Origin of the sequence: Pseudoalteromonas sp. SR43-2 (assembly GCF_014163885.1) — a bacterium.
Classification (GTDB): Bacteria; Pseudomonadota; Gammaproteobacteria; order Enterobacterales; family Alteromonadaceae; genus Pseudoalteromonas; species Pseudoalteromonas distincta.
On record NZ_JACJED010000011.1, the window covers coordinates 1 to 115,343 of the forward strand.

Sequence of the window (115,343 nt, forward strand, 5' to 3'; positions counted from 1 at the left end):
AACCTGAGCTTGAAGAAGAACCTGAGCTTAAAGAAGAACCTGAACTTATAGATGTAACGGTTGATGATTTTTCAGATACATCAGAGTCGCTTCTTGATCCAGAAGATGCGCTTGAAGAATATACAGATGATACTTTAAAGAGCGTTGATGAGCTTTTAAATGAGCTACAACAAGCGACGGATGATGACTATATAGAAACACCAGATTGGTCTTTAGATGAGCTTGACGACGATCTTGAAGAAATAGAAGTAGATCTTGGTGACGATCCGTTAGCGGGCGACGATGACTCAGATCTTACAAAAGTCGAAGAGCAGCTTGATAGCGATCTTATAACGCCAAGTGAAGAGTTAGATGAATATCCTGAACTTGAATTAGATGATGATCATTCATTATTGGAGAATGAACCTTCGTTTGAGCCGCAAGAACCTAAAGAAAATGCACCGAGTGAAGAAAATGCAGTAGCACTTAGTCAAACAGAGAAAGATCTCGCAAATGCGCTTTCTGAAAATGCTAACTTAGATAGCTTAGAAGATGATTTTGATGATGAACTATTAATTGATAATGACTTCTCTGAATCAGAAGCTAAGGTTGAAGACGAGTCGTTTGATGATGATTTACTGCAAGAAATTAATGACGGAATTGATTCTGTTGAACCAGTTAGTATAGAAGAGGATACCAAACCTCTTAACCTTGATGAAGTTCAAGAAACACTAGAAAGTGAGTTGCCATTTACCCCCGAAGAATTACAAGGTGATGATTTAGACGGTGATGCGCAGGGAGTCGCTTCCAGCCAAGCTGAGCAGGACTTATCAAATGCGCTTTCTGAAAATACTGATTTAGATAGTTTAGAAGACGATTTTGATGATGAAATTTTAATTGAAGGCGATTTTTCTGACTTAGATGTTGAGTTTGACGAAGATACTTTAGAGCAAGCGCTAACTGATGAGTTATCAGACGAGCAGCAAGAGCAAACAAATGCAGAGCGCGAAGCACAGTTAACAAACTCAGATGAAGCAGGTAGCACTGATATTAGCTCTGACGATGAACTTGATGAAGAGTTTATGTCAAATTTGACGCAAACTGATTTTGATTCATTACTTAGTGAGTTAGCGGAGCCTGAAGAATTAAGTGCTGAGGATAGCAGTGAATTTGATGTCGACTTTGACAGCTTGCTAAAAGAAGACTTAGAGGAAGATGACTCATTAACTACAAAAGAGCCACTTGTTGAAAGTAGTGATATTGAGCAACTTGATAATGATGAATTTGTAGATATAGATTCATTATTAGAAGAAAGTGAAGAGGCTGAACTTGAACACGAACCTTACACCGACGTTAATATGGATGTCGGTTTGAGTGAGTTTGATGCATTACTTGCTGGTGATAACCCAACCGATGTTGATGCTGAAAGTGGTGGCTACTCAGCTAAACTAGATTTAGCGCGTGCTTATATTGAAATTGATGATTTTGATTCTGCGCTCAAGGTCATTGAGGATGTCATCAACAAAGGCCCAGAAGAAGTTCAAGAAGAGGCACTTAGTTTAAAAGCGAAACTAAAATAACAAATTGTTTTAAAAAACCCTTAATTGGTTATTCTAATTAAGGGTTTTTTTATGGAAGTTAGTTTAATTATAACAAGGAAAAGCAACGCATTAATGAAGCGAATTTTATAGTATGTAATTGTTATAAAAGAATAATTTACATCGTGATTATTAAGTTATTTGATTCATTAAAATGATCATGTTTTTAATAAAAAGGGTATTACCGCACACCTCCTTTTATTGCGTCGAGAGATAGCATAAAATGCCGTGTTCATTAGCACAGTAGGTAAAGCAGTAATTATGCGAGTAGCACTTGGAGTTGAATACAACGGCGTACGCTATAGTGGGTGGCAACGTCAATCACATGTAAATAGCGTACAAGAAGAAGTAGAAAAGGCATTGTCGCGTATTTGTAATCACCCAGTTGAAGTAGTATGTGCGGGGCGAACTGATGCGGGTGTGCACGGTACAGGTCAAATAATACATTTTGAAACTGAAGCTTCGCGTGACATGGTCGCATTTACAATGGGTATGAATACCTTATTGCCTAAAGATATTGCTATTCGCTTTGCACAACCAGTTGCTGTCGATTTTCATGCTCGTTTTAGTGCAACCGCTCGCCGATACCGCTATATTATTTATAACTCTCCTTTTCGAGGAGCAGTGTTAAGCGAAGGGGTTACGCATTTTCATCACCCATTAGATGAAGTTAAAATGCAGGAAGCCTGTCAGTATTTGATCGGGACACACGATTTTACATCTTTTCGAGCGATCCATTGTCAAGCGAATACACCGACTCGCACTATTCATCATTTATCGGTACAGCGGCAAGGGTGTTACGTTATTATTGATATTAAGGCGAATGCGTTCTTACATCACATGGTACGTAATATAACGGGGAGCTTGATGGATATTGGCATACATAAGCAACAGCCTATTTGGTTGAAAGAATTACTTGATTGTAAAGAGCGTGCTAAAGCAAGTGCTACAGCTAAAGCTGCAGGTTTATACTTAGTTGATGTCGATTATCCTGAAGAGTTTAATATTCCTAAAATGCCTTTAGGTCCATTGTTTTTACCTGACGCTGAAATTTAGTTATGGTTGCCGTTAGTGTTTTTTATGAACACTTTTAACTACTAAGACCAGTTTTTTATACCGCGTTAGTGTAATTCATGTTTTAATTGAAAAAATTTGTCTGCTAATTGCTATTGGCAGGCTCGCGACACAGAACAGCATTAAGAGAGTTGCAAATGAGTTGGCTAGAAAAAATCTTACCTAAAACGACAAAATCATCAGGTCGTAAAGAAATCCCAGAAGGTGTTTGGGCTAAGTGCACATCGTGTGATTCAATTTTATATAAAGCTGAATTAGAAAAGTCATTAAACGTATGTCCTAAGTGTGACCACCACATGCGTGTTAGTGGCCGTAAGCGCCTGGAGCACTTTTTAGATGAAGGTGACCGTCAAGAGCTTGGCACACAACATGAGCCTAAAGACATTCTTAAGTTTAAAGATTCTAAAAAATACTCTGATCGTATCAGTGCAGCCCAAAAAGCAAGTGGTGAAAAAGATGCACTTGTAGCTATGAAAGGCCGATTAAAAGGCATTCCAGTTGCAGCAGTAGCATTTGAGTTCTCATTTATGGGTGGCTCAATGGCTTCTGTTGTTGGCGCTCGGTTTGTTGATGCTGTTGATCAATGTTTAGAGCATAACATGCCGCTTATTTGTTTTTCTGCATCAGGCGGTGCACGCATGCAAGAAGCGCTTATGTCGCTTATGCAAATGGCTAAAACAAGTGCTGCACTTGCAAAAATGACTGAAAAAGGTCTTCCGTTTATTTCAGTCATGACTGACCCAACTATGGGTGGTGTATCTGCATCACTTGCTATGCTGGGCGATATTAACGTTGCAGAACCTAAAGCGTTAATTGGTTTTGCGGGTCCTCGTGTTATTGAGCAAACAGTTCGCGAAACATTACCTGAAGGCTTTCAGCGTAGTGAATTTTTGCTTGAACACGGTGCAATTGACATGATTATTGACCGCCGTGAAATGCGCGATACCCTTGCACGCATTTTAGCTAAATTTATGAACTTGCCTTCTACGGAACAAGAGCATAGAGTAGCGTAAATTTCAGCTTTACTGATTACACGCTATGACAAAAAAAATTCCTAGCCAATCATCAAGCCTTGATGATTGGCTTTTTTATTTAGAAAGTGTTCACCCAGCTAACATTGCTATGGGCTTAGAACGAGTTGCTAATGTTGCTAACAATATTGGCCTGTTAAACACTCCAAGTAAAATTATTCTTATTGCCGGTACAAACGGTAAGGGCACCACAGCACGCTGCTTAGAGTCGCTATTGCTAGCGCAAGGTTTCAGTGTGGGTACTTACGCATCTCCACATTTAATTCGTTATAACGAGCGTGTACGAGTTAATGGGGAAGAATTGGCAGACCAATTTCATATAGATGCTTTTCACCAGCTTGAGCAAGGCCGTAAAGACACGGCTCTGACTTATTTTGAATATGGTACTTTGGGGGCGTTGGCAATTTTTAAACGCTGTAACGTCGATTATGTATTACTAGAGGTTGGTTTAGGTGGGCGCTTTGACGCCACAAATATAGTCACTCCCTTTGCAAGCGTGATCACCACTATAGACTTAGACCATAAAGAGTACTTAGGTGATACCCGTGAGTTAGTGGCTTATGATAAAGCCGGTATTTTTCGTGAAAATACGCCCGCTATTATAGGGGATTTAAATATTCCTCACACAATGACTGATTACGGCAAAGAAATTAATGCCAACATGACGCTGTCGGGCAGTGACTTTATTTTTAAAGAAAATGCTGAGAGCTTTAATTGGCAATATAAAGAACATAATCTTGAAATAGATAAGCCTGCAATACCGTGTCAAAATGCAGCTACCGCATTAACTACGCTAAGTGTTTTAAACTTATTACCTAGTGAATCAATTATACGAAGTTGTTTAGCTAATTTAGTTGTCGAAGGGCGCTTTCAACAGTTAAGTGTTGAGCCTTTAGTCTTTACCGATGTAGCACACAACCCTGAGTCGGCGCGTTATTTAGCCAATAAGTTATCAAGCTATAAAGATAAAGGCTTTAAAATTCATGCATTAGCCGCTATGCTTGCTGATAAAGATAAAGCGGGTGTACTTAAAGAAGTAAGTCACTTGGTCGATGAGTGGTCATTAGCGGGCTTAAGTGGCCCGCGAGGCGATACTGCAAGTAATTTACAAAATGCACTGCAGGAATTGTCTCATAATAATACTATTAATAGCTATGATAGTGTGGCACAAGCACTGAATGTAATTTTACCAGAACAACAAAGCGATACTATGTTGATTATATTTGGTTCATTTTTTACAGTTGCTGGCGCTATTAATTACTTTAAAAAATAGAGAGGATGTCGGTGAACTCAAGTTTTATTAATCGCTTAGTCGGAACAAGTATAGTGGTGATCGCAGCAATTGTGTTTATCCCTAATATACTCGATGGCGAAAAAGTGCATTATAAAGAAGGCTTTAAAGCGATCCCAGACCGCCCTGAGTTCAAAACAATCGATCTTCAAGAGTCAATTGATGAAAATATGGCTAATGCTGAGCCACTAAAGCAAGATGAAAATGAAGACATTCCAGCTGACGATGAAGCTTTTGAGCAGCAAAGCGCGATGGATGAGAGTGATTACGCTGTGGAAGATAAAGTTGTTGAAGCAACTATAGAACCCAAAGCTACACCAATTACAAAAGCGCCTGTTCAAGCTAAGCCAGAGCCAATTGCACCACGTAAAAGTGATGAAAACCTAACGAGTATGGCCTATGTTATTCAATTAGGTAGTTTTTCACATGTTGCAAACGTTAAAGCATTACAGGCTAAATTAAAGGCTGAAGGGTTTAAAACGTTTACTAAACCGATTAAAACCCCAAATGGGACATTAACCAAAGTATTTGTTGGTCCTTCGCTTGATAAAAGTGAATTACAAAAGCAGCTCCCTCAGCTCAAAGAGCTTACTAAATTAAATGGTAAAGTTACGCAGTACGAAGTGACAAAATAATTTAAAAAAGGCTTGTATAAGAAGCCTTTTTTTATTTATTTATATTTTTTTTATCATTATCTTTATCTCACAATACCTAGACTAGAATGTTAATTTTTTGTATTAACCACAACCCAGTAATCTCCCGTTTAAACTTGCATACTAACGATGTTTGGGTATAGAATGCGCCCCAAATTAGCGACTAATTGGTTCTTATGATCTGGGTTGATTACGCCATTATTGGCATCATTGTATTGTCTACCATCATCGGTTTAATACGCGGCTTTGTAAAAGAAGCAATGTCATTAGCGGTATGGGCTGGCGCCTTTATCATCTCTAGCTTATTTTACCAATATTTAGCTTCCTTCCTAACAACCATTTCTGAACCCCTTTTAAGAAATGCGGCGGCCATCGCCATATTATTCTTTGTGACGCTACTGTTAGGCGGTTTACTAAACTACATTTTAGGTGAGCTCGTACATCGTACTGGTTTATCGGGTACCGACCGTGTCTTTGGCATAGTGTTTGGTGCTCTACGAGGCGTGTTGGTCGTGAGCGCGTTACTCTTCTTTCTTGATGCTTTTACTGGTGCACCCAATACGCACTGGTGGGGCAATTCTATTTTGATTCCAGAATTTGGCTTTGTTGTTGAATGGTTCTTTTCGTACCTAGAAAACAACTCGAGCTTTTTAAATTCAGTAAACCGTTAATCGGCGAGGATAAATTACATGTGTGGTATCGTTGGAATAGTCGGAACATCCCCTGTCAATCAGGCGATTTATGATGGCTTAACTGTTTTGCAGCACCGTGGTCAAGATGCCGCGGGTATCATTACCATTGAGAATAATACGTTCAGCTTACGCAAAGCAAATGGCTTAGTGAAAGATGCCTTTCACACTCGTCATATGAAACGACTACAAGGTACGATAGGTCTTGGCCATGTGCGCTATCCTACAGCAGGGTCTTCAAGCTCATCTGAAGCACAGCCTTTTTATGTTAACTCACCGTTTGGTATAGCGCTTGCCCATAATGGTAACCTTACTAATGCAGAAGCTTTAAAAGAGCAGTTATTCTCAGAAGCACGTCGTCATGTAAATACAACATCTGATTCAGAAATCTTACTCAACATCATGGCACATGAACTAAGTAAATCTGATAAGTTGCATTTAGACCCTGAAGATATATTTACTGCGGTAACCGAGGTAAATAATAAAGTAAGCGGTGGTTATGCAACAATTGCTATGATTATTGGTCACGGTATTGTTGCTTTTCGCGACCCGAATGGTATCCGTCCACTTGTATTTGGTAAACGTGAGACTGCAAAAGGCACTGAGTACATGTTCGCCTCTGAAAGCGTTGCGTTAAAACCGGACGGCTTTGAGTTTGTACGTGACGTTGCCCCTGGTGAAGCTATATATGTTACAGAAGAAGGTGAATTTCATTCACTTAGTTGTGCAGATAAAGCATCTTACTCGCCGTGTATTTTTGAATTTGTTTATTTTGCTCGACCTGATTCAACAATAGACCGTATGTCTGTTTATGCAACACGCGTAAACATGGGCACAAAACTAGGCGAAAAAATTGCACGCGAATGGGCTGATAAAGACATTGATGTAGTTATCCCAATCCCAGAAACTTCATGCGATGTAGCACTGGAAATTGCACGTGTGCTTGATTTACCGTATCGCCAAGGTTTTGTTAAAAACCGTTATATTGGTCGTACATTTATCATGCCTGGCCAAGAGATGCGTAAAAAATCAGTGCGTCAAAAGCTAAACGCAATTGATCGCGAGTTTAAAGGTAAAAACGTATTATTGGTTGATGACTCAATTGTTCGTGGTACAACATCAGCACAAATTGTTGAAATGGCTCGAGAGTCTGGTGCTAAAAATGTTTACTTTGCATCCGCAGCGCCTGAAATACGCTTCCCTAATGTGTACGGTATTGATATGCCTTCAGCAGCAGAGCTTATTGCTCACGGACGTGAAGTGGAAGATATTAATGCAAGTATTGGCTCTGACGGTTTAATCTTTCAATCGTTAAAAGATTTAATAGCTGCGGTTAGCCAAGAAAATCCTGAAATTACTAAGTTCGAAACCTCAGTATTTGATGGGCAATATATTACAGGCGACATTGATCAAAACTATTTAAACCGTATTGATGAGCTACGTAACGATTCAGCAAAAAGCACCCGCGAAAGTGCGATGTCTTCAAGTTTAGAGATTCACAACCAAGACGAAAACGAAGCTGATTAATAATTAGTTAATAAAAAGTCGTTACATAAAAAAAGGAGCTAATTAGCTCCTTTTTTGCGAAGGAAAGAAAGGGAACATTTCTATCAAACACGACTCTTTATTAGCTAAACTTTATTAAGTAAACATTGGACTAACAATCCCATTTGTCCAAAGCATAGCTGTTACAGCTAAAATAATAACTAGTAATATTAATCCACACGTTACAACCGAGCTGGCATAGATAAAGCCACGCTCTTCTGGAATATGCATAAGTATTGGTACGCCGGTATAAAGTAAGTAGACCGAGTAAGCTAGTGCAATAATTCCAATACACACTACAAACCAAAGTACAGGCCAAAAGGCGGCAAGCGCCGACATAAACACAGGTGTTGCAGTATAAGCTGCAAGTTCAAGTGTTTGTGTAAATGTAGGCTTAGAGCCAAATGTAACGGCCATCCAATGAGCCAAATACGCCAATGCAAAAACACCCGCTATCAAAGCAAAATACATTGCAACTGCAATTAATAGCGCACTGTCGTGCGTTAAAAATACAGGATTGCCTGCGCCTATACTCCATCCTAAATAAACAGATGAGTAATAACCCATTATTGAAGGAAACAAAGCAATCAGTAAAATATGCGACAAACTATAGGTTAAACTTTCATGGCGATTATCTATTGTTTGCCATTCTTCAAGTGGGTGAGCATAAATGCCCCAGAGATGATTTAGTATCATAGTGCTTACTCCATAAAAGGAACGTATTACTGTTTTGGTTGGTTTATTTTTATACAGTCTATGTACAGTTATGGTTCACTTATTTTGCAAAGTCAAGTTAACTCACTATTAACATTTTTGCACAGGTTAGGGCTTTGATTTATCCCAAACAAAATTTCGTGTTAAAATAATGGCATATCAAATTTATTTAGTAATGAGCAGTCAACGTGCCACATAGCCAACTTTTAGAGCCGATCAATAACTTTTTAGTGTGTACAACCCCACAGCAGTGGGTGGAGCAGGCAATTAAAAAAGAGAACTTATCAGTAATCTTAATCGATCACTTAATTTGTGAGCTTAATGATAATATGTGCATGTAGTGATTAAATGAGGTTTTGTTATGTCAGCAAGCGAATTGTCAGGTAACGTATATTTGTACCAACGTTTTAGTTCACAGGCTCAAGAAGGCAATAGCTCTTTGTATAGACAAGGGGAGGCACAAAGAGAGTGGTTACGTAGTCACCCGAACTGCGTGGTGGTTGAGCTTGAAGGTAAGCCGCTGATTGACTCTGGTCTTTCAGCCTATTCTGGCAAACATTTGAGTTCAGGCTCTCTTGGAAGATTAGTTGCAGCAATTGAGTCAAAGGTAGTACCTAAAGGTTCAATTATTCTTGTTGAGCACTTCTCTAGACTATCTCGTATGACGATTACTGAAACAGGAAAGTTACTTGATAAAATCTGGGATCATGACATCTCAATTGTTACAGCACGCGATCATACTATTTATTCACCGAGTATGCGTGACGATGTAGCTACACGCATGCGACTCATTTTTGAAATTGATAAAGCACACTCAGACTCAAAATGGCGTTCTGAAAAAGTAAAAAGCTCTTGGGTTAAGCGCGAACTCAATGCGAAAGAAAATAAAATAGCGCCTAAGATGCGGATGCCTTTTTGGTTGAATCGAGAGGGTAAGCTTAATAAATATGCGGATGTTGTAAGAGATATCTTTAAATTACATGCAGAGGGGCTAGGCCAAGTTTTGATCGAAAGATCATTGAGGCAAAAATATGGTGAGATTAAGCCTTTAAAAAATGTAAATCCGACAAAAATCATAAGAATTATTCAAAACCCAAAATGTATCGGTCTGGTTTACAATGAAAAACTCTATGATGCAGTTGTAAGTAATGAAATATTTTATAACGCACAACGAATATGTGAAGAGCGACTTTTCAAAAGCGTGAGAGCAGATAGAAAGTGGCCGCTGCATGGAATGGTTAAATGTGGGCATTGTGGTTCTGGTATGAGCATTCAACAGTCTGCAAAAACACTTCCACTGTTACGATGTAGCAGAAAACAAAGATCCGCTGGTGAATATTGTGACTCACCTACAACGACTTTTCCGTATGTTATTGCATATCATTTTTTTCATATATACTTAGAACCCATTGTTCTAGCTCTACTTACAAATCTCCAAGTCAATAATAAATCAAAAAGTAAAAAAGTTGAATTACAGCAACAACTCAAAAACTTACAGCGTGCTTACACATCTGCTGAAGAGCTTTATAATGAGTTGATTGTAGAAGGAAAAGACACGAAAGTACCTTTACGAAGTATGACAAGCATTAACGAAAAAATTACTAGCATAAGTGAAGAGCTAGAACGTCTTCAAGCTATTGATAGCAAACATTCAACACTGGTATCTATTTCACGAGATTTAAAAAATTCATTACATGAAGACAGTAAAAAATATAATATAGAACTTAATAAATTGGGATTAAAGATAGTTTTGAAGAATAAAGAGCTTTTATTCGGTTTAGATGAAACTGATATAGTAGCCCGTTTAAAGTATTCGCATTACGATCGTAAATTAAGAGGGTATATTTATGATTTTAAAGGTTCTAGTGAATTTTATGCTAATGAATACATAAGTGGGATGGTAAGAACTGATGATTGGACAATAGAACGACTTTTAAATCCTCGGGCTGATTTACCACTTACCCCAAAAAAATTAGCATCAATTGTATACGAAGCAAATTTAAATGAACAAGCGGGTTTGCTTTTTCCCATTAAAAGAGATTATGAAAACTAATGAGTTTAAATAAATATAGTGAATTATTAGATCCGATAAATAGTTTTTTAAAGTGCTCAACTCCAGAAGAGTGGGTTCGCGAAGCAAAAAAAACACAGAATCTTAAAGTGTTACTGTTAGACCACTTGGTGTGTGAGTTAAAAGCAGCTCAGTCTGCTATGTTTTTGATTCGTAAATATGCTGTAGACAAAGAAAGCGGTGATGCGTTATTAGAGTGGCTAAAGCCTTTTGAGGCTCTTATTTACAAGCGCGAAGGCAACTGGCGCGACTTGGCGGCTAAAAATAAGCTTACTAAATCAATTATCCCTAAATCAAACTCACCCTATGGACAAGATTTAATTGATAAAATGGTTATGCTAATAAAAGAAGAGTTACATCACTTCTATCAAGTACTCGAAATTATGGACGAGTATGAGATTGAATATGAAAGTATTACTCCATGCCGCTATGCAAAAGGCATGCTTCGTCATGTCAAATCGTATGAGCCAAATGCCTTAGTCGATAAACTAATTATTGGTGCTTATATTGAGGCACGCTCATGTGAACGCTTTGCTAAGCTTGCTCCGCATGTAGATAAACGTTTAGGTGATTTTTATATTTCATTGCTTCGCTCTGAAGCGCGACATTATCAAGATTATTTGACGTTAGCTCAAGAAATTGCTGATTTTGATATAGCTGAGCGAGTCGAATTTTTTGGACATACCGAGGCTGAGTTAATCTCATCGGCAGATGAAGATTTTAAATTTCATAGCGGGATACCTTCGTTTGCTAGTGAGTAATTAAATGTGTACTCACTACACAATTTTTTAACGCTTCGCTAAAATTGTTCGCTCGAAGTTATAATTTATCTTTGGGTTATAATAGCTTTTCTGATATTCAGTCATATTTTTTTGTTTGAAGTCCTCTAACACTTTTAGTGTTAGAGGACTTAGATTCTTTCACTTGTAGAACTGTCTAGCGAGACTCTGCTTGCTTAATCAAATCATAAATTAAATCATCAGCAAACTGAGTTTTAAAGTCGACCTTAACCTCTTTGCTTATCTTTTCAAACAGCACTTTGGCATGTTCAATTTTGCGCTCTTCCTCTTTGCGAAGGCTATCTTTCCCATCAACATTTTTCGTTTCAATAATGAAGTTTAAAAAGTCGCCCTTACTTGTCTTAACAACATACGCAAAGTCAGGAGAGTATGAATAACCGCCAGATACAGGGATCTTAATTGAGTTTTTTGGAATTTTAGTGAACACAGATACCGATTCAATTTCACCATCCGTAATGTTCAATTTTTCAAGTTCAGAATCGTAAAAAACATCTTCAAACAAGTATGTATCTAAAGGCTTGAGATCGTCATCATTGTAAACACCGAGGTCACTCGCCATTACTTCAGTTCTTGGTTCACCTTGTACATCAGTAAATTTCGTTGGATGCATACTGTTTGAGATAACGTTATAGCCCAGACCAAATTTATTAAATGAGTTGTTCAATAAAAACTTACTGAATCCTGATTTTATTTTTCGGACTGTTTGAATATTCAAGTAATCTGTTATATCTATGGTGCTTTGCACGCTTACGAATGCTTTATGCAGTGTAGATAACTTAATAAATGCTTCTTGCGATAGACGATTCAGAAACTCTTTGTAAGTCATAGTAGAGAACTTGGTGAAATCATCATCGTTACCAAACATTGACTTAGACATCGCAGTATCATTATGGATGTATACAGTTTCAATACGAGTCTGGACACCAGTTTTCTTGAACTTATCTGACTCTTCAATCAGATAATTTTTGAACAGCTCAAGGAAGTCATCTTCACTTGCAATCTTGTATTCTAAAATCGCTTTTTGGTTAATCATCTCCCAAAGCTCTTTTAGCTCATCGAACTTACCAACGCGCATCTTAGACGTTTTTTTAGCACCATTATCAACCTTAATTTTGTTAGGTTTAACGCCAGTTGGGAATGCATTAGGATACCTAGATTTCAGCTTTGTATAAGCATCAGCACCAAGTAGATTTTCATTTTCGTCAATAATTCCTTCACCCAACAGATCCGACATAATTTTAAATGAAGATAAATCAGGATATTCGGCTGTAATTTTATCTTTGATTTCTTGAGTCAACTTGCTTGGCACAGTCTCTTTGAATGAAGAGTCGTTTACCTCCTGAACAAGAGAAGTTATAAAATCTTTTTCCGTAAAATCCACATAATAATTAAGCATGAATGCACGGTCTTTCACTCGCCCCATATACTCATTTACAGGTAGGCGAAGCCCCCTACCAACTTCTTGAAGTTTTGATGTTGTGCTACCGCTTGAGCGCAGTTTACAAATTTGGAAAACATTAGGTGAATCCCAACCTTCACGAAGTGTCCATTTACTAAAAATAAAACGCCTTGGGTTATCTAGCGAAAGGAGTAGTTCTTTATCGTGTAAAATTTCACTTATTTCTTGTTCAATCTTTTCATCTTTATCACTATTATCTTTTGAAAAATAGCCACCATGAACAACTGACACATCCTTAATAGTCTTTTCTAAGTATTCTCTGTAAAAAGCATCAGTTTCAACTTTTAAGCACTCTTTAGCCTCTGCGACAACCCATTCTTCAAATTTGGTCTTTAAGCTACCTGAGAGGTTGTTTCCATCTCGATAACCTTCAATATCATCAATAAAGAAAAGCGATAATGGCTTAATTCTTGGGCGTTGAGTCAATAATTCACGTTCAAGCTTAAAATGCTCCTTAATCGCTTTACGGAGCATATTATCTTCAAGCGTATCTGAATATGAATAAGGATTAATAGACTTGCCGACTTTAAGCTCAATACCGTTACTTAACACAACCATTTTTGTATTCAGTGATTCAATATACAGATCATGAATCTCGCTATGAGTGTTTGATAATGACTCACCTTTCGCAAGTTTATAAACGGTTTTCGTTCCACTTTCGTTTAACTCAAAAGTTGCTTCTTTAGCCGTTGATTTAGTGAGTTTAAGGTTTGCAAAGTCATCACCAACAACATCTTCAATAAAAGCGTTAATCCCTTTTACTAGGTCATTGTTAAACGCATCAACAGCCGTTAAGCGATAAACTAAATTCTCGTAGTCTTCGTTGAAAGTTGCACCAAAACGAATAATGTATTGAGCATTAAGCTTACTGATGTTGTCCCATGTTTTTTTAGCGGTAGGGAACTTGTGAGGCTCATCAATGATAATAAAAGGTCTGACAGCACTGATAGCGTCAATTGGTGTATCAAATTTATTATCTAACAATCCAGTATCGTAAGTCTCAACCAATGATTTTGAGTTAATCATTCCAGAGTTGATAACCAAAACGTGGATATGTTTTTTATTAAAGTTATTTGCTTCTACAAAATCATGAACTGCTTGCGGCATAAAAGATTTAGTATTCTTACTAGAGCTTTTTTGACTTTCAACGACATAAGTTTTTAATTCACGCTCATAATCGTCACGGAAGTGTTCTTTTAGTGCATCACTTTTCAGAAAGTTGACTGTTCCTGCTTTAATTGAAAGCGTTGGGACAATGACGATAAACTTATTGATACCAAATGCTTTGTTGAGATCATACATGGATTTAGTATAGGTATAAGTCTTACCTGTGCCCGTTTCCATCGAGATATCAATCACGTTACTTTTAGCGTCGTAATGTTCTCTTTTATGTTCGATTCCATTGAACTCTTGTACTGTTTTTATGTTCGCATAATATTGAGGGTCGGTGATATTAAGAACAGGGTTTGCTCTAAGGCGAACGATAGGATCGTCCGATTGTTGAGGTTCAGCCCCAACAAACATACTCATTAATGCGTCTACACCTGCCTTTTGATGCGGGAGGTTCTTCTCAAATGTAAATCCCTTTGACATTAGTTTCTTCCTACCAGATCAATTTCTAATGACTTTTTATTAGCATAAGTTTTTAAGGCTTCGTTTAGCTCCATTTGCTTCACGCTATCAAAGTTTTTACCAAAGAAAACAATCTTATTAGGTGAGAATTCTTTGTCTGTATCAAGTCTCGAAAGAAGAGCTTTCAAAGCATCACTAGAAAAATCAGAGGCAATCATATACAAGCGATTGTCGCAAAAATGTGCGGTATAATTTTCTAGGTCAATATCTTGAACTGGTGTCGTTAAGTCACTTCCATCATATAAACGCCAAGTAGTAAGAAGCGTATGATACTGCTCATCAGTCAACATCACATCATCAAACATTGTCATCGTCATTAAAGAGAGCTCTTTATCATCTTCAACCCTAAAATCTTTTGTCGTTTCAAATATTTTGAATCCTAGATCACCTTGGTGCTCAGGGTTTTCTTTACTAATTTTTTCAGATGCCTTGATAATTCTCGCTTTTGTAATGTCAAAAATTGTCTCATAGCCATATTTCTCAGCGAGTTTATTTTTTTCATTTAATTGAATAGAAATAAAGCGATAATTAGTATCATTGTCTATATTGAAACTGAAAACGCTATGAGCTGTTGTCCCTGAGCCAGAAAAAAAATCTAAAACAGTACAACTAGTAGAATCAGTTACCATTTCTATAAGCTTTTTAACTAACGTTGTTGGTTTAGGAAATGGAAAAGGATTATTCCCAGAAAACAAGTCCTTTAGCTCGTTTGTACCATTTTGATAATTCATTTCTGGTCCATCCAAAATAGATTTTGGTTTTGTACCTTTTTGACTGCCACTTTCAGAGCTATTTAAATAATCTTTAGTAAAAATATCCCACACTTCACTACTGTTTCTTTTTACTTTCTTTGCAACCAGTAGATGTTTATCTTTTGTAAACTTATCTTTTGACCACCTCCATGTACCATCTTCTTCTGTAGTTGGCTTAATTGGGAATATAGCTTCTCCAGAGTTATTATTAAGTGATAATTCCCCATCCTGGGTGATATAAATAGGATAGTGGAGTAGTGGTCTTTGTTCTCTACGCCATGACCCTCCTCTCAATCTTAAGCCCAATAATCGATACCTTCCTCCCTCATCTGTTAAATTGTATTCAGCTTCCATTGAAGAGCCTAGAGAAACGCGAAACTCCTTAGCTTTATAAGCTGCGCGGGCATAACAAATAATATACTCGTGTTGGCTTGCTGAGAAATTATTTGATTGACTACCACGAGGATTGCTTTTTACAACGAATTGACTGCAAAAGTTACTTTCTCCAAAAATTTCATCACATAGCAGCTTTAATTGGTTCACTTCATTTTCATCTATGGAAATACATATAACACCATCTTCTTGAAGTAGCTCTTTAGCAATATAAAGCCGAGGATACATGAAAGTAAGCCAAGCACTATGACTACTCGAACCTTTATCGGTAAACTCTAGAATACGGGAGGCTTCATCAAAGTCGACACCTGCAAGATCCATCAATTGTTCTTTTGTGAATTTACGATCATCATTATAAACAAACCCGTCTGAACCAGTGTTGTAAGGAGGATCGATATAAATCATCTTCACCTTCTCACTATATGCGTTAACCATATGCTTAAGCACTTCAAGGTTATCGCCTTTGATAAGCAGGTTTTTACTGTTTTTGTTTTGATCTAATTGATTATGTGTAACGTCTTCATTGAGCAATGTTTTGGGCGGAAGGTTAGTCAATAAGCGAGCGTAAGACTTACCAAGCCAGTTCAACGTATATGATTCTTTAGAAAGCTCAACTTCATTTGCATTAACAACTTCAAGCATTTTCTCTTGAATGAAGTTTCCAGATTTATCAAAACATTGAGGGAAATGCTTTTTTAGGACGGCAAGTTGCTTACTATTCACAGTCTCGATATTCGAATGAAGTGTTTCTTCTTTAATAGTCATTTTGTGTATCCGAATTTGTTTTCTTTATTTGGGTAATACTGATTTTATTCTGCATCAGTCTTGTCAGTAATTTTGATTGATGCTTCAGTTAGACCTATACGCAACAACTCAGCTAAAGCCCCGTCTAAACTTTTGAAAATACGCGGTTCATAAGGCTGTCTAGAACTACTTAACACCAATGGTTCACCATTCCATTCAGAACCATCAAAAACGACCATATATGCGTTTTTAGGACCTGAAATTTGAGCTTGGTCTATAACCCCACTTTTTACTCGCTCTTTAACCATAGAGCTTAGGATGTAGTTGCCAGCATTCATACCTGATATCATAATAATCTATCCAACATTCATTTTTGCTACAATATCAAGTTTTGCAGCAAAAGTGGAGTTTTGTATCGGGGATTGATGAGATTATTATCATTACAAATAAGGAGTACTTTAATCTTTAAAATTAATGAAGTAATTAATTTTAAAGATTAAATTTATTAATTACAGATTTAGTAACCCCTTTAAATTTTTGCTGAAATCTATGTAGTAGTTCAGAGAGTTTCTTATTTTCTAAAGTTAATTTTTTATTTTCTATCATTAAATTTCTATTTTTAACTTTTGTGATTTCGGCTAAAACTTCATTTTCATTACTTTCATTTATTAATTTAATCGCTCTGTCTGACCATTCAGGGATATTTTTATATTTAAGCTTTTCATTTTTTAGCTCATCAATAACAATATTATTTGTATGATTAACAATAGAGTAAAAATTTTTTAAGGTAGTATGCTTCGCTTTAGACCCTTTAATTCCGCGCTTTAAATATTTTTGCATAGCTTCTGCGTAAGAGTCTTGTAGTGCTACAAGCTTTGCTTTTCCTCCAGTGATCCCTCGCGCATTGAGGGTCCATACAACGTTCCCCGATTTTCTTTTTCTTTGCTCTGTTGGAATAATAAAAAAGTGGCAATGTGGCGATTGCTCATCAAGATGCATCATACCAACTTGGCATTTATCGCCAAATTGTTGCTGAACCCATTTTGTTGTGTTTTCTTTCCACCAATGAAGCTTTTCTTTTGCATCTGGGAGATAAGAATTGCCAACTTTTATAAATTCAGGTGAAAAAGCAAGTACTAGCTCTAATGCGTGTACAGCATTCTTCCTAATTTTAATGTTTTTTGAATTAATAGTATCGTCATATATTTCAAGTGGTGTCGTATTTTTAAGAAGCATCTTGTTGAATCTAGTTAATTTAGCATTAACATTTTCAGTGGGCTGACTACGCAGCCAATGCTTTTGCATCATTAGAATATCGTGCCTCGATTTGAGTTTTTTAACACGTAAAATCGCAAAAGGTTTAGACATGAATACTTCCTTTTCGTTTAAGAGTGACTGAAGTTATCAAAAATATATTGAAGTCTGTCTCGTACGTCATCAGAGTATTTAATACTTTCTCTATAAGAATAGGGAGAAATTAATAAGTCTGTCATCCCTTCTACGAATTCAGAACAAATCAACTTACAAATAACTGGTTGATTTTCGCCAAAAAAAAGCTTGATGAATAATTCAACTGATTCAGTTGGAACTTCACATAGTAATTTAACTTTCTGAAACTCTTCTAGCTGATTTAGCTGTGCTTTTTCATGAAGTATGAGTGTGAGTGGTGCTGGTTCTTCAAATTTAATACAACTTAGCTCTTGTTGCTTAATATGAAGCATAAATAACATCTTTGGTTGAAGCTCTATAATTTCATCTTCAATTCTAAAAATTGTGTTTTTACTTACTTGAATATTAACTAATAATTTACTTTCAATGTTCATATGATTATCCCTAAGTTTAAGTGAAAGTTCGACTTAAACTCATTATATATCGAAATAAAAAATCGAACTTTTTTTAATGAAAATAATATTGTTTTTAATTAAAAGCACATAAATTCAGTATGTTAACTAAAGCTAATGACTTAACTTTTTTTAGAGTTAAGCTCGGTGTTATTTATATTTAATATTTTTATGTATATGATATATCTTTTGGATATAAAGATTTTATTCACCAATTATCTTTACTAAAAACACTTCTTTAAAGTTACAAGTTTCTATAGTTTGGTTATGTTACTTCGAAGTTTTTGTTCTTTAAAAACAGTGTTTTAAAAAGTATGGTAAATTTATTTTAAGTGTTCATATGTATCACTTTTTATACTTTTTTATTATGTTTAGAGGAAAAATATTATGAGTAGTTTTGTAACAAAAACGACTAGAACAACAGTTAGCGAAGAAACGGGTAAGGTTCTTGATTCAAAAACAGTTGATGAGCTTATTCGCTATAAAAACAGTAAGGGAATTAAGTACGTAGCAATAATTGAAGAAGGTTTACATTTAATTAATAATTTAACGGCTAATGAAATAAAAGTTTTAATTCATTTATCGATGGACTTAAGCTTTAAAAGTGATAATTTTGTTGATATTTCTCAATACAAACGTAAAGAAATCAGTAACAAACTAGGTATATCAAATGGATCATTTCGTAACATACTTTCATCTTTAAGAAAAAAAGATTTATTGAAAACTAATTGCGCGAGCCAATTCAAAATAAACCCTGGTGTTCTTTATCGAGGAACAGTTAATAGTATCCCAAACGAGTTGAGTGATTATAATTCAATGTCTTAGTTTTTTTGGTTTAAGCTGCTTTTATGTGTAGAAGGTTGGCAGTTACTTTCCAGCCTTTTTTTTGCTTTTTAGGTATCCCCCACTTTTGTGTTAATTAGAATAGAAGGACTGTGTAATTCACTAAAGACCAAAATGTTGAGTTTAGTTAAATTTTATTTGTTTTTCTAAATGCATAAAAATGACAAAGTGTCATTCTATTGATTACACAATGTCATGTCTAAGTAAGAATAAGTAATTCATTATTTTCATTCTTTCATTATATTACCTCGATAAATTATTTTTTATACGTATCTTTCTCACATAGCTTACTTTTAAAGCCAAAATGCTTTTTAGTTGTATATGTTACTCACTAAATGTATACATGCACATATATACATTTAGTGAGTTAAAAGCGGCTCAAAGTGCGATGTTTTTAATACGTAAATACGCTGTTGATAAAGAGGGCAGTGATGCCTTACTCGAGTGGCTAAAGCCATTTGAAACGCTTATTTATAAGCGTGAAGGAAACTGGCGTGATCTCGCGGCTAAAAATAAGCTAACTAAATCAATAATTCCTAAATCTAATTCGCCATATGGACAAGATTTAATTGATAAAATGGTATTGTTGATAAAAGAAGAGTTGCATCATTTTTATCAAGTGCTCGAAATTATGGACGAGTACGGTGTAGAGTACCAAAGCATTACACCATGTCGTTATGCAAAAGGCATGCTTCGTCATGTTAAAACGTTTGAGCCAAACGCCCTTGTTGATAAATTAATTGTAGGCGCTTACATTGAGGCGCGTTCGTGTGAGCGTTTCGCAAAGCTTGCGCCGCATGTTGACAAACGTTTAGGTGATTTTTATATTTCGCTGCTGCGCTCTGAAGCCCGTCACTACCAAGATTATCTAACTTTAGCGCAAGAAATTGCTGATTTTGATATTACCGAACGAGTTAAAGAATTTGGCGAGGTTGAAGCCGAATTAATTTCATCACAGGATGAAGATTTTAAGTTTCATAGTGGCCTGCCAATAGCATAAAGCTAATTTTCTTTTAAAAAATTAATGTATTCAGCTGTTTTTTGATTGCTGAAATTGTGTTTTTTCATGATTTCAGCAAGGCTTCCGTTTTCAATTATTATATCAATCCCTCTATTAAATTTTTGTAAGTACTCTTTTGCTCTGTAATTTGATTTAGAGACAACTAAATATAGTTTATGAGAAGCAAGATCTGGCAATAAGTACTCAATTTTATTCTTATCTAAATCAACTTCGTTATTATGCTCAAGCCAATACTTCCCTACTTCTTTAGTGCCTGCGACCAAATCGATACGACCTTGTTGTAGCAGGTATAAACTTGTAGGAAGGCTTTTAGTAGATGTTATTGCCAGCTCAGTATTTCTTGTAAACTCTTGGCTTACAAAGGCATTATCTTCCGTACCAATACTATAAGGTGTTAATGATTGGACTGTACCATCGAAATTAATAGCACTCTCTTTGCGTTTAAAAATTCCTGAATGAGCAACTGCAAGTGGGCGAGAGTAGTAAAAAACTTCATTTCTTTTTAATGAATAAAAAGCGCCTAAAATAGCTGTTTTTCTCTTTTTTTCTAATAGCTTTAGGGCGCGGTCCCATGTCGTAAACTCGGCTTCGCTATTAATGCCTTGAGTTTTAAGGGCTGATTGAGTGATTTCGTATAACCAACCGTTATCAGGAAGGTTTTCGCTAAAATAGGGAGGGTAGTTTTCAGTAACAATTTGCCATGTTTGCTCGCTAAATACTTTGGTAGGAATGGCAATTACTACGATGAAAATTAACAGCTTAATCATTCAACCTCTCACTATTATTCAAATATATAGTTAAATAATAGTCAGGATTTTAAATTATGCGAAAGGCGTGCTAATTAATTCTTGTGATTGAGGGGTAACGACTAAATAAGAGCCTTGGGTATACCAGTCACCTAGCACTGTACGAGTAAGCGTTTGTTCATCAACTTTATAGGTATGAACATTAGGGCGGTGAGTATGACCATGAATCATATTAGTAACGTTATGTTTAGCAAAGGTGGCAAGCACGGCTTCATCTACAACGTTTAAAATTTCGATAGGTTTATCAGCTTGGCTCAACTTACTTTTTTCACGGGCATTACGCGCTATTTTTTTACGATACCAAAGTGGCATTGCAAGCATTAATTTTGGCCACCACCAACCACGGCTTTTTTTACGAAATTTTTGATACTCAGTATCTTGAGTACACATTTCGTCGCCATGTAAAATAACGGTAGGCGTACCATATAAATCAATGACTGTTTGTTCATCGAGTAAAGTCATTGCGGCCATGTCTGCATATTGCTTGCGCATGATGAAATCACGGTTGCCATGTATAAAATAAACAGGTGTCCCACCATCATTAACGGCGCTTAAATGCTTTGCTACATCGGCACTCAGCGCTGTAATGTAGTCATCTCCAACCCATACTTCAAAAAAATCACCCAAAATATAAAGTGCATCTACATCTTTATTTAGTATATGCGTATTTAAAAAGTCAAAAAATGCAGCGCTAATGTCGGGGCGGTTTTCGCTTAGGTGTAAATCTGCAATAAAGTAAGTTTGGCGAGTCATAGGTCAGTCTTTTCGATATAAATAAAGCGGGCGTATACACATTGCGTAAATGCCCGCTGATACTCCACATTACGTGGGTAAACTTACTATTAGCTAACAGTAACGCTTTCGATGATCACATCTTCAAGAGGCACGTCTTGGTGAAAACCAGTACTACCTGTTGCTACGCCTTTTATTTTATTTACTACGTCCATACCTTCTACTACTTCAGCAAAAACACAGTAACCCCAGCCTTGCGATGTTTCGCTACTGTGGTTTAAAAAGTCGTTGTTATTCACGTTAATGAAAAACTGCGCTGTAGCTGAATGAGGATCAGGCGTACGCGCCATTGCTAAAGTACCTATCTTGTTAGATAGGCCATTATTAGCTTCATTTTTAATTGGGTCGTTAACTTCTTTTTGTTCCATACCTGGTACAAAACCACCGCCTTGAACCATAAAACCATCGATTACACGATGAAAGATAGTGCCGTTGAAAAAATCAGCATTTGCATACTCTAAAAAGTTTTTAACAGTGTTTGGAGCTTCTTGCTCAAACATTTTAATGGTGATGTCACCAAAATTGGTGTGTAGAACAACCATGTGTTTTCCTATATCTGGTTTAAATATTGGCGCTATTTTATCGTAGTTGGCTAAGATTAACAAAGTAGATGTTTGGTTTGTTATAAAGCGCTAGAGCAGGGGCTTTTCAAGTGGTAACATAACTGTTCAAGTAAATAGTCAAGGACTCAAAGTAAATGGTAAATATATACAACACACTCACGCGACAAAAAGAGCAATTTAAACCTATGGTCGAAGGCAAAATCGACATGTATGTGTGTGGTATCACCATTTATGATTACTGCCATATTGGACACGCTCGTACTTTTGTTGGTTTTGACGTTATTGTGCGCTACTTACGTCATATTGGTTACGATTTAAAATATGTACGTAACATTACAGATATCGACGATAAAATAATTAAACGCGCAAATGAAAATGGTGAGTCAATAAACGATTTAACTGTGCGCATGACTAAAGCGATGCATGAAGATTTTGATAGCCTAAATATGCTACGCCCAGATATTGAACCAACAGTTACAAGCCATATGGATGAAATCATCGCTATGGTTAAGCGCTTGATTGAAAAAGGCCATGCCTATGTTGCAGCTGATGGCGATGTTTTGTTTGATGTATCAACGTTTGAGCAATACGGTGCGCTTTCTCAGCAAGATTTAACTATGTTGCAATCAGGTTCTCGCGTTGAAGTGGCTCAAGATAAAGACGATCCACTTGATTTTGTGTTATGGAAAAAAGCCAAAGCAGGTGAGCCATCATGGTCATCACCGTGGGGTGAAGGGCGTCCTGGTTGGCATATTGAATGTTCGGCAATGAGCTCAAAACACTTAGGAGAGCATTTTGATATTCACGGTGGGGGGTCTGATTTACAGTTTCCACATCATGAAAACGAAATTGCCCAGTCGTGCTGTGCAAACAACGGCAAGTATGTAAATACATGGATACATACTGGCATGGTGCAAGTAAATAAAGAAAAAATGTCTAAGTCGTTAGATAACTTTTTTACTGTACGTGAAGTTTTAAAAGCATACGACGCCGAATCTGTTCGTTACTTTTTAATTTCAGGGCATTACCGCAGCCAATTAAATTACTCACAAGAAAATTTAGACCAAGCGCGCTCATCACTTGAACGCATTTATACAGCGCTTCGTGATGTCTTACCGGTAGAATGCGATTTAGAAGGCAATGAGTTTGTTGCTAAATTTAGAAAAGCAATGAATGATGACTTTAATACACCAGAAGCACTACCTGTGTTGTTCGAACTTGCTAAAGAATTAAACCGCGTAAAAGAAAGTGACGCAGGTCAAGCTGGCAAGTTAGCGTTTATACTGCGTAGCCTTGGTGAAGTGTTAGGCGTTGCTCAACAAGCACCGGAAGCTTTTTTACAAGGTGGGCAAGATGACGACGAAGTTGCGACAATTGAAGCATTAATTGTAAAACGTAATGAAGCACGTGCTAGTAAGGACTGGGCTGCTGCTGATGAAGCTCGCGATGCACTTAATGCATTAGGTGTAATACTTGAAGATTCAGCTGGTAAAACAACGTGGCGTAAAGCGTAAGCGTTTAAAGTAATTCAGGTCAAACTAAAAAAGGGTTGCCAAATGGCAACCCTTTTTTGATTTTTTAACAGCTTAGCTGTGATACTTTTCACACGCTTCAAGTGTGTTTTCAATTAAGCTTGCGACAGTCATCGGGCCAACGCCACCTGGTACAGGTGTAATAAAATGCGCTTTTTGTTCGGCCACACTGTATTGAACATCACCGACTAATTTACCCGTATCTAAGCGGTTAATGCCCACATCGATAACAATAGCGCCTTCTTTTATCCAATCTCCCGGTATAAATTCAGGTTTACCGACAGCCACAACTAATAAGTCAGCGCGGCGAACATGTGTTTCTAAGTCTTGAGTAAACTTATGACATACAGTGGTAGTACAACCTGCTAATAAAAGCTCTAACGACATTGGACGACCAACAATATTTGACGCGCCAACGACAACTGCATGCATCCCTTTATAACGTACACCCGTTGAATCAAGTAATGTAATAATACCTTTAGGCGTACATGGGCGAAGGGCAGGCATACGCTGTGCTAATCGACCAATGTTATATGGATGAAATCCATCAACATCTTTATGTGGGGTAATACGTTCTAAAATCTTTTCAGCATCAAGACCTTTTGGCAGTGGTAACTGCACTAAAATTCCATCAACTTCGGCATCATTATTTAGCTCGTCAATTAAATCTAAAAGAGTTTGCTCTTGTGTGTCTGCTGGTAAATCAAATGATTTAGAGATAAAACCGACTTCTTCACAGGCTTTACGTTTTGAACCAACATAAACTTGGCTTGCTGGATCAAGTCCTACAAGTACTACTGCAAGTCCTGGTGCACGTAAACCATTTGCTACACGTTCACTTACGCGTTCTGCTACAGCGCTACGTACTTGTTTTGCGATTGCCTTACCATCAATGATGTTTGCCGTCATGGGTGACCTTTAATTGGGGTTAATTAACTAGATACCGATACTCTAAAAACGAATGCATAATAAAATAGGGGGAAAAATGCTAATAAAGAAAAATACGCTCTTTATTTAACTCGTTTTATAATGTGCCTACTATTTTCGCAGAAAAGCATAGCAGCGCCAAGTTGCTTTTAAGGTATATAACGTTTGAGCTGTTAAATAGTTTAAAATTCAGCCGACTATTGTAATATTTAACCATTGTGCACTAAAAATGAGCACTTGATTGGTTTTCTTAAAAAAACGTTTGACCTAACCCCGTCAAATCACTATTATGCACCCCGTTGTCAACGAGGTCACTCGCTAGCAATAATAAGTTTCGGCGATTAGCGCAGTTTGGTAGCGCACTTGGTTTGGGTCCAAGGGGTCGCAGGTTCAAATCCTGCATCGCCGACCATTTTTTTATAATTTTTTATAATCGAATAGCTTATTGGTAAACTATGAAGTTTTCGATGCGCCCATAGCTCAGCTGGATAGAGCAACGCCCTTCTAAGGCGTCGGTCGAAGGTTCGAATCCTTCTGGGTGCACCATTTGAAAACATGTAAATATAGCGGTGATTGTAGCTCAGTTGGTAGAGCCCCGGATTGTGATTCCGGTTGTCGTGGGTTCGAGCCCCATCAGTCACCCCATTTACAACGAATATCGGCGATTAGCGCAGTTTGGTAGCGCACTTGGTTTGGGTCCAAGGGGTCGCAGGTTCAAATCCTGCATCGCCGACCATTTTCTTAAAATGGTCTTAAACTCTCAGTTTAAGTGTTCAGTATGAAAAAAGAAGTTAACTCTTCAATGTCGGCGATTAGCGCAGTTTGGTAGCGCACTTGGTTTGGGTCCAAGGGGTCGCAGGTTCAAATCCTGCATCGCCGACCATTTTCTTATCTAATAAGAACAATAAGTAAATTCCTCTAAGTTATAAATCTAAATCTGTTAGCCTATAATTCTATTAAATAATTTCTATTTTATTCTATTTAGTCCGTAGTTAGCCTGTTTTTTATTCAGTTAGTCTTTATAGTCCCTTATCTAGTCCAAATAATTGCCCCCTATACTCGACTATCATAAATATTAGGTTATAATGCCGCGTCTATTGTTTAACATAGTGCCCGAAGGGCAAAGCAGCAATGGTGTCTCATGGTAGCGACGGATGCTTTTAAGTGTGAAAAACCGCTTAAACTTTATCAAGACTCATGCAGAACACTTTGTTTGTAAAGGAAGGCGAACAGTCGCCAAAATTGAATATTGAGGTAAATCATGCAAGTTTCTGTTGAGACGACCCAAGGCCTTGAGCGCCGTATAACTATCACCGTTCCTTCAGAGAACGTTGAGACCGAAGTAAAAAAACGCCTACAACAACTGTCAAAAACACAGCGTATAGATGGTTTCCGTGCTGGTAAAGTTCCAGTATCTGTAATTAACAAGCGTTTTGGCCCTGCAGTTCGTCAAGAAGTTGCTGGCGAAGTAATGCAACGTAATTACATTGAAGCAATCGTTTCTGAAAAAATCAACCCAGCTGGCGCGCCTACATTCGCTCCTAAATCACTTGAAGCAGGTAAAGATTTAGAATTCTCAGCAACGTTTGAAGTTTACCCTGAAGTTGAAGTTCAAGGTTTAGATAAAATTACTGTTGAAAAACCAGCAGTAACAGTAACTGACGAAGATTTAGCTAACATGCTAGAAACACTTCGTAAGCAACACGCAGCGTGGGCTGATGTTGATGCAGCTGCTGGCGAAAACGACCGTGTAACAGTTGATTTCGTAGGTACTATCGACGGTGAAGTATTTGAAGGCGGCAAAGCTGAAGACTTCCCATTAGAACTTGGCCAAGGTCGTATGATCCCAGGTTTTGAAGATAACATCGTAGGTAAAAAAGCAGGCGAAGAAGTAGTTGCTGATGTAACTTTCCCTGATGATTACCACGCTGAAAACTTAAAAGGTAAAGCGGCTCAATTCACTATCACAGTGAAAAAAGTTGAAGCGCAAGAATTACCAGAATTAAGCGAAGAGTTTGCAACTAAATTCGGTGTTACCGAAGGCGGCGTAGACGCGCTTAAAGAAGAAGTTAAAAAGAACATGACACGTGAGCTAGACCAAGCGGTTAAAGCAAGCGTTAAAGACCAAGCAATCAAAGGTCTTTTAGCTAACAACGAAATCGAAGTGCCTAAAGCACTTGTTGATCAAGAAGTTGATGCTCTACGTCAGCAAGCAGCTCAACGTTTTGGCGGCGACGCTCAAAACATGCCAGAGCTTCCAGCTGAATTGTTCCACGAGCAAGCTGTAACACGTGTAAAAACAGGCCTTTTATTAGGTGAAGTGATTAAAGCTAACGACATCAAAGTTGATGATGCTAAAGTTGAAGCATTAATCGCAACAGTAGCTTCTGCATACGAAGATCCAACTGAAGTAGTAGAATACTACAAAGGTAATGATCAACTTATGCAGCAAATGCGTAATGTAGCAATGGAAGAGCAAGCTGTTGAAGCTATTTTAGCTAAAGCAGTTGTTACTGATGTTGAAAAAGCATTTGATGACATCATGAATCCACAGCAAGGTGCTTAATAAGTCATTGACTTAAGCTCTCGCTAACGATTAAATGGCTCGTGTTACTCTGTTTATACAGCGTGCCCGGGCCATTTTAGTTTTTGGCTCTAAATTTGCGAAAAACGATAACTATGCTTCCTTATAATAAGGATAAGTATAAGCGCATAAGGAATTAAATAAGTATGAATACTGGTATTACAGATCCCCTAAATGCATTGGTCCCAATGGTTGTTGAACAAACACCAAAAGGCGAGCGCTCGTATGATATTTATTCGAGATTATTAAAAGAGCGTATTATCTTTTTAACAGGTCAAGTTGAAGACAACATGGCAAATCTGATCTTAGCGCAAATGCTATTTTTAGAATCAGAGAATCCTGATAAAGATATCTTTTTATATATCAACTCACCAGGTGGTTCAGTAACTGCGGGTATGGCTATTTACGACACAATGAACTTCATCAAACCAGATGTAAGTACAATATGTGTAGGTCAAGCTGCAAGCATGGGTGCTTTTTTACTTACTGCTGGTGCTAAAGGTAAGCGTTTTTGCCTACCAAACTCACGCGTGATGATTCACCAACCATTAGGTGGTTTCCAAGGTCAAGCATCTGACTTTGAAATACACGCTAAAGAAATTCTGTCTATTAAAGATAAGCTTAACCGCTTAATGGCTGAGCATACAGGCCAACCATTAGATATTATCTCTAAAGACACAGATCGTGATAACTTCATGAGTGCTTCGCAAGCTGTAGATTACGGCTTGGTAGACTCTGTATTTACAAATCGCGACAAAAAGTAAGCGCTTGGTAAGCAGGGCTACCTGTTTGCCACTTTGAGTTACTATGCGAAAACCAATAAATTTTGGTATAGTTAAAGCGTATTGAAATAGCCGCCAATAGTTTTGGTGGCCAACGTAATAAAATGAGGTAGCTGAATGTCTGACACTCCTACAGACGGCGACAAAAGTAATAAATTGTTATACTGCTCTTTTTGTGGCAAAAGCCAACATGAAGTGCGTAAATTAATTGCAGGCCCTTCAGTATACGTTTGTGATGAATGTGTAGAGTTGTGTAACGATATTATCAGGGAAGAGATCAAAGACATTGCTCCTAAGCATGATACGTCTGACAAACTACCTGTACCAAAAGAAATTCGTAAACACTTAGACGATTATGTTATTGGTCAAGATCATGCTAAAAAAGTATTGTCTGTTGCCGTTTATAACCATTATAAACGCCTACGTAACCAATCGACTAAGCAAGACATTGAATTAAGTAAAAGTAATATTTTGCTTATCGGCCCAACAGGTAGTGGTAAAACATTACTTGCAGAAACATTAGCGCGCCTACTTGACGTGCCGTTTACTATGGCCGATGCCACTACATTAACCGAAGCAGGTTATGTAGGTGAAGATGTTGAAAACATCATTCAAAAGCTTTTACAAAAGTGCGATTACGATGTTGAAAAAGCACAGCGCGGTATTGTCTACATCGATGAAATTGACAAGATTTCTCGTAAATCAGATAATCCTTCAATTACGCGTGACGTATCAGGCGAGGGCGTTCAACAGGCGCTACTTAAACTGATTGAAGGCACCGTTGCTTCTGTTCCACCGCAAGGTGGTCGTAAACATCCACAGCAAGAGTTTTTACAAGTAGATACATCTAAAATCTTGTTTATTTGTGGTGGTGCATTTTCAGGCCTAGATAAAGTAATTGAGCAACGTAGCCATAAAAACACCGGTATCGGTTTTGGCGTTAGCGTAAAAGAGTCTGCGGCGAGTCGTTCTTTAAGTGAAACATTTAAAGATGTAGAGCCAGAAGATTTAGTTAAATATGGCTTAATTCCTGAGTTTATAGGTCGTTTGCCGGTAGTGGCTACGCTAACAGAACTTGATGAAGCAGCTCTTGTACAAATATTGAGTGAACCTAAAAACGCGATTACTAAACAGTTTTCAGTATTGTTTGGTATGGAAGACGTTGAACTTGAGTTTCGCGATGATGCCTTAGCTGCAATTGCCCACAAAGCAATGGAGCGTAAAACAGGCGCACGTGGTCTTCGTTCAATTGTTGAAGGTGTACTACTTGATACTATGTACGAGCTTCCTTCAATGGATGATGTAAGCAAAGTGGTTATCGATGAAACCGTTATTAAAGGTGAGTCAGATCCAATCTTGATTTATGAAAATAATAAACAAGATAAAGCTGCATCAGAATAGTTTTTAAGCTATTTGAATGGAAAAAGGAGCCTTAGGCTCCTTTTTTTATAATTAATTTAATCGAGTTAGGGAAAATTGTTGAACTTTAATTAGGTTATCCCCATATACTTGAGTAATCTTTAAAATAAATGAAGTGCGAAGAGAAACTATAATGACGCTTGAGAGAACCGACCGAGTCGAAATCCCAGTCCTTGCACTGCGCGATGTTGTGGTATACCCGCACATGGTGATCCCGCTTTTTGTTGGCCGTGAAAAATCAATAAAATGCCTAGAAGCGGCAATGGACAAAGACAAACAAATTTTCTTGGTTGCACAAAAAGATGCAACTGTAGATGAACCAGAGCAAGATGATATTTATCGTATCGGTACTATTGCCACTGTACTTCAGTTATTAAAATTACCAGACGGTACAGTTAAAGTTTTAGTCGAAGGTACACAGCGCGCACAAATTGAAGAGTTTGTAGATAACGATGACTTTTTTGTCGCTAATGCTCAATTTATTGAATCTGATTCTGTAGATGAACAAGAGCAAGATATTTTTATCCGAAGCGCAATTAGCCAGTTTGAAGGCTATGTAAAGCTAAATAAAAAAATTCCACCTGAAGTACTAACTTCGGTTTCAGGTATTGATGAGCCAGCACGTCTTGCCGACACAATGGCGGCGCATATGCCGCTTAAAGTACCTGAAAAACAAAAAGTGCTCGAAATTTCAAGTGTCACAGAACGTCTTGAATATTTAATGGCACTAATGGAAGGCGAAATAGACTTATTGCAAGTTGAGAAGAAAATTCGTACCCGCGTTAAAAAGCAGATGGAAAAATCTCAGCGCGAGTATTACCTCAATGAGCAAATGAAAGCCATTCAAAAAGAACTTGGTGAGCTTGATGATGTGCCTGATGAATTTGAAGCGCTTAAAAAGCGTATTGAAGATTCTGGCATGCCTGATGAAGCTAAAGAAAAGGCAACTACAGAGCTCAATAAGCTTAAAATGATGTCGCCAATGTCTGCAGAAGCGACTGTAGTGCGTTCATACATAGATACATTAATTAATGTGCCATGGAAAAAACGCTCTAAAGTGAAAAAAGACTTAGCAGGCGCACAAAAAATTCTTGATAGCGATCACCACGGCTTAAATAAAGTAAAAGAACGCATTATTGAATACCTCGCAGTACAACAGCGTACTAATAAGCTCAAAGGGCCAATTTTATGTTTAGTCGGACCACCAGGTGTTGGTAAAACATCACTTGGGCAATCTATTGCACGTTCGACTGGCCGTAAGTATGTTCGTATGGCGCTTGGCGGCGTTCGCGATGAAGCTGAGATTCGCGGTCATCGTCGTACATACATAGGTTCAATGCCAGGTAAGCTAATTCAAAACATGACAAAAGTGGGCGTTAAAAACCCATTATTCTTATTAGATGAAATCGATAAAATGTCATCAGACATGCGCGGCGACCCAGCATCAGCATTGTTAGAGGTGCTTGATCCGGAGCAAAACAGTCATTTTGCCGATCACTATCTTGAAGTCGATTACGATTTATCTGACGTTATGTTTGTAGCAACATCAAACAGCTTTAACATTCCTGGTCCATTATTGGACCGTATGGAAGTTATTCGCTTGTCGGGTTACACCGAAGATGAAAAGCTAAACATTGCAAAAGAGCACTTAATTACTAAACAAGTTAAACGTAACGGCTTAAAAGAGTTTGAAATAGTTATCGAAGACAGCGCAATTATTGGCATTATTCGTTATTACACACGTGAAGCGGGTGTACGTAACCTAGAGCGCGAAATTTCGAAACTATGTCGTAAAGCAGTTAAAAATATCTTACTTGAAAAAGACACTAAAATAGTGACCATCAATCAAGATAACCTAGAAGACTTTTTAGGTGTGCAGCGCTTTGACTATGGCAAAGCTGAAGATGGTGACCGTATTGGTCAAGTTACAGGCTTAGCATGGACAGAAGTTGGCGGTGATTTGCTAACAATTGAATGTGCGGCAGTGCCAGGTAAAGGCAAGTTAAGTTACACCGGTTCTCTTGGCGATGTAATGCAAGAGTCGATTCAAGCGGCAATGACGGTTGTGCGTAATCGAGCAGATACTTTCCGTATTAACAGCGACTTTTACGAAAAACGTGATATTCACGTACACGTACCTGAGGGCGCAACACCAAAAGATGGTCCTAGTGCGGGCGCAGCAATGGTAACGGGTCTTGTATCTAGCTTAACGGGTAATCCTGTACGAGCAGATGTTGCTATGACTGGTGAAATTACGCTACGCGGTGAAGTACTTCCTATTGGTGGTTTAAAAGAGAAGTTATTAGCGGCGCATCGTGGTGGAATTAAAACAGTGATCATTCCAAAAATTAACGAACGTGACTTAAAAGAGATACCAGACAACGTGCTGGCAGGTCTTGATATTCACCCAGTTACTTGGATTGACGAGGTGTTAAAGCTTGCTTTAGTGCATCCTGTTGAGAGTTTTTCGGTCGAAACACCTAAAAACCAAGAAAAAACATAAAAAAAGTGCTTTTTAGGGCTTTTCAAATCTAAACGGTATGATAAGTTAAGCACTGGTTTTCAAGCCTAGCCCTTACGGGGCCTAGGCTTAAGAAAAATATAATCATGTGGGCATTAAAAGTTTGCTCTAAAATTTTCAAAAAAGTGATGTTAGTTTAAAAAACCATCGCTCTTGATAATAACAATGAAAGAGGATGATATTGTGAATAAATCTCAATTAATCGATCAAATCGCAGCTGATGCTGACATTTCTAAAGCGGCTGCAGGTCGTGCACTAGATTCATTCATCGAATCTGTATCTGGCGCGCTAAAAGATGGCGACTCAGTTGCACTTGTAGGTTTTGGTACTTTCTCAGTACGTGAACGTGCTGCACGTTCAGGCCGTAACCCGCAAACTGGTGAAACTATCCAAATTGCTGCTGCAACTATTCCAGCTTTCAAAGCCGGTAAAGCGCTTAAAGACGCAGTAAACTAATCACTGTTTTAAACACATTAGTTATGGCGAGTGTAAAGTTACTGATTCACCACAACAGATGAGTTAAGTAACTTTTCCGCCAGTTACTTCAAGTGAAAAAGCGTATCTGGTAAGATACGCTTTTTTTACATGTGACAAGGTAAAATACCTTGATCAAAAAGAGATAAACAAATGCTTGAGAAAATCAGAGAAGGTTCGCAAGGACCTGTAGCCAAAATAATTTTAGGCGCGGTGATTTTATCTTTTGCCTTAGCAGGGATCGGTAGTTACTTAGGTCAAACCACAGAACAACCCGTTGCTGAAGTAAATGGAATTAAAATTAGTCAAACCGATTTTAACCGTGCTTACCAAAATGAACGTAGCCGTTTAGAGCAGCAATTTGGTGAATACTTTACACAAATTGCAGCTGATCCAAATTACATGGCACAAATTCGTCAAGGTGTAGTTGACCGCTTAGTACAACAAGAATTGCAATCACAGCTAGCGGCTGATTTAGGCCTTCGCGTAAGCGACGAAAGTGTACGTAAAACAATTTTAGAATTACCGTACTTTCAAATTGGTGAAAAGTTTAATAACGACCGTTACCTACAAGTAATTCGTCAAATGAATTTTCAACCAGATGCTTTTCGTGAATATTTACGTAAAGATATGACACGTAGCCAGGTAGTATCTGCTGTTGCAGGTACAGACTTTGCCCTAGAGAGCGAGCTGAAAAGTGCAATGGCTCTTCAGCAGCAAACTCGTAGTATCGATTACGTAGTTGTAAACAAAGAGGCACTTGCCGCGAATGTTGAAGTATCAGATCAAGAAGTATCTGATTACTATGACCTAAACGCATCTCAATTTTTATCTCCAGAGCTTATCTCAGTAAGTTACATTGAGCTTAAAGCAGCAGATATCAATGTTGAATCGGTGACCGAGGATGACGTTAAAGCGTATTATGAGCAAAACAAAGCACAATACGTTGAGCCAGAAAAGCGTCGCGTATCGCATATCTTAATTGATAACAGTGAAGACGACGATGCAGCTAAAGAAAAAGCTAACGCGCTACACGCTCAACTTGAGCAAGGTGCAGATTTTGCAGAGCTTGCTGAGTCATCGTCTGACGATATCGTTAGTGGTGAAATGGGCGGCGATCTTGATTGGATTGAGCGTGACGTAATGGACCCTGCATTTGAAGACGCGGCTTTCGCGCTTGAAAATAAAGGTGATATTTCTGACGTTGTTACTTCTGAGTTTGGTTATCACATAATTAAACTTACTGACATTCAACCACAACAAGTTAAAGCGTATGACGATGTTAAAGCTGACTTACGTGCTGAATTAGAACAAGCTGAAAAAATAGATTCATTTTACGAAAAGCAAACTGAAATGGGTGCACTTGCATTTGAAATTTCAGACCGCTTAGATGATGCTGCAGAAGTTGCTGAAGTGGAAGTTAAATCTACACCTCTTTTAGCACTTAATGCTCTACCAGAGCCGTTAAACAGCCCTGCAGTTGTCACAGCATTAACATCAGTTGATTTACTTGAAGATAAAGTAAATTCTGAAGTTATTGAGCTTGGCGATGAGCATGCCATCATTGTTCGTATTAATGAGCACAAAGCTGCTGCTACTAAGCCGTTAGATGAAGTAAACGAGGAAATTAAAGCGCGTTTAGTTAATGAAAAATCATCTGAGCTTGCTAAAGAAAAGGCACGTAGCTTATTTGCAGAAGTACAAGCAGGTAAGAGCTTAAACGATGTTGCTAACGAGCAAAGCTTAACACTTCGCCAAGAAGCGCAGTTAACACGTCAAAGCTACACTGTTTCACCTGCTATTGTGACTCAAGCTTTTAAAATGCCTCACCCAGCGGATTCTGCGGTAGTTGACCTCGTTAATTTAAATAATGGTGATGCAGCAATTGTTGCGCTTAAGTCGGTAACAGATGCACAAGTTGCAGCTAATATTGACCCTCAAGCAAAACAAAGCATTACTATGGCGCAAGCTAATAAAAACTACATGGTATTTATTGAAGCGCTTAAAGCCAATGCTGAGCTTAACTTACCAACGGCTACACAAACTGTTGAATAATTAATTTTAGCTCATAAAGAAAGGCGCTTTTAAAGCGCCTTTTTTATTGTCTTGAATAAAGTTGATATAATACCAATCCGCAATAATACTTAATCATTTTGCGGGGCTAAACGTGTTAAAAAATTCTCTTATAGAGCAACTAAATAGCGAATTTTTTCCTAGCTATCAACACGTTTTTCCATCTTCAAAATAGATCACTTAATTAAGCGGATTGGTATTAATTACCTCTGGCAATAAACTCAATTCGATTACCGCTAGGCTCTCTTATCATCATATGTTGGGTTGGGCCGTTACCTAAGTTTTCGGGTGCAAACTCTATAATAATATTATTTTGCATTTTTAAGTGTTCATGTAGCTCGCTTAACTTTTTGATACTTTCAACACTGAGTGCTAAATGGTGTAAGCCCACATTTTCTGCTCGATTAAACTCCACACGTTTTGCATCGTTTTTCACGCGCCATAATGTAATGGTTATTTTATTGTTTGATAAAAAATAAGCAGGATAGGCTGGGTCATTTCCTAGCGTTTTAAAGCCAAGTACATCAGTAAAAAATGCTTTGGATGCATCTAAGTTTGATACGGTTAAACCTAAATGATCAACGCCACCAACCCAGTTTTTAATCTTTTTTGGTGTATCAGCAATAGCTGAGGCTGATAGAAGGAGTAATGGGGAAAGGCTAAGTAGTAACTTTTGTTTAAGCATGAGATCTCTTGTTAATTAAATACAATTAACAAGAAGACCTAGTTAAATACGGTTACCTTACAATAAAGTTAGGTATTTATAATCTGCTTTAGCAGCTTAATAAACGCTGCGTTACTTTTGATTGAGGGTTTTGAAAAACATCTTCAGTAGGACCGTATTCAACCACTTCGCCTTTATCAAGTACAACTACAAAATCACTAATGTGACGTACTAAACTTAAATGATGAGTGATCATCACATACGTAAGGCCTGTATCGCGCTGCAGCTTAAGTAACAAGTTTACTATTTGCGCCCGTATAGAGGGATCTAAAGACGAAACAGCTTCATCAAGTACAATCACCTTAGGATCTAAAATTAATGCACGAGAAAACGCTACACGCTGTAACTGCCCCACGCTAAACATATGCGGGTAGTAGTGTTTATGATCGATTAACAAACCCACCTTAGAAAGCGTTGCATCAATCTTTTCAGTGCGTTCACTAGCATCAAGCTCAGTATTATATTGCAGGCAATCATCAAGCATTTCGCCAATGGTTAAGCCCGGGTTGAGCGATGCAGCTGAATCTTGAAAAATCATACGAATATGGCGACATTGATTATCGCGTACGCCATTATCTTCGATAATATTATTCTCGAGCAAAATTTGCCCGCTATCAGCGCTATCAGCTCCTGAAAGAAGTTTTGCCAACGTACTTTTACCTGCGCCTGTTTCGCCAATTATGGCAATGCTTTCACCTTTACCTACGCAAAATGAAATGTTTTTAAGGACTTCAAACTTTTTACGTGAAAAAAGCCCAGCTCGCACATTAAAGGTTTTACAAAGTGCTTGTACTTTTAACAGTGGCTGCATTACTTCATGTCCTTAATTAACGGGAAGTGACACGCATAACTATGCCCATGATGTTTAGTCAGGGCTGGTGTAACCACACAGGCTTTTTGCGCTTGTGGGCAGCGCGGCCCAAGGCGACAGCCAATAGGCAAATGTTGCAGGGTAGGGATAGTCCCTTTAAGCGCATAAAAAGGTTCTTTATGTGCTAAGCCTTGCTCGTAGTCTGGCAAGCTTTTTAGTAATGCTTGCGTGTATGGATGGCGAGGCTGTTTAAATATTTCATGGGTTGGGCCTGCTTCAACCATTTGCCCGCAATATAAAACATGAATGCCATGCGACCAATGTGCAATCTCTTCAAGTTCATGAGAGATCATTAAAATAGACATGTTTTTTAGTTGGTTTAAGCTTTTTAGTAACCTAAATACTTGTGCGCGAGTTGTGCTTTCAAGTGCCGTAGTGGGCTCATCAGCGATTAAAAGCTTAGGCGTTCGAGCAATGGCCATCGCAATCATTACTTTTTGACATACGCCTTCTGAGAGCTCATGAGGGTAACTACTCAGTACTGCTTCGTGGTTTTTAATGCCCACTTTATGAATAAGCGCTTTTACTCTGTCTTTTCTCTCGCGGTTGCGCTTTAAAAAGAAACCTTTAGTTGCGACCTCTGGGAGTGTTTCGGCAATTTGGTCAAATATTTTAGCGGTTGGGTCAAGGCAGCGACTTGGGTCTTGATAGATCATCGCTATATCTTGGCTTACTATTTTACGGCGTTTTTCTGGGCTTAAACGCATTAAGTCTACGCCGCGCCAATGAATGCGGTCGGCAGTAATATCCCAGCGTTCGTTCAATACACCAATAATCGCTTTTGCTATTAGGCTTTTACCAGAGCCAGACTCGCCTACAAGCGCATGTACTTCGCCTTCTTTTAAGCTAAAGCTCACTCTGTCTACGGCTCTAATTACAGTTTCAGAGGTACGTAGTTCAATTGTTAAGTTACGAACATCGAGTAATTGCATTTAATCAGCCTTACGTGCTTTTAGCACTTGTCGCAGGCCATCGCCTACTAAATTAGTAGATAACACGGCTAAAAATAACAGTACACCAGGTAGTGCTACAGTCCACGGCGCTAGATAAATAAGGCCCAGATTTTCGGCTAATATTGCGCCCCATTCGGTCGTTGGTGGTTGAGCCCCTAATTTTAAAAATCCCAGTGCTGAAATATCTAATATCGCGGTAGAAAGCGCCATCGTGAATATAACCACAATATGCTCATAAATATTGGGGAAAATACCGCGCGATATTATATGCCAATTAGATGCGCCATCGAGTCTAAACGCAGTAATGTAATCTTTACTTAATTCATCAACAATTAGGTTGCGCACCGAGTGAATAAACTGCGGTAGTAACGCTAAAATAATTGCCCATACGGTATTCATTAAACCAGGACCGAGTATGGCGATTATTATTATGGCCAATAACAAAGAAGGAATAGAAAGTGTTATATCAAGCAAATGATTTAAAAAGCTTGAACGCAACCCTTTACTAATCCCTGCAAAAGTCCCCACTAATACACCAAACAGGGTCGTGATTAGGGCAGCTACAACAGAAAGTCCAAATGTATATGTTGCACCATTCATTAAGCGCGAAAGTACATCACGGCCTAAATCATCGGTGCCTAAAATAAAGCGTACATCGCCCATTTCTCGCCATGAGGGCGGTATGAGTAGTGCATCACTATGCTGTTGGTTTACGCCATAGGGCGCTAAAAAAGGAGCAGTGGCGGCCAATAATGCAAACGCCATAAATATCCATAAACCAACCAAAGCTGGGTGATTGTTTTTAAATTTGCGCCAAAATCGCGCAAGTGGCGATTTATTCGACTCTTCAGAAAATAAATTAAACTTTGCCATGGGCCTGATTCCGCGAGAGTGGATCGAATAAAGTGTAAGTAAGCTCAGCTGTAATAGAGGCTAAAATAACAAATAAAGACACCGCCATTAATCCACCTTGAATTGCAGGAAAGTCGCGCTGATAAATACTGTCAATTAACCATCGGCCAATACCCGGCCAAGAAAAAATAACTTCAGTAATCATCGCAAGTGTTATCAAGGTGCTAAATTGCAAACCAATTTGCTTAATTACCGGTAGTAGTGCATTACGCAGTGCATGGTGCATGATAAGTTGACGGCGGTTAAGGCCTTTTGCCCTAGCTGTTTTAATAAAGTTTTGATCCATTACCTTAAGCATAGACTCGCGAGTAAAGCGCACTAATACCGTGGTTGGATACATGGCCAGTACAATAGTAGGGAGTGTTAAATGGCGCAGCGCATCAACAAAGGCCATTCCTTTATATGGAAATCCAGCTAGAGCAATATCAATTAATATAAACCCTGTACTGGCGGGTATTTCGTAAAGGAGGCCCATTCTGCCCGACATAGGAAACCAGCCAAGCTTTAATGAAAAAACCATTATTAACAACAATGCGAGCCAAAATACAGGCATTGAATAACCTACCATAGTGACAGAGTTTATAAGTTTGTCGGGCCAGCGTTTATGATAGCCAGAGCCTAAAATGCCAGTAGGTACACCAATAACAACCGATACAATTAATGCATATACGCTTAGCTCTAAAGTAGCCGGTAGTAAATCAATAATATGGCTAAACACGCTGTTACCAGAGGCAAATGAAAGCCCCCAATCGCCTTGAAATATTCTCCCTAAAAAGGCAATGTATTGCATAAAGTAATTGCTGTTGTATAAATATTTATCTTCAAGCTCACTATGCTGTGCAAAGTTACCACTTGGTATGCCACTTAAATTACTTAGCGGATCACCGGGAAATAAATACGCCAGTGAAAACGTAAATACGCTGAGCATTAGTATCATAAAAAAGAACAAACCAAGGCGACGTAAAATATAATCTAAGATCATTATTTCTTCCTCGCATTAGCAAGCGAAATAGCACCAAACGGGCCAAGTGTTATGCCTTCCACATCAGCGCTACTTGCTTGAAAGCGCAAGCCATGAGCAATAGGTAATAACGGCAACTCTTTAATAATTAAGCTTTGTGCATCTTCGTAGTATTTTTTACGTTTGTTTAAATCAGTGGTGTCTAGTGCTTTAGTAAGCAATAAATCAAATTGGGGATTGCACCAGTTTGCAGGGTTTTTGCCACTAAAAGTAGCGGTGCAACTCAGCAGCGGGCTAAAAAAGTTATCAGGGTCGGGTGTATCTGCGGCCCAACCAAGTAATACACTGTCGTGCCTATGCTCGCCAATACGTTGAATAAACGTATTCCACTCATATTCTACAATACTGACGTTAACGCCTACTTTGCGTAAATCACTTTGCATAAGCTCAGCCATTTTACGTGCGTTGGGGTTATAAATACGACTCACAGGCATAGCCCATATCGTCATATCAAAGCCATTAGGCAACCCTGCTTCAATAAGTAATTTTTTAGCAAGTTCTGGATCAAACGTAGGTATATCTTCTTGTGGCTCAAATGCCCAAGAGGTTGGCGGCAAAATAGATTGTGCGCGAGTACCGTTACCGTAATAAACCGCCTGCATTATTTTATCTACATCTATTGCGTGCGCAAGCGCTTGGCGTACGCGTAAGTCGTCAAACGGGGCACGCTCTGTATTAAATGCCCAATAACCTATGTTTAAGTTTGTTTCTTTTTCGACGTTTATATCATCACGTTGCGCTAAAATGCTCAATTGTGCACTACTTGGATGAGCCGTTACATCGCACTCTTTAGTCAGCATTTTTGCTATGCGCGTAGTGCCGTTAGGGGTTATATCGTAAACCAATTGCTCAAGTGCAACGTCATGCTTCCAATAAAGTGGGTTACGGTAAAAGCGCACAAGATGATCTCGGCGGTATTCTTTATAAATATACGGGCCGGTGCCAATAGGGTACTGATCAAATAAGTTTTTTTGATTATTTTTCTTAAGTTTCATGGCGTATTCTGCTGAAAGCACCACGGCAAAGTCGGTAGCCATATTAGCTAAAAAACTACTTTCAGGATTAAACAATTCAAAACGGACTTGGTAGTCAGACACGCGCACAATTTTGCGAATAAGTTGATCAATTCCTACACTTTGAAAATAAGGGTAATCGGCATCGCCCACAAAGTGATATGGATTATATACATCGAATAATCGGCTAAAGGTGAATATAACGTCGTCGGCGTTAAAGTCCCGCGATGGGGTAAAATAAGAAGTTGTATGAAACTTTACATCTTTACGTAGGGTAAAGGTAACCGATTTACCATCTTTGCTAATTTTCCAATCGGTCGCCAGCTCACTTTGAAACTCTGCCGTAACAGGGTCAATGCTAATTAAGCGGTCGTATAATTGGTTAGCAATTATATCAATAGTTGAACCGGTGGTCGTGACTTGCGGATTAAACGACACAGGGTTAGCTTCAGCGCAATAAACTAAGCCTTGGTTTTTTTCTTCTATGATTTCTTCTTTGCTATCAAGGCAACCAACTAAAGTGGTGGCAAGCAAAACAAGTAATAATTTATGCACCCGCATAACCTCTGACTATTGTTGATCCAACAAGTTGTATTTTTTAAGATAACCACGTAATTGATGATACGTTAAACCAAGTACTTCTGCAGTTTTCTTTTGATTAAATTGGCTATGTTCGAGCGCTTTATTAATCATGTTTATTTCAAAGTCGTTAGAACGCTCTTTTAAGCTGCACGGAAATTGAATATCAACGGATGAATCATTGCTTGTTTGAGTAATCGGCGGCGCAACAACAATAGGCTCGGCATTAACATTTTGAGCCGCTATAGGTGCTTTAATGCGCGCTTTTGGTCTAAATGGGCTATCGAATGGGTCTAAAATAATCTGGTGAACGGGAATATGTTCACTACCGTGGCGATACAAACTGCGTTCAACCACATTTTTAAGTTCACGAATATTACCAGGCCAATCATAACTAAGCAGTGTTTCTGTTGCGCTTCGGGTAAAACCGCTAAACAGTTCCCACTCTAAATCGCGCGCCATATTCATCGCAAACTGCTCAGCAAGAAGCATAATATCGTCTTGGCGTTCGCGCAGTGGTGGCAGGGTAATTACATCAAAGGCAAGGCGATCGAGTAAATCACTTCTAAATTCACCTTGCTCGGCCAAATAAGGAAGATCTTCGTTTGTCGCACACACTAAGCGGGTATCTACTTTTACAGTTTGTTTGCCGCCAACACGTTCAAACTCACCGTATTCTATAACGCGCAGCAGTTTTTCTTGTACCATAGCTGAGGTATTAGCTAATTCATCTAAAAACAGTGTGCCGCTGTTAGCGCGTTCAAAACGACCTTCGTGACGTTTACTTGCCCCCGTAAAAGCGCCGCTTTCGTGGCCAAATAACTCACTTTCGAGTAGGTTTTCGTTAAGCGCTGCACAGTTAAGCTTTACATAGTTTTGATCCCAGCGTTTTGATAAAAAGTGTAAGCGTGCTGCTATTAGCTCTTTACCTGTGCCGCGTTCACCAATAATAAGTACCGGTTTATCTAAATTAGCCAGTTGCGATACCTGATCTAATACAGACAGAAAGCTATCTGATTGGCCGAGTAAATTATCCTGTTGGCGATATTGGCTCATATTTCCTAACTCTTGGTCATTTTTACTAACAGTTAGTGTATTTCATAATTAGGGATAACTAAAGAAATTTGTATATTTAGTTTAACGTAATGAAAATAAAGTGTATTTTAACTTTTAAAAAGTTGGCAAGCATATTGATACTAGTTATAGCAGACTAACTAAGTTTTAATTACAGAGGTAAATGTTATGGGAATTTTTTCACGTTTTGCAGATATTGTTAATTCTAATATCAACGCCATTTTAGATAAAGCAGAAGACCCAGAAAAAATGGTTCGTCTGATTATTCAAGAAATGGAAGATACGCTTGTTGAAGTACGTTCTACATCAGCTAAAACATTGGCTGAGAAAAAAGAAATTGTACGCCGCTTAGATACACTTAAAGCGCAGGTAAGTGATTGGCAAGATAAAGCCGAACTGGCTTTAAGTAAAGACCGCGACGATTTAGCGCGTTCAGCCTTACTTGAAAAGCAAAAGTCGGCAGATGCCGTTGCTTCAGTAGCGAGTGAGCTTGAACATGTAGAGTCTCATATTGAGAAATTACAGCAAGAAGTAACGACGCTACAAGAAAAGCTAGCAGATGCTAAATCTCGTCAAAAAGCGATTATACTTCGCCAGCGTTCGGCTGAGTCGCGCCTTGAAGTGAAAAAGACACTTGATAGCTCAAAAGTGGAAGAAGCACTTAACCGCTTTGAACGTTACGAAACCAAAATTGATGGACTAGAATCTCAAATTGAGTCGTACGATTTAGGTAAAAAGACGTTAGCGGATGAAATTGCTAATCTACAAAAAAATGAAAAGATAGATGATGAGCTAGCCGAACTTAAAAAGAAGTTAGCTGATAAATAATTACATATAAAAATATATGGGGCCCATGTGCCCCAGCTTAAAAACATCAAAACGGATTGTCAGGAGAGGATTATGTTTGATCCAGAGATATTAGTTGCACCATTTATCTTGTTTATGATTTTTGTTGCTCCGCTGTGGCTAATTTTGCACTACCGTAGCAAAAAACAAGTAAGCCAAGGTTTAAGTGAGCACGAACATCGCCAATTACTTGAGCTTGCACACAAAGCTGAAAAAATGGCTGATCGATTAGAAACACTTGAAGCATTGCTTGATCAAGAGTCACCACAATGGAGACGCAAAGTATGAGTGCCAAACGCGAATTATTAAGAGACCCACAACGCGGTAAAATAGCCGGTGTATGTGCGGGATTAAGTGACTACTTTAATATGGAGTTATGGTTAGTTCGCATTATATTTGTTAGTGCGGTACTGCTAACGGGTGGCCCATTATTTGTGGTAGCGTATATTGCAGCCTGGTTCATTTTAGATAAAAAAGAGCCCGCAACAGCGCAAACTAAAAACTCAACTAAAACTGACGATCCGCTAGAAGTGAAATTTAAAGTATGGCAAAAAGGCGAGCCGCCGCGCCGCGCATTGCAAGACTTAAAAGAGCGTTTAACGCGTGTAGATACTCGCCTTCAAGATATGGAGCGCCATGTGACTTCAAGCGAGTTTACGGTGAGCCGTGAAATTAACAAACTTTAAAGGATTTAATAGCACCTTATTTGCAGCGTGATAAATTACGGCAAATTAGGTGCAAGACACTTTATGAGCCAATCATTTGCAAAAAAGACCTTTAAAAGCATTAAAGGCAAAGCACAAAAAGCCCTTCATCGCAGTTTAGACCAACACGTAAAGCTTGCCGTAACTGGCCTAAGTGGTAGTGGTAAAACAGCCTTTATTACCGCGCTTGTTAAACACTTAACAACCCAAGCGGACGATAAAAACTTACCTTTTTTTGATGTAATGCGCGAGCACCGCCATGTGGCCACTAAAGTTGTGCCGCAAGAGGCGTTAAAAGTCCCTACGTTTAATTATACGCGCGCGCTAAATTCATTATTACCAAGCGATGGGATGCCTACATGGCCTGCATCTACCGAGCGTATTAATACGCTACGCTTGGCAATTAAATATCAAAGTAATGCAGGGCTGCGTGGGCACTTTTCACCGCAATCAACGCTTTATTTAGATATAATTGACTATCCGGGTGAATGGCTCCTTGATTTACCTATGCTTGAGCAAAGCTATGCTCAGTGGTGCGAGCAGCAATATCCGTTATTAACTCAGCCTTCGCGCGTAAACACATCAAGTGACTTTTTAGCGGCCGTTGAGCAACTTGACTTAAATGCCCCCGTTGATGAAAACGCACTTGCCCATATTGCTCAGCTTTATCAAAGCATGTTAGTCGGGCTTAAAAAAGACACCAAACTTGCCATGTTACAACCTGGGCGCATGCTAATGCCTGGCGACCTACAAGGCGCGCCATTGTTATTGTTTTTTCCGGTATCGGGTGAAATAAACAGTGACGATGTCGTTGCGGGTTCTAATTTAGCGCATTTAATTAAGCGTTTTAACGCCTATATAAAAGAAGTCGTAAAACCATTTTATAATGAGCATTTTAGGCACTTTGATCGCCAAATCGTACTTGTAGATGTACTTAGTGCGTTAAACGAAGGGCACGAAACACTCCAAGAGCAAAGCAGTGTAATAAACCAATTACTCGCACACTTTAACTATGGTGAGTCGGGCTTTTTTAAACGTTTATTTAAGCCCAACATAGACAAAATATTATTTGCAGCTAATAAATCAGATCACATAAGTGCAAAACACCATAAAGATTTAGCACTACTACTTGATTCGCTCGTGCATGAGCAAAGTAATCATTTAAAGTTTGATGGTGTAAAAATAGAAACCATGGCTATGTCGTCAATTACAGCAACGCAGCCGCGCCAAATTAGCGACAAAGGCCAAACGCTTGACTGCATTTACGGTAAACCATTACACGAGCCTGATTGGCTTACGTATTTACCGCCGCAACCTCCCTCGCGGATGCTTAATAAAAATGAGTGGCCAGAACAGGGATTTGAGTTTTTATCGTTCTCTCCAATGCCGAGCCCCGATAAACAACTAAAACATATTAGATTAGATCATGTCATGCAGTACCTGCTAGGAGACAAATTAACATGAGTGAGTCAAACCAACCATTTCAAGCAGGGCGTCGTATAGATACGCAAAGCATTGAGCAAAACGAACCCGTTTTAGCACCTGCAAAAATTATTCAGCACGGACAAAGTGATTACGAAGAACTTGAAGATGAAGCACTAGAGCCAGAAATAGATCTGGAACCTGTTTACAAAAAGTCAAAGTGGCAAACACTTAAAGGTGTTTTTGCTATTAGTTTTATAGTGCTGGTGCTTTTAGAGTTTGCATACTCGTTAGTATTTGCTTTCGAGCAGTCAATTATTTTAGGCAGTGTTTATTTAACCGCAGTTGTAAGTGGTGTACTGCTAATAGGGCGCTTATTGTGGCGAGAGTACCGAATGCTGCGCAGTTTAAAGCGTAACCAACTGCACCGAGTGGAAGCCGATAGGCTTTTAAACAGCGAGCAAGTAGGCGGTGCGTTACCTTGGCTCGAAAAGCTTAATAAACACCAAGAGCTTGATAACTTTGAAACCTTTAAAAACCAAGTAGCAACGCATCACAGCGACAAAGAAATAATGACGCTGTACGCCAATAGTTTATTAATAACCCAAGACACCAAAGCTAAAAAGCTTATAAATCGTTTTGCGACTGAATCCGCACTGCTAGTTGCCCTAAGCCCACTTGCGCTGGTGGATATGATGGCTGTGCTTTGGCGCGGTACTAAGTTAATAGAACAAATTGGTAAAATTTACGGCATTGGTTTTGGCTACGCGAGCCGTATAAAGTTATACCGCATGTTGATAAAACAAGTAATGTTTGTAGGTAGTGCTGAGCTTGTATCTGACCTTGCTGCAACTGCATTGAGTGCTGAGCTTTTAGGTAAGCTTTCGGGGCGGGCAGCGCAAGGGGTCAGCGCCGGTATTTTTACAGCGCGTATTGGTTACAAAGCAATGGAGCTTAGTCGCCCATTACCACGGCTTGAAAACAAACGCAGCTTGTTAAAAGGCACTGTGCAAAGCATCGCAGGTAAAATTATGAGCCGCAAAAAGGCTGAACCAACACAGTAAAGGTAGTGGCAATATTTGTGTACAAACGTGCGCTGCATGGTTTTTACACAAATAGCCATCTGAGCATCCGGCATGCTTGCTGTTTGTAAGCGCATACGTTTTGATTGTTGAATCGCAAAAACATAATAATCAAAAAAATGAGCCTACAATGAGCAAGCATCATATAAACACCCAGTGTATTCACGGACCACAAAAAGCAAACGACCCGCACGGCGCACTCACTTCTCCTTTGTATCAAACCTCTACCTTTCATTTTGAAAGTGCCGCACAAGGTGCTGCGCGTTTTGCAGGCGACGAACCTGGCTATATTTATACGCGTTTAGGAAACCCTACAACCACAGAGCTTGAACAAAAAGTTGCTCAACTAGAGAGCTGTGAAGCAGCAGCTGCAACCGCAACAGGTATGGGGGCTGTATCTGCCTCAGTACTGAGCTTTTTATCGCAAGGAGATCACCTTGTTGCCTCAAGTGCTTTGTATGGTTGTACCTTTGCGTTTTTCTCGCATATGTTGCCGCGCTGGGGAATCGAAGTGACTTTTGTTGATATGACCAACGAGGACGAACTACGCGCTGCCATCAAACCTAATTCAAAAATGATATTTGTAGAAACGCCAATCAACCCCACTATGGCGGTTATTGATTTGGCACTTATTGGCGCAGTTGCTAAAGAGCACAACTTAATTAGTGTGGTCGACAACACCTTTTTAACGCCGCTACTGCAATCACCCAAAAAATACGGTATCGACATTATAATGCACAGTGCGACCAAGTACTTAAACGGCCACGGAGACGTAGTCGCGGGTATTGTATGTGGATCGCTTGAGCACATAACACATATTAAAATGACCGTATTAAAAGATATTGGTGCAACCATAAGCCCGCACGACGCATGGCTAATTAATCGAGGCCTAAAAACACTCGCTATTAGAATAGAGCGCCATTGTCAAAGCGCACAAACAATAGCGCAATATCTAGAAGCGCACCCACAAGTAAGCACCGTATATTACCCGGGGCTTAAATCGCACCCAGGTTATAAGTTTATTGGTAACCAAATGAAAGCCGCTGGTGGTGTTATTGCGTTCGAAATAAAAGGCACGCTACAAGATGGCACACAATTTATTGATAGTATGAAACTTTGTACACTTGCAGTAAGCCTCGGCGACGCTGAAACACTAATTCAGCATCCTGCATCTATGACTCACTCGCCTTATACGCCAGAGGAGCGAGCTGCCGCTGGAATAAGTGATGGGCTGATCAGACTCTCGGTTGGGCTTGAAGATGTTAACGACATTATTAGTGATTTAGACCAAGCTTTTACTAAAATTGGTTAGGTGTATTTAATTGTGTACACATAAAAACAACCTACAGGCCTTTATTTAAAGACATGTATTTTTAATGTGCCACAGGTGTAATGTTAACTTTACGATCTAGGTGATCGCGCTAAATACTGATATTAGCCTATCTATTAAACTTTTCTTCACTTTTGCATAGTATGGGGTCATTCGATATTCAATAGGTTTGAGTATCACACTGACACCGATTTAGGGCTCACACCCAAGAAGGTACTTATGGCTAAAGCAAGTAAATACACATCCAAAACACCAGACGAAAATGGTGTTATACACTGGAGTGATGAAGAGAATAAAATTTGGTCTGAGCTTGTAGCGCGCCAACTTGAGTGCATTGAAGGCAAAGCCTGCAGTGAGTACATGCAAGGGTTAAAAAAGATCAACCTGCCGCACGACCGTATTCCGCAGTTAAGCGAACTAAACGAAGTATTGTTAGCCACTACCGGGTGGCAAGTTGCACCAGTACCTGCGCTTATCGACTTTGATGAGTTTTTTAGATTACTGGCAAACAAGCAGTTTCCGGTAGCTACATTTATTCGTAGCCGCGAAGAATTTGACTACCTACAAGAGCCAGATATTTTTCATGAAATATTTGGCCATTGCGCCATGCTAACTAATCCTGACTTTGCCGAGTTTACGCATAAGTACGGGCAATTAGGTTACGCAGCGCAGAAAAAAGACCGTGTATACCTTGCGCGTATATACTGGTTTACAGTCGAATTTGGTTTAATGCAAACCGAAGACGGTCTGCGTATTTACGGCGGTGGTATTTTATCAAGCCCAGGGGAGACTCAGTACGTATACTCAAATACGCCAGAAATCAGCCCAATGAATGTGCTTGATGTACTGCGTACGCCATACCGTATTGATATTATGCAACCACAGTACTACACCATAAATTCGATTCATGATCTGTTTGATATATCGCAAATGGATATTATGACTTTGGTTGAGCGAGCTAAAGAGCTTGGTTTGCACGACCCAAAATTTCCACCAAAAGAAAAATTAGCCAGTTAAATATTAATGCTAAAAAAGCTAAAAGTAAGGATTTAGAATGTCTTCATTAAGTGCACAAAAATGCGAAGCCTGTCATGTAGATGCGCCAAAAGTATCTGACGAAGAGTTAGCGCAATTAATTACTAAAATCCCAGACTGGGTACCAGAAGTACGTGACGGCATTATGCAGCTTGAGCGTGTTTATAAATTTAAAAACTTCAAACAAGCTATCGCGTTTACCAATAAAGTAGGCGACATGGCAGAAGACGAAGGCCATCACCCAGGTTTATTAACCGAGTGGGGCAAAGTAACCGTAACTTGGTGGAGCCATTCGATTAAAGGCCTACATAAAAACGATTTTATTTGCGCAGCTAAAACAGACGACGTATTTAACGCGCTATAATTAAAAGTATTAATTGAGCAAACTCAAAAGCACTTATTTTTATAAGTGCTTTTTTATTTAAGCAATAAAAGTTATTAGTTGTCAGCTATCAGTGACGAGCAACTCGAAGTTAAATTTATCGCCGTAGGTTGGGTTGAGTGAAACGAAACCCAACGGTCATTTGAAAGGATTTGTGTTTAAAGGTAATGTAAAAGGCTCGTTTTTTATAACGCTAGTATCTTGAGCATAATTATATTACTACTCCCAAGGCTCTTTTAAAAAACCTTTCTGATGAAGCCTTTTGTAAGGGATTTTATACTTTTTTTTATAATAAGCAGATAATATATTAGAGCCAGTTATAGCCTCATGCTTTTCTGCATAAACTTTAATTAACTTCAAATATGAACTTGCGGAAGTATATAAATCTAATTGCATAATTTCTTGACTCAAATAATCATATTCTTTGCTTGGATCTAAATCATCAATATTTGGAATTACCTCCTCCCATCTTGGAAAGGCCAAAGCAGTGATAGGGTCTAAGAAAGTGTAATTGATCTCTTTTCCACGAATCTTGAGGTTTAATAAAGTTTCTTTTAAAGGTGTTGCAAAGTCACACTCTATTTTGCTAAGCATAGTTTCAATTTGATTAGATTGAGTTTGTTTTTTCAATAGGGCTATTTGGTCTGATTGTTGTTTCAGTGTAGAAAGTAAAGCAATCAAAGCTAGTGCCGCTATATAAGGCGACATTATTCCACCAAAATAAGAAGCGATAAAAGCCCAGTGTTCTACATTGCCAGAAAGCTGAGGTTTAAAAGAATAAATTAAAGGAGCGACAGTTAGAATAATTCCTATTAGTAAGAAAATTATTAATCTTTTCGTTAGTTTTTCCATGCATGCTCTAATTAATGTTTTTTTATAAGTAAATATTTCAATCGAGTTATTTATATAATAAAAGCTCCAAACCAACGGCCTAGAGCTTTTAATATACAATCACACTTTTGCTAAAACACTTCACTTCAAAGTATCGTTGGGTTTCGTTTCACTCAACCCAACCAACGTGTTACTCATCAATTGAGCGTAGTAGGGCGTTTATGCCTACTTTTTCACGTGTTTGTTTATCTACTTTCTTCACGATAATTGCAGCGTAAAGGCTGTGGGTGCCATCTTTTGACGGTAGTGCGCCTGGTACAACTACGGCGCCTGCAGGTACGCGGCCGTAGTGAATTTCGCCAGTTTCACGGTCATAAATACGGGTGCTTTGGCTGATGTAAACGCCCATTGAAATTACCGCGCCTTCTTCAACAATTACGCCTTCAACAATTTCAGAACGTGCGCCAATAAAGCAGTTGTCTTCAATGATGGTTGGGTTAGCTTGTAGAGGTTCTAAAACGCCGCCTATGCCTACGCCACCTGATAAATGTACGTTCTTACCAATTTGTGCACACGAGCCTACAGTCGCCCATGTATCAACCATGGTGCCGTCGTCAACGTATGCGCCAATGTTTACGTACGATGGCATAAGTACGACGTTTTTACCTACAAAGCTGCCTTTACGCGCTACAGCGTTTGGTACTACGCGCATACCACCTTGTTGAAATTGCTCTGGCGTGTAGTCGCTAAATTTAAGTGGTACTTTGTCGTAAAACTGGTTTACGCCGTCGTTCATTGGTTGGTTGTCGCGAATACGAAACGACAGTAATACTGCTTTTTTGAGCCACTGGTGTACAACCCATTCACCTGATATTTTTTCAGCAACGCGTGCTGCGCCGCTATCAAGTAAATCAAGTGCGTCGATAATGGCTTGTTTTACGTCGCTTGATACTGTGCTTGGGCTAATGCTATCGCGGTTGTCCCATGCGTTTTCGATCATCGTTTTTAAATCTGACATGTGTGTCCTCTATTCTGTTTCGGCGTTGAATTTTTTACGTAATGCCTGATGAATTTTTGCTTGCTCTTCATCAGTCAGCGCTTGGTATTCGTTATTAGATACAACAAAGAAATCCTCGGCACGTTCACCTACCGTTGTAATACGGGCAGCGTGAATGTGTAGTAAATGCGCTTGGAAAACTTCGGCTATTTTGGTTAGTAAACCTTGTATATCGACGGCTTGAATTTCTATTAAGCTACGGTCTTTGCGTGCATGTGGGCGCAACACAATTTTAGGTTTAATATTAAAATCTTTAAAGCGTTGAGAGCGGCTCTTTTTAAAGCGAATTTTTTTACGTGGATCGCTAAGTGCTTGCTCAAGCCCGCGTTTAATTGATTGCGCTCGACCGCTCGCTATAGGGTCGCCACTTACTTCAAGTATTACAAAGCTAAACAGGACGTAACCGTCTTTTGTGGTCAGTACTTGCGCGTGCTGTATATGTGCTTTTTTAGAGCCAATTACACTCACTAATCTTGCAAATAGTGCTCCAGAGTAAGGGCTGTATACAAATACTTGTGTACCACCATGCATTGCTTTGTTAGATACAATTACACTGGGTTGGCTTAAATCGGTGCTGCTTAATAAATGCTCACTTTGCCACGATATTTGTTGTTCGCTAAAGGCGGTAAAGTAGTTGGCTTTAAAGCGACTCCAAATTAAATCAATTTTATTCTCAGGGTAACCCAAGTTGAGTAGACGTTGTTTAGCTTGGTGCTTTTTATCGCGAATTTGGTCGCGCTGATCCATTGGGTTTTCAAGCCCTAGGCGTAATGCGCGCTGCGTGTGCAAGTATAATTCACGTAGTAGGGTGTTTTTCCAATCGTTCCATAAGTTGTCGTTGGTGGCACGGATGTCGGCAACGGTTAAACAATATAGGTAATCGAGTTGGCGCTCTGTTTTAATACGTGTTGCAAAGTCTTTTATTACAGCAGGGTCGTTAATATCTTTACGCTGCGCGGTAACCGACATAAGTAAATGGTTACTTACAAGCCATGCTACTAATTTCGAATCAGAGGATGAAAAACCATGTAATTTAGCAAAGGCTATAGCATCAACAGCGCCAAGTTCTGAGTGATCTCCCCCTCGGCCTTTAGCAATGTCGTGAAATATACCGGCTAAATAAAGTAGCTCTGGTTTGTCCATTCGAGTGACTATTTCACTACAAATAGGAAACTCGCTAATGCTTGTTTTATCAAAGTATTCGTAAATATTTTTGATTAATTTGTGAGTATGCTCATCTACGGTGTAGGCGTGAAATAAATCGAACTGCATTTGCCCAAATATATTACGCCACTGCGGTAAGTAGGCGGCAAGCATGCCGTGCTTGTGCATAAGCGTAAATGCGCGGCCCATACCATTAGGGTGTTTAACTAAGCGTAAAAAGGCTTCACGACAGGCTGCATAATCTTGTAAATCCCCTAATAAACGGCGGCGTACTTGGCGGATTGTACGAATAGTGCTTGGGTAAATATGCGTTATTGCAGGGTTGTCTGCTATGTGCTCAAACAATACAAAAAGTTGGTCACGTCTAAAAAATACAGATGGATCTTTTACGCGTATTTGATGGCCCACTTGCTCAAAGTTTCTGTCGAGTACTATCACTGTTTTTTCACTACTTTCGGGCATGATACTTTGTTCAAAGTATGAAAGTAGCATTTGGTTAAGTTCGCGCACGCGGCTCATTATTCTAAATAAGCGCTTCATCATACGCTCAACAGAGGCTTTACCGTCGCTACCAAAACCTAAAATTTCGGCGGCTTGTGGTTGATGATCAAACAATAAGCGGTTTTCAGCCCGACCTGCGGCTAGATGCAGTGCAAAGCGAATATTCCATAGGTTTTCTAGGCACTCTGAAAGCTCTTGAAACTCTTCATGGGTTAAGTAGCCGTGACTTATTAACTCTTGCAGAGTTTCGGTTCTAAAGTGCTTTTTTGCAACCCAAATAATGGTTTGCAAGTCGCGCAGGCCACCGGGGTTTTCTTTAATGTTTGGCTCAAGATTATACGCGGTGCCGTGGCACTTTTTGTGACGTAAGTTTTGTTCTTGAACTTTGGCAGTAAAAAACTCACCGGAGCGCCATACGGGTGTTTCTAGAATATGCGTTTTGAGTTTTTCAAACTCAATATGATTACCAAAAATAAGGCGGCTTTCAAGTAAGCTGGTGGCAAAAGTAACGTCTTCACGTTTTTGATCAATGGCTTGTTCTATCGTGCGCACGCTGTGACCAATCTCTAAGTTGAGATCCCATAGCATGGTGACAAACTGGCCTATTTTTTCGCATATTTCTTCGCTTGGCGGTTTAGTTACAAGCAATAAAAAGTCGATGTCGGAGTAGGGATGTAGCTCGCCACGTCCGTATCCGCCTACTGCTATTAATGCTAAATCAGGTTCGCGCGCTAAGTCGTAAACATGAAAAAGCTTAATTAGTAGGCGGTCAATAAACTCAGCCCGGGCATTAATTAAATTCCCAACCGGTTGTTTAGAAAATTCGTTATGTAACCATTTATAAAAATAGCTAGAACAATCGCGATAATCACTAAGTTGCTCTGCATCGCTGAGCAACTTTTTTACTTTGTTGGGTAATGCCACGTGGGCTGGCTCCTAATTTCTTATTTATTATTAGTGTTCTATGATCCTGTCGATAGTATCATCTGATCGTAGCGTTAAAATTTCAACACCATTTTCAGTCACTAATAAAGTATGTTCCCACTGTGCAGACAAGCTGCGGTCGCGAGTTACTACAGTCCAATCATCTTTAAGTAGCTTACATTGGCGTTTACCCGCATTAACCATTGGCTCAATTGTTAAGCACATGCCCGCTTTTAAAGTTTCGCCAGTGCCCGCTTTACCGTAATGCATTACTTGTGGTTCTTCATGAAATCCTGCGCCAATACCGTGGCCGCAATATTCACGAACAATAGAGTAATTAAAACTTTCTGCATATTTTTGAATAGCTGAGCCAATATCACCTAAGCGCACACCAGGTTTTACCATTTTAATAGCAAGGTATAAGCTTTCTTGTGTTACTTCGGCAAGACGCTTAGCTTGGATGTTTGGTGTACCAACGTGGAACATTTTAGAAGTATCGCCGTGGTAGCCATCTTTAATGACAGTGACGTCAATATTTACGCTGTCGCCTTCTTTTAATGCTTTGTCATTTGGAATTCCGTGACAAATAACATGATTAACTGACGTACAAACTGATTTTGGAAAGCCATGATAATTTAACGGAGCAGGGATTGCTTGTTGCACATTAACAATATAATCATGACAAAGTGTATTTAGCTCATCGGTGGTAACACCCGGCACTACATGAGGGCCGATCATTTCAAGTACATCGGCCGCTAAGCGCCCAGCTACGCGCATTTTCTCTATTTCTTCAGGGGTCTTGATAATAGCGCTCATTGAGGCTCCAAAGTTGAGTTTCTAACATTTGTCGCCGAACAAATTTTGCACGCGACGTTGAGTATTTAATTTTAATATGGTATAAAGCGCGCCGTCTTTTTACAAATAAATTCTTAAATGATTTTTTGTATTTAAGGCAAACACAATTTTATTTTAACACACACACGTATCGTCACATACACTTGGGTGCATTTGAAGTTTAATTACTTCGGTGTTGGTGCTATGGGATATGTGGAGGCCTAACCCTAAACAACTATAGAGGATCTATAAAATGGCAAACGTTTCAATGCGCGATATGCTTCAAGCTGGTGTTCACTTTGGTCACCAAGCACGTTACTGGAACCCTAAGATGAAGCCTTTCATCTTCGGCACACGTAACCGTGTACATATCATCAACCTTGAGCAAACTGTACCAATGTTCAACGACGCACTTAAGTTTTTATCAAGTGCTGCAGCAAACAAAGGTAAAGTTCTTTTCGTTGGTACTAAGCGCGCAGCAAGCGACGCAGTTAAAGCAGCTGCTTTAGAAAGCGATCAGTTCTTCGTAAATCACCGTTGGTTAGGTGGTATGTTGACTAACTGGAAAACTGTACGTCAATCAATCAAGCGTCTTAAAGACCTTGAAGCACAAAGCCAAGACGGTACTTTCGAGAAATTAACTAAGAAAGAAACGTTAATGCTTAACCGCGAAATGGAAAAGCTTGAAAAGAGCCTTGGTGGTATCAAAAACATGGGCGGTCTTCCAGACGCGCTTTTCGTTATCGATGCTGACCACGAGCACATTGCTATCCGTGAAGCAAACAACCTAGGTATCCCTGTTGTTGCAATCGTTGATACTAACTCTAACCCAGACGGCGTTGATTACATCGTTCCTGGTAACGATGATGCTATCCGTGCTGTAAGCCTTTACACTAGCGCTGTTGCAGCTGCTATCACTGAAGGTCGCGAGAATAACATCGTTGCTCAAGCTGAGAAAGACGATTTCGTTGAAGCTGAGTAATTAGCTATCATCAAGTCTTCATCTTTTTAAGGTGAAGACTTGTTATTCTTGTAGAGCGGGTAACCCGCTTATCTAAACCAGATTTCAGATTTGAGGATTTACTAATGGCTGTAACTACTGCCCTAGTTAAAGAATTACGCGAGCGCACAGGCGCTGGCATGATGGATTGTAAAAAAGCGTTAACTGAGACTGATGGCGACATCGAGTTAGCGATTGAAAACATGCGTAAAAGTGGCGCTGCTAAAGCTGCTAAAAAAGCAGGTAACATTGCTGCTGAAGGTACTATCATCATCAAGCAAAACGCTGGTGTTGCAGTACTAGTAGAAGTTAACTGTCAAACAGACTTCGTTGCAAAAGACGTAAGCTTTTTAGCATTTGCTGATAAAGTTGCTGAAGCTGCAATTGCTGACACTCTTACTATCGAAGACTTACAAGCTAAGTTTGAAGAAGACCGTGTTGAGCTAGTAACTAAAATTGGCGAAAACATCAACGTACGTCGTCTACAGTACATTGCTGGTGAAAACCTAGTTGAGTACCGTCATGGCGACCGTATCGGTGTTGTTGTTGCAGGTGTTGCTGATGAAGAAACACTTAAGCACGTTGCAATGCACGTTGCTGCTTCACGTCCAGAGTACTTAACTCCTTCAGACGTACCAGCTGACGTTGTAGAAAAAGAAAAGCAAGTACAAATCGAAATCGCGATGAATGAAGGCAAGCCTGCTGAAATCGCTGAGAAGATGGTTGTTGGTCGCATGAAAAAATTCACTGGTGAGGTTTCTCTTACTGGTCAAGCTTTCATCATGGAACCTAAAAAATCTGTTGGCGATATTCTTAAAGAGAAAAACGCAACAGTTACTGGCTTTGTACGTGTAGAAGTTGGTGAAGGTATCGAGAAGAAAGAAGAAGATTTTGCTGCTGAAGTTGCTGCTCAAATTGCAGCTGCTAAAGGTCAGTAAGATTAACTATTTGTGATGCAAAAGGAAATTAGATGCAATTAAAGTACTATTTGGTTTTGCTTCACAGCTAGAAATTCTTTAAAATAACCGCGCTTTTATGTTTAACATAAGCGCGGTTATTTTTTATCCATAATTCAATAAAAGTTGGCCCCTATACTATGACTATCAATCGCAAACCTATTTTTAGACGTGTTCTTCTCAAATTAAGTGGTGAAGCTTTAATGGGAGACGAAGGCTTCGGCATCGACCCAAAAGTTTTAGACCGTATGGCACAAGAAATTAAAGAGCTAGTAGAGCTTGACGTAGAAGTGGGTTTAGTTATTGGTGGAGGTAACTTTTTACGCGGTGGTTCACTTGCAGAAGCAGGTATGAACCGCGTAGTAGGCGACCACATGGGTATGCTTGCAACGGTTATGAACGGCCTTGCAATGCGTGATGCGCTACACCGTGCATTTGTAAACTGTCGTTTAATGTCGGCTATTCCGCTAAATGGTGTATGTGACGCTTATAACTGGGCTGAAGCAATTAGTTTATTAAAAACTGGCCGCGTTGTTATTTTTGCAGCGGGCACTGGTAACCCATTTTTTACTACCGATTCTGCAGCGTGTTTACGCGGTATCGAAATTGAAGCGGATACAGTAATTAAGGCGACTAAAGTGGATGGTGTGTACAGTGATGATCCTGTTAAAAACCCAGAAGCGACGCTTTACAGCCACTTAAGCTACAATGAAATCATTGAAAAAGAATTAAAAGTTATGGATTTAGCGGCATTTACTCTAGCCCGCGATCACAATATGCCATTGAGCGTATTTAATATGAATAAATCAGGCGCGCTAAAACGCGTAATTATGGGTGAAGAAGAAGGAACACTTATTTCTTCACAAGCCTCAGATGAAATAATCAAATAATTAGGATTAAACCGTGATTAACGATATTCAAAAAGACGCGCAAGCGCGCATGCAAAAAAGTGTAACTGCACTAGGTAGCCAATTATCTAAAATTCGTACTGGCCGTGCACATCCTGCAATCCTAGATGGCATTATGGTGTCGTACTACGGTGCACCAACGCCTTTAAACCAAGTTGCTAACGTAACAATTGAAGATTCTCGTACACTTGCTATTGGTGTATTTGATAAGTCTTTAGCGCAAGCTGTTGAAAAAGCAATTATGGCGTCTGACTTAGGTTTAAACCCTATGTCGGCAGGTACTGTTATTCGTGTACCACTTCCTCCACTTACAGAAGAGCGTCGTAAAGACCTAATCAAAATTGTACGTGGCGAAGTTGAAGGCGGTCGTGTTGCTATTCGTAACATTCGTCGTGATGCTAATGGCGATGTAAAAGGTCTATTAAAAGATAAAGAAATATCTGAAGATGAAGCGCGTCAATCAGATGATGCGATTCAAAAACTTACAGATAAGTTTATCAAAGAAATGGATACGCTATTAGCTGCTAAAGAAGCCGAGTTAATGGAAATCTAAGTAAGTCCCTGTTTATCTTTTAAGGTTGAATTTGCAGTAGTGTGTTTGGTTTTAAGGCAAGGCAGAGCCTACGTAATGTGGTTGTTTTCCATTATTAGGCGATAGCAATGCATAAAACCTAAAAATGCGCTGCCCAAAGGGTTCTGCCTAGATTGAATAAATTACAATCGTGAAAGGTCGACAGGACCTATTAAAATTATTAGTTTTGAAACGCCGTCTAGGGTATACTAGGCGGCGTTTTTTTATGGAATACTCAATATTTATGGTTCTAGATGCTGACACAATTTCACAGCAATGTTTACCCAAACATGTTGCTATCATCATGGATGGGAACGGACGTTGGGCACAAGCTAGAAATAGACCTCGTGTGTATGGGCATAAAAAAGGCGTAGACGCAGTTCGTCAATCTGTTCAGTTTTGTACTAAATTAGGGATACAATCGTTAACCTTATTTGCTTTTAGTAGTGAAAACTGGCGCCGCCCTGAAGACGAAGTAAACACTTTAATGGAGCTTTTCTTATTTGTTTTAACAAAGGAAGTTAAAAAGCTTCATAAAAACAATGTAAAACTGACCATTATTGGAGACTTATCACGATTTTCTGAAGGATTACGTAGCAAGGTAGACGCTGCGCATAAGCTGACTGAAAATAACACCGGATTGCGCTTAAATGTTGCAGCTAATTACGGTGGTCGTTGGGATATGGCTAACGCGGCTAAACAACTTGCTTTGCAAGTTGCGCAAGGCACACTCAACGCAGAAGATATTACAGAAGAGCGCTTAGCACAGCATATGAGCATGGCAGATCAGGCTGAACCTGATTTACTTATTCGCACTGGTGGCGATGTTCGTATTAGTAATTTTTTACTATGGCAAGTTGCTTATGCAGAACTTTACTTTACCGAGACACTTTGGCCTGATTTTAATGAAGCAGCATTTGCTGAGGCTATAGCGTGTTACGTTGCCAGAGAGCGACGTTTTGGTTGTACGGGCGAACAAATAAAACAATTACTCGCTCAAACCTAAATAGAATAAGGGTCACATTTTGTTAAAACAACGAATTTTAACCTCTCTAGTGCTTGCACCATCGGCATTAGCTTTGGTTTTTTATACACCGCTTACGTTATTTAGTTACTTTGCCGGTGCAATAGTATTATTAGGCGCATGGGAATGGTCTGCGTTTATGGGTTTATGCGATAAGCTCAAACGAGGTGCTTTTGTTGTATTGATTGCAGCCTTACTTGGTCTGCTTAATTTACATTGGCCTATTGAATCACTATGGGAAAATGGCAAGCTAGTAGGTGATGCAAATTACGTATTTACGCTTTCGTTTGCTTGGTGGATTGTTGCTAGTTATTTAATTTGGCGCTATCCAGAAATGGCTAAAGCGTGGAATGAAGGTTTAGTAATGCGCGGCATTGCAGGTTTATTAACACTTGTGCCGTTATGGCTTGCACTAAATACGCTGCGCAGTGCGCAATATGCTGAATCAACACATTTTGGCTCTGTACTTATTTTAGTCGTATTGGGTATTGTGTGGAGTGCAGACGTAGGCGCTTATTTTTCAGGTAAGAGCTTTGGTAAGCATAAACTTATGCCAAAAGTGAGCCCTAATAAAACAATTGAAGGGTTAGCAGGCGGTGTAGTCGCTTCTATCATTTTTGTTTTAGCATTTTGTCACTTTACCGATGTTGATTTAGGTGTTTGGCCTATCTACGCGATAATGACTGCATTTATTGCATTGTTCTCTGCGGTAGGTGATTTACTTGAAAGCATGTTTAAACGTGAAGCCGGTTTAAAAGATAGCGGCCGTTGTTTACCTGGGCACGGCGGTATTTTAGATCGCATTGACAGCTTAACGGCTGCAGCTCCAATGTTTGTAATGTGCTATGCGTGGACTCTTAGTTTATGAGCCAAAAGCAATTGCTGGTTATTTTAGGCGCAACAGGTTCAATTGGTTTAAGTACACTAGATGTTGTATCGCGCAATAAAGAGTTGTTTGATGTTTTTGTTTTAGCTGCAGGGCAAAACGCAAAAAAAATGGCTGAGCTGTGTATTGAACACGAACCACTTTATGCGATTATGGCTACCCAGCAAGCCGCTGAGCAGTTATCTGCTTATTTAGCTAATACACCATGCCAAACGCTTGTTATGCACGGCGAGCAAGTAATGTGCGACTTATGTGCTCACCCAGATGTTGATGTCGTGATGTCGGCAATTGTAGGTGCAGCTGGTTTACTGCCAACATTAAGTGCAGTAGAAGCAGGTAAAAAAGTACTCCTTGCTAATAAAGAATCGTTAGTTATGTCAGGTCAGTTGTTTATTGATAAAGTTAAACAACATAAAGCGACCTTGCTGCCAATTGATAGCGAACATAATGCTATTTTTCAATGTCTACCTTCTTCGTTACAAAGTGCCAAAGGCGATCAAAATTTACAGCAACATGGCGTAAGTAAAATTTTGCTTACCGGTTCTGGTGGCCCGTTTTTAACGCGCGATATAAACACATTAAAAGATGTAACTGTAAGTGAAGCCGTGGCGCATCCTAACTGGTCGATGGGTCAAAAAATATCAGTAGACTCGGCCACTATGATGAATAAAGGCTTAGAGTTTATTGAAGCTAAGTGGTTATTCAATTGCGACACCAGTGATATAGACGTAGTGATTCATCCACAAAGTATTATTCACTCAATGGTGCAATATCACGATGGTTCTATTTTAGCGCAAATGGGTAATCCGGACATGCGAACGCCAATTGCCCATGCGCTTGCGTATCCTGAGCGTATTAACGCCGGTGTTAAACCATTAAACTTTTCTGATATTTGTGACTTCTCGTTTACTAAACCCGATTTTTCTCGTTATCCAAACCTACAATTAGCGATTGATGCGTGTAGTGCCGGACAAGGTGCTACCACAACAGTAAACGCAGCAAATGAGATAGCAGTAAGTGCATTCTTAAACGGTAAAATTGGTTTTACTGATATATACAAAATAAATGCACAAACGCTTGAAGCTGCAACGTATACCAATGTACAAAGCTTAGATGAAATTTTAGAGTGCGATAAATTAGCGCGTATTAGCGCTTCAGAATTTATAACAAAAGTGGCGCATTAATATGTTTGATTTTTTTTGGAATCTTGGCTCATTTATTTTAGCGCTTGGTATTTTAGTGGCCATACATGAATATGGCCATTTTTGGGTTGCGCGAAAAATGGGCGTTAAAGTGCTGCGTTTTTCAATTGGTTTTGGTAAGCCACTATTAAAATGGCACGATAAATACAATACCGAATATGTGATTGCGGCTATTCCATTAGGCGGTTATGTAAAAATGCTTGATGAGCGTGTTGATGACGTGCCGGCAAACCAACGTCATTTATCGTTTAACGCTAAATCTGTACAAGCACGTATTGCCATAGTTGCAGCGGGTCCAATGGCCAACTTTTTGTTTGCCATTTTTGCTCTTGCTGTAATGTATATGGTGGGTGTGCAGTCGGTAAAGCCTGTGATAGGTAGCATTACCGAGGGTAGCCGGGCAGAGCAAGCGGGCATTATGCCTTCTCAACATATTATAAAAATTGGCGATGATGATATAACGACATGGCAAGATGCCACGTTTGCACTTATGTCTAATTTAGGTGAAGAAAGCGTTGAAGTGATAGTGCGCGATAAAAACCTTCAGCCACGTGATAAAACCCTTAATTTAGAGGGGTGGAAACTAGATCAGCAAGACGTGCCACCACTAAGCTCGTTAGGTATTGTACCGTTTAGACCTCAAGCCACTTTAACAATTGCCGCCGTAACTAAAGACTCAGCTGCAGAGCACGCTAATTTACAAGTTAATGACACAATTTTGGCTGTAAACGGTGAAACAATAAGCAATTGGCAGCAATTAGTTAATCTTATTACGCAATCAGCTAACAAATCTTTACAATTTAGTGTAAAAAGACAAGATACTATAAAAGCCATTACAGTAACCCCTAAAGGGCGCATTGATAATAACGGTATTGAGCAAGGCTTTTTAGGCGTTGCTCCTGTTGTACAGCAATGGCCCGATGGTTATGTAGAGACTAGACATTACGGCCCGCTCGATAGTATCGTGCGAGGCACAAAAGAAACGTGGCGCTTAATTACACTCAGTTTTGACATGATTGGGAATTTAATTACAGGCCAGGTTTCGGTTAAAAATTTAAGTGGCCCTGTGGGCATTGCAGTAGGCGCTGGAACTAGCGTAAGCTATGGGTTAGTGGCCTTTTTAAGCTTTTTAGCCTTAATAAGCGTTAACTTGGGTGTATTTAATTTATTACCCTTACCAGTGCTTGATGGTGGACACTTAATGTATTACATAATTGAACTTTTTCGTAAAAAGCCGGTCTCTGAAAAGACACAAGAGTTTGGTTTTAAAGTGGGCGCCTTGTTGCTCATTTTTCTAACATGTTTCGCTTTGTTCAATGATGTATCGCGTTTGTAGTTTTACAGCGTGGCAAATTACTAATTAGAACACGATTGTAAAGCACCACTTTAGTAGGGTGTTATGCGGTAATACAGTTGTAAAGGATAAAGATAATAAAATGGCTATAAAAAAACATTTGGCAGTAACAAGTTTATTGGGTGCAAGTTTTGCAGCCCTAGGCCAAAACTCCTTTATTGTTGAAGACCTGAAAGTTGAAGGTTTACAGCGTGTAGCACTTGGTGCAGCGCTAACACATATTCCTATTAACGTAGGCGATAATGTTGATGACTATACGATTTCAAAAACAATAAAGTCACTTTATCGTTCTGGGCACTTTGATAACATAAAAGCCCTTCGTGATGGCAACAACGTTATTTTTAAAGTAACGGAACGTCCTACCATCAGCTTCATTGAGTTTGAAGGCAATAAAGACATTAAAGACGAGCAGCTTAATGAGTCTCTTGATCAGCAAGATATTCGCCAAGGTGAGCCACTTGATAAAACCGTTATCGATAGTATCGAAAAGGGCTTAGTTGAGTTTTTCCACAGTATTGGTAAATACAACGCTAAAGTAGATATCAGTATTACTAAGTTGCCTCGTAACCGCGTTAAACTTAAATTAGAGTTTGATGAAGGTGATGCAGCTTCTATCCGACAAATTAACTTAGTGGGTAATGAACTTTTTTCTAATGAAGAGCTTCTTAAACTTGCTGAATCGCAGCAAGATTTACCTTGGTGGCAGTTTATGGGTAGCGATCGCTACCAAAAGCAAACCATTGAAGGCGATTTAGAAAAAATTCGTAGTTATTATTTAGACCGTGGTTACCTACGTTTTAATATCGATTCAACGCAAGTATCAGTGAGCCCTGAACGTGAGTCAGTTTACGTTACAGCTAACTTAACTGAAGGCGTAAAATATACCGTTAAAGGCTTTGACTTTATTGGTGACTTGCTTGGCCGTGAAGACTTAATTAAAAGTGTTATCCCACTTAGAGCGGGTGAGCTTTACAATGGCTCAGTCGTTACTTCGTCAGAAGAATTTATTAAAAGCTACTTAGCACGTTTTGGTTACGCTAATGCTGAAGTGCGTACAATTCCAGAAATTGACGACGAAAAGCAAGAAGTACAACTAACACTATCGGTTAATCCAGGTAAACGTGTATATGTTCGTCGTATTATTGTTGGTGGTAACCAAAATACAGCTGATGAAGTACTTCGCCGTGAAATGACACAACTTGAAGGCGCCTGGTTATCTAATCAAAACCTTGAGCGTTCAAAACTACAAATTCAACGTTTACCTTACATGGAAACTGTTGATTTCAACGTAGTGCCTGTACCAGGTGTGGATGACCAAGTAGATGTAGACTTTACTGTAAAAGAGCAATCAGCGGGTAGCTTTAATGCTGGCCTTGCTTATGGTTCTTACTTAGGTCTGCAATTTAATATTGGTGTAACAGAATCTAACTTTTTAGGCACAGGTAACCAAATTGGTTTAAATCTTAATACGTCTACAGGTTCTGAAAGCTTAAGCTTATCGTACACAGACCCATACTTTACGCCAGATGGTGTATCGCAAGGCAGTAGCATCTTTTACAGAAACTACGATGCAAGTAAATTCAGTCTTGTTGAGTACAAATCAAAAAGTTATGGTTTAGGCACAAATATTGGTTTTCCAATTGATGCTGTAAATCGTGTTAACTTTGGCGCCCGTTGGATTAAAGAAGAGCTTTCGGATATTGCAGAGTACGAGCAAACGCGTGTACTTCGTGAAACATTCTTAGATCCAGACAATCCAGATGCAGGCTTTGACTTTACTAAGTATGAGCTGAGTGTTGGCTGGTCGCGTATCACCGTTAACCGTGGTTTATTCCCAACAGCGGGTTCGCGTCAAACTCTAAACTTAACAGCAACAACGCCTAACTCAGATCTTCAGTACTTTAAACTGAATTACGATTCGCGTTTTTACTGGCCTATATCAAATGACCATCGTTGGGTATTCTCAACGCGTGCAGCACTTGGTTATGGTAATGGTTATGGTTCTACAAACGGGTATGAGCAAACACTTCCATTCCAAGAGTACTTCCGTATAACGGAAATGGAACTTCGTGGCTTTGACCGTAATACAATATTACCACGTGCTGTATCGCGTATACCGCAGTCTATTCCGGGTACGCCAGGTGCAGACGGTACTACAACCGGTAGCATTGGTGGCGCATCAGAATTTGATATTCTAGTGCCACAAGGCCGTATTGGTGGTAATGCTAAAGCAGTGGCAGGTATGGAGCTAATTGTTCCTACGCCATTCTTAGATGAAGAAAATACCAGCTCTGTACGTACTAGCTTCTTTGTTGATGCTGCAAACGTATGGGATACTGAGTTTAACGTAGACCGCTATCAAAACTTAGGCGTTGATGAACGTGCTAAATTAGATGACTATTCAGACCCAATGCGCTTTAGGGTTTCAACCGGTCTTTCATTACAATGGATCTCTCCAATGGGTCCAATGCTGATCAGTTTTGCGTATCCATTGCAAAAAGAAGAAGATGACGATACGAAAACCATCAGCTTTAACATTAGTAACACTTTCTAAAGGAGTTTTTTGTGAAAAAATTATTTAAATCAACAGCTGTAGCAGTTTTAGCAACTTTAATGATGGGTACTTCTGTGAATGCATTTGCACACAAAGTAGGTATTGTTGATATGCAGGAAATCTACAAGCAAATTCCTCAAATGGCTAAAATTGAACAGTCTTTACAAACTGAGTTTGCTGAACGTCGTCAAGAGCTTGAAAAGTTACAAGGCGATATTCGTTTTGAAGCTGAAAAATTTAAACGCGAAAGTACAACTATGAGCCAAGCTCAAAAAGATGCACTACGTGATAAAATTCAAGGCATGCAAAAAAATCTTGCTGAACAAGGCCGTCCTTTAGAGCAAGAAATCAAAGCGCGCCAAAACCAAGAACTTGCTAAAGTTCAAGGTGTGATCATCAAAACAATTGAAGAAATTGCTAAAGACGGCGACTTCGACGAAGTTAAAGTAAAAGACACAACAATTTACTTTAATCCTAAAGAAGTAACTGATCTTTCGTCTAAAGTTGTAGCTGCAGTTAGTAAGAAATAATCACTCTATGCAAAATTATACGCTTTCGCAAATTGCGGAACTTCTAGGCGCCGAACTTCAGGGTGATGGCGCTTTAGAAATAAAAAAAATAGCGACACTTGCAAATGCCCATTCTGGGCATATTGCATTTTTAGCGAACTCAAAATATCGCTCGCAACTTGAAACTACTCAAGCTAGCGCTGTAATAGTAAGCCAAGCCGATGCTCAGTACTTTAGTGGTAGCAAAGTTATTGTTGCTAATCCGTATGTAAGTTACGCAAAATTAGCGCAATTTATGGATACAACACCACGCTCAGCCTCGACGGGTATACATCCAAGTGCCACTGTTCATTCAACAGCGATTGTTAGTGACAGCGCCGCCATAGGTGCTAATGCAGTCATTGAAGCTGATGCGGTGATAGGTGACAATGCGCAAATTGGTCCGAACAGTTTTATCGGAGAACGTGTTAAAATAGGCTCTGGCACTAAGCTTTGGTCTAGTGTGACTATTTATCACGATGTTGAAATTGGTTCAGATTGTTTGTTTCAAGCAAATAGTGTTGTAGGTAGTGATGGGTTTGGCTATGCGAACGAACGCGGGCAATGGGTAAAAATACCTCAGCTTGGCTCTGTGATCATAGGTAACAAAGTTGAAATTGGTGCAAGCACGACAATTGATCGTGGCGCACTGGATAATACCATCATCCATAGCAATGTTATTATCGATAATCAGTGTCAAATAGCGCATAACGTTGAAGTTAATTCAGGCACCGCAATCGCGGGCTGCACCGTACTTGCAGGAAGCGTTACCATTGGCAAAAACTGTCAAATTGGTGGCATGGTTGCAATTAATGGTCACATGTCTGTATGTGATGGTGTTATAATTACCGGCATGAGTATGGTGACAAAATCAATCACCGAACCAGGTATTTACTCATCTGGTATGCCCCATACAACAAACAAAGAATGGCGTAAATCAATAGCTCACTTGCGTAACCTTTCAGACATGAAATCTCGTCTTAAAGCGCTTGAAGCATTGGCTAAGTCATAACGTTGAACACTAATAAGGATGCTATTTTGGCAAACGAATTAAATAGCCTTGATATTCAAGAAATTTTAAGTTTATTACCGCACCGTTACCCGATGCTATTAATAGATCGTGTTATTGATTTTACACCTGGAAAATCTTTACATGCTATTAAAAATGTTTCTATAAACGAACCTATATTTACTGGCCATTTCCCAAATCAGCCAATTTTTCCTGGTGTGCTAATATTAGAATCAATGGCGCAAGCTACGGGTTTATTAGGTTTTAAAACAGTAGAAAATCGTAGTGAAAACGAACTATATTTATTTGCTGCTGTTGATAACGCACGTTTTAAACAGCCAGTGATCCCAGGTGATACAATGCATCTTCACGTTGAGTTTTTAAAAGAACGTCGCAACATTTGGAAGTTTGCAGCAGAAGCTAGAGTCGACGGCAAAGTAGTGTGTAGTGCCGAAATTATGTGTGCGAGAAGAGAGTTTTAATAGTGATCCATTCTACAGCAATAATCGAACCTGGCGCTAAACTAGGCAACAATGTCTCAGTTGGTCCGTATAGTTATATTGGCAATGATGTTGTTATCGGTGATAACTGTATTATTGAGTCTCATGTTGTTGTTAAAGGGCCATCAACTATTGGCTCTGGCAATCATATTTTTCAGTTTGCGTCTGTAGGCGAAGCCTGCCAAGACAAAAAATACAACAACGAGCCAACCACATTAATCATGGGTGATAACAATGTTATCCGTGAATGTGCCACTATTCACCGTGGTACAATTCAAGACCAAGGCGTTACTAAAATTGGTAGTAATAACTTATTTATGGCTTATACACACGTTGCACATGACGCGGTAATTGGCGATAACGTAATTTTTGCTAACAATGCAAGTGTGGCCGGCCATGTACATGTAGGCGACTGGGTTATCTTAGGTGGTAATTCGGGAGTTCATCAGTTTTGTAAAATTGGTGCACATGCCTTTATTGGTATGTATTCAGGTGTTAACAAAGATGTACCACCTTTTGTTACTACCATTGGTATGCCAGCAGGTCCTGCCGCTATCAATAAAGAAGGCATGAAACGTCGTGGTTTCGAAAGTGATGAAATTATGGCTGTACGCCGTGCATACAAAGCGTTTTACCGTAAGAGCCTAGGTGCTGAAGAAGCTATTGAGTCGCTTAGTGAAGATGCTGCAAAGTATCCTGCTGTGAAATTGATGGTCGACTTTGTTAAAAGCTCAGAGCGCGGCATCGTAAGATAATTCGCGCGTTTTGCTTTAAGCATTAAAAAACCACCCTAGATGATAAATCGAAGGTGGTTTTTTATTGTCCTGCTTTTAAGCTAATTCAGTTAATACTCAGGCTACTCAAGTTAGTATGCGCCTAATTTGTATAATAAAAGTCATCCTATGCGTTTACCTAAGTTTGTTGTCACTCTTTTTATAACTTCAGCTTTAGCCGCTTGTAGTAGCCAACCTATTGTTAAGTCATCTGCTGGAGAAATCACTCAAGTAGGAAAAGCTTCTTTTTATGCTGATAAATATCACGGCAGAACAACTGCCAACGGAGAGCGCTTTAGCCAACAAGCCGCCACGGCAGCCCATTTAGAATTCGATTTTGGCACTAAGGTGGTTGTTACCAATCTAGCTAATAACAAATCAGTCACGGTAAGAATCAACGATAGAGGTCCGTATGTGCGAGGTCGTATTATTGACTTATCAAAGAGTATGTTTAAAAAGATAGCCGACCCTAAAGTCGGCGTTATTGATGTATCAGTAACGGTTTTAAAACCGGGTAGTTAGCGCAACATAGTCGGGATGAGTGCCACTGAGCTCTTTATGAGTGCCTTGCGCAATTACTTTACCGCCTTCTAACCATACAACATTATCCATTTGAGCAAGTAGAGCGGGATCGTGCGTAATTGTGAGCACGCTGGCGTTATTCATAACATGCATTATTGCTTGCATTACCCCTTGCTTAGATTGATTATCAAGACCTTCTGTTGGTTCATCAAGAACTAAAATAGCAGGGTTTTTAAGTAATGCTTGGGCAATGGCTATACGCCTAGATTGACCTTGCGAAACGTTACGCCCGCCAGTGCCTAATCGTGTTTTTAAACCTTCTTTTAGCTCATTAAACCATGGGCTCAATTGAGCTAATGCGAGCGCTTCAATCATTTGCTCTTTAGTTGCATTTGGCGCGGCATAACGTAAGTTTTCACTTAATGTGCCATCAAAAATATGGTGCTGCTGGGCGAGTATATTTATAACATTTGCGCGTATATCATTATTTAACGAATGTAAGTCAACAACGCTATTTTGATTGTTTAGCGTTATGCTGCCTTGTTGTAAAGGCCATAAACCAGTAAGTAAATTTACAAGCGTCGTTTTACCGCTGCCGCTTCTACCTACAATCGCTACCTTTTGCTGAGGCATTAGTTCAAAACTGATATTAGTTAGCGCTGTTTGTTCACCATATTGATAGCTAATATTGTTAAGTATTAACGTGTGATTTTGCGCGCTAAAGTTTTCATCAATGTCTACATGTGTATCTTTAACTTGTGAGCTAGCTGCTTTATCTTCAAGTGTAAACAGTCGCTCTGCTGCTTTTAAAACACTTGGAAGCTCTATAAACGCGTTGGGTAGTAGCAATACGCTTTCAAAGCTTGCCAGTACAAACAAACTTAACATAGCAAGTTCTACATTTACCATACTGCTTGCGTAAACCAGTGGGACAATGGTTACTATGCTAGCAAGCATCGCTAATTGAACAACCAACAAGCTTAATCCATCTGAGTTTGCCAGTGCTTTGTGGCGAATAAATAATTGCTGATTGTACTGCTCGCTTAATTCGTCGCACTTATTAAGCTGCTGCGAACGGGCTTGATAAATACTAAGCTCTCTAAGGCCTGTAAGTGTATCTGAAAGCTCAGAGCGAAGTTGTGCACTCAGTTGTGTTTCTTTATGGCTGTTTTTAGTGAGCTTTATGCTAAGTAGGGCAGGTATAACCACACCAATAAGTATAATGCCAGTAAAGCAAATAAGGGCGACGTTGCCATTATAGGCCGACATAAACAGCATGATGATTGGTACACTTAAAAGAGCAACCAGCATAGGCAGTAAAACGTTTAAATAAAATTTGTCGAGTGCGTCTACATCGTTTTGTAATCGGTTAACTAAATCAGCGCTGCGGCTCATTGCTAAATCAACATTGTTAAGCTTGCTTAACGTTGCAAATACATTGGTACGTATTTCACTTAGTAATAAAAACGTGGCGTTATGGGTAACTAGGCGTTCGCCATAGCGCGATGCTGTTCGCACAATAGCTAAAAAACGAATCGTGCCGGCAGGAGTAAAATAATTCATTTGTACGCCCGCAATACCAGCAGCGGCCATTGATGCTAAAAACCAGCCAGATATAGCCAACAGGCCCACATTAGCTAATACCGTAATCGTTGCTAAAAATGTACCCAATAGCATAGCTTTGTAATGAGGAGCACAAAGCTTTAATAAGCGAATAAAATTACGCATGCGCCACCCCTTGTTCAGCCGTTTTTAGTAAGTCAGCAAATGCACCATTTTGCGCTGCAAGTGTTTCAAAGTCACCTTGCTCAGCTATTTTTCCATCGTGCATCACAATGATATTGCTGGCATGTTTAACGGTATTTAATCTATGGGCAATAACTAACACTAAGTTGTTTTTAGCATATTCATTAATAGCATCTTGAATAAGCAGCTCTGTTTGGCTATCAAGGTGCGCAGTGGGCTCATCAAGCACTAAGACTGGTGCTTGTTTTATAAATGCGCGAGCCAGTGCAATACGTTGTTTTTGACCGCCAGAAAGCCCTTCGCCTTGCTCACCTATCAGCGTGTTAAAACCATCGGGTAGGGTATTTATAAATTCAAGCACACCAGCTTGTTTTGCCGCGTGTTCAAGCTCTTGCTGTGTGGCAGTGGGTTTGGCCAATTTAATGTTGGCAGCAATGGTGTCGTAAAATAGCGTCGCTTGTTGTGGTATCCATGCAATATTATTTTGCAAGTAAGTAATATCGGTTGTACTTAAACTCTGATTATTAATATATAGGTTGTTAATCACCTCAGGGTGAAACCCTAATAGACAATCAAACAACGTACTTTTACCTGAGCCACTACTGCCCACAACTGCAATTAAGCCTTTATTTGGCAATGTTAAATTTATATTTTTAATCCCTTCGTTACTACCTGGGTATATAAAATTAAGGTCGGTAATACTTATTGAATCAATTGTATTTAAAGTTAAATTGTTTTCAGGTGCGCTTGTAGTTACTGGCGCATTTACGTCACTTGGCAGTGGTGCATTTAAAATCGCAACCATATCGGCCGCCGCACTAATGCCTTGTAAGCGTGCATGGTAATGGCTACCTAGCTGGCGCAGTGGTAAATAAAATTCAGGCGCTAAAAGTAGCACCACAAAGCCAGTAGCAAAATCAAGAGTGCCAAAAAATAGTCTAAAACCAATAATTACGGCAACGAGTGCCACGCTAATGGTAGCTAAAAACTCAAGTGCAAATGATGATAAAAACGCGATTTTTAAAACATCGAGTGTCGCGTGTCTAAAGTCGTCTGAAATTTTAGCTATTTGCTTAAGTTCGGTACGTGTTGCATTAAATAGCTTGAGTTGAGTTAAACCTTGTACGCGGTCAAAAAAGTAATTGCCCAGTACAGCAAGTTGCTTCCAGCGTTTTTGATTTAAAGCTTCGGCTTTAGAGCCTACTAAAATCATGAAAAAAGGAATGAGTGGGGCGGTTAATAAAAATATCAGCCCAGCTTTATAATCTGTCGGAAAAATAACAACCAATATTGCCAGCGGAATAAGCGCGCTGTAAGCAACACCTGGCAAGTATTTAGCATAATAGTCGTGAAGTGCTTCAACGCCATTATGCAGGGTGTTTAATGTAGCGCCTTGGCCGTGTTGTTCTATATAACTAGGCCCAAGTAAGCTGAGCTTATGGAGAAGTGTTTGGCGCATAGCCGATTTTATTTTAAGCGCAGCAAATGCACTTAAGCGCTCACTTAACGCTAAAAACACCGCGCGCAATAAAATAATGCCTGCTAAGGGCCATAATAAATGAGTGACTTGGGCTAAGTTATCATCTTCAAACATTACATTATGAATAGCTTGAGCCAGTAAATAAGCACCTGCAATCATCAGTAATGCGTTAAAAGTACCCAGTGCAATGCTTAACTTTAACCACACTGCAGCGGGTTTACTTTGACGCTTTAAAAAAGCGCGCAGTGATTGCTGCTGCGCGCGATCTGGTCGGGGGTTAGTCGTCATCTTTTGTGTTGTTAGCATCATTTAATAAATCGTGCATGGCTTGTTCATCATCAGCAATGCTGTTTTTATTTTGATGAAATTCGTACCACATTACATTTATTACACCTAAGGTACAGGCCAAAAGTACACCTAAAATCCAAGCGAAATACCACATTGTTTAGTCTCCTTAGTAGCTACCATGAGTGTTGTTTTCAATTTCTTCTACCGTTACTCTGCGCCACATTTTTACGTAACACCAAGTGGTGTAGGACAAAATTAGTGGTACAAAAATACACACTGCAACAAACATTATATTGAGCGTTTTATGGCTCGATACCGCATCCCAAATTGTTAAGCTAATATTAGGGTTGTTACTTGATGGCATAATAAATGGGAACAGAGAAACACCGGCCGTCATAATTACGCCAATTAACATTAAGCTTGTTGAAATAAGTCCAAGTGCAGGTTTATTTAATTTTGAAAACACAAGTGCACTTAATGCCATTGCAAAGGCTAAAATAGGGAAGGTCATTGTCCACGGACGGGTGCTGTAATTACTTAACCAAGCACCTTGCGCTGTAGTGACTACTTTAGCTAGAGGGTCTGCATGACTTTGTGTATCAGCCATAGATACAACTTGGTAACCCGTTAAGTTAGCCACCCAAAAACCAGCTGCAGCAAATAACACGATAAACACAATAAGAGAATAGCGGCCATATTGACCCGAACGCTCTGCGACCACACTTGCTGTTCGAAGTTGTAACCACATACCCGCATGCGCAACTAACATGGTAATACTTACTAAACCTGCAAGTAATCCAAATGGGTTAAGCAAGCCAAAAAATGATCCTTGGTAGCTAACACGCATAAGGTTATCAATATTAAACGGTACGCCTAAAAATAAATTACCAAACGCAACACCAAATACTAATGCTGGAATTGCGCTGCCTGCAAGCAAGCCCCAATCCCAGTTATTGCGCCAGCGTTTTGAGTCTACTTTACTGCGGTAATCAAATCCAAGTGGTCTAAAAAACAAAGCAAAGAGTACTAGCATCATGGCAAAGTAAAAGCCCGAAAATGCAGCAGCATAAACCATAGGCCACGCCGCAAATAACGCGCCGCCTGCCGTTATAAACCATACTTGGTTACCATCCCAATGCGGGCCAATTGTGTTTATTACTGTGCGGCGCTCTGAATCTGTTTTACCAACGAGGCGGAGCAACATAGCAACGCCCATATCCATACCATCGGTAATAGCAAAACCAATAAGCAGCACACCAATGATCAACCACCAAAGCATTTTTAATGTTTCATAATCAAAAATCATGATTGCTCTCCTTCAGTTTTATCAGCTTTGTTTGGTAATTCAAAATGATACTTACCAGTATGTAGCGAGCTTGGCCCTTGCTTAACAAAGCGGATCATCAGCCAGCCTTCCACAATGGCTAAACCAGTATAGAAGACAATAAATCCAGTTAAGCTAATTAAGATATCTTTTACTGTTAGTGACGACGTGGCTAAAAAGGTCGGCAGTATTTCAGATATAGCCCAAGGTTGGCGACCATACTCGGCAACAATCCAGCCAAATTCAATCGCTATCCAAGGTAGTGGAATACTCAATACGGCAGCCCATAACAACCAGCGTTTTTGCTCAATAACGCGGTGTGCGTTGTAGTAAAAAGCCAATATAAATACACCAAGCATGGCCACACCACAGGCAACCATAATCCTAAATGACCAAAACATAGGGCCTACTTTAGGAAAAGAGTCTTTAACTGCTTTTTGAATTTGTTCTTCAGTAGCATCTACAACATCAGGTGTGTAGCGCTTAAGTAGCAAGCCATAACCTAAATCATCTTTTAGAGTATTAAATTTGGCAATATTATCTGGTGTATCTTCACCGTTTCTGAGTTTTGTAAGGTATTCATAAGCAATCATACCGTTGCGAATACGTACTTCATGTTGTTTTTCTAGGTCGTTAATACCCGTTACTTGCTCATCTAGTGAGCGCGTAGCAATTAACCCAAGTGCGTAAGGTATTTTAACCGCCGCATGTGTTACTTGCTCTTCTGAATCAGGAAAACCAAATGCGGTAAACGCAGCCGGAGCTTCTTCTGTGTGCCATTCGGCTTCAATTGTGGCAAGTTTTACTTTTTGGACTTCGCCTACTTCGTAGCCTGATTCGTCACCGAGTAAAATTACACACAAAATTGACGCTAAACCAAAGCCCGAAGCGACTGAAAAAGAGCGTTTAGCAAATGCTAAATCACGGCCTTTTAATATATACCAACTGCTTATACCCAATACAAACATAGAGGCAGCTACATAACCTGCCGATACAGTATGAATAAACTTAACTTGGGCTACAGGGTTAAACACAAGCTCTGCAAAACTAGTCATTTCCATGCGCATGGTTTGATAGTTAAATTCAGCGCCTACTGGGTTTTGCATCCAACCGTTGGCAATTAAAATCCACAGCGCCGACATGTTAGTACCAATGGCCATTAAAAAGGTCGCGCCTAAATGTTGGCGTTTAGAAAGCCTGTCCCAGCCTAAAAAGAACATCCCCACAAAGGTCGATTCTAAAAAGAATGCCATTAAACCTTCAATAGCCAGGGGAGCCCCAAAAACATCACCTACGTAATGGGAGTAATAAGACCAGTTAGTACCAAACTCAAATTCCATGGTAAGGCCTGTTGCCACACCAATTGCAAAGTTAATACCAAACAATTTTCCCCAAAACTTAGTCATATCACGATAAATTTCGCGACCGGTCATAACATAAACCGATTCCATAATAACTAAAATCCAGGTCATACCTATCGTTAAAGGTACGAATAAGAAATGAAAGAGAGCGGTAACAGCAAACTGTAATCGCGATAGATCCACAAAGGTTTCATCTATCATTATTGGCTCCTTGAGAGTGACGGATTAACAGGGCAACATTTAATTGGCAAAGTTAAGATTTAATGAACTTTCAGTAATTACTGAAAGTTTGTAATAGTATTTACCTTTGTACAATTTTTGTCAACATACATATTAGTAAAACTTAATATATATTTCCTATGCTACATCAGTATTAAAAACAAACAACATAAAGGCTTAACTTAGGTAATAAAAAACCTGTTATTTAAAGCGTTTAACCAAACAGTAAAACACGGTAAACTAACAAGCATGAACGCCTGGTTTACTTGTGAAATAAAATCAAATGAATAAAGATAAAAAACAACTACGTATTGGTATTGTGGCAGGTGAACTGTCGGGCGATATTTTAGGTGAAGGCTTAATTAAAGCCCTAAAAAAACACTTTCCGGACGCTATTTTTGAAGGAATAGCAGGACCTAAAATGCAAGCGCAGGGCTGTAAAACACTTTACGACATGGATGAGCTTTCGGTAATGGGGCTTGTTGAGGTGCTAGGGCGTTTACCACGTTTGCTTAAAATACGTAAACAACTCGTGCAGCATTTTGTAGATAACCCACCTGATGTATTTATAGGTATAGATGCACCCGATTTTAACTTACGTGTAGAAAAGCCACTTAAAGATGCGGGTATTAAAACCGTGCAGTATGTAAGTCCGTCTGTTTGGGCGTGGCGCGAAAAGCGCATTCATACAATAAGTGCAGCCACTAACTTAGTGTTAGCATTATTACCATTTGAAAAAGAATTTTACGATAAGCACCAAGTGCCATGTACATTTGTGGGGCATACCTTGGCTGACGACATAGCACTTGAACACGACGATACTAAAGCACGAGAAGAACTCGGCTTAAGCCTTGATGACAAAGTACTGGCGCTGCTACCTGGTAGTCGAGGCTCTGAAGTTGGTTTGCTAAGCGAGACTTACATTAAAACAGCCGCAGAGCTGCAAGCTAAAAACCCCAATCTTAAAATTGTGGTGCCGTTGGTTAACGAAAAACGCAAAGCGCAGTTTAGTGATATATTAAACGCTACCGCACCAAACCTTAATGTTAACCTGCTTGATGGGCAATCTAAATTAGCGATGCAAGCTGCTGATGCTATTTTATTAGCGTCGGGCACTGCAACACTTGAAGGCATGCTTTATAAAAAGCCAATGGTTGTGGGCTATAAAATAAAGCCTTTGAGCTATTGGATTTTTAAAACTTTATTTACGTTTAATATTAAGTACTTTTCGCTGCCTAATTTATTAGCTGACGAAGAGCTAGTGCCTGAGTTTTTACAAACCGAGTGTAATGTGACTAACTTAACAAACGCACTTACCCCTATGCTCAACACAGATAACAAAGAGCTAAAAGCACGCTTTTTAGCTATTCACGAAAAAATTAGATTAAATGCCAGTGAACAAGCAGCCAATGCTGTGGCGGAGTTAATAAATGCAAATTGATAGACCCAATGTATCCTTAATTGCTGGTGTAGATGAAGTAGGGCGCGGCCCGCTTGTTGGTGATGTAGTCACTGCCGCCGTCATTTTAGATCCCACTAAACCAATTGCAGGCTTAGCAGATTCTAAAAAACTAACGGATAAAAAACGCCAAGCACTTGCAATTGAAATAAAAGAAAAAGCATTGTGCTACGCGTATGGACGCTGCAGTCCAACAGAAATTGATGAGTTAAATATTTTGCACGCAACGATGCTTGCCATGAGTCGCGCAGTGGAGGCATTAAGCACACAACCTGAATTTGTATTTATAGATGGTAATCGATTGCCAAAACTCACTATGCCAGCACAAGCTGTTGTTAAAGGTGATAGCTTAGTGGCCGAAATTTCAGCAGCGTCTATTTTAGCTAAAGTAGCACGCGATGACGAAATGCTTGAACTTGATAAACGCCACCCAGAATATGGTTTTGCAGGGCACAAAGGGTATCCCACTAAAGCACACTTTGCAGCGCTTGAACAGTACGGTGCAATTGACGAGCATCGTAAAAGCTTTAAACCTGTGCAGCGCGTTTTGGCGCAAGCCAATGGTGAGGGCTAAGCATGGCTGCTCCTGATTTTGTTCATTTAAGAGTTCATTCAGACTTTTCGATGGTTGATGGCCTTGCTAAAACAAAGCCAATAGTCGCAAAAGCGCAAGAGCTGCAAATGCCAGCCATTGCAATTACTGATCAGATGAACTTTTGTGGTTTAGTGCGTTTTTATGGCGCCACGCATAATGCGGGTATTAAACCTATAGTGGGTGCTGACTTTTGGGTTCGTAGCCCAGAGTTTCCTGATGAGCCAAGCCGCTTAACTATATTAGCCAAAGACAACGACGGCTATAAAAATATTACCTTGCTGATATCTAAAGCTTATCAGCGTGGGCATGTATTTCATCGCCCAGTTATTGACCGTGAGTGGTTAGTTGAGCTAAAAGCAGGCTTAATTATTCTCTCAGGCGCTAAAGACGGTGACTTAGGTAAAGCATTATTAAAAAATAATCCGACTGTAATTGAATCGGTTGTTAGTTTTTATAAGCAGCATTTTAGCGATAACTACTACCTAGAGCTTGTTCGCACCAATCGACCGCTTGAAGAAGATTACTTGCACATGGCGGTAGAGCTTGCTGCTAAAGAGCAACTACCGGTTGTAGCGACCAACGAAGTGGTGTTTTTAAAGCCCGAAAACTTTGAAGCGCACGAAATTCGTGTTGCTATTTTTGACGGTTACACGCTCGATGATAAGCGCCGCCCTAAACGGTTCTCTGAAGAACAATATCTAAAAACACCTGAGCAAATGGCTGAGTTGTTTAGCGATATTCCAGAAGCCCTACAAAATACCGTAGAAATCGCTAAGCGTTGTAATGTAACTGTGCAATTAGGTACTTACTTTTTACCTGATTACCCAACCGGCTCGCTTAAAATTGAAGACTTTTTAGTTAAAGTGTCACAAGACGGCCTAGAAGAGCGACTACAGTTTTTATTCCCCGACGAAGAAGATAGAAAAGTAAAACGTGTTGAATACGATGAGCGTCTTGCAATTGAACTCGGTGTAATCAACCAAATGGGATTCCCAGGTTACTTCTTAATCGTAATGGAGTTTATTCAGTGGAGTAAAGATAATAATATTCCAGTTGGACCTGGTCGTGGTTCAGGTGCGGGTTCGTTAGTTGCGTACGCGCTTAAAATTACCGACCTTGATCCACTTGAGTTTGACTTACTCTTTGAGCGATTCTTAAACCCTGAACGTGTATCAATGCCCGATTTCGACGTCGATTTTTGTATGGATAGACGAGACGAAGTAATTGATCACGTGTCGGCTTTGTATGGTCGGGATGCGGTTTCGCAAATTATTACCTTTGGTACCATGGCTGCAAAGGCGGTAATACGCGATGTAGGGCGAGTGCTTGGGCATCCTTACGGGTTTGTTGATCGAATTTCAAAATTGATTCCGGGTGACCCCGGTATGACACTTGCCAAAGCGTTTGATGTAGAACCACGCTTGCAAGAAGCCTACGATGGCGACAATGAGGTAAAAGACTTAATCGATATGTGTCGCATTCTTGAAGGGTGTACACGTAACGCCGGTAAACATGCGGGCGGCGTAGTAATATCGCCAACCACTATTACCGACTTCGCTGCACTTTATTGCGATGACGAAGGTAAGTTTCCAGTAACACAGTTTGATAAAAACGACGTAGAAACCGCAGGCTTAGTTAAGTTCGATTTCTTGGGTTTACGTACACTGACTATATTGCAGTGGGCGGTCGATATGACCAATGTGCGCATGAAGCGCCAAGGTAAAGACCCCGTTGACATAAATACCATTCCACTGGATGATAAAAAAAGTATTGAGTTGCTACTTCGCGCCGAAACGACCGCTGTATTCCAGCTAGAGTCACGTGGTATGAAAGACTTAGTACGCCGCCTTAAGCCCGACTGCTTTGAAGATATGATTGCACTTGTGGCCTTGTTCCGACCAGGTCCACTGCAATCAGGCATGGTAGATAACTTTATCGACCGTAAACTGGGCCGAGAAGAAATCTCATACCCAGATGCGCAGTATCAGCACGAAAGCTTAAAACCAATACTTGATCCAACTTACGGCATTATTTTATATCAAGAACAAGTAATGCAAATTGCGCAAGTACTAGCCGGTTACACGCTAGGTGGCGCCGACATGCTTCGCCGTGCAATGGGTAAGAAAAAACCCGAAGAAATGGCAAAGCAGCGTTCAACATTTGAAGATGGCGCAAGAAATAACGGCATTGACGGCGAGCTTGCGATAAAAATCTTCGACTTGGTAGAAAAGTTCGCAGGTTACGGTTTTAACAAATCTCACTCAGCAGCTTACGCACTCGTATCGTATCAAACATTGTGGATGAAAACGCATCATCCTGCAGAGTTTATGGCTGCTGTAATGTCGGCCGATATGGATAACACCGACAAAATAGTTATTTTGGTGGATGAATGTGAAAACATGAAGCTCACCTTATTACCACCAGACGTAAATGCAGGTGAGTTTAAGTTTACAGTAAACCTTGAAGGTGAAATTGTTTACGGCATTGGCGCGATAAAAGGCGTAGGTGAGGCACCGGTTGAAGCAATTTTAGAAGCGCGTGCAAAAGGTGGCCCATTTAAAGATTTATTTGATTTTTGTGCCCGTGTTGATTTAAAACGCTTAAATAAACGTGTTACTGAAAAATTAATTTACGCAGGTGCTTTGGATCAATTAGGACCAGAGAAAACCCAATCTGGGCGTGCTACATTACTAGCCAGTTTAAAAGATGCTATGCGTGCGGCCGATCAACACAACAAAGCTGAGCAATTAGGACAAAGTGACTTATTTGGTTTATTAGCCACTGAGCCTGATGAAGTTGAACAAGCTTTTATTAAAGCCACAGGGCTTACTGATAACGAGTGGTTAGATGGCGAAAAAGAGACGCTAGGCCTTTATTTAACTGGGCATCCAATAAATCAGTACCGCCGTGAGCTTAGGCATTACACTAGCGGAAAAATAGTTGATTTACAGCCAACTAATCGTGATGTGTTTGCAACGGCAGCTGGTTTAGTTATTGCTTCTAGAGTATTAATTAATAAAAAAGGAAATCGTTGGGCCTTAGTAACTTTAGATGACAAGAGTGCACGGATTGATGTACGCTTGTATTCAGACGAGTTTGAAAAGTACCAAGATATGCTCCAAGTTAACAATATCTTGGTAATATCTGGACAGGTCAGCTTTGATAACTTCTCCGGTGGTATTACAATGACCGCCAGAGAAATAAACACCATTGCTCAAGCGCGTGAAAAGCGTATTAAAGCGATTAAAATGACGCTGAACATGGTGCAAATCGAGGCAGGTTTCTTCGATAAATTACAAAAAGTACTCGAACCCTATAAAATGGGAACGTGTCCGATCAAGGTTTATTACCAACGTCCAGATGCGTTGGCGCAATTAACTCTTGGGATCGAATGGTGTGTTACGCCAAGTGACGACTTAATCCATAAGTTATCACTAATGGCTGCGCAAGATGTAGAACTAGAATTTAACTAATTAGGTAGTTTAGAGCATGAGCCTCAATTATCTTGATTTTGAGCTTCCAATTGCAGAATTAGAAGCAAAAATTGAAGAATTACAAAGTATCAGCCGCGCTGGCGAATTAGACCTTGAGTTAGAAGAGGAAGTCAGCAAATTAAAAGAAAAAAGTGCCAAACAAAAACAGGAGATTTTTTCTAATTTAGGCGCTTGGCAAGTATCACAGTTAGCACGTCATCCGTTGCGTCCTTACACTCGAGATTATATCGAGCGCATTTTCACGGAATTTGACGAGTTTGCTGGCGATCGTACTTTTGCTAACGATCCAGCTATTTTAGGTGGCATTGCGCGTTTAGATGGCGAACCGGTAATGGTTATTGGCCAACAAAAAGGTCGTGATACTGCTGAAAAAATTAAACGTAACTTTGGTATGCCAAAGCCAGAAGGTTACCGTAAAGCATTACGCTTAATGGAAATGGCTGAGCGTTTTAAAATGCCAATCATGACCTTTATTGACACACCAGGTGCATACCCAGGTGTTGGCGCTGAAGAACGTGGTCAATCTGAAGCAATCGCACGTAACTTAAAAGTAATGGCGTCACTTAAAGTGCCGACAATATGTACGGTTATTGGTGAAGGCGGTTCAGGTGGTGCATTAGCGATTGGTGTTGGCGACAGAGTTAACATGTTGCAGTACAGCACTTATTCTGTAATTTCGCCTGAAGGTTGTGCGTCTATTCTTTGGAAAAGCGCTGACAAAGCACCGCTTGCAGCAGAAGCAATGGGTGTAACTGCAGAGCGCGTTAAAGAGCTAGACTTAATCAACAATTTAGTTGATGAGCCTCTAGGTGGTGCACACCGTAATTACGATGCAATGGCACGTAACTTAAAAGTACGCCTTAAGCGTGACCTAGCAGACTTACAAGCGCTTACGCTTGAAGAAATGCTTGATCAACGTTACAAACGTTTAATGTCGTTTGGTTATTGCTAAATACATTAATTGTTAAAAAAAAGCCGCTTATGCGGCTTTTTTGCTTTAAAATGTTCAGAGTTTTTATATAAAAGTGCGGCCATATGCATACAACAGCAATTTATCAGCAATTAAAAAAATCACTAAATAGCTATATTGAGCAAGGTAACACTGTTTTTACTGTGGCGCTTTCTGGTGGTGTTGATTCTGTGGTGTTGCTGCATTTAATGTGTACTTTAAGAGCCGATAACCCTGCAATTGATGTATCGGCTATTTATGTTCACCATGGCTTGAGCCAGTATGGCGATGACTGGCAACGCTTTTGCAAAAACGTATGTATTGAGCTTGATGTGCCTTTTAAAGCCGCAAAAGTTGTAATTGAGCAGCAGTCGCGTACGAGCCTTGAAGCCCAAGCTCGCGATGCACGTTATAAAGCACTTGATGAGCTAAGCCCACAAGGCAGCATTGTTTTATTGGGCCAACATTTAAACGACCAAGTAGAAACGTTTTTACTGCGCTTAAAGCGTGGCTCGGGTTTAAAAGGGCTTGGCGCCATGCACCAAGCGCGTTTGCTGCAAAGTGGCCGTGTATGTTTTAGGCCATTGTTAAACGTAAAGCGAAGCGATATAGAAGCGTTTGCGGCGCGCTTTAGTATTAACCACATAACTGATGACTCAAATACAGATGAAAGTTTTGACCGTAACTTTTTACGCTCAAAAATAGTACCTGTGTTAGTCGAGCGCTTTACTGGGTTTGAACAATGTACAGCACGAAGTATTGAGCTACTACAACAGCAGCAAACACTACTTGATGAGTACACTCAGCTTGATTTAAATAAGTGTATTAACGAGCACCAAGCACTGTGCATTAGCCAAATAAGTGAATACAGCTCAGCGCGTATTGCAAATATAGTACGTGCGTGGCTTGCATTATTTACACAAGTCATGCCATCGCAAAAGCAGCTTGAGCAAATTATTAATCAAGCAATGTGCGCAAAAAACGACGCACAAATGCGTATTGATTTGCTCGATGGGCAAATACGTCGTCATCAAGGTTATTTGTATTTTGTAACACCAAATGAAGTATTAACAGATAGTGAGCTAAATCATTCACAGCTAAAACTTGCAGACGGGCGCTTATTAATTAAAAGCATTGGTTTTGGAGTAAGACCTCCACACTCAAATGAGCAAGTAATAGTGCGCTTTAATTGCAATAGCGCACGTATTAAACCACTTAAAAAGCCTGGAAGTAATACAGTTAAGCATTGGTTTAAAGATGCAAAAATAGCGCCGTGGCTACGCGCCAGTGTGCCACTTATTTTTTATAATGATGAATTAGTTCAAGTGGTTGGTTGTTTTATAAGCGCTAAGCATGTTGATGAAAATGGTATTTTTTGGGAGTGTAAATAAATGAGTAGACAGCCGCATGTTGGCTTATCGTTAGTAACAAAAGCGCCAATGGGTATGCTAATAACAGCGCTTATTGCTGTTATCGCTAATGTTTTACTTGAGTTAAATATAGTCACGTTAGGTTATGCAGTCGCTGGTGGGATTGCATCTGCAGTACTTTTATTAGCTTATTGGTTAGGTAAAGGTGGATTGTTTTTTATTTCAGGCGTGAGCCTGCCACTGCTTTTAGTATTATTTACACCGCTTGCTACTATTACTGCATTACTTAATTTAATTAGCGGATTCTTTTTTGGATTCTGTGCTGCGTTGTTTATTTATAAATTGGTAAGTGCAAAGCCTAGCGGGGGAAGCTAGGCTTTTTTATTTAATGCAGTTAAGTAAAGGCTAGTATGCTTTTGCGCAGTTTCTACCTGATGCTTTTGCTTTGTATAAACCTTTATCTGCTCGAGCAAATATCTCAGTTTCGCAATCTTGGCTGTTAGCTAAAGTAAAACCAATACTGGTTGTTACTTTGTATTTAGACATTAATGGCGATTTTCTTACTAAGCACATTATCCGCTCAGCAATCACTTTATTAGTTGTAAACTCAGGGTCTTCAATAAGCAAAGCAAACTCATCACCACCAAATCTAAATACCGAATCAGTGCCGCGTATACTACTACACAGTACTTTTGAAAATTCTTTAAGTGTATCGTCACCAATTTTATGGCCGAAGTTGTCATTAACTTGTTTAAAGTTATCTAAATCAAGCAACATTAAACTAAATGGACGTTGATAACGGCGACAGTTTTCAAGCTTTTGAAGTAAAAAGTCATTAAATTGACTACGATTATTTAAACCGGTTAACGCATCCTTTGTGGCAAGCTTTAGTACGCGGCTATACATCATCGCATTACGAAGTGGATAAACCAGCGCAGTATGTAATGTATGTAATTTTTTCTCAATTGCGTGACCAAGCGGGAATTTACTAAAATAAATTAGCTGCCCTAAGTGGTCTTTATTAATCGCTAAATCAAAAATATAGGGTGTACTATTTGTATCACTTTGTGATGTTTGAGCAGTACCTAAAGTTGATTGAAACTGCAATCCAGAAAAATTGAGCAATTGTTTTGCAAATTTAGCGTAAATAGCCAGAACATCCTCGATCACTAAGCTTGTTTGTAGCTCTGCGACGAGTTCATGCGTTTCAGTTATTTCATTTGTAGGTGAGTGTTCAGCCGAAAACGGCAAAAAATCACCGCGACCAGACACACGCTGCGTCAAAATATGGACGTTTTCCATTAAATTCTCCCCCGAGGGTGTTACTTTGCAATAACTAAGCTATTTTTGTGCCATATTTTAAAATTGCATGAAAAACATATGGTTGTTATATTTACTTACAAGCTACTAGTTTAATTTAAACGCGAGGCTGCATTTGCAAAGTATTAATGCTCAAATTTTTGGCTTATTGGTCGCGGCAGTTCTTTTTGTGTGGTTTTTTAAGCGCATTGGCTTGCCGCCTATTTTAGCGTACCTAGCAACGGGGGTTTTAGCCGGTAGTCATGGTATTGGCTGGCTTGCACAATCTCACGAAATAGAGTTTGTAGCTGAACTGGGTATTGTGTTTTTGTTATTTAGTTTAGGGCTAGAATTTTCTATTTCTCGGCTAATGGCAATGCGAAACCTAGTATTTGGTTTGGGCTCATTACAAGTAGGTATAACCAGTTTACTCTTCATTATTATTCTATATTGCTTAAACTTTTCATTACTCACCAGTTTTACCATCGGCACAATTATGGCGCTTTCTTCAACCGCTGTAGTAGTTAAGCTATTAAAAGAAACGGGTGAGCTTAATCAGCGCCGTGGGCAATTGGCCGTTGGTGTTCTACTTTTTCAAGATATTGCTGTCGTTCCTCTATTAATAATACTTCCTTTATTTGCATCAAGTGACTCTCAAAGTATTGGCTGGGCTTTAGCGTTTGCCCTAAGTAAAGGCGCATTTGTATGTGTGCTTCTTTGGGCAATTGGTAAATGGGTATTGCCCATTGTGTTTAAAGAAATAGCGCAAGTACGAACCGATGAGTTATTTGTACTTACCACCATATTAGTCGCGTTGTTTGCAGGCTTTTTAACGTATATGTTTGGCTTGTCTATGGCGCTAGGTGCTTTTTTAGCCGGAATGATGTTAGGTGAGAGTCATTACAGGCATCAGTTAGAGGCCGATATACGCCCATTTCGCGATATTTTAATGGGGCTGTTTTTTGTTACTGTAGGTATGCAACTAGATATTTTATTTGTACTGGGGCATATCGTAATAATTATTGGCGCCTTGCTGGGTTTACTGGTATTAAAAATTGCAGTGGTAGCCTTTAGCGCGCGGCTAATGCATGAGCGAAACCAAGATTCACTCGCCTGTGGCATTATGCTGTGGCAAATGGGGGAGTTTGGCTTTGTACTTATTGCACTTGCTGGCCAGCATCAATTATTAAATTCAGAGCAAGCTTCATTTTTAATTGCCCTTGGTGTGCTTTCAATGGCATTTACCCCATTTTTGATTGATAAAACGCCATTTATTTTAAAGCGTTTAGGCATACTCGATCGCCCAAGTTTGGCGCTCGAGAGTGAGCCACAAAGTAGTACGCTTTATAGCGACCATGTTGTTATTTGTGGTTTTTCACGAGTTGGGCAAACTATAGCGCGTTTTTTAAAGCCCGAAGCAATTGACTATGTTGCGATTGAAAGTAACCCAATTTTAGTACAAGAAGGCAAAGCGGCGGGTGAGCCTGTCATATTTGGCTATGTTAAACAAAAAGATATTTTAAAGTGCGCAGGAGTAGAGCGAGCTCGCTTGGTTATTATTACTTTTACAGAGTTTGATCATGCACAAGTTGTTATTGATGCCATAAAGCAAATAGCACCCAATGTTAAAATACTCATTCGTACTCGTGACGATAGCCAGCTAGATTATTTAAAAGAGCTAGGTGTAACCGAAGTAGTACCTGAGTCGTTAGAGGCAAGCTTAATGCTCGTGTCGCATGTGTTGTCTATGTCGGGCGTACCGATGACGCGTATTGTGCGAAGAGTAAGTAAAGAGCGTCGTAATCGTTATCCGTTAATGCAAAGCTTTTATGCAGGCTATTTTAAAGATAACGAAGATACATCAAGTGACCGGTTAGAGTACTTACATGTAGTTGCTCTGCCTGATAAAGCTTATGCAGTTAATAAAACAATCGAAAATCTAAATTTAGAAAAGCGTCGGGTACTGGTAAAAGCACTGCGCAGAGAAGGGGCCGAAATAGACACTCCATCGGCACAAACAATCTTATTGGCTAATGACGTTTTAGTGTTACAAGGTAAACCAAGGCGTGTTGAGCGGGTAGAGCACTACCTGCTCGACGGAATAGAATAACGTTTCTGTTTGGGCTTAATCTAGTTCTAAAAACTTGCGTATCTCCGGTAATTTTTTCATACCGTCTTCATAGCCAATTTGCATTAAATGCTGGGTGTAGCGTTTTTCAAACAATAGATAACTGGTTAAGCTCGATTGCGAATGTTTTTTAACACCTATGGTACGTAGCAATACTTTAATAGCCCATGGCATATCGTCGTAATACTGCGCTGCAATTGCGTTAAAGTTTTGCGATGGGTTAATTACAAAGGTATCTATTTGTTTAAGTTCTTGATGTTTGTCACGAGCGGGTAATAGCCCTAATGTGCGGTTAACACGAGCCAAACGCTCTAAATCCGATTGCATAGTGTCGGTAAATACACTGTCGAGTAAATGCCCCGCAACAGCAGAGAGTCCAGGATAATGTGGCGAATAACCCGGCGGGTGTAATTCTTTAGGTTGGTCTACCCCAATAATAAATATTTTTTCAGCGCCTAAATGAATCGACGGACTCAGCGGAGAAAGTTGATGTATAGAGCCATCACCAAAGTAATGGTTATAAATATTTACACTTGGAAACACCATAGGAATGGCACTTGATGCCATTAAGTGCTCAACATTAATACGAGTTGCGCGGCCTTCGCGTTTAGCACGTTGCCACGATGTTTGCGTATTAGATTGAAAAAATGCAACCGAGTCACCCGTTGTATAACTTGAGGCTGTAATAGACAGCGCATCTAAATAATTACGGTGTAAATTGCGCTCAATGCGGTGTAAATCTAAAATCTCGTTTAATAAACTACGCAGAGGGCGGTTATTTAGTAAGCTCGCTGGTGGGTGGTTAATATGCTCTGACTGAAAGCTCGTTAAGATATTGCGAGCAATATGACCAAACACGCTTAAAAAGTCACTTTTATAGACCATAGAGGTTGAAAAGTTTTTCCAAACTGATTCGAGCTTTCGTACAGCCAAATGCGCACAAGAAGCGTAACATGCCAATGCAGCAGAGTTAATAGCGCCAGCGGAGGTGCCATTTATTACTCTAAATGGCAATGGAGCAGTACGAGGCATACTATGAGCTAGCGCTTTTAGCACACCGACTTGATAAGCAGCTCGTGCGCCACCACCTGTAAGTAATAAGGCAGTTTTAGGTTTTTGTGGATCAACTTGCTTGATTTTCATATTGGTGGTTAAACTGTTCTACGTCTTTACTTTATTTATTAACTGTAAGTCTTTAAGCTAGAAGAATCAAAGGATAACTGCCCTAATGCTTATTACATTATTTAATCACCCAATTTAGTAGGTAACTTACTTTGCTATAATTGCCGTATTATAAAATGTCATAGTATTTGTGTAAGAATGAATTTAATCCACTTAGCGTACTCTAAGTGATATCGCATTTTAATTTTTATGGAGTTCGTATGTCAGATAAACCAGAAGCATCAGATGTTCAAAAACGTCCACCTAATAACAATATTCTTTTCGCCGTTATTATTTTAATAGTCGTAGCATGTGCGGCCGCCTTCGTATTGCTCACACCAAGTGACGAGCAAGAAACACGCACTGAGGTAGAGCCCGTAGTTAAAGAGCAACCTATGATGGAACTTAAACCCGAGAACGACCCAGTGGTAGACGCGCCATCTGTAATGCCAGAAAAACCAGCCGAGCTTGAAGTACCAGCACAAAGCCCGAGCGAGCCGGAGCCTGAAGTAGAGCCACTACCAACGCTTAACGAAAGTGATGCAGTTGTGGTTGCTAAAATGGATGAGTACCTAAGCGACTCAGTAATGAGCCTAATGGTAACCGACGATGTAATTCGCCGTGGTGTTGTATTTGTAGATAACCTAGCTAAAGGTAAGGTAGCTAAAAAGCACACGCCTGTTGTACAGCCAGAAGAGAAATTTAGCGTTAATGAAGGGGATATCCTCACAATTAACCCTAACAGCTACGAGCGTTATACCCCGTATGTGAAAATATTTACCAGTATGAGTGCAGCGCAAGCCGTTCGCATGTACGAAGAGTACAAGCCACTTATTAATAATGCATACAGTGAAATTGGTTATGGCGATGATGAGTTTAATCAAACGCTAACCGATGCAATCGATTTATTACTTGATACGCCAGAGCCTGAAGGTGACTTGCCGTTACTTCGCGACTCAGTGACGTATCAGTATGCGTTTTCGGAGTGGGAGCAATTACCTGCTGCGCAAAAACAGCTTTTACGTATGGGTCCAGAAAATATGAAAAAAGTAAAAGCAGCACTTCGTAATATAAAAGCGCAGTTAGAGAACAATTAATACGCACTAAAACAGCTAAATACGTCGCGATTGTATATGAAGTATGCAATCGCACTTTCTTTTTAGATTATCCCTTGAATAACAGAGCAAAAGTAGAGATAATCCTTCCCGCGCCAACCAAGGCCCTCAATGGTAGTCTTATTGGTCCTCTCGCAACACTAGCAGGCGAACCTGGTCAGGCCCGGAAGGGAGCAGCCACAGTTTGTGACGTGTGTGCCGAGATGTGGCTGGTAAGACTGCCACCCAAATTCCTCATTTGGGTGTTGTTTGAAGTATAAGTTGACATATTTGTACTAAAAGATTGCATAAACCAGAAGCATAAGATGACATAATTTAGTATTAACCAAATTGTTAAATGGCTCACTCACATTTGCAAAATAAAACACGCCCGTATAAAAACCCTCATAAATTTTCTAGTAAAAAAATAAATCACTTTTTATTCGAAACCTCTTTAGAGTTTGATGCATGTTTCCATTTTGAATTTTCACTATCAATAGCCGCATTTGAAGCACAACCACTAGATTACGAATATGAGTTCAATAACCGTATACGGCTTTACATGCCTGACTTTTTACTTACTCACACAGACAACTGATGAGCAACTGGCTTTGGCGTAACCGCTAATCACCAAATGTTGATATTGAAGTTCTCACAGAAGATTCAGACCCAATTAATACTGAAGCTGCACAAAATTAACGTGGCAGGACAATTGGCAAAATAATCAAATAGCGCTATTGCATTATCAGAAGCCATTTAAAAAGGGCTTAGCAACCCCCAAAATTATTGTTATTTAGATATAACCGCAAAAATTAAAAATGCATTTAGCCAGAGGTTCACCCTAGTCAAAGGTTTGTAGATACTGTTGAATAGGGCATGTCATCTAAACAATTTGCATATACTCAAGTGGGCGATAAAAAAACGGCAAGTTTAAATTCACAAAAAGTAGGGGCGGCTATCCAAACTATCGATGATTGGTACGAGGGAGGCTACAAACCTTTACGCACTCACGAGTATGGCGCAGATAAGCAAATATTAGTTGCACACAGAACACCTAAGACCCATCCAGACTTTTATTCATTACTCCCGCGTATTGCTTTGCATATTAAGCACATGGAAAAGCATGGTTTAGATCAAAGTGAACAATCAAACTCAATTCACTTTATTGCGGCAGTGTTGATTAAAGGTGGCTTGTTCCAAAGGAGTAAAGTTTGAAGCGCTATTATTTTACTATTACTTATTTACCTAAAAATTGTGATGTAAGTCTTCTTGCTGGACGTTGTATCGGCATGTTACCTTTATGACTTAGGCGATAGACGAACTCGGTTAACTCACCCCGGTGGTTTTTATGTCACTTATGCATTTGATGCTACAGGTGCGCTGACTTCAATAAAAGAAAATGGCAGTAACCTGCTTGCAAGTTACACTTATAACCCAAAAGGGCAATTGACGAGTATTTCTAGAGGAAATGGAAAATCTAGCTCTGTGGTTTACGACACAAAAGGACGCGTAAGCCAATTTAATCATACGGGTATCAATAACGCTAATTTCGTTTATAACTACGCAAATCAACTGAAATCGAAAACCGTTAGTAATAATAATTACCAGATTCAAATTCCAACTATTGGTGAGCAAGATTACGCCACGAACGATTTAAACCAATACACCAGTGTTGGTGGTAAAAATTTAACCTATGATAATAACGGCAACATAAAAAGTTATGATGGTTGGCGCTATAACTACAATGCACATAACCGTTTAACGTCTGCGTCTAAGTCAGGTACCAGCTTAGCGCTTGGCTATGATGCGACGGGACGATTAAATTACTCAACACTCAATGGCACTAAAACGACCTTCTTATATGATGCAAACGAACTGGTTGCGGAATACAACAGCAGCGGTAGTCTATTACGTCGCTATGTTCATGGTATAGGCGAAGATGACCCGCTAGTGTGGTACGAAGGTAGTGGCACAGGTAACAAGCGTTATTTACACGCAGATGAGCGCGGCTCAATTATTAGTGAAACGAATGGCTCAGGTTCAATAATAGCAACACATAAATATGGCCCATTCGGTGAGCCGATTAATACCAGCTCATCGCGTTTCCGTTACACTGGGCAAATCTTAATCCCAGGTACTAAGCTTTATCACTACAAAGCACGGGTTTACAATCCGAAGCTCGGCCGCTTTATGCAGACCGACCCCATCGGCTACAAAGACGGCATGAACTGGTATGCCTATGTGGGGAATGATCCAATTAATGCGACGGATCCGACGGGTGAGTGGGGGTTAGTCGGTTTTATTGCAGGAGTCAGTTTAGAGGTTGCAAGACAAGCTATTACAGGTGAGTTAAAGGCAGATTTTAATAGTGTCGCGAAAATTGGAGTTGCAGGTTTAGCTGGTGCTGGTGCTGGTCTTGGTAGAGGTATTGCCTCTTTAACTTCTAGCATTGCGCTAAAGGCTGGGGCTAATGCGTATGGTGGTGCATTAATAGGTACTTCTTCGACGGTAGCGAATAATGCTATTGATGGTAAAGAATTAGACTCGGGAATTTTGAAGGGAGCTGCTCTCGGTGCAATTGGTGCTGTTGCAGGCAGCGTTAGTGGGGATGCTGTTGATGCTGTGGTTGGAGCAGCAAAAGGTACATCATCATTCGCTCAAAAACAAATCTCTTCCCACATCAATTCTACAACTGGTAGCGCCTTGGGAGCTACAGTTAAATCAGAGTCAGTTGGAATAGGTGAAGCTATGGGTAACGTTATTAGTAATTCTGGCGGGGCTGTTGAGTGTGCAGGAAACAAGTCATGTTAAATAGAGTTAAAGAAGCTTTTTTCAAGATTGTATTATTATCCCCTAATGGATTCGCAATCTTAATGGTGTCAATGATAATGGAAGTGGTATATAGGCTTCTAGTTAAGCTTTCTCTTGCTAAAACAGGAATAGAGTTGTTATTAATCTCATTCGGCTTGTTAAGTTACTTTTTGGCTATTATTTTTCGTGTTGTTTCAGATAAATTTAAGCAACGATAGATAAATAGCTGGATTAGCCTTTGAGGTAAGGGATCTTGAAAATTGAAATTTCCAACAACAAGCCTTAACCTTCATTAGCCCGGTCTTGTGCCGGGCTTTTCTTTGCCTGAAGCGATCAGTTTCACCAACAGCTCGATCAGCATTTGCCTGCAGAAGTATTCGGTGTGCGCCAGAAGGGTGCGCAAATTTGTCCAGCGCCGCCACCGAACGCTACCCAAAAATACATAAGTTTAGACACTAACGAAGTCTAAACTAGTTTTTAAATTCAAAGCCCCTCTCGCTGAGATCAGCTTGGGGCTTTGTTTTTCTGGCTAATCTAAGATGACAGTAAAAATGGTTAATGTTTATTCAAATCTGGCATCAGGCGATGGGCTGTTTTATTTCCGGGTTTGAAACTCCTCGAAGGTATATTAACTAAATGGCAGTTATACAGAATCTGTTACAGGCTCAATAAACTCTACCAAATAGTCACTTTATATCATTTTACGCTTCAATTTTATGCCAACTTACACTTCATTTGTGTCGTTGTAGCTCAATGAAATCAAATGTAGCTATGTCAACTTACACTTCAAACAACATTGGGTGTTGTTTGAAGTATAAGTTGACATATTTGTACTAAAAAATTGCATAAACCAGAAGCATAAGATGACATAATTTAGTATTAACCAAATTGTTAAATGGCTCACTCACATTTGCACTTCGGCTTTTTGCCTTTTCCAATAACTTGATAAAGGCTACCACTGACTGTTTTGATTAGCTGGTTCTGAGGTGATATTTCCACTATTCTTGATGTGCTAATATAATCGTTCGTTGCGAATCGGTACGTCATGTCATCGACATAGATATCCCATAAAATTTATCCAATCATTTTCTTCACCATCAAAAATTGAAACTTAACGGTGTTTAAGTCTTAATGAGAAATATCTATTTCTACTAAATTAATCGGAATTTTTTAGCATTAAAAAACTGGCTTTGGTATCAGGAGCTTTTAATTTAAGAACACCAGTCACTTTATGCCATTTTATGATTCAACTCTATGCCAACTTATACTTCAAGCAACATTGGGTGTATATCGCTAACTCCTTAATATTTATATTTTTTCACTAAATTAATCCATAATACCTAATAGTTTCCAGCTCCTTTTCTCGCTAGACAACTTTTAACTTGTACGCAATAATGTAGCAATTATATTAATTTAACACTGCGTGTTAACAAAGTACTCTAGGGTTGAAGTAATGCCTCAAAGAAGTAAGTGGACACTCGCTGTTTTATTAGGGTTGCTAGGGGGTTTAGTTAACCTCTCGCCGTTATATTTTTTCGACAGTTCTGAGTTTTTATTTGGGCAAGTATTTGTATTATGTAGCTTAGTGTTTATTGGGCTGCGTTATGCGTGCTTAAGCCTTGCGATTGTATCTGGCTTTTTACTTTATAGGTGGGGGCATTGCTGGCCGAGTATTGTTTATTTACTCGAGCTTTTTTGGCTTTACACTTTTTGTTTACGCCGCTCTAAACCCATACTCCCTCTTGGTACTGTTTTTTGGCTGTTAGTTGGTTTACCTATAATTTGGGGAATAGGGCAGTTCCTTATTGGTCTGCCATGGTTAACGCTAGTTGTTGCAATATCAAAGTACCTCATAAATGCGTTAATTAGCTTAGCTTTAGTTGATTTATTTAGTGTATTTGTACCCCACGCCAGCCGTGCCTATCAGGGCAGGCCTCTTGCTCGCATTCTTAGCTATGTTGTAAGCGTTATTATTATATTGGTTATACTGCTTACCAGTGTAATTTTAGTGAACGATCACCACTCTCGGTTAGAGTATGAGGTAGACGCCCAACTTGAAGAAAAAGCCAAATATATAAGCACTCAATTAAGTGATTATTTAACGTTTCATAAAAATGCCATTGTAATGAGTAGCGACGCCATAAGCGCGGGCACAGATAGTGAGCAGCAGTTAAAAAGGCTAATGAATCTATTTCCAGGGTTTGCTACAAGCTTGTATGCAAACCCTAGCGGCTACGTCGAAATAACGTCGCCTAATAACCTTATAGCGGGGTTAACTAAGGCGCAGCGTAATGTCGCTGATCGCGAGTACTTTAATCAGGCTAAGCAATATCCTCTCGGTTATAGCGGTGGTGTGTTTCAAGGGCGAGGGCTTGGCAATGAAGCCATTGTTGCGCTGTCGGCACCTATTTATCGTGATGGTGAGTTTTTCGGCGTAGTAGAGGGGTCGTTAAAGCTTGGACGATTAGAGCAGTTTATTCCTAATTTATTTGAAAATACTGGCGAGTTAGTTGTATTGGATGATAAACAAAAAGTGGTTTTTAGCTCGCTTGAGCAGTTTAAAATATTAACCGACTTTAACGAAGATGGTTTTAATGCGCGTAATATGGGCGATAAAAATTTATTTCGTTCCAATAATAACGAGGTTTACCATAGCTCTAAATATGTTAATCCGCAGAGCAAATGGCAAGTAATCACTTTTTATAATCGTAAACATTTGAGTATGGCTGTAGCCAAAGCATGGCTGCCAAGTATCTTGCTAGGCGCTATGCTAATTATTATGGTGGTGCTGTTTGTACGCCAACTTGCAAACTTATTAGTGCAGCCAATTAGTGGTTTAACTAATTTAATGCAAAGCTTTAATAAATCAAAAAAACATACTTTTAATACAGATTCAAGTTGGCAAGAAGTATTGCAACTACAACAGCAGTTTGAAATGCTAGCTACTGCGCTGCAGCATTCAATAGAAAACCTGCAAGCGTCAAATATAAAAAACCAAGACCTAAACAAACAACTCAGTGAGTTTAACCAGCAGCTAGAAAAACAAGTTGCTGAGCAAACTAACAAGCTGAAGCAAGCAGTAGAGCGTGCTAATTTAGCTAATGTGGCTAAATCGCAGTTTTTAGCAAATATGAGTCATGAACTACGCACCCCAATGAACGGTATTTTGGGCATGGGTGAAGTATTGCTGCGCGATAGTTCGTTAACCGACGAGCAAAGAGATCTTTTAGATACGCAACAAAAAAGTGCTCAAAACTTATTAAAAATCTTAAACGATATTTTAGATTTTTCTAAAATTGAGGCTAATGCAATGCAAATTAGCCCGCGCCCAACAAACTTAGCGCCGTTTATCGAAAATATTAAATCGTTGTTTTCACCCATTGTAAGCTCTGACGATGTGCAGTTTATAGTTCAGTGTAGTAACACCTTGCCAGATTGTATTAACGTAGATGATTTACGCTTAAGCCAAGTTATTATTAATTTATTATCTAACGCGTATAAGTTTACTGAGCGCGGGTTTGTGCGTTTATCGTTTGATTACAGTGGCCAGCAATTATTTGTGAGTGTGTCTGATAGCGGCATAGGCATAGAAAAAGATCAGCAATCGTTATTGTTTAGTGAGTTTACTCAAGCTGATGTAGGTGTTGCGCGTAAATATGGCGGTACCGGGCTAGGTTTGGCCATTAGCCAAGGGTTAATTAAAAAAATGCAGGGTGAAATATCTTTAAATAGTGAACCCGGTAAAGGCAGCATGCTCAAGTTTTACATTAATGCGCCTAAAGCTGAGTTTATAGAGCCCACAGCCGCAGTAAAGTCGCAATCAGTACCTGATCTTGGTAGCAAAAAATTACTATTGGTAGAAGACAACCCCATAAACCGCCAAGTAATTGCAAAAATGTTAGAGCCAACTCATATACAACTTACAATGGCTAACGATGGAATTGAAGCGTTAAAAGTGCTTAAGGGTAACACCTTTGACTTAATTTTAATGGATTGCCAAATGCCAAATATGGATGGTTACGAATGTACACAAACAATACGTGCTAACGAAGCAAACACTAAGGCACATGTGCCCATTATTGCAATTACCGCTAATGCCTACGAAGACGATAAACAGCGCTGTTTAAGTGTGGGCATGGACGATTTTGTATCTAAACCTGTAAATACACAAGGTTTGTACGAAGTAATCGCTAGGGTGATAAACGCGTACTAGCTTAGCGTTTATCACCACAACAAATTTTAGATAAAATCGAGCGTAAGTAATAAGCGTTGCTCGTTTGCAGCCACCGCTGGTGAGCGATGTACAAGCCCTGCACCTTCGTTTTCATCCCAGTACTCGCCTTTAAGCAGGGCAACATCACCTTGCTTGAGTTGATTAATATTATTTAGGCTTTTAAATAAGCCAGACTCTTCATCGGGTCTACCTAAATTACCAGTACCTAGCTTTGAGCGGTTTACATCGCTGTGATTTAACCACTGCGTAGCAACACCTTGATAGGTAGTAACTAGCCGGCACGGAATTTTGTCTACATGAAAACGCGGGCACATGGGTTTATCTAATATTTTTAGCCTTAAACCGGCGCGTTTTAAATCAAACAGGCAGCAAAACATTTCAACCAACAGTGCGATATCTTCACACAGCGCTTTAACTTCATCGCGGTTATTATCTTCTGGCTTAAGCGTTTTTATTAATTGATCAAACGCATCATCGGGCGATACCGCAAGCTCTAGTGGCTTTAAAGCATTTGCGCTAATGAGAGTATTAACTGCATTTGTTAATGTTTGCTCAAGGTCTCTTTGCCAAATAACAATGTTAGTGTCTTGGTTATAAATTTGTGGCAATACATCGGCGTCACACTCTTTAGCTGCTTTTCGGTACAGCGGTTCCGCAGGCTTTATTTGCGCAGTTATTGGGGCTAGGGCATTCATTACTCTTCCTCCCAAATAGGAAACGGGTCGTTATAGGTTCTCCAAAAGTCCTTACCCTTAAGTACCGCATCTTCTGGTAGTAGGCAGTCATCAAGCGCTTTAATCATCGCTTGTTTATTTAATGATTGACCAATAAACACAAGCTCTTGGCGCATATCACCAAAGGGTTCTACCCATTTATTATTTATGTCAGCAAGCAGTTCAGGCTCTGTAGGCCAGTCTTTTTGGGGGATGGCTTTAAAAAACATACCAGCAAATCCGTAATGAGCTATACCGCCTGCTTGGCTCCACTGCGCGCAAAATAAAGGGCGTGTTGCTAACCAAAAATAACCTTTTGAGCGAATAAGTTTGCCAAATTGTTCGGTGCTATGAAGAAAGTTATAAAACTTTTCTGGGTCAAATGGGCGGCGCGCAGTGTAATTAAAGCTGCTAATTCCATACTCTTCAGTCTCGGGAATATGTTCACCACGCATTTCTTTAAGCCACCCCGGTGCTTGTTGGGCACGTTCAAAATTAAATAAACCCGTGTTTAGCACTTCGTTAATATTAATATGGCCGTTTGAAATAGGAATAATTTTAGCTTGAGTATTAAGCGTATTTAAAATGGCAGTGAGTTTATTTAATTCATCGTTTTTAATTAAATCAGTTTTACTAATTAAGATTACATCGGCAAATTCAACTTGGTCAACAAGTAGGTCGGCTACGCTTCGCTCGTCGTCTTCTCCTAACGATTCGCCAGTATCTTGTAAATCATTTGCTTGTTCGTAGTCGTTTAAAAAGTTAACGGCATCAACCACCGTTACCATAGTATCAAGGGTGGCAATATCACCCAGTGATACGCCATTTTCATCGGCAAATGTGAAGGTTTCGGCTACAGGTAATGGCTCAGAAATACCGGTTGATTCAATAACGAGGTAATTAAAACGCCCATCTTTGGCAAGTTTGCCCACTTCAACAAGTAAGTCTTCTCGTAGGGTGCAGCAAATACAACCGTTGCTCATTTCAACGAGCTTTTCGTTACTGTGATTGAGCGATACATCGTTTTTAATAGTGGCTGCATCGATATTTATATCGCTCATATCGTTAACTATAACAGCCACTTTTTTACCTTGCCTGTTATTAAGAATATGGCTAAGTACAGTGGTTTTACCAGCCCCCAAAAAACCTGATAACACTGTGACGGGCAGTTTATTTATCATTTAATAATCTTACTAAATTACAATTAAAGGTATGTTATATTATATCAATTTTGTATTCCAGTAATGCTAATTAATTTTTTTAATGCTGAGCTGCAAATTTAGTGTGTTACTCAAAAACTCTTCATTCGAAAAATAAGGATGAATATGAAATTATTTACATTGCACATGTTAATGATAGTCGTTATCATTCGCAACGTTTTATAAACCTCTTCTTTGGATCAATATGTTTAACCAAAAATATTTGGCGCTCAGTATTGCTGCGTCTTTTTCTGCTTTTTCTAATGTGGCATTTGCCGAGCAAAATAACGATATTGAAAAAATAGAAGTAACTGGCCGTGCCCAGCAATTTTACCTAGAAACCGAAAGTAAAATTGGTACTAAAACGGATTTAGATCTTATTAAATTACCGCAATCTGCGCAGGTATTAACCGAGCAACTTATTACTGACCAAGCCGCGCGCGACATTACCGATTTATACCGCTCAATTGCGGGTGTGAGTGAATACAGCTACTCAGGTGTAACTTTTCGTGGTTTTAGAGATGACGCCAATGTATTTTATGATGGTGTGCGTGGCGACCCATATTCGGGCTTTGGTGTACCGCAGTTATTTAATGTTGAACGTGTTGAAGTATTAAAAGGGCCTGCCTCTGCTTTGTATGGCGGTGGCGAACCTGGTGGGATGATTAATTACGTAACCAAAAAGCCAAGCTACACACAAAAACGCGAACTAAAGCTTACTTTGGGTAACTACAACACCCGTGGTGCATCACTTGATATGACCGACGGTTTAAGCGATACAATGGCTTATAGATTGGGTGGTTACTATGAAGAGCAAGACAGCTTTCGTAACAATGCAGACTCAAAAAACACCGAGCTGACAGGCGGATTGTTATTTGATTTAACAGATTCAACAACCTTAACCACAAGTGTTGACTACATTAAACAAGACCTAGGCGGAAACCGCTTACGTGGCGTACCGGTAGATGACAACGGTAACTTTTTAGTTGACCCAAGTTATAACGCGAATGAGTCGTTTGATTATCAAAATATGGAAGCTTTGGTGCTTCAAGCAGAACTTAGCCATTATTTTAATGATGATTTTTCGTTAAGTACTACGTTTCGTTACATGGATAACGAGCGAGACCAAGCCTACCATGAGTCGCAAAGCTGGGTAGATGTAAACGGTGATGGCGTTGCCAATATTGACGATGAAACGATTAAGCGTGAATACCGTAAGCAATTTCGTGCCAATAAAGAGGCAAGTGTAACCACCGACTTTGTTTATAACTTTGGACAAGGACAATTAACCCATCAGTTTTTATTTGGTGGTGATTACCACACCGTTGATACCGAATATGACTACTTTCGCGCCCGATATGAGGCCGATGGCGTCGCTAATTTAAATATTTTTAATTTAAACTACGGTGAAACCGATCCAAGTACTTATAACCTTACCGACATGAACCGCGATGGCGTAGATACCGATCGATTTGGTGTATACGCGCAAGACGTAATTAGCATAGGCGAGCAGTGGACAATAATTGCAGGTTTGCGCTATGACCATTTTAAAGAGTTTAATCAAGAAACAGGTTTTAGTTACTCAGATAACGATATAACGCCGCGCGTTGCTGTTACTTATCAGCCAGTAGAAAACACATCGGTATATATTAATTACTCAGAGAGCTTTAACCCTACATCATCAGCCGACCAAGAAGATGTAGAAGGCGAAGGTAATTTAGAACCAGAAACCGGTAAGCAAACCGAGCTGGGTATGAAAAACCAATGGCTCGATGGCAAAATAATGAGCACCTTTGCAATTTACCAAATTAATAAAGAAAACGTGGTAATGAGCAACCCTGACGATACGGGAGCGGGGGATGGCATTGCTGCACTTTTAAATATAGGTGAAGTAGAAAGCCGAGGATTTGAAACAACTTTAGTCGGTGATTTATCAGCGCACTGGACCGTAACGGCTAACTACGCTTACAACGATACGCAAGTGGTAGACGGCGTAACGGGTGATACGCTTTCAAATACATTTGGAGATGGTTCGCGCTTTGCTAATGCACCACGCCACCAGGCAGGTTTATGGACTCGCTACGCTATTGATTCAATTGACTCATCAATTGCCTTTGGTGCAAATTACGTAAGTGAGCAACTGAGTACCAGTGGCCAAAAAGTAAAACCATTTACTGTATTTGATATGAGCTGGACGAGTCGCTTTGACGACGTATTGCTGAGTGTAAATATTAATAATCTGTTTGATAAAGAATACGCGGTAAGTGGATTTAGTGAGCGAAACGGCCACTTTCCTGGCAGCCCTCGTGAAATTATTGGGCAAATAACTTACAAGTTTTAATACTTATTAGCGCGAGAGTTACTCGCGCTTTTTTTTAAGTGTCGCCTTGCACCTTTTTATCACTATTAAATTTAGCGGTTTCTTGAGTAGTGTTAATAGCCGTAATAGGGAAGGGGATTACAATACCTTCTTTTTTATAGCGTTTATGCAGGGCTTTTATAAAAGCAGATTTTACCCAAAAGCGATTAAAGTATTCTTTAGCTCTAAGCATCACCGTAAAGTTAATGCTTGATCTATCAAAGGTATGAAAAACCACAAAGGTATTGTAATCATCAACACCCCATTCGTGTGAAATAAGTATTTCATGAGCCACTTCAAGTGTTACTTGTTCAACAAATTCTAAATCTGAATCGTAATGCACACTTATATCAACAGGCACGCTTAGCTCTTTTTCAGGGTAAAAGTAATTAATAATACGCGATTTAGATAATTGGCTATTAGGTATAATAATCATATTGTTAGGTAGCATTTTAACCCATGTAGATCGCCAGCCTATATGATCAACAAAGCCTTGCTCCTTAGATTCAAGCTCAATAAAATCACCCACCCTTATAGGTTTATCTATTACTAGCTGCACGCCAGAAAAAAAGTTTTCGAGGGTAGGTTGCAAAGCAAGAGCAACAGCCAGTGATGTAATACCTAACGAGGCAATAATGGGCGTAATAGAAATACCTAACGTGCCCATTAATACCAGTAATCCCACTGACGATAATGTAACGCGTATCACGCCTTTAATTATGCTTTTTGAATTAAAAACCACGGCAGATTGTTTACCATAGTAATTAATAGTGCCAATAATAAAGCGGTCTAAAAACATAATAAGTGCAAGCAGCGCTAATACAATATTAATGCTATTAAAAGGGATCTGTTGAGAAATAGAAGTACTAATAATGAAAGTGTCGTGCTCTAAAATGGTGAGTAGCACAATAATTGTGCACAGTGTTAGCGGCTTAGATATTGACTCTATTAGTAAAGTATCGAATATAAATTTGGTTTTTGAAGTCCATTTTTTTAGCCAGTACATTACAAAAAAACGAATTAAAAACAGTAGTATAGCTATAAGTAAAAGGGAGGACGCTGCGCCTAACCAAGGTGTGTTGTTAGAAAATTCCAGCGCTTTATTTAGCATAACTTAAACCTGTTCAATATAGTTTTATATATATTGCAGCAAGTTATGTACCTTTGTTTGGGTAAAAGTAGCTGCCGAGTTTAGTCGGCAGCAAATATTATACTTTTTTGGCTAACCACATACCGCCTAGCACGGCTGCAAAAAACAATAAAAACTCCATTTTAAGAGATACTAATTGAACCAAGCCCGGGCCTGGGCATATACCACTTAAACCCCAGCCTAAACCAAAAAGTACCGAGCCGATAATTAAGCGTGCATCAATTTTTTTTAAATCACTTAAATTAAACGTTCCTGAAAGAAGTGGCTTTTCTTTTGTTGCAACCCATAACCATGTAAGCATCATTATTAGCATGGCAACAGCCATCACTATAATTAAACTTGCGTCCCATTGGTTTCCATAGGTAAGAAAGTTAATCACTTTAGCGGGGTTTGTCATCCCGCTAATAATAAGTCCTAAGCCAAATATAAAGCCTATAACAACCATCATAATTGCTTTCATTATTTATCCTACAAGGTTTGCTGTAATGAAGGCGACAAGCATAAATGTGCATGTTGCAACCCAAGAGCGAGTAGAAAAGCGCGACATGCCGCACACACCATGGCCACTTGTGCACCCATTAGCTAACGTTGTACCAGCGCCAACTAAAAGCCCTGCAACAACAATAAGCCAAGGTGGTAATTGCAATTCGCCTTCTAATAAAGATGGCGCAAATACCCTTACAGACACTCCTGCCAACAACAACCCTAAAATAAAGTATAACTGCCAACGAGAGTCTGAATTTGCTTTAGCGAATACAGATTTAACAATGCCTGATATACCCGCAATTTTTCCGTATAAAACCAGTAATAACGTACACGCTAAACCTATTAATGCCCCGCCTATTGCAGCCGATACTGGGGTGAATTCTGTTATCATTTTTAAATTTCCCAAACAATAGAAGCGCCTAAACCGGTTTGTTTCATTTCGATTGATAATTGTTGATTAGGCGCTAAGTAGTTAGCACCCGTTACTTTTTTTGCTGGCGATTAATATCATCGCTTTTAAAAATTACATAGATTCGAGCGTTTTACCACGTGTTTCTTTTATGTATTTAACAACAAAAAATATGCTTATAAGTGCCGATAATGCATAAAAGCCATAAGCACCGGCAAGGCCAATGTTGGCAAGCATAATAGGGAAGGTCATGGTAATGGCAAAGTTAGCAATCCATTGTGCGCTAGCTGCAACAGCAAGCGCTGCACCACGAATACGATTATTAAACATTTCGCCTAATAATACCCATACAACAGGGCCCCAACTTAAGCCAAAAAATACCACAAATAAGTTAGCCATAATAAGTGCAAACGTACCCATGTTATCGCTAAGGGCAAGTTTGCCTGCTTCATCAAGGCCTGCACTACCAAATATATAAGTAAGCGCGCTTAAGCTAATAAACATACCAATACTGCCTACTAATAGCAGTGGTTTACGGCCAATTTTGTCAACTAATGCAATGGCAATAAAGGTTGATAGAATATTCGTGGTGCCTGCGAGTACATTTATAAATAACGATTGCGACTCATCAAACCCAGCGGCTTGCCAAAGCTCAGAGCCGTAATAAAACACCACATTAATACCCACAAATTGCTGAAATACACTAAGCGCAACACCCACCCAAACAATTGGGTGTACTTTTTTACTGCCATCAATAAATAAATCGCGAATGCTTGGCTTTGTGTCGCTATGCAATGAGCGTTTAACATCGCTTATTTGCGCATCAACGTTGTCGTTCGATATTTTACTAAATACCGATTTTGCATCATCCACTTTACCTTGCGCCACTAAATAACGAGGCGACTCTGGAATAAACAAAACACCGATTAAAAACAACACAGCAGGCACAAGCTCAGCCCAAAACATCCAGCGCCAAGCGGCTATATCAAGCATTAAAATATTTTGCGCGCTGCCTGCTGCATCAGCAATTAAGTAGTTACTTAAAAAAGCAGCAAATAAACCCAATACAATAGCGAGTTGTTGCAATGTAGCTAAACGACCACGTAGTGCTGGTGGTGCCACCTCTGCAATATAAGCTGGCGCTAATACTGACGCAGCACCAATACCTAAACCACCAAATAAACGGTAAAAAATAAACTCCGCAGAGCTTTCGCTAATGCCCGACCCAAATGCACTAATGGCAAAAATAATCGCGGTGATGATCATAATTGCACGGCGACCAAACTTATCAGCCAGCGGCCCCGCAGCAAGTGCACCCAAGGCGCATCCTAATAATACCGAGGCAACATTAAACCCCGTAGCTACACTGCTAGAATTAAATGCATTACCGAGTGCCGACACTGTGCCGTTAATAACGCCTGAGTCAAAACCAAATAAAAAGCCACCAATAGCAGCCACGGCAGAGATAAAAATTACGTAAAAAAGTGAGCACGTGTTTGATGTGTGCGCCGAGCTATTATTCCTCGGCGATAAAGATGATGTCATGATTGTGTGTCCTGATTTTTATTATTGTGTACTGTACTATATTGAAGCGCTTGGATCTGCGTAATTTAAACGAATTTTATCTGGGCTAATTCTTTCATAACTAATATTAAAATTATTATTTAATACTTCTAATAAGCCCTTAACATCGCCTGTTTTAAACATACCGGCGACTTGTACCCTTGTTAAACGCTCATCATCAGAAAGCTCAAAGTCTATATTCGTATATCGACTAATCTCGGCCATGGCATCGGCAAGAGATTCGCCTCTAAAAATAAGGCTTCCTTTACGCCAAGAAAGACTAGCCGCTACGTCTATAGGGTCTACTTTTTCAACGTGCTTAGCTATTTTACCTTTGAAACTTAAATCGAGCTTTTCACCTTTAGAAACTGCTGTAGAGTTATTTGATAAATATTTACCAAGCTTATTTGTTCCATTTTTTTGGAGGTTTGATGGTTGCGAACTAGTTTGTTCGGCAACAAGCACTTTGCCATCAGTGACTATTAACTCTATTTGTTTTTTACCCACTTCAACATTAAACGCAGTGCCTACTGCCTGAATAACTTTATCACCAGCAATAACACTTAAAGGCCGTGTCTTATCATGCGCCACATTTATATGTATCTCGCCCCGCAGTAAGTTAATTACTCGAGAGTCTCGGGTATATCTTATTTGTACAAAACTATTAGTGTTTAATGTAATTTCACTTTTATCTGGCAAAATTATGTCCTTGCTTTCACCTATACCCGTTTGAAAGTTAAGTTGCTTAGCGACAACAGTTGACTGATTAACGGGATAAAAAAATGAAAAATTAAATGCTTCTTGAAAAAAGCTAAGTGCAACAGCCAATAAAACAGAAGCGGCCGTTGCACCTAACCACACAGGGAGGCGTTTTTTTCTAGATTGTGATTGCGGGAATAGATCAGATAAGCGGCTGAGTTCACCCATCTTGTCCCATAGGTGTGCAACTTCAAGTAATACTTCGACGTTTTTATATGACTGAGCTAACCATAGCTGCAATGCGTCTTTTTCGGGTTTAGTTAAACCTCTATCGAGCTTAGCAAGCCATTCACTAGCACAATCAAGGCGTACGTCTTCGACTGCCTTATTATTTCGTTCGTTTATATGGTGGACATTACTCATGACTACCCCCTGCACTTTTTTGTGAAGAAGAGTTAGGTTTGCCATACACACTTTTTTCAGATTGTCGCATAAACTGCGTACAACGTTTTACGCCGGTTGCTATATGTTTTTCCACGGTACTTTCACTAAGGTTTAATTGAGCAGCAATTTCTCGCTGCGAATAACCATACACTTTTTTTAATACAAACACTTTACGGCATTGAACAGGCAAAAGCCTGACAGCTTCACAAAAATTTGAAAATTCGCAATCGGTAAGCGCATTTTCGTACATTTCGTCTTTCTGATGTTCCGTTAAGAGTTGCTCTAATGCTTCCATGTTGTCGATACTATCGACTAGTCGTATATTGGCTTGCTTTTGATAATCGAGCGCTAGGTTACGCGCCGTTTTATAAATAAAAGATTTTGGTGAGCAAATGTTTTCAGTGTTTTTTATTTGACAAATTCGCACGTAAGTTTCTTGCACAATGTCTTCAATTTCATGTGGAGGCACTATGCGTGCCACTACATTTGAGAGACCTTTGCGCGAGGCCAGATAAGCCTTATAAAATAGTGTGTCTTTTGTCATTGAGTGTGTGTCTCGTGTGTGTGTGGTTTTGGCAATTGTTGTTATTGTTTTGCCATTACAGCTTAAGACGATTGGTAATAAAAAATCCGCTACTCAATTTTAAAATAAATTGTTTTTCTATTTGTAAAATTGCAGGCACTATCAATCCTTGTTGTTAAAAGCTTGTAATTTGAATACCAAGTGTACTACAGTTTTTCAAATTATTAACACGTATAGGCTAGCTCTATAATTATACGTGTTCATATAACCAATTAATTAATATAAAAATATATTTAACTTTTTTAGTTGAAACCCCACAACATTTTTTTGCACACCAAAAAATAATAAAGGTTTAGTAATAATAAGTATGGCTAGTCAAAAAAATAAATTATTTGAAAAAAATAAAAAATATTTATGGAGGAAAATAAAAAGTCACTCGTCTTCATCCTGTGTATGGCCAAAAACTATACACAAGGAATATGTGCATTTGCCGCTTTGTTTACCAATTTATGTGCTGGTTTTTAGCTTATTCACCACCGAGGTAAAAGCGAGCCCTGTAAACGATAAAGCAGTGTTTAATATTCCTAGACAAAGGGCCGATTTATCGCTAATAAATTTTGCCGAGCAAGCCGATATTACTTTGCTTTTTCCGCTGGATAAAATTCAGCAGTTACAAACAAATACTATTGCTGGCGAGTATTCAATAATAAACGCATTACAGATTTTACTCGATGGCACAGGGTTGCAACCGCATGTTAGCGAAGATGGGCAAATATCTATTTTAATAGATCCAAGCTTCGAGAGAACTGACAACATGGCTAACTATAAAAAAAATGGCGTGTCGAGTGCTGTACTAGCTGTACTAAGCACAATGGCAACGCTCCCTGCAGTAGCAGAGACAGCAGCACAAGAACCAGAAATAATTGAAGTACGCGGAATTAGAGGCTCGCTTGGCCGAGCTATGGATGCCAAAAGAGAAGCGGGTGGCGTGGTTGACTCCATTTCAGCTGAAGATATTGGTAAATTTCCTGACACAAATTTAGCTGAGTCTTTACAGCGTATTACAGGGGTTTCAATAGACCGTTCAGGCGGTGAAGGGCAGCTCATTACAGTACGTGGTTTTGGCCCTCAGTTTAATACAGTGCTTGTAAATGGACGCCAAATGGCCTCTGAAAATCAAAGCCGTGCGTTTAGTTTTGATACCATTGCATCAGAATTGGTTAAAAGCCTAGATGTATTTAAAACCTCAACGGCCACTATGCAATCTGGTGGTATTGGCTCAACAGTAAACGTTAATACGGCACGTCCATTTGCGATTAGTGGCTTTAAAATAGCGGGTAGTGTTAAAGGTATTTACGATGAAAATAGCGAAGAAACCACACCTGAGATTTCTGGCTTAATTAGTAATACATTTAATGATGACACACTGGGTTTGTTGTTTGCCGTTTCTCGTCAAGAACGCGAAACACGCTTAAATCAGGCACAGGTAGACGGCTGGTTAGAAAACGTGGGCGTCCCAAATCCTCAAACTCAAAGCGGGCAAGCATACACCGGTAATATTTTTTCGCCACGTAATTACGATCATAAAGTTACTACAGAGACACGTACACGCACTAATGCAAATTTAGTTATACAGTATGCACCTTCAGATGATTTAGTTATCACTGCTGATGCGCTCTATTCAGATTTTGATGTAGAAGCAGACACAACGTCTTACGGGCACTGGTTTACAGCTCCAAACTTAGAAGGCTTTGGTGATGCAGCGGGGCCAACTGTTGACGAAAATGGCACTGTGGTTGATTTATATCAAGAGGTAGGTCTTGCCACCGATATGCACGCTAAAAAGTTTGATCGTTTAACCAACTCTAGCGCATTAGGTTTAAACTTTGATTGGCATGTAAACGATAACTTAAATATGAAGTTTGATTTGAGCCACTCAAAAGCCAAGCGTGAGGCTAATAATGGCGGTGGCGATCAGCTATCGTTGATTGGCTATGCTAACCGAGTTCGATTTGAAGTGGATGGCGGTATCTTACCTTACGCGAGTGAGTTTGCCTCTGCTAACCCTAACATTTATAGCGGCCAGCAAGAGCTGGACGGTGTTGCTTATAACCCTGCAGTTGCACCTGATGGCGTATCAAATCATTTAGATACAGCCAACAGCCGTGCACACGTAATGCTTCGCCGTGGTTGGGCTGTAGAAGATACTGTGGATCAGTTTCGTTGGGATAGCATTTGGCATAACGATGGCAGCTCAGGCCTAGTTTCGGTTAAATTTGGTGCTATGTATTCAACTGAAACTAAAAGCCTTGATCGTTGGGACAACGAAGGCGTAGGTATTCACTGTACCTTTTGTGGTTACCCAGATGACCCAAGTATGGATGGCTTAGCGCAATTTGTATTTGACGCAGGAGATGACTTTTTAGGTGATGTGAGCGGCAGCGGTCGTATGCCAACGTCATGGCTTGCACATGATGGAGAGGCAAACTTTGCGTACCTTGAGCAAATAGCTGCGGCGAATGGTCAGCCTATTAGTTTTGATGCAGTTAAACGTAATAAGTCGTTTGAGATAACTGAAGATACTTTCTCGTTTTATACAGAATTTGATTTTGAAGCTGAACTTGCAGGCATGCCTTTATACGCAACAGCGGGCTTTAGATATGAAAGCACCGATGTAAAAGTAAAGGGCACAGATGAGCCGGTTAGCGCGTTAACTATCTTAGATAAAACAGAAATGCTTGCTAATTTCGGCGCCGTAGAAAATATTTCAGCAAGTTCAGATTACGAAGCGATTTTACCTAACTTTAGCGTAAAGCTTGAAATAAGCGATGAGCTAATAGCACGTGCTGCTGTATCACAAACAATTACGCGACCAACACTCGATAGTATGTCGCCTGTAACAGTAATTGAAACAACGCGCCAAGGGGGCAATTTAACATCAAGCTCTGGTAACCCTGCGCTTGAGCCATTTACCTCTGATAACTTAGATTTATCATTAGAGTGGTATTACGCTGATGCCAGTTATTTATCCGCTGGTTACTTTAGAAAGAATGTTGCTAACTTCATTATCAATACCACTGAAGATTTAACCTTTGAATTGTCTGACGGCGGATTGTTGACTGACCCCTCAACAGGTAACGATGTAGATAACCCTGACGCTGCTGACTCGACGGCTGTATTTACAAACACATTACCAAATAATAGCGAATCGGCGATTGTTGATGGCTGGGAAATAGCCTTACAGCATAGTTTTGATAGTGGCTTTGGTTTTATGGTTAATGCAACATTTGTTGATAGTGATGCAGAACTAGACCCTGCAGATATAACTCAAGTATTTGCATTAACAGGCTTAAGCGACTCTTATAATGTGGTTGGCTTTTATGAGAATGGCCCATTTCAGGCGCGTTTAGCCTATAACTGGCGCGATAGCTTTGTACAGTCACTAACACAGTTAAATGGTGATGGTGTGACGATAGTTGAAGACTATGCACAATTCGATGCCAGTGGCAGCTATGATATTACCGAAAATGTATCGGTGTTCTTTGAGGGTATAAACTTAACCGAAGAATACGTACACAAACGTGGTCGCTTCTCTAATCAATTACTAATGGTTGAAGATAGCGGGCGACGTTTTGCGTTAGGTGTTCGTGGAAGTTTCTAACTTAAATAATAAAAGTGGCTTTTACATTTAGTAATAGCCACTTTTTAAATATGCCTTTATAGGTAACAAGCATGAACCAGCAAAATAAAGAAATAAAAACAGTGGTTGTCGTTGGTGGTGGTATAGCAGGCTGGCTAACAGCTGGTCGATTAGCGGCGGACCATAAAAGTAATACCCCCGATGGTCTTAATGTTGTGCTAGTTGAATCTCCAAATGTACCAATTATAGGTGTTGGTGAAGGCACTTGGCCTACCATGCGTAGTACATTAATAGCACTTGGTATTAGCGAAACCGATTTTATACGCGAGTGTGAAGCAAGCTTTAAGCAAGGAGCAAAATTCGCCAAATGGGTGGATGGCAGCGATGATGATTTTTACTATCACCCATTAGTTCTGCCGCAGGGCTTTTCAAAAACCGATATGGCAGGGCATTGGTTAAATAACACAGCAGAGTCAACGTCTTTTTCAAACGCAGTGTGTTACCAAGAAGCTATTTGTGAGCAAGGGCTTGCCCCTAAAACAATTCGTACACCAGAATATGCTGCTATAGCCAATTATGCCTACCATTTAGACTCTGCAAAATTTGCCGTTTTTTTACAAAAACATTGTACGCAGCAGCTAGGCGTTAAACATATTTTAGCTGATGTAACGCAGGTCAATAGTGCTAAAAATGGCGATATTGCAAGCGTTACTACAAAGCAACAAGGTGAAATTAGCGGTGATTTATTTATCGATTGCACTGGTTTTTCATCATTGTTATTAGGCGAGCATTATAAGGTTCCTTTTCAGCCTTGCGATGATGTGCTGTTTATTGATACCGCCTTAGCAGTGCAAGTCCCTTATGAAGATGAAAATGAGAGTATTGCATCTCATACAATTTCAACAGCGCAAGAAGCGGGCTGGATATGGGATATAGGATTACAGCATCGCCGTGGGGTGGGCTATGTGTACTCCAGTAAGTACAGTACCGAGTCGCAAGCAAGGGAAAAGCTTAGAGAGTATGTAGGCGATAAAATAGAGTCGTTAACAATTAGAAAAATCCCTATTAAAAGTGGCCACCGCTCACATTTTTGGCAAAACAACTGTGTTGCGGTTGGGCTTTCGGCTGGTTTTTTAGAGCCACTAGAAGCTTCTGCATTGGTATTAGTAGAAATGTCAGCACAAATGATCAGCGAACAACTTCCCCATACCCGGGATATTATGGATATTACCGCCAAACGCTTTAATGAGACGTTTACCTATAGGTGGGAAAAAATAATCGACTTTTTAAAGTTACATTATATTTTATCAACCCGTGACGATAACGCATTTTGGAGCGATAACAGAGACCCTAAAACGATTCCTCAAAGCTTACAAGATCTAATGAAACTATGGCAATACCGCGCCCCTGCTGATCACGACTTTACAAGTAACAATGAGGTGTTTCCAGCTGCGAGTTATCAATATGTTTTATATGGTATGGGCTTTAAAAGTGACTACAGCACAACTGCCTATATGCTTGAAGATACTGTTTTTGCTAAAAGTCAGTTTGATAAAAATAAGAGCATGATAAACCAAGCTGTAACTAACTTACCTAGTAACCGAGAATTATTAAATAAAGTTAAGAATCATGGTTTTAGCACTATTTAGCTTAAAAATTTACACATAAAAACAATAGAGACACACATGGAAAATTTAGTCGCATTAGAACAAAGTGCTCATCAGCACATAAAAATAGACACACAAAAGGCACAATCACACGCAGAAAACATTAATATGGTTCCTGTTGTTATGGCGGAACTAAACCAAATTGCTGTTCAGCAGCCTATAGTTTTTGCAAAAAACTCAGAAACAGGGGAGTTTACACTCAATGCTTTATTAGGCTTTGAGCAACATGAGAACTTGTTTTATCAGAACTCGCAGTGGCAGGGTGTGTATTTACCGCTTCAATTACAGCGTCAGCCATTTTTTGTTGGTGATACTCATGCGCAGCAAACTCAATACCCTGTGTGTATTAATTTAAATAGCCCAGCAGTCGTTAATAATCGATCGCAAAGCCAGAATAATTTAGAACCAATTTATACCCAAAGCGCTGAAGAGAGTAGCTATTTCAAACAAATAAAGCAGTGTTTAGGGCATTTACTACAGGGCGAAATAGACAATAAAAAGTTAATTGATACCTTGTTACAGCATGATCTACTGCAGCCATTATCGCTTGAGGTAACGTTTCAGAACAGTCAAAAAACAAAGTTAAACGGCCTATACACTATTAACCAAGAAAGACTCGCACAACTTAATAGTGATCAAATTACACTTTTACATCAAAGCGCTTTATTACCCGCTATTTATACTGTTATAACCTCACTTGGCCAAATATACCCATTGATAGAGCGTAAAAATGCAGTGCTTAATTTAGCCGATGATTGATTTTAAACTAAACGAAAATATGGCGTTACACATACATACTGTAGGGGAAGAGAAAACCCCTATTATTGTTATTGATGATTTTGTAAATAATGTAGATGCGCTTATTAATTTTGCTGTGTTTTCTCAAAGTGCTAGAGAAGCGTTTTGCGCACAAGAAAGTGATTTTTACCCAGGAGTAAGAAAAGCAGCACCGCTTAGTTATATCGAGCGGTTAAAAGCGCTTGCGCCAATTATTAATTCACACTTTGATATGGCGGATAAAAGCGAGTTCGATGTAATTCTTTCTGCTTTTTCAATTGCATGCACTGAGCCTGATAAGCTCAGGCCAATACAAATGCTCCCTCATTTTGATACACCTAATATAAATCAACTTGCTATAGTGCACTTTTTATGTGATGAAACTCATGGTGGCACTTCATTTTATAAGCATAGAGCCCTAGGGTACGAACGTATAACAAAAGAGCGGCTTATGCTTTATAGCCAAGCTATTAAGCAACAAGCCATGGCGCAAAAGCTTCATAAAAATCCACAATATATAAATGGAAGTACAACTTTGTTTGAGCAAGTTTACAGTGTAGAGGCAAAGCTAAATCGCGCAGTTATATACCCAAGTAACTTATTGCATTCCGGTAATATAAACGCGTCTAATGGTTATGCCTGTGACCCAGTTAATGGGCGTTTAACTATCAGTAGCTTTGCTGTTTTACGCTAGCTTTTTTATTACCGACTAAAACTCTCAAAGTACTCTTTTTGCAATTCTATAGTAAGCGCTTTAGGGTGAATGCCTTGTACTAGGCTGTATACTTCTTCTTTTGTGTAACCTGCCGAATTTAAAATAAGCGCAGCGACCAACCCTGTGCGGCCTGTACCGCCTTTGCAATGTATGGCAATGGTTTGTTTGTGTTGTATGGCCTGTAATATGTCGGTTTTGTGGGTGTTCCAGCTTGATGTAAAAGGTTGTTTGGGTGCTTCGTCGTCATTTATTGGTAAATGAAACCAGGTTATATCGTGCTTATTGCACTCAGTATTAATTGTTTGTACGTTGTTTTTTTCAAGCTCCTTTTGAGGCATAAGTGAAAGCAGCATGTGAGTGCCAGCCGCTTTTAATGTGGCGATTGAATCCGCTAGGTTTTGTGTTTTTGTACTGGGGCCTGTTTATCTTTCGAGGTTAATTTTGCAGCAGTATGTTTGGTATTTAGTCAAGGCAGAGCTTATGTAGTGTGGTTGTTCCCCATAAATAGGCGATAACGCAGTATAAATGCCAAACATGCGCTGCCCGAAGGGTTCTGCCTAGGGGGGATTGACTCTTTGTTGCTCGGCTTTTACTTAGCCCACTAGGTTACAAGCCTCGCGCCGCGATTAAATCCCCCCTAGATTGAACAAATTTAATCCTGAAAGGTCAGCAGGCCCTGAGCAGGGCGTAAAAATAATATTTGCGCCGTTATTGAGTGATAAAATATCGTACGGGTGCGCGCTCATGGTAAGTCCTTTATTTTTAATGAATTTGTTTTATAAGCTCACTATAGCGTGTTTTAGTTACAAGTTTAAGATTGAATAATAAGCATAAATGCTAGATACTGTTTTTATATACAGTTGTGGCGATATTATGAAAAAAGAATTACCAGCAAAATACTATTTAGCGCATTTTAGAGAGCTTATTGAGTTTGTAACTAGTAAATGTATGCATTTACTTGAGCCCAAGCACCGCGAATTTATTAGTAAAATTAATCAGCTAGATGAGCAAAGCCAATGCATGTTGGCGCGTGTGTACTCGCGAAAGCCTTATTTGGTGCAGGCGCAATCGCTTAATTATGAAGAAATAACCTCGCCGCATCAGGCTATTTATACGCTAAAAAAAGCGGGTATTTTATTTGAGCCAAACGAGCAGCATTATTCGCAGCTTTTAGCGCACTTAACTAAGCCTTCTTTGGTTGAGTTGCTAAGTAATTACAGTGAGCAAATAAGCTTTAAAAAGAGCGCCGCTAAAGGCGCGCTGGTGGATATTGCGCGTGAGTTTTTTAAAGCATGCCCACAAGAGCTTGCGCCACTTTATAGCCAGTATGTAATTAACAACCGCAGTGATTACTACGAGTATTTTGAGTTTTTATTTGCAGGCAAACTAAGCAGTGGTGATGTGAATCATCAAAACCGTTTTGTAATGCGAGACTTAGGCTTAACCGCTACGCGCGAAGGACACAGCGAGAGCTTGTCGCGCTTTGAAACACTTGACGAAGCGCAATCAAACTATTTATTAAACCATTACCGATTAGCATTTAAAAATATTACAGATGAGAGCGACTATGTTGCTTTAGCGTCGCAGGTTTTAGTGCAAGCTGCACATGGTGCAATAGCCGTTGTATTAAAAAACAAACTATTAGTTAGGCTTTATAGGCAGCTAAAAACAGTTGATAGCGAACTTGCTTTTAGTTTACTTGAAGGGTGTGTGGATGATAGCGAAGCACAAGAAATTCAAATAAGAGAGCAATACAGGCTTGGCAATAAAGAGTGGGTAAAAGCTCGATTAGAAGCCATTATCGAAAACCCACTTACTGATGATTTACTTTATTTTGCTGACGATTTTTTAATGCGTAAGTTTAATAAAAAAACACGTTCGCGTTTAAGTGCCATGCTTGCCGATACTCAGTGCGTGCTAGAAATAGATGAACTGTACCGAGGTGAAGTAGAGCAGGGCGTAAACGATTATTATACTCGCCAAGGTATGGCTGTATTTAATACCGAAAACACGCTTTGGCAAAGTTTGTTTGGTTTAGTATTTTGGCATGAGTTATTTGTGGAGTCGCCTTATCCGCCATGCAATGAGTTTGATATTTATCCGCAAGTATTAAGGCTTGGTAATTTTTATGAAGCGCAGCAAACACAGATAAACGAGCGCTTAGCTCAGTGCCAAACGTCGCAAGCATTACTTAATTTAGTGTGCAAACATGCAGCGCAATACTTTGATCAGCCCAATGGCTTATTTAGATGGCGCAGCAATTTATTAGAGCCACTAGAAGCGCTTATTTTAAACAGCCCACTTGAGGCACTAATTGCGCACTTAACGGCTATGAGTAAACATTATTTACAGCTAAAAGACGGCTACCCCGATTTAATGGTTATTAATAATGGCCAAGTACATTTTGAAGAAGTAAAAGCTCCAGGCGATAAGCTTAGGCGCAACCAACTTACAACTATTGATAATTTAAAAAATGTGGGCTTTACGGTACATATTGCCGCAGTTAAGTGGTTTGTAGATCCAAACCGTGTTTACAGCGTAGTTGATATAGAAACCACGGGCGGCTTAAAAGGCGGCAACCGAATTACCGAAATTGGCATAGTTAAAGTACAGCACGGTAAAGTAATTGATACTTGGACTACACTTATTAATCCGCAGCGCCATATACCTGGCTTTATTACGTCATTAACCGGTATTAGCGACAGTATGGTTTACAACGCGCCTGTATTTGCCGATATAGCCAAGCCGCTATTAGATAAACTCTCAGGCAGTATTTTTGTAGCCCATAACGTTAATTTTGATTACGGTTTTATTAAAAAAGAATGCGAGGTTGCAGGGCATTTTTTTAAAATGCCAAAAATGTGTACCGTGGTTGAATCGCGCAAAGCGTTTAAAGGCTTAAAGTCGTATTCGCTTGGTAACCTTAGTGCGCATTTTAATTTAAATTTAACCAGCCATCACCGCGCATTGGCCGATGCAACCGCCACTGCCGAGCTGTTATTACTGATACAAAATAGTGAAACGTAAACGCAGTAGCGTATTATCTTTTTTTAACTATATGAAATTTAAATAATAAGTAGTTTTGTTATAAATTTTTAATTTATTTTGGAATAAAGTGTTTTTGTAAATCGTCTTCTTTATGTCAATCCGACAAACTAGAGGACAAAACAATGATTAAATTAAATAAAATTGTAAGCGTAATGATGTTAAGCGGTGTGTGTACTTTTACAGGTGCAGTGCACGCCGCTGATATTGAAATATCTCAGTCAACGTCGGCGCAGCAACAAACATCTACATCTATTGCGCTTTCACAAAACGGTTTAACAGCCAGTGGTAGCAACGAGTCAAACGTATCTAACGATACACAAGTAACGGCTGATGACTCGCAAAACACAGATTCAACGGCGAATAACACGCAAACTTCAGCGCAAGAAAGCAGTGAGGCCGCAGAGCCTGCAAGTTCATTAGTTGCATCTGCCAGCTCATCTTTAAATAACTCATTGAACGCATCGGCCTCGTCTTTAAATGCCACAGGCAATACCACAGCCAATACAGCACTTGATGCAACCGCGCAGTTAACCTCATCGGCGGGTAATTTAACGACTGCAGTGAGCCAATCGTCATTACTTTCTGTTACCTCTGAACAAGGCACTCAGCCTGACACTACTGATACACCAACAGATGCCTCTTTACTTTCAAATGTGAGTAGCGCAACCGATTCAGTAACACAAGCTGATGCAGCGAGTGCGCTTAATGCGGGTGAGCTTACAAACCAATTAGCAATTACTAATACGGCTGCAAACTCAGTGAGTTCTGCACTGCAGTTAGGTGATGCAATTAATACCAGTAATGAAGTTGTAAGTAGTGTTCAGCAATCTTTAATTGCCAGTGTGCAAGATAGTACGGTTAGCAGTTTACAAAGCACGGTACAACAAAGTGTTAGCGGGCAGGTGAGTGCAGCGGTCACTGATCAAATTAGTAACGATGTAGCACTTAGCACCGCAAGTGAAGTAGTTACCAACATTACTAACGATTTAGACCTAGGTCTTTAATACGCCCTAAGCGTGTTTGCACAAATGCCGAATAGGGAAACCTATTCGGCCTGTTGGAGAATAAATATGAAAGCAGTTATAACCGCCACATTGTGTGTTTTTAGTGTCCAAGCGGTGCTTGCACAAACCAACCACGTTAAAACACCTGAGCAAAATAAACCCTTTAAAAGTAGCTTTGAGCTAAATGCAGATGCAGAAGTTGGGGTATTAAGTAACTCGGCGCTCTCTGTTCAGGAGCTTGACGATATTTCGTCGCAAAGCGACAG

95 protein-coding genes, 5 tRNA genes, 1 other RNA gene and 4 pseudogenes (1 of these 105 running past the window's edge) are annotated in these 115,343 nt (G+C 39.6%); 68 read left to right on the top strand and 37 right to left on the bottom strand.

Annotated elements, in window-relative coordinates; all coding sequences use genetic code 11:
• From H5120_RS10765 to purF, 7 genes are all read left to right on the top strand, one after another.
• The coding region (locus tag H5120_RS10765; RefSeq protein ID WP_310735972.1) for a FimV/HubP family polar landmark protein at positions 1-1,559 on the top strand (1,559 nt) is incomplete at its 5' end.
• 279 nt (positions 1,560-1,838) lie between these two features.
• Positions 1,839-2,633, top strand: coding sequence for a tRNA pseudouridine(38-40) synthase TruA (gene truA / locus H5120_RS10770; protein WP_182674358.1), 795 nt, complete (start codon positions 1,839-1,841; stop codon positions 2,631-2,633).
• Positions 2,634-2,788: 155 nt separating this feature from the next.
• Entirely contained in the window at positions 2,789-3,664 is an 876-nt protein-coding gene (gene accD, locus H5120_RS10775) for an acetyl-CoA carboxylase, carboxyltransferase subunit beta (RefSeq protein ID WP_007376856.1), read from the top strand.
• A gap of 25 nt (positions 3,665-3,689) precedes the next feature.
• Positions 3,690-4,955, top strand: coding sequence for a bifunctional tetrahydrofolate synthase/dihydrofolate synthase (gene folC, locus H5120_RS10780; RefSeq protein WP_182674359.1), 1,266 nt, complete (start codon positions 3,690-3,692; stop codon positions 4,953-4,955).
• An 11-nt stretch (positions 4,956-4,966) separates the two neighbouring features.
• On the top strand, positions 4,967-5,608 hold the full coding sequence (locus H5120_RS10785; protein ID WP_182674360.1) for an SPOR domain-containing protein: 642 nt from the start codon (positions 4,967-4,969) through the stop codon (positions 5,606-5,608).
• Positions 5,609-5,802: 194 nt separating this feature from the next.
• Positions 5,803-6,297, top strand: a complete 495-nt coding sequence (locus H5120_RS10790) for a CvpA family protein (protein ID WP_182672060.1) — start codon at positions 5,803-5,805, stop codon at positions 6,295-6,297.
• Between the two features lie 18 nt (positions 6,298-6,315).
• Positions 6,316-7,842 carry an amidophosphoribosyltransferase gene (gene purF, locus H5120_RS10795; protein WP_024596369.1) on the top strand — a complete coding sequence of 509 codons (1,527 nt, stop codon included), beginning with the start codon at positions 6,316-6,318 and terminating at the stop codon, positions 7,840-7,842.
• Positions 7,843-7,956: 114 nt separating this feature from the next.
• On the opposite strand, the gene H5120_RS10800 is transcribed toward purF, so the two are convergent.
• Positions 7,957-8,556 carry a Yip1 family protein gene (locus tag H5120_RS10800; RefSeq protein WP_182674361.1) on the bottom strand — a complete coding sequence of 200 codons (600 nt, stop codon included), beginning with the start codon at positions 8,554-8,556 and terminating at the stop codon, positions 7,957-7,959.
• 206 nt (positions 8,557-8,762) lie between these two features.
• Here H5120_RS10800 and miaE (H5120_RS10805) point away from each other — a divergent pair.
• The 3 genes and pseudogenes from miaE (H5120_RS10805) to miaE (H5120_RS10815) all read left to right on the top strand — a co-directional run.
• A pseudogene (miaE, locus tag H5120_RS10805) lies at positions 8,763-8,894 on the top strand (tRNA isopentenyl-2-thiomethyl-A-37 hydroxylase MiaE); the annotation flags it as partial.
• 41 nt (positions 8,895-8,935) lie between these two features.
• Complete coding sequence (locus H5120_RS10810) at positions 8,936-10,627, top strand: recombinase family protein (protein WP_182674362.1); 1,692 nt, start codon at positions 8,936-8,938, stop codon at positions 10,625-10,627.
• Positions 10,627-11,406 (top strand): tRNA isopentenyl-2-thiomethyl-A-37 hydroxylase MiaE, encoded by a 780-nt coding sequence (gene miaE, locus H5120_RS10815; protein ID WP_182674363.1) that lies wholly within the window; start codon positions 10,627-10,629, stop codon positions 11,404-11,406. Before H5120_RS10810 ends, miaE (H5120_RS10815) begins: the two co-directional genes overlap by 1 nt.
• A 175-nt stretch (positions 11,407-11,581) precedes the next feature.
• On the opposite strand, the gene H5120_RS10820 is transcribed toward miaE (H5120_RS10815), so the two are convergent.
• From H5120_RS10820 to H5120_RS10840, 5 genes are all read right to left on the bottom strand, one after another.
• On the bottom strand, positions 11,582-14,497 hold the full coding sequence (locus H5120_RS10820; protein WP_182674364.1) for a type III restriction-modification system endonuclease: 2,916 nt from the start codon (positions 14,495-14,497) through the stop codon (positions 11,582-11,584).
• The gene (locus tag H5120_RS10825; RefSeq protein WP_182674365.1) at positions 14,497-16,446 is read right to left on the bottom strand and encodes a site-specific DNA-methyltransferase; all 1,950 of its coding nucleotides are present in this window, start codon (positions 16,444-16,446) and stop codon (positions 14,497-14,499) included. Before H5120_RS10825 ends, H5120_RS10820 begins: the two co-directional genes overlap by 1 nt.
• A 44-nt stretch (positions 16,447-16,490) precedes the next feature.
• Positions 16,491-16,775: a hypothetical protein gene (locus tag H5120_RS10830; RefSeq protein WP_220487074.1), complete on the bottom strand. Its 285-nt coding sequence runs from the start codon at positions 16,773-16,775 to the stop codon at positions 16,491-16,493.
• Between the two features lie 139 nt (positions 16,776-16,914).
• Positions 16,915-17,793 (bottom strand): MobV family relaxase, encoded by an 879-nt coding sequence (mobV, locus tag H5120_RS10835; RefSeq protein ID WP_182674366.1) that lies wholly within the window; start codon positions 17,791-17,793, stop codon positions 16,915-16,917.
• 17 nt (positions 17,794-17,810) lie between these two features.
• Positions 17,811-18,248: a hypothetical protein gene (locus H5120_RS10840; protein WP_182674367.1), complete on the bottom strand. Its 438-nt coding sequence runs from the start codon at positions 18,246-18,248 to the stop codon at positions 17,811-17,813.
• 405 nt (positions 18,249-18,653) lie between these two features.
• On the opposite strand from H5120_RS10840, the gene H5120_RS10845 reads away from it, so the two are divergent.
• Both H5120_RS10845 and H5120_RS10850 read left to right on the top strand, forming a co-directional pair.
• On the top strand, positions 18,654-19,091 hold the full coding sequence (locus H5120_RS10845) for a replication/maintenance protein RepL (protein WP_182674368.1): 438 nt from the start codon (positions 18,654-18,656) through the stop codon (positions 19,089-19,091).
• 379 nt (positions 19,092-19,470) lie between these two features.
• Positions 19,471-20,109 (top strand): annotated as a pseudogene (locus H5120_RS10850) (tRNA-(ms[2]io[6]A)-hydroxylase); the annotation flags it as partial.
• 2 nt (positions 20,110-20,111) lie between these two features.
• On the opposite strand, the gene H5120_RS10855 reads toward H5120_RS10850, so the two are convergent.
• The 3 genes from H5120_RS10855 to H5120_RS10865 all read right to left on the bottom strand — a co-directional run bounded on the left by H5120_RS10855 (position 20,112) and on the right by H5120_RS10865 (position 22,270).
• Positions 20,112-20,897 (bottom strand): transporter substrate-binding domain-containing protein, encoded by a 786-nt coding sequence (locus H5120_RS10855; protein WP_182674369.1) that lies wholly within the window; start codon positions 20,895-20,897, stop codon positions 20,112-20,114.
• Positions 20,898-20,951: 54 nt separating this feature from the next.
• Entirely contained in the window at positions 20,952-21,689 is a 738-nt protein-coding gene (locus H5120_RS10860; protein ID WP_182674370.1) for a UDP-2,3-diacylglucosamine diphosphatase, read from the bottom strand.
• Positions 21,690-21,778: 89 nt separating this feature from the next.
• Positions 21,779-22,270, bottom strand: a complete 492-nt coding sequence (locus H5120_RS10865) for a peptidylprolyl isomerase (RefSeq protein WP_002958350.1) — start codon at positions 22,268-22,270, stop codon at positions 21,779-21,781.
• Between the two features lie 155 nt (positions 22,271-22,425).
• Here H5120_RS10865 and cysS point away from each other — a divergent pair, with 155 nt between their 5' ends.
• A complete protein-coding gene (gene cysS, locus H5120_RS10870) occupies positions 22,426-23,805 on the top strand; it encodes a cysteine--tRNA ligase (protein ID WP_182674371.1) in 1,380 nt (459 codons plus the stop codon).
• 72 nt (positions 23,806-23,877) lie between these two features.
• Here the strand turns inward: cysS and folD are convergent, their stop codons facing one another.
• Positions 23,878-24,732 carry a bifunctional methylenetetrahydrofolate dehydrogenase/methenyltetrahydrofolate cyclohydrolase FolD gene (folD, locus tag H5120_RS10875; protein ID WP_002958348.1) on the bottom strand — a complete coding sequence of 285 codons (855 nt, stop codon included), beginning with the start codon at positions 24,730-24,732 and terminating at the stop codon, positions 23,878-23,880.
• Between the two features lie 353 nt (positions 24,733-25,085).
• Between folD and H5120_RS10880 the strand changes: the two genes are divergently transcribed.
• The 11 genes from H5120_RS10880 (at position 25,086) to H5120_RS10930 (ending at position 34,585) form a co-directional block, all read left to right on the top strand.
• A tRNA-Pro gene (locus tag H5120_RS10880) sits at positions 25,086-25,162 on the top strand.
• A gap of 57 nt (positions 25,163-25,219) precedes the next feature.
• Positions 25,220-25,296 (top strand) — tRNA-Arg (locus H5120_RS10885).
• A gap of 23 nt (positions 25,297-25,319) precedes the next feature.
• A tRNA-His gene (locus tag H5120_RS10890) sits at positions 25,320-25,395 on the top strand.
• 14 nt (positions 25,396-25,409) lie between these two features.
• Positions 25,410-25,486: transfer RNA gene (locus H5120_RS10895), tRNA-Pro, on the top strand.
• 70 nt (positions 25,487-25,556) lie between these two features.
• A tRNA-Pro gene (locus H5120_RS10900) sits at positions 25,557-25,633 on the top strand.
• A gap of 378 nt (positions 25,634-26,011) precedes the next feature.
• Positions 26,012-27,316 carry a trigger factor gene (gene tig, locus H5120_RS10905; RefSeq protein WP_002958347.1) on the top strand — a complete coding sequence of 435 codons (1,305 nt, stop codon included), beginning with the start codon at positions 26,012-26,014 and terminating at the stop codon, positions 27,314-27,316.
• A 164-nt stretch (positions 27,317-27,480) separates the two neighbouring features.
• Positions 27,481-28,098 carry an ATP-dependent Clp endopeptidase proteolytic subunit ClpP gene (gene clpP / locus H5120_RS10910; RefSeq protein WP_002958346.1) on the top strand — a complete coding sequence of 206 codons (618 nt, stop codon included), beginning with the start codon at positions 27,481-27,483 and terminating at the stop codon, positions 28,096-28,098.
• A 135-nt stretch (positions 28,099-28,233) separates the two neighbouring features.
• The gene (clpX, locus tag H5120_RS10915) at positions 28,234-29,517 is read left to right on the top strand and encodes an ATP-dependent protease ATP-binding subunit ClpX (RefSeq protein WP_002958344.1); all 1,284 of its coding nucleotides are present in this window, start codon (positions 28,234-28,236) and stop codon (positions 29,515-29,517) included.
• Between the two features lie 151 nt (positions 29,518-29,668).
• Positions 29,669-32,038, top strand: a complete 2,370-nt coding sequence (gene lon / locus H5120_RS10920) for an endopeptidase La (RefSeq protein ID WP_182674372.1) — start codon at positions 29,669-29,671, stop codon at positions 32,036-32,038.
• Positions 32,039-32,221: 183 nt separating this feature from the next.
• On the top strand, positions 32,222-32,512 hold the full coding sequence (locus H5120_RS10925) for an HU family DNA-binding protein (protein WP_158000827.1): 291 nt from the start codon (positions 32,222-32,224) through the stop codon (positions 32,510-32,512).
• 171 nt (positions 32,513-32,683) lie between these two features.
• Complete coding sequence (locus H5120_RS10930) at positions 32,684-34,585, top strand: SurA N-terminal domain-containing protein (protein WP_182674373.1); 1,902 nt, start codon at positions 32,684-32,686, stop codon at positions 34,583-34,585.
• Between the two features lie 217 nt (positions 34,586-34,802).
• Here H5120_RS10930 and H5120_RS10935 read toward each other — a convergent pair whose 3' ends face one another.
• The 7 genes from H5120_RS10935 to pspF form a co-directional block, all read right to left on the bottom strand.
• Positions 34,803-35,288 (bottom strand): VOC family protein, encoded by a 486-nt coding sequence (locus H5120_RS10935; protein WP_182674374.1) that lies wholly within the window; start codon positions 35,286-35,288, stop codon positions 34,803-34,805.
• Between the two features lie 88 nt (positions 35,289-35,376).
• On the bottom strand, positions 35,377-36,138 hold the full coding sequence (locus H5120_RS10940; protein ID WP_002958339.1) for an ATP-binding cassette domain-containing protein: 762 nt from the start codon (positions 36,136-36,138) through the stop codon (positions 35,377-35,379).
• Positions 36,138-37,130 carry an oligopeptide/dipeptide ABC transporter ATP-binding protein gene (locus tag H5120_RS10945; protein WP_002958338.1) on the bottom strand — a complete coding sequence of 331 codons (993 nt, stop codon included), beginning with the start codon at positions 37,128-37,130 and terminating at the stop codon, positions 36,138-36,140. The genes H5120_RS10940 and H5120_RS10945 overlap by 1 nt, the downstream gene beginning before the upstream one ends.
• On the bottom strand, positions 37,131-38,024 hold the full coding sequence (locus H5120_RS10950; protein WP_002958337.1) for an ABC transporter permease subunit: 894 nt from the start codon (positions 38,022-38,024) through the stop codon (positions 37,131-37,133).
• Positions 38,011-39,045, bottom strand: coding sequence for an ABC transporter permease subunit (locus H5120_RS10955; protein ID WP_002958336.1), 1,035 nt, complete (start codon positions 39,043-39,045; stop codon positions 38,011-38,013). The genes H5120_RS10950 and H5120_RS10955 overlap by 14 nt, the downstream gene beginning before the upstream one ends.
• Complete coding sequence (locus H5120_RS10960; RefSeq protein WP_182674375.1) at positions 39,045-40,652, bottom strand: ABC transporter substrate-binding protein; 1,608 nt, start codon at positions 40,650-40,652, stop codon at positions 39,045-39,047. Before H5120_RS10960 ends, H5120_RS10955 begins: the two co-directional genes overlap by 1 nt.
• A gap of 15 nt (positions 40,653-40,667) precedes the next feature.
• Complete coding sequence (gene pspF, locus H5120_RS10965) at positions 40,668-41,732, bottom strand: phage shock protein operon transcriptional activator (RefSeq protein ID WP_182674376.1); 1,065 nt, start codon at positions 41,730-41,732, stop codon at positions 40,668-40,670.
• A gap of 186 nt (positions 41,733-41,918) precedes the next feature.
• On the opposite strand from pspF, the gene pspA reads away from it, so the two are divergent.
• The 8 genes from pspA to H5120_RS11005 all read left to right on the top strand — a co-directional run bounded on the left by pspA (position 41,919) and on the right by H5120_RS11005 (position 48,533).
• A complete protein-coding gene (gene pspA / locus H5120_RS10970; RefSeq protein ID WP_007376832.1) occupies positions 41,919-42,578 on the top strand; it encodes a phage shock protein PspA in 660 nt (219 codons plus the stop codon).
• A 72-nt stretch (positions 42,579-42,650) separates the two neighbouring features.
• Positions 42,651-42,884 carry an envelope stress response membrane protein PspB gene (pspB, locus tag H5120_RS10975; RefSeq protein ID WP_024596504.1) on the top strand — a complete coding sequence of 78 codons (234 nt, stop codon included), beginning with the start codon at positions 42,651-42,653 and terminating at the stop codon, positions 42,882-42,884.
• Complete coding sequence (pspC, locus tag H5120_RS10980; protein ID WP_165742976.1) at positions 42,881-43,282, top strand: envelope stress response membrane protein PspC; 402 nt, start codon at positions 42,881-42,883, stop codon at positions 43,280-43,282. The genes pspB and pspC overlap by 4 nt, the downstream gene beginning before the upstream one ends.
• Positions 43,283-43,345: 63 nt before the next feature.
• Positions 43,346-44,764 carry a YcjX family protein gene (locus tag H5120_RS10985; RefSeq protein WP_182674377.1) on the top strand — a complete coding sequence of 473 codons (1,419 nt, stop codon included), beginning with the start codon at positions 43,346-43,348 and terminating at the stop codon, positions 44,762-44,764.
• On the top strand, positions 44,761-45,786 hold the full coding sequence (locus tag H5120_RS10990; protein WP_010553752.1) for a TIGR01620 family protein: 1,026 nt from the start codon (positions 44,761-44,763) through the stop codon (positions 45,784-45,786). The genes H5120_RS10985 and H5120_RS10990 overlap by 4 nt, the downstream gene beginning before the upstream one ends.
• 148 nt (positions 45,787-45,934) lie before the next feature.
• Positions 45,935-47,116 carry a methionine gamma-lyase gene (gene megL / locus H5120_RS10995; RefSeq protein WP_182674378.1) on the top strand — a complete coding sequence of 394 codons (1,182 nt, stop codon included), beginning with the start codon at positions 45,935-45,937 and terminating at the stop codon, positions 47,114-47,116.
• A 237-nt stretch (positions 47,117-47,353) separates the two neighbouring features.
• On the top strand, positions 47,354-48,151 hold the full coding sequence (gene phhA / locus H5120_RS11000) for a phenylalanine 4-monooxygenase (protein WP_182674379.1): 798 nt from the start codon (positions 47,354-47,356) through the stop codon (positions 48,149-48,151).
• A gap of 37 nt (positions 48,152-48,188) precedes the next feature.
• Entirely contained in the window at positions 48,189-48,533 is a 345-nt protein-coding gene (locus tag H5120_RS11005; protein ID WP_002958326.1) for a 4a-hydroxytetrahydrobiopterin dehydratase, read from the top strand.
• Positions 48,534-48,770: 237 nt separating this feature from the next.
• Here the strand turns inward: H5120_RS11005 and H5120_RS11010 are convergent, their stop codons facing one another.
• The 4 genes from H5120_RS11010 to map all read right to left on the bottom strand — a co-directional run bounded on the left by H5120_RS11010 (position 48,771) and on the right by map (position 53,844).
• Entirely contained in the window at positions 48,771-49,403 is a 633-nt protein-coding gene (locus tag H5120_RS11010) for a hypothetical protein (protein ID WP_182674380.1), read from the bottom strand.
• A gap of 169 nt (positions 49,404-49,572) precedes the next feature.
• On the bottom strand, positions 49,573-50,400 hold the full coding sequence (dapD, locus tag H5120_RS11015) for a 2,3,4,5-tetrahydropyridine-2,6-dicarboxylate N-succinyltransferase (RefSeq protein ID WP_002958324.1): 828 nt from the start codon (positions 50,398-50,400) through the stop codon (positions 49,573-49,575).
• Between the two features lie 9 nt (positions 50,401-50,409).
• Positions 50,410-53,028: a [protein-PII] uridylyltransferase gene (gene glnD / locus H5120_RS11020; protein WP_182674381.1), complete on the bottom strand. Its 2,619-nt coding sequence runs from the start codon at positions 53,026-53,028 to the stop codon at positions 50,410-50,412.
• A 30-nt stretch (positions 53,029-53,058) separates the two neighbouring features.
• Positions 53,059-53,844 carry a type I methionyl aminopeptidase gene (gene map, locus H5120_RS11025; RefSeq protein ID WP_002958322.1) on the bottom strand — a complete coding sequence of 262 codons (786 nt, stop codon included), beginning with the start codon at positions 53,842-53,844 and terminating at the stop codon, positions 53,059-53,061.
• A gap of 271 nt (positions 53,845-54,115) precedes the next feature.
• Here map and rpsB point away from each other — a divergent pair, with 271 nt between their 5' ends.
• From rpsB to H5120_RS11095, 14 genes are all read left to right on the top strand, one after another.
• Positions 54,116-54,844 (top strand): 30S ribosomal protein S2, encoded by a 729-nt coding sequence (gene rpsB / locus H5120_RS11030; protein ID WP_002958321.1) that lies wholly within the window; start codon positions 54,116-54,118, stop codon positions 54,842-54,844.
• Positions 54,845-54,948: 104 nt separating this feature from the next.
• On the top strand, positions 54,949-55,800 hold the full coding sequence (gene tsf, locus H5120_RS11035; protein WP_002958320.1) for a translation elongation factor Ts: 852 nt from the start codon (positions 54,949-54,951) through the stop codon (positions 55,798-55,800).
• Positions 55,801-55,958: 158 nt separating this feature from the next.
• On the top strand, positions 55,959-56,708 hold the full coding sequence (gene pyrH, locus H5120_RS11040; RefSeq protein WP_024596498.1) for a UMP kinase: 750 nt from the start codon (positions 55,959-55,961) through the stop codon (positions 56,706-56,708).
• Positions 56,709-56,757: 49 nt separating this feature from the next.
• Entirely contained in the window at positions 56,758-57,279 is a 522-nt protein-coding gene (gene frr / locus H5120_RS11045) for a ribosome recycling factor (protein WP_206013162.1), read from the top strand.
• Positions 57,280-57,523: 244 nt separating this feature from the next.
• Positions 57,524-58,303 (top strand): isoprenyl transferase, encoded by a 780-nt coding sequence (locus H5120_RS11050; protein WP_024596497.1) that lies wholly within the window; start codon positions 57,524-57,526, stop codon positions 58,301-58,303.
• A 19-nt stretch (positions 58,304-58,322) separates the two neighbouring features.
• Positions 58,323-59,189 (top strand): phosphatidate cytidylyltransferase, encoded by an 867-nt coding sequence (locus H5120_RS11055; protein WP_024606268.1) that lies wholly within the window; start codon positions 58,323-58,325, stop codon positions 59,187-59,189.
• Positions 59,186-60,391 (top strand): 1-deoxy-D-xylulose-5-phosphate reductoisomerase, encoded by a 1,206-nt coding sequence (gene ispC, locus H5120_RS11060; RefSeq protein ID WP_182674382.1) that lies wholly within the window; start codon positions 59,186-59,188, stop codon positions 60,389-60,391. The genes H5120_RS11055 and ispC overlap by 4 nt, the downstream gene beginning before the upstream one ends.
• Before the next feature lies 1 nt (position 60,392).
• Positions 60,393-61,745 carry a sigma E protease regulator RseP gene (gene rseP, locus H5120_RS11065; RefSeq protein ID WP_182674383.1) on the top strand — a complete coding sequence of 451 codons (1,353 nt, stop codon included), beginning with the start codon at positions 60,393-60,395 and terminating at the stop codon, positions 61,743-61,745.
• 100 nt (positions 61,746-61,845) lie between these two features.
• The gene (gene bamA, locus H5120_RS11070; protein ID WP_024596248.1) at positions 61,846-64,317 is read left to right on the top strand and encodes an outer membrane protein assembly factor BamA; all 2,472 of its coding nucleotides are present in this window, start codon (positions 61,846-61,848) and stop codon (positions 64,315-64,317) included.
• 11 nt (positions 64,318-64,328) lie between these two features.
• On the top strand, positions 64,329-64,847 hold the full coding sequence (locus tag H5120_RS11075) for an OmpH family outer membrane protein (protein ID WP_002958312.1): 519 nt from the start codon (positions 64,329-64,331) through the stop codon (positions 64,845-64,847).
• 7 nt (positions 64,848-64,854) lie between these two features.
• Positions 64,855-65,877: a UDP-3-O-(3-hydroxymyristoyl)glucosamine N-acyltransferase gene (lpxD, locus tag H5120_RS11080; RefSeq protein ID WP_024596249.1), complete on the top strand. Its 1,023-nt coding sequence runs from the start codon at positions 64,855-64,857 to the stop codon at positions 65,875-65,877.
• Between the two features lie 26 nt (positions 65,878-65,903).
• Positions 65,904-66,356 (top strand): 3-hydroxyacyl-ACP dehydratase FabZ, encoded by a 453-nt coding sequence (fabZ, locus tag H5120_RS11085; RefSeq protein WP_002958310.1) that lies wholly within the window; start codon positions 65,904-65,906, stop codon positions 66,354-66,356.
• Between the two features lie 2 nt (positions 66,357-66,358).
• Complete coding sequence (gene lpxA / locus H5120_RS11090) at positions 66,359-67,129, top strand: acyl-ACP--UDP-N-acetylglucosamine O-acyltransferase (protein WP_182674384.1); 771 nt, start codon at positions 66,359-66,361, stop codon at positions 67,127-67,129.
• 147 nt (positions 67,130-67,276) lie between these two features.
• Positions 67,277-67,669: a septal ring lytic transglycosylase RlpA family protein gene (locus H5120_RS11095; RefSeq protein ID WP_182674385.1), complete on the top strand. Its 393-nt coding sequence runs from the start codon at positions 67,277-67,279 to the stop codon at positions 67,667-67,669.
• Here H5120_RS11095 and cydC read toward each other — a convergent pair.
• Genes cydC through H5120_RS11120 form a run of 5 tightly spaced genes read right to left on the bottom strand, consistent with a single transcriptional unit; the run spans position 67,652 to position 74,069 of the window.
• Complete coding sequence (cydC, locus tag H5120_RS11100) at positions 67,652-69,397, bottom strand: thiol reductant ABC exporter subunit CydC (protein ID WP_182674386.1); 1,746 nt, start codon at positions 69,395-69,397, stop codon at positions 67,652-67,654. The two genes, H5120_RS11095 and cydC, sit on opposite strands and share 18 nt — an antisense overlap.
• A complete protein-coding gene (cydD, locus tag H5120_RS11105; protein ID WP_182674430.1) occupies positions 69,390-71,183 on the bottom strand; it encodes a thiol reductant ABC exporter subunit CydD in 1,794 nt (597 codons plus the stop codon). Before cydD ends, cydC begins: the two co-directional genes overlap by 8 nt.
• Entirely contained in the window at positions 71,173-71,337 is a 165-nt protein-coding gene (cydX, locus tag H5120_RS11110) for a cytochrome bd-I oxidase subunit CydX (protein WP_002958303.1), read from the bottom strand. Before cydX ends, cydD begins: the two co-directional genes overlap by 11 nt.
• Before the next feature lie 12 nt (positions 71,338-71,349).
• Positions 71,350-72,489 carry a cytochrome d ubiquinol oxidase subunit II gene (cydB, locus tag H5120_RS11115; protein ID WP_002958302.1) on the bottom strand — a complete coding sequence of 380 codons (1,140 nt, stop codon included), beginning with the start codon at positions 72,487-72,489 and terminating at the stop codon, positions 71,350-71,352.
• Complete coding sequence (locus H5120_RS11120; protein ID WP_182674387.1) at positions 72,486-74,069, bottom strand: cytochrome ubiquinol oxidase subunit I; 1,584 nt, start codon at positions 74,067-74,069, stop codon at positions 72,486-72,488. Before H5120_RS11120 ends, cydB begins: the two co-directional genes overlap by 4 nt.
• Before the next feature lie 301 nt (positions 74,070-74,370).
• Between H5120_RS11120 and lpxB the strand changes: the two genes are divergently transcribed.
• From lpxB to H5120_RS11150, 6 genes are all read left to right on the top strand, one after another.
• Positions 74,371-75,528, top strand: a complete 1,158-nt coding sequence (lpxB, locus tag H5120_RS11125) for a lipid-A-disaccharide synthase (protein ID WP_182674388.1) — start codon at positions 74,371-74,373, stop codon at positions 75,526-75,528.
• Positions 75,518-76,120 (top strand): ribonuclease HII, encoded by a 603-nt coding sequence (rnhB, locus tag H5120_RS11130; RefSeq protein ID WP_165742995.1) that lies wholly within the window; start codon positions 75,518-75,520, stop codon positions 76,118-76,120. The genes lpxB and rnhB overlap by 11 nt, the downstream gene beginning before the upstream one ends.
• A 2-nt stretch (positions 76,121-76,122) precedes the next feature.
• Positions 76,123-79,614, top strand: coding sequence for a DNA polymerase III subunit alpha (gene dnaE, locus H5120_RS11135; RefSeq protein ID WP_138488763.1), 3,492 nt, complete (start codon positions 76,123-76,125; stop codon positions 79,612-79,614).
• A 16-nt stretch (positions 79,615-79,630) separates the two neighbouring features.
• A complete protein-coding gene (accA, locus tag H5120_RS11140) occupies positions 79,631-80,587 on the top strand; it encodes an acetyl-CoA carboxylase carboxyl transferase subunit alpha (protein ID WP_002958297.1) in 957 nt (318 codons plus the stop codon).
• Between the two features lie 83 nt (positions 80,588-80,670).
• Positions 80,671-81,975 (top strand): tRNA lysidine(34) synthetase TilS, encoded by a 1,305-nt coding sequence (gene tilS / locus H5120_RS11145; protein WP_182674389.1) that lies wholly within the window; start codon positions 80,671-80,673, stop codon positions 81,973-81,975.
• Positions 81,976-82,329, top strand: a complete 354-nt coding sequence (locus H5120_RS11150; RefSeq protein WP_154903572.1) for a hypothetical protein — start codon at positions 81,976-81,978, stop codon at positions 82,327-82,329. It begins immediately after the preceding gene.
• Positions 82,330-82,359: 30 nt separating this feature from the next.
• Here the strand turns inward: H5120_RS11150 and H5120_RS11155 are convergent, their stop codons facing one another.
• Positions 82,360-83,256: a GGDEF domain-containing protein gene (locus H5120_RS11155; protein ID WP_024596260.1), complete on the bottom strand. Its 897-nt coding sequence runs from the start codon at positions 83,254-83,256 to the stop codon at positions 82,360-82,362.
• 133 nt (positions 83,257-83,389) lie between these two features.
• Between H5120_RS11155 and H5120_RS11160 the strand changes: the two genes are divergently transcribed.
• A complete protein-coding gene (locus H5120_RS11160) occupies positions 83,390-85,363 on the top strand; it encodes a monovalent cation:proton antiporter-2 (CPA2) family protein (RefSeq protein ID WP_002958293.1) in 1,974 nt (657 codons plus the stop codon).
• A gap of 15 nt (positions 85,364-85,378) precedes the next feature.
• Here the strand turns inward: H5120_RS11160 and H5120_RS11165 are convergent, their stop codons facing one another.
• Positions 85,379-86,524, bottom strand: coding sequence for a patatin-like phospholipase family protein (locus H5120_RS11165; protein ID WP_002958292.1), 1,146 nt, complete (start codon positions 86,522-86,524; stop codon positions 85,379-85,381).
• Between the two features lie 239 nt (positions 86,525-86,763).
• Here H5120_RS11165 and H5120_RS11170 point away from each other — a divergent pair, with 239 nt between their 5' ends.
• From H5120_RS11170 to H5120_RS11195, 7 genes and pseudogenes are all read left to right on the top strand, one after another.
• Positions 86,764-87,639: a DUF3014 domain-containing protein gene (locus tag H5120_RS11170; protein WP_182674390.1), complete on the top strand. Its 876-nt coding sequence runs from the start codon at positions 86,764-86,766 to the stop codon at positions 87,637-87,639.
• 139 nt (positions 87,640-87,778) lie between these two features.
• Positions 87,779-87,875: signal recognition particle sRNA small type (gene ffs, locus H5120_RS11175), an RNA gene on the top strand.
• A 134-nt stretch (positions 87,876-88,009) separates the two neighbouring features.
• A complete protein-coding gene (locus H5120_RS11180; protein WP_259397833.1) occupies positions 88,010-88,234 on the top strand; it encodes a hypothetical protein in 225 nt (74 codons plus the stop codon).
• Positions 88,235-88,512: 278 nt separating this feature from the next.
• The gene (locus H5120_RS20225; protein WP_259397834.1) at positions 88,513-88,851 is read left to right on the top strand and encodes a type I-F CRISPR-associated protein Cas7f/Csy3; all 339 of its coding nucleotides are present in this window, start codon (positions 88,513-88,515) and stop codon (positions 88,849-88,851) included.
• A pseudogene (locus tag H5120_RS20305) lies at positions 88,848-88,931 on the top strand (type I-F CRISPR-associated endoribonuclease Cas6/Csy4); the annotation flags it as partial. The gene H5120_RS20225 and the pseudogene H5120_RS20305, both read left to right, overlap by 4 nt.
• A gap of 655 nt (positions 88,932-89,586) precedes the next feature.
• Positions 89,587-90,447 (top strand): RHS repeat-associated core domain-containing protein, encoded by an 861-nt coding sequence (locus tag H5120_RS20310; protein ID WP_404936371.1) that lies wholly within the window; start codon positions 89,587-89,589, stop codon positions 90,445-90,447.
• A 1,453-nt stretch (positions 90,448-91,900) separates the two neighbouring features.
• Entirely contained in the window at positions 91,901-94,660 is a 2,760-nt protein-coding gene (locus H5120_RS11195; RefSeq protein WP_182674392.1) for a response regulator, read from the top strand.
• 26 nt (positions 94,661-94,686) lie between these two features.
• Here H5120_RS11195 and H5120_RS11200 read toward each other — a convergent pair whose 3' ends face one another.
• Positions 94,687-95,376 (bottom strand): DUF1826 domain-containing protein, encoded by a 690-nt coding sequence (locus H5120_RS11200; protein WP_154903567.1) that lies wholly within the window; start codon positions 95,374-95,376, stop codon positions 94,687-94,689.
• Complete coding sequence (zigA, locus tag H5120_RS11205; RefSeq protein ID WP_182674393.1) at positions 95,376-96,575, bottom strand: zinc metallochaperone GTPase ZigA; 1,200 nt, start codon at positions 96,573-96,575, stop codon at positions 95,376-95,378. Before zigA ends, H5120_RS11200 begins: the two co-directional genes overlap by 1 nt.
• Positions 96,576-96,798: 223 nt before the next feature.
• Between zigA and H5120_RS11210 the strand changes: the two genes are divergently transcribed.
• On the top strand, positions 96,799-98,934 hold the full coding sequence (locus tag H5120_RS11210; protein WP_182674394.1) for a TonB-dependent siderophore receptor: 2,136 nt from the start codon (positions 96,799-96,801) through the stop codon (positions 98,932-98,934).
• A gap of 34 nt (positions 98,935-98,968) precedes the next feature.
• On the opposite strand, the gene H5120_RS11215 is transcribed toward H5120_RS11210, so the two are convergent.
• The 6 genes from H5120_RS11215 to H5120_RS11240 all read right to left on the bottom strand — a co-directional run bounded on the left by H5120_RS11215 (position 98,969) and on the right by H5120_RS11240 (position 104,247).
• The gene (locus tag H5120_RS11215; protein WP_182674395.1) at positions 98,969-100,063 is read right to left on the bottom strand and encodes a mechanosensitive ion channel family protein; all 1,095 of its coding nucleotides are present in this window, start codon (positions 100,061-100,063) and stop codon (positions 98,969-98,971) included.
• Between the two features lie 97 nt (positions 100,064-100,160).
• Positions 100,161-100,562 carry a DUF6691 family protein gene (locus tag H5120_RS11220; protein WP_182674396.1) on the bottom strand — a complete coding sequence of 134 codons (402 nt, stop codon included), beginning with the start codon at positions 100,560-100,562 and terminating at the stop codon, positions 100,161-100,163.
• 3 nt (positions 100,563-100,565) lie between these two features.
• Positions 100,566-100,979 carry a YeeE/YedE family protein gene (locus H5120_RS11225; RefSeq protein WP_182674397.1) on the bottom strand — a complete coding sequence of 138 codons (414 nt, stop codon included), beginning with the start codon at positions 100,977-100,979 and terminating at the stop codon, positions 100,566-100,568.
• Between the two features lie 132 nt (positions 100,980-101,111).
• On the bottom strand, positions 101,112-102,542 hold the full coding sequence (locus tag H5120_RS11230) for a sugar porter family MFS transporter (protein ID WP_182674398.1): 1,431 nt from the start codon (positions 102,540-102,542) through the stop codon (positions 101,112-101,114).
• Positions 102,543-102,578: 36 nt separating this feature from the next.
• Positions 102,579-103,682, bottom strand: coding sequence for a FecR family protein (locus H5120_RS11235; RefSeq protein WP_182674399.1), 1,104 nt, complete (start codon positions 103,680-103,682; stop codon positions 102,579-102,581).
• Positions 103,675-104,247, bottom strand: coding sequence for an RNA polymerase sigma factor (locus H5120_RS11240; protein WP_002958279.1), 573 nt, complete (start codon positions 104,245-104,247; stop codon positions 103,675-103,677). The genes H5120_RS11235 and H5120_RS11240 overlap by 8 nt, the downstream gene beginning before the upstream one ends.
• Before the next feature lie 346 nt (positions 104,248-104,593).
• Here H5120_RS11240 and H5120_RS11245 point away from each other — a divergent pair, with 346 nt between their 5' ends.
• The 4 genes from H5120_RS11245 to H5120_RS11260 all read left to right on the top strand — a co-directional run bounded on the left by H5120_RS11245 (position 104,594) and on the right by H5120_RS11260 (position 111,004).
• Positions 104,594-107,887 (top strand): TonB-dependent receptor, encoded by a 3,294-nt coding sequence (locus H5120_RS11245; protein ID WP_182674400.1) that lies wholly within the window; start codon positions 104,594-104,596, stop codon positions 107,885-107,887.
• 71 nt (positions 107,888-107,958) lie between these two features.
• On the top strand, positions 107,959-109,515 hold the full coding sequence (locus H5120_RS11250) for a tryptophan halogenase family protein (protein WP_182674401.1): 1,557 nt from the start codon (positions 107,959-107,961) through the stop codon (positions 109,513-109,515).
• A gap of 36 nt (positions 109,516-109,551) precedes the next feature.
• Complete coding sequence (locus H5120_RS11255; protein WP_182674402.1) at positions 109,552-110,292, top strand: SapC family protein; 741 nt, start codon at positions 109,552-109,554, stop codon at positions 110,290-110,292.
• Complete coding sequence (locus H5120_RS11260; protein ID WP_182674403.1) at positions 110,285-111,004, top strand: DUF6445 family protein; 720 nt, start codon at positions 110,285-110,287, stop codon at positions 111,002-111,004. The genes H5120_RS11255 and H5120_RS11260 overlap by 8 nt, the downstream gene beginning before the upstream one ends.
• Positions 111,005-111,012: 8 nt before the next feature.
• Here the strand turns inward: H5120_RS11260 and H5120_RS11265 are convergent.
• Positions 111,013-111,441: pseudogene (locus tag H5120_RS11265) on the bottom strand (dual specificity protein phosphatase family protein); the annotation flags it as partial.
• 418 nt (positions 111,442-111,859) lie between these two features.
• Between H5120_RS11265 and H5120_RS11270 the strand changes: the two are divergent.
• From H5120_RS11270 to H5120_RS11280, 3 genes are all read left to right on the top strand, one after another.
• A complete protein-coding gene (locus H5120_RS11270; RefSeq protein ID WP_182674404.1) occupies positions 111,860-114,052 on the top strand; it encodes an exonuclease domain-containing protein in 2,193 nt (730 codons plus the stop codon).
• 143 nt (positions 114,053-114,195) lie between these two features.
• On the top strand, positions 114,196-115,077 hold the full coding sequence (locus H5120_RS11275) for a hypothetical protein (protein WP_182674405.1): 882 nt from the start codon (positions 114,196-114,198) through the stop codon (positions 115,075-115,077).
• 66 nt (positions 115,078-115,143) lie between these two features.
• A protein-coding gene (locus H5120_RS11280) for a surface lipoprotein assembly modifier (protein ID WP_182674406.1) crosses the window boundary here: on the top strand, positions 115,144-115,343 show its beginning. The gene runs 754 nt beyond the window's last position; the window shows 200 of its 954 coding nt (coding positions 1-200); it begins with the start codon at positions 115,144-115,146; the stop codon falls past the right edge of the window.

What these genes read in the sequence shown, in the direction of transcription:
- truA (WP_182674358.1), top strand. Translation starts at nt 1,839, where the DNA reads ATGCGAGTAGCACTTGGAGTTGAATACAACGGCGTACGCTATAGTGGG.
- accD (WP_007376856.1), top strand. Translation starts at nt 2,789, where the DNA reads ATGAGTTGGCTAGAAAAAATCTTACCTAAAACGACAAAATCATCAGGT.
- folC (WP_182674359.1), top strand. Translation starts at nt 3,690, where the DNA reads ATGACAAAAAAAATTCCTAGCCAATCATCAAGCCTTGATGATTGGCTT.
- H5120_RS10790 (WP_182672060.1), top strand. Translation starts at nt 5,803, where the DNA reads ATGATCTGGGTTGATTACGCCATTATTGGCATCATTGTATTGTCTACC.
- purF (WP_024596369.1), top strand. Translation starts at nt 6,316, where the DNA reads ATGTGTGGTATCGTTGGAATAGTCGGAACATCCCCTGTCAATCAGGCG.
- H5120_RS10800 (WP_182674361.1), bottom strand. Translation starts at nt 8,556, where the DNA reads ATGATACTAAATCATCTCTGGGGCATTTATGCTCACCCACTTGAAGAA.
- H5120_RS10810 (WP_182674362.1), top strand. Translation starts at nt 8,936, where the DNA reads ATGTCAGCAAGCGAATTGTCAGGTAACGTATATTTGTACCAACGTTTT.
- miaE (WP_182674363.1), top strand. Translation starts at nt 10,627, where the DNA reads ATGAGTTTAAATAAATATAGTGAATTATTAGATCCGATAAATAGTTTT.
- H5120_RS10820 (WP_182674364.1), bottom strand. Translation starts at nt 14,497, where the DNA reads ATGTCAAAGGGATTTACATTTGAGAAGAACCTCCCGCATCAAAAGGCA.
- H5120_RS10825 (WP_182674365.1), bottom strand. Translation starts at nt 16,446, where the DNA reads ATGACTATTAAAGAAGAAACACTTCATTCGAATATCGAGACTGTGAAT.
- H5120_RS10830 (WP_220487074.1), bottom strand. Translation starts at nt 16,775, where the DNA reads ATGATATCAGGTATGAATGCTGGCAACTACATCCTAAGCTCTATGGTT.
- mobV (WP_182674366.1), bottom strand. Translation starts at nt 17,793, where the DNA reads ATGTCTAAACCTTTTGCGATTTTACGTGTTAAAAAACTCAAATCGAGG.
- H5120_RS10840 (WP_182674367.1), bottom strand. Translation starts at nt 18,248, where the DNA reads ATGAACATTGAAAGTAAATTATTAGTTAATATTCAAGTAAGTAAAAAC.
- H5120_RS10845 (WP_182674368.1), top strand. Translation starts at nt 18,654, where the DNA reads ATGAGTAGTTTTGTAACAAAAACGACTAGAACAACAGTTAGCGAAGAA.
- H5120_RS10855 (WP_182674369.1), bottom strand. Translation starts at nt 20,897, where the DNA reads ATGATTAAGCTGTTAATTTTCATCGTAGTAATTGCCATTCCTACCAAA.
- H5120_RS10860 (WP_182674370.1), bottom strand. Translation starts at nt 21,689, where the DNA reads ATGACTCGCCAAACTTACTTTATTGCAGATTTACACCTAAGCGAAAAC.
- H5120_RS10865 (WP_002958350.1), bottom strand. Translation starts at nt 22,270, where the DNA reads ATGGTTGTTCTACACACCAATTTTGGTGACATCACCATTAAAATGTTT.
- cysS (WP_182674371.1), top strand. Translation starts at nt 22,426, where the DNA reads ATGGTAAATATATACAACACACTCACGCGACAAAAAGAGCAATTTAAA.
- folD (WP_002958348.1), bottom strand. Translation starts at nt 24,732, where the DNA reads ATGACGGCAAACATCATTGATGGTAAGGCAATCGCAAAACAAGTACGT.
- tig (WP_002958347.1), top strand. Translation starts at nt 26,012, where the DNA reads ATGCAAGTTTCTGTTGAGACGACCCAAGGCCTTGAGCGCCGTATAACT.
- clpP (WP_002958346.1), top strand. Translation starts at nt 27,481, where the DNA reads ATGAATACTGGTATTACAGATCCCCTAAATGCATTGGTCCCAATGGTT.
- clpX (WP_002958344.1), top strand. Translation starts at nt 28,234, where the DNA reads ATGTCTGACACTCCTACAGACGGCGACAAAAGTAATAAATTGTTATAC.
- lon (WP_182674372.1), top strand. Translation starts at nt 29,669, where the DNA reads ATGACGCTTGAGAGAACCGACCGAGTCGAAATCCCAGTCCTTGCACTG.
- H5120_RS10925 (WP_158000827.1), top strand. Translation starts at nt 32,222, where the DNA reads ATGAAAGAGGATGATATTGTGAATAAATCTCAATTAATCGATCAAATC.
- H5120_RS10930 (WP_182674373.1), top strand. Translation starts at nt 32,684, where the DNA reads ATGCTTGAGAAAATCAGAGAAGGTTCGCAAGGACCTGTAGCCAAAATA.
- H5120_RS10935 (WP_182674374.1), bottom strand. Translation starts at nt 35,288, where the DNA reads ATGCTTAAACAAAAGTTACTACTTAGCCTTTCCCCATTACTCCTTCTA.
- H5120_RS10940 (WP_002958339.1), bottom strand. Translation starts at nt 36,138, where the DNA reads ATGCAGCCACTGTTAAAAGTACAAGCACTTTGTAAAACCTTTAATGTG.
- H5120_RS10945 (WP_002958338.1), bottom strand. Translation starts at nt 37,130, where the DNA reads ATGCAATTACTCGATGTTCGTAACTTAACAATTGAACTACGTACCTCT.
- H5120_RS10950 (WP_002958337.1), bottom strand. Translation starts at nt 38,024, where the DNA reads ATGGCAAAGTTTAATTTATTTTCTGAAGAGTCGAATAAATCGCCACTT.
- H5120_RS10955 (WP_002958336.1), bottom strand. Translation starts at nt 39,045, where the DNA reads ATGATCTTAGATTATATTTTACGTCGCCTTGGTTTGTTCTTTTTTATG.
- pspF (WP_182674376.1), bottom strand. Translation starts at nt 41,732, where the DNA reads ATGAGCCAATATCGCCAACAGGATAATTTACTCGGCCAATCAGATAGC.
- pspA (WP_007376832.1), top strand. Translation starts at nt 41,919, where the DNA reads ATGGGAATTTTTTCACGTTTTGCAGATATTGTTAATTCTAATATCAAC.
- pspB (WP_024596504.1), top strand. Translation starts at nt 42,651, where the DNA reads ATGTTTGATCCAGAGATATTAGTTGCACCATTTATCTTGTTTATGATT.
- pspC (WP_165742976.1), top strand. Translation starts at nt 42,881, where the DNA reads ATGAGTGCCAAACGCGAATTATTAAGAGACCCACAACGCGGTAAAATA.
- H5120_RS10985 (WP_182674377.1), top strand. Translation starts at nt 43,346, where the DNA reads ATGAGCCAATCATTTGCAAAAAAGACCTTTAAAAGCATTAAAGGCAAA.
- H5120_RS10990 (WP_010553752.1), top strand. Translation starts at nt 44,761, where the DNA reads ATGAGTGAGTCAAACCAACCATTTCAAGCAGGGCGTCGTATAGATACG.
- megL (WP_182674378.1), top strand. Translation starts at nt 45,935, where the DNA reads ATGAGCAAGCATCATATAAACACCCAGTGTATTCACGGACCACAAAAA.
- phhA (WP_182674379.1), top strand. Translation starts at nt 47,354, where the DNA reads ATGGCTAAAGCAAGTAAATACACATCCAAAACACCAGACGAAAATGGT.
- H5120_RS11005 (WP_002958326.1), top strand. Translation starts at nt 48,189, where the DNA reads ATGTCTTCATTAAGTGCACAAAAATGCGAAGCCTGTCATGTAGATGCG.
- H5120_RS11010 (WP_182674380.1), bottom strand. Translation starts at nt 49,403, where the DNA reads ATGGAAAAACTAACGAAAAGATTAATAATTTTCTTACTAATAGGAATT.
- dapD (WP_002958324.1), bottom strand. Translation starts at nt 50,400, where the DNA reads ATGTCAGATTTAAAAACGATGATCGAAAACGCATGGGACAACCGCGAT.
- map (WP_002958322.1), bottom strand. Translation starts at nt 53,844, where the DNA reads ATGAGCGCTATTATCAAGACCCCTGAAGAAATAGAGAAAATGCGCGTA.
- rpsB (WP_002958321.1), top strand. Translation starts at nt 54,116, where the DNA reads ATGGCAAACGTTTCAATGCGCGATATGCTTCAAGCTGGTGTTCACTTT.
- tsf (WP_002958320.1), top strand. Translation starts at nt 54,949, where the DNA reads ATGGCTGTAACTACTGCCCTAGTTAAAGAATTACGCGAGCGCACAGGC.
- pyrH (WP_024596498.1), top strand. Translation starts at nt 55,959, where the DNA reads ATGACTATCAATCGCAAACCTATTTTTAGACGTGTTCTTCTCAAATTA.
- frr (WP_206013162.1), top strand. Translation starts at nt 56,758, where the DNA reads ATGCAAAAAAGTGTAACTGCACTAGGTAGCCAATTATCTAAAATTCGT.
- H5120_RS11050 (WP_024596497.1), top strand. Translation starts at nt 57,524, where the DNA reads ATGGAATACTCAATATTTATGGTTCTAGATGCTGACACAATTTCACAG.
- ispC (WP_182674382.1), top strand. Translation starts at nt 59,186, where the DNA reads ATGAGCCAAAAGCAATTGCTGGTTATTTTAGGCGCAACAGGTTCAATT.
- rseP (WP_182674383.1), top strand. Translation starts at nt 60,393, where the DNA reads ATGTTTGATTTTTTTTGGAATCTTGGCTCATTTATTTTAGCGCTTGGT.
- bamA (WP_024596248.1), top strand. Translation starts at nt 61,846, where the DNA reads ATGGCTATAAAAAAACATTTGGCAGTAACAAGTTTATTGGGTGCAAGT.
- lpxD (WP_024596249.1), top strand. Translation starts at nt 64,855, where the DNA reads ATGCAAAATTATACGCTTTCGCAAATTGCGGAACTTCTAGGCGCCGAA.
- H5120_RS11095 (WP_182674385.1), top strand. Translation starts at nt 67,277, where the DNA reads ATGCGTTTACCTAAGTTTGTTGTCACTCTTTTTATAACTTCAGCTTTA.
- cydC (WP_182674386.1), bottom strand. Translation starts at nt 69,397, where the DNA reads ATGCGTAATTTTATTCGCTTATTAAAGCTTTGTGCTCCTCATTACAAA.
- cydD (WP_182674430.1), bottom strand. Translation starts at nt 71,183, where the DNA reads ATGACGACTAACCCCCGACCAGATCGCGCGCAGCAGCAATCACTGCGC.
- cydX (WP_002958303.1), bottom strand. Translation starts at nt 71,337, where the DNA reads ATGTGGTATTTCGCTTGGATTTTAGGTGTACTTTTGGCCTGTACCTTA.
- cydB (WP_002958302.1), bottom strand. Translation starts at nt 72,489, where the DNA reads ATGATTTTTGATTATGAAACATTAAAAATGCTTTGGTGGTTGATCATT.
- H5120_RS11120 (WP_182674387.1), bottom strand. Translation starts at nt 74,069, where the DNA reads ATGATAGATGAAACCTTTGTGGATCTATCGCGATTACAGTTTGCTGTT.
- lpxB (WP_182674388.1), top strand. Translation starts at nt 74,371, where the DNA reads ATGAATAAAGATAAAAAACAACTACGTATTGGTATTGTGGCAGGTGAA.
- rnhB (WP_165742995.1), top strand. Translation starts at nt 75,518, where the DNA reads ATGCAAATTGATAGACCCAATGTATCCTTAATTGCTGGTGTAGATGAA.
- dnaE (WP_138488763.1), top strand. Translation starts at nt 76,123, where the DNA reads ATGGCTGCTCCTGATTTTGTTCATTTAAGAGTTCATTCAGACTTTTCG.
- accA (WP_002958297.1), top strand. Translation starts at nt 79,631, where the DNA reads ATGAGCCTCAATTATCTTGATTTTGAGCTTCCAATTGCAGAATTAGAA.
- tilS (WP_182674389.1), top strand. Translation starts at nt 80,671, where the DNA reads ATGCATACAACAGCAATTTATCAGCAATTAAAAAAATCACTAAATAGC.
- H5120_RS11150 (WP_154903572.1), top strand. Translation starts at nt 81,976, where the DNA reads ATGAGTAGACAGCCGCATGTTGGCTTATCGTTAGTAACAAAAGCGCCA.
- H5120_RS11155 (WP_024596260.1), bottom strand. Translation starts at nt 83,256, where the DNA reads ATGGAAAACGTCCATATTTTGACGCAGCGTGTGTCTGGTCGCGGTGAT.
- H5120_RS11165 (WP_002958292.1), bottom strand. Translation starts at nt 86,524, where the DNA reads ATGAAAATCAAGCAAGTTGATCCACAAAAACCTAAAACTGCCTTATTA.
- H5120_RS11170 (WP_182674390.1), top strand. Translation starts at nt 86,764, where the DNA reads ATGTCAGATAAACCAGAAGCATCAGATGTTCAAAAACGTCCACCTAAT.
- H5120_RS20225 (WP_259397834.1), top strand. Translation starts at nt 88,513, where the DNA reads ATGTCATCTAAACAATTTGCATATACTCAAGTGGGCGATAAAAAAACG.
- H5120_RS11195 (WP_182674392.1), top strand. Translation starts at nt 91,901, where the DNA reads ATGCCTCAAAGAAGTAAGTGGACACTCGCTGTTTTATTAGGGTTGCTA.
- H5120_RS11200 (WP_154903567.1), bottom strand. Translation starts at nt 95,376, where the DNA reads ATGAATGCCCTAGCCCCAATAACTGCGCAAATAAAGCCTGCGGAACCG.
- zigA (WP_182674393.1), bottom strand. Translation starts at nt 96,575, where the DNA reads ATGATAAATAAACTGCCCGTCACAGTGTTATCAGGTTTTTTGGGGGCT.
- H5120_RS11210 (WP_182674394.1), top strand. Translation starts at nt 96,799, where the DNA reads ATGTTTAACCAAAAATATTTGGCGCTCAGTATTGCTGCGTCTTTTTCT.
- H5120_RS11215 (WP_182674395.1), bottom strand. Translation starts at nt 100,063, where the DNA reads ATGCTAAATAAAGCGCTGGAATTTTCTAACAACACACCTTGGTTAGGC.
- H5120_RS11220 (WP_182674396.1), bottom strand. Translation starts at nt 100,562, where the DNA reads ATGAAAGCAATTATGATGGTTGTTATAGGCTTTATATTTGGCTTAGGA.
- H5120_RS11225 (WP_182674397.1), bottom strand. Translation starts at nt 100,979, where the DNA reads ATGATAACAGAATTCACCCCAGTATCGGCTGCAATAGGCGGGGCATTA.
- H5120_RS11230 (WP_182674398.1), bottom strand. Translation starts at nt 102,542, where the DNA reads ATGACATCATCTTTATCGCCGAGGAATAATAGCTCGGCGCACACATCA.
- H5120_RS11235 (WP_182674399.1), bottom strand. Translation starts at nt 103,682, where the DNA reads ATGAGTAATGTCCACCATATAAACGAACGAAATAATAAGGCAGTCGAA.
- H5120_RS11240 (WP_002958279.1), bottom strand. Translation starts at nt 104,247, where the DNA reads ATGACAAAAGACACACTATTTTATAAGGCTTATCTGGCCTCGCGCAAA.
- H5120_RS11245 (WP_182674400.1), top strand. Translation starts at nt 104,594, where the DNA reads ATGGCTAGTCAAAAAAATAAATTATTTGAAAAAAATAAAAAATATTTA.
- H5120_RS11250 (WP_182674401.1), top strand. Translation starts at nt 107,959, where the DNA reads ATGAACCAGCAAAATAAAGAAATAAAAACAGTGGTTGTCGTTGGTGGT.
- H5120_RS11255 (WP_182674402.1), top strand. Translation starts at nt 109,552, where the DNA reads ATGGAAAATTTAGTCGCATTAGAACAAAGTGCTCATCAGCACATAAAA.
- H5120_RS11260 (WP_182674403.1), top strand. Translation starts at nt 110,285, where the DNA reads ATGATTGATTTTAAACTAAACGAAAATATGGCGTTACACATACATACT.
- H5120_RS11270 (WP_182674404.1), top strand. Translation starts at nt 111,860, where the DNA reads ATGCTAGATACTGTTTTTATATACAGTTGTGGCGATATTATGAAAAAA.
- H5120_RS11275 (WP_182674405.1), top strand. Translation starts at nt 114,196, where the DNA reads ATGATTAAATTAAATAAAATTGTAAGCGTAATGATGTTAAGCGGTGTG.